We start from the raw sequence: 115,343 nt of genomic DNA, 5'->3' as shown, positions 1-115,343 counted from the left end.
GGTATCTGTAAAGATAACGCCTTGGTCTTCCAGGTCCTTCTGCATGTTATGATACACAACCTCGGATTCATACTGTGCAGATACGCCCGCAAGGAACTTCTGCTCTGCTTCCGGAATTCCGAGCTTATCAAAGGTTTCCTTAATTTCAGCAGGAACCTCTTCCCAGGTCTTGCCCTGCTTCTCTGAAGGTCTTACATAGTACTGGATATCATTGAAATCCAGATCCTCCAGATCTCCGCCCCATTGTGGAGTGTCCATCTTCTCGAACTGCTCCAAAGATTTCAAGCGGAAATCCAGCATCCACTGAGGTTCATTCTTGATCTTGGAAATTTCAGTAACAATCTCACGCGTCAAGCCTTTACCGGTTTGAAAAATAGCCTTGTGCTCGTCGCGGAAACCATATTTATATTCTTCCATTTCAGGAGCTTTTTTTGCCATTTGTGTTACCTCCCTATCATGTTTAGGACTTTTCTTCCTTGCCTTCAATACCTTTACGAAGTGCGTTCCAGGCCAGGGTTGCACATTTGATGCGGGCAGGGAACTTATTGACACCGGATAGGGCCTCGATATCCTCGTACTCGTCGAATTCCACCGTTTCCCCCTTCATAAGGGACGAAAATCTGCCAGCCAGCTCCTCAGCCTCCTGTACACTCCTACCTTTGACAGCCTCAGTCATCATGGATGCCGAGGAGATGCTGATGGAGCAGCCCTCTCCAGAATGCTTCGCATCCTTGATTACGCCGTCCTCCACCTTCAGCTGAAGAGAGATTCGGTCGCCGCAGGTCGGATTGTTCAGATTAATCGTAACATGGCCGTCTTCAAACATTCCTTGGTTACGGGGATTCTTATAGTGGTCCATTATGACACGTCTATACAAATCATCAAGTTGCATCGCCAAAATACTCCTTTGTCTGGATTAAGGCGCTGATCAACCGGTCGACGTCCTCTTCTGTATTATACAGATAAAAGCTCGCTCGTGCAGTAGAAGATACCTTAAGCCAGCGCATCAGCGGCTGACAGCAATGATGGCCTGCGCGGATTGCAACGCCCTGAGCGTCCAGCACCGTAGCCACATCATGCGGATGAACATCCCCCAGATTGAAGGTGATGAGTCCCACCTCGCGGACGGCAGGGCCGTACAGCTTAAAGCCGTCAAGCTCTGCCAGCCGGTTCATCGCATAAGCCGCAAGCCTGCTCTCATGGCGTTCAATCTCATCCATGCCAACGTCCTGCAGAAAATCAATGGCGGCCCCTAGACCGACAGCGCCGGCAATGATCGGGGTTCCCCCTTCAAATTTCCAAGGGAGGTCCTTCCAGTTAGACTCATACAGACCGACATCGTTGATCATTTCCCCGCCGAACTCAATCGGCTCCATTTGCTCCAGCAGCGCCTTCTTGCCATACAGGGCACCAATGCCCGTAGGCGCACACATCTTGTGGCCTGACAACGCATAGAAGTCACAGTCCAGATCCTGAACGTCAATCTTCATATGCGGGGTGCTCTGCGCTCCGTCAACCGAGATCACAGCTCCGTTGCGGTGAGCAATTTCTGCAATTTCCTTTACCGGATGCACCACACCCATCACATTGGAGACGTAGCCGATAGCGACTACCTTCGTGTTAGGGGTCACCGTCTTCTCCACATCTTCCAGTGTAATGGTGCCATCCGGCTGCAGCGGGATATATTTCAGCGTGGCACCCACAGCAATCGCTGCCTGCTGCCACGGAATCAGATTACTGTGATGTTCCATTTCCGTCAGAACAATTTCGTCCCCCGGACCGCACACCGATCGGGCATATGATGAAGCGACCAGATTGAGCGCTGTCGTCGTCCCTCTTGTAAAAATAATTTCCTCGGTGCTCTTCGCATTAATGAAACGGGCGAGCTTCTCCCGGGCGCCTTCATAGGCGTCCGTAGCCCGGCTTCCTAGCGTGTGTACGCCGCGGTGCACGTTGGCGTTTTCCCATTCATAGTAATGCTTGACCGCATCAATCACAGCGCGGGGCTTCTGCGAAGTCGCCGCACTGTCCAGATAAACCAGCGGATGTCCGTTGATCTCCTGATTCAAAATGGGGAACTGCTCGCGGATGGACGCGTTCATTGTCCCAGCTTCCTTTCAACGAGACTCTGAAGCTGATCACGCAGACCTTCCAGAGGAATCTCGCTGACTACCGGTGCCAGGAACCCGTAGATGATAAGGGACTCCGCCATGGTTCTGGAAATACCGCGGGACATCAGGTAGTAAATCTGCTCTGCATTCACCTGTCCTACGGAAGCTGCATGGCCTGCAGTTACGTCGTCCTCATCGATCAACAGAATCGGGTTCGCATCCCCGCGGGATTTCGGACTCAGCATCAGCACGCGCTCTGTCTGCTGGCCGTCCGCCTTCGTCGCACCCTTCTCGATCTTGGTAATGCCGTTGATAATAGCCTGTGCTTCTTCACGCATCACAGCACGGGTAATCATCTGGCTCGCGGAGCTTTTGCCAAAGTGACGGGCCTGTGTGGTGTAGTTGATCTTCTGGGAGCCGGAGCCCACCGCGATGACCTTCGCATCAGACAGTGATCCCGAGCCCTTCAGAATGCTCATCGTGTCGCTGGCGGTATCGCCGTCATTCATCTCACCGACAATCCACTCCATAGATGCGTCATTATCTACCACTGCGCGGCGATAAGTAACGTCTGTGATGTCTGTCGACAGCTGATGCACAGATGCAAAACGAACCTTAGCGCCGTTCTTCACGAAGATTTCTACAGCGCCATTGTGCGTCACATGGCCTTCAAGTCCGCTGTCTACATAGTTATCGACGTAAGTCACCCGGCTGTTGGCTTCAGCAACAATCAGAATGTGAGGAGCAAACAGGGCACCCGCGTCATCGGTTAGCAGTACGGCCTGCAATGGAAGCTCAACCTCTACATTCTTAGGAACGTAAAGGAACACTCCGCCGTTCCAAGTCGCCGCATGAAGTGCAGCCATCGCATGCTCATCCGCTTTGATGGCCTGGTGCAGGTAAGGCTTCACCAATTCCTCATGCTCGGAGCACGCGGTTTCCAAATCCGTAAAAATTACGCCTTGCGACCTCAGCTCATCCGACAGCTTGGCGTACACGGTGCCGCTGTTGCGCTGGATAATAAGTCCTCCCTCCCGGGAGCCCTCCACCAGCTTGGCAGCATGCTCCGGAAGCTCATCCAAGGATGTCAGCTCCTGAGCAGCTTTATACTCTCCATACGCTTGAATATTCCAACGGTCAATGCGCTGCTTCTCCAGCTTTGGCAGCGGCAGACTGCTTGCCAGCTCCAGCGCGGACAGGCGGCCTTCTGTTACCCACGCCGGCTCCTGCTTGCTTTGAGACACAGCCTTTAAGGCCTCAGCGTTGACCGGAAGAGTTGTTTGTGTAGTCATATGATCTTCTCTCCTCTCGTCAATTACGCTTCTTGACCTACAGTTTCATCGGTAATACCCAGCTCTTCCTTGATCCAGTCATAGCCTTCTGCTTCCAGACGCTGTGCAAGCTCAGGTCCGCCGGACTTCACAATACGGCCCTGCATCATCACGTGTACATAATCCGGAGTGATGTAATTCAACAGGCGCTGATAGTGGGTAATAATAAGGAAGCCGCGCTCTTCCGATTTCATCGCGTTCACACCGTTCGCTACGATCCGCAGAGCGTCAATGTCAAGACCGGAGTCAATTTCGTCCAGAACAACAATTTTCGGATCCAGCAGCATCATTTGCAAAATTTCGTTCCGCTTCTTCTCACCGCCGGAGAAGCCTTCGTTCAGGTAACGGTGGGCGAATTCAGGATTCATTTCAAGCTCCTTCATCTTGCCTTCCATTTGACGAATGAACTTGATCAATGAAATCTCGTTGCCTTCACCGCGGCGTGCATTAATGGCACTGCGCAGAAAGTCCGAATTCGTAACGCCCGCAATCTCACTCGGGTACTGCATAGCCAGGAACAAGCCTGCCAAAGCGCGCTCATCCACTTCCATATCCAATAGATCCTCACCATTGAGAGTTACGCTTCCGTCGGTTACTTCATATTTCGGGTGACCCATCAATGCGGATGCCAGTGTACTTTTACCTGTTCCGTTCGGACCCATAATGGCGTGTACCTCGCCGCCGTTCATTTCGAGATTAATTCCTTTCAGAATTTCCTTACCTTCAATTGTAGCCTTCAAGCCTTCGATGACGAACTTCGTGGACATAAGATATTCCCTCCGACTATATGTTATAGTGAAACCTATGATCACAGGAGCATTCTCCTGATACCATCGGAAAACTAAGAATCATTACTTGTTTATAATCATTCTAAACTGATTCTCACTGATTCTCAAGACATTTTATAATAAATCGTCACTCTTTTCAACCAAGCCTCCCGGGAAAGAAGCTCATTCCCGCCCTCTCAGGCTTTATCAAAACAGGCTTGGCCGTTGATTTCCGGCCAAGCCTGTTGATCATAAATTTGCATTTATTGGCTGTTGGTTCTGCTGCAGCATCCTGCATCGTCGGCTTCACCGAAAGCGGTACAGAACGGCGTTTCCTATCAGATCCTTTCAGCCTGAGTGGACTTAGCCCAAGAAAGAGCGGAGCATCCACATATGCTTCTCGAAGTCTGCCTTGAATCCGGTCAGCATGTCTGCGGTCGGCGCATCCTCTGCCTCTTCGGCCATTTCAATTCCTTCCTGGAATTCTTCACACAGCGTAGCCATATCTTCAACCAGCTGCTGTACCATACCGCGTGTATCCTCATTGCCGGATGCTTCCTGCACGGTGGCGGCATCCAGATACTCTCTCATGGTCGCCAGCGGACGGCCCTTGATCGCGAGCAGGCGCTCTGCAATCTCGTCCATTTTCAAGGTTACTTCATTATATAGCTCCTCAAATTTTACGTGGAGAGAGAAGAATTGCTCCCCTGTCACATACCAGTGATAGTTGTGGATCTTCACATACAGAACATTCAGGTTTGCTACCTGCTGGTTGAGCATTTGCTCTACGCCTTTATTTTGTGTTTTCGGAGTTGATTTACTGGATTGTGCTTTACCCATGGTTAATCCCTTCCTTTACAAAAATATAGTATCTCGCATGATTGCATACCTTAATGCAGCAGTTATGGCTTAAGCCTGGCTGCATCCGGGCCTGACAAAGCTTTACCTTACGGCTCCCCTGCTTCCGGGGTCTAGTCCTAGTTTACCCTACGTGCCGCTGTGCGAATCACGACTGCAGACCTTTTTGCCCGGCGACAAAAAAGGGTACAAAAAGTGATCATTTAAAGGTATACTTGCTTTACCTACTAAGATGGTTGGTTTAATCCTTTCAATATATATGGAGGTGGCATCATGTCCACATATCATCCGCTTTCTGTCGAAGAGGCCATCGAGCTGGCCCGAACCATCCCGGGGCATTTCTCAGAAGGTGCCGACCTGTCCTGCCGTGAAATCGGAGACGGAAATTTAAATCTTGTGTTCCACGTTACAGATACTTCATCTGACAAAAGTATCATTATCAAACAAGCGGTTCCTTATGCAAAGGTGGTCGGGGAATCATGGCCGCTGTCTCTCGACCGTGCCCGCATTGAGCGTCAGGCGCTGCAGATTCAGCATCAATATTGCCCAAGTCTCGTTCCGGAGGTGTATGCTTACTGTGACGAAATGGCCTATACCGTCATGGAGGATCTAAGCAGCTACACGATTATGAGAAAAGGCCTGATTGAAGGCGGGGTCTATCCTAACTTTCCGGAACACATCGGAGAGTTTATTGCGAACACACTGTTCTATACCTCCGATCTTGGAATGAACCAGCAGGAGAAGAAGGTGCTTGCCGGCCAATTTGTGAACCCTGATCTGTGCAAAATTACCGAGGACCTGATCTTTGAGGACCCGTACCGGGATTCTCCAAATAACAATTATGCTGAGGCTATCGCTGATGAAGCGGCTGCGCTTCGCAGCGACCTTCCGCTTCATTTTGAGGTTGCGCTGCTGCGGGACAAGTTCCTGACCCGTTCACAAGCGCTGCTGCATGGCGATTTGCATACGGGAAGTATTTTCGTAACCCCTGAATCTACAATGGTCATTGATCCGGAATTCGCTTACTACGGACCTATGGGGTTTGATATCGGTGCCGTGCTGGCCAATCTGCTGCTCAATTATGCTGCCCAGCCGGGCTGGAGCAAGACGGAGGAGCTAGCCCAGCGTGAGCAGCGTCTCTTGGACATGGTGCCTGCCGTCTGGAACCAGTTCGAATCCCGATTCCGCGCATTGTGGAACAGAGACCTGCAGGATGAGATGGCACGTACGCCGGGCTATCAGGATCATTATATTTCACAAATTCTAAAAGACACGGCCGGCTTTGCGGGCTGCAAGATGATTCGCCGCATCGTAGGCTTGTCTCATGTTGCCGACATTGACGGTATCCCGGATGATGCATTGCGCGAAGCTGCACAGCGTAAGGCCCTGGCTATAGGCAAGGCTCTGGTCCGCCACAACCGCAGCGTATCAAGCATAGAGCATGTTATGGAAGTCATTACCCAAGCCATTAACGAGATTGAGGTGTCCATATGAGTACAGGCACAGATCAAGACTTCAATGCATCATCACCGCTAAGCTCCCTGTCATGGGGCAGCGATCACCTGCTGATGCTGGACCAGCGCCTTTTGCCTGAGGAAATTGTATTTCTGAAATTATATACAGCGGAGGAGGTCTGGGAAGGCATTCACTCCATGAAGGTACGCGGCGCTCCGGCGATTGGCATCGCTGCCGCGTATGGTGTTGTGCTTGCCGCCCGTGCCTATTCAGGGGCATTGCCGGTAGAGTGGCTGGAGGTCACCCGCAAGGCATGTGCTTACCTTGCAACCTCCCGCCCTACCGCCGTCAATTTATTCTGGGCTTTGGACCGGATGAAGGAGAAGGCCGGGCAGCTGGCCAACACCGCCTCCTCCATTGCAGCGCTGAACGAGCAGCTGCTGGCAGAGGCCGATGCCATTCGTGCGGAGGATGAAGAGGTATGCCGCCGGATCGGGGAACATGCATTGCCGCTCATTCAGGACGGTATGGGAATTCTGACTCACTGTAATGCCGGCGGACTTGCAACCGCCAAATACGGCACGGCTCTCGCGCCGATGTACCTGGCTCATGAGAACGGGATTTCTTTCAAGGTATTTGCCGATGAAACCCGTCCTGTGCTGCAGGGAGCACGCCTGACCGCATTCGAGCTGCAGCAAGCCGGGATCGATGTAACCCTTCTTGCGGACAACATGGCGGCCATGGTCATGTCCAAGGGATGGGTTCAGGCGGTCATCGTGGGTACAGACCGCATTGCGGCCAACGGAGACGTTGCGAACAAGATTGGAACCTATGGTGTGGCTGTGCTGGCCAAAGCTCACGGCATTCCATTTTACGTAGCCTCACCGTTGTCCACGATTGACCTCAGCACGCCAACAGGCCAGGATATTCCGATTGAGGAACGTGCAGCCGAAGAAATTACGGAAGGCTTCGGCAAGCGTACCGCACCTCAGGGTGTAAAGGTATTCAACCCGGCCTTTGATGTAACGCCGAATGAATATGTAACGGCAATCATTACCGAGAAGGGAATCGTTCAGGCTCCTTACGACGAGAGCCTCAAGGATTTGTTTGCCGATAACGATTAGGCTACTTATACAGACAGGTGCTCCTGGAAGCTTGGTTCTTCTAAGAGAGCACCTGTTTTTGTTTGACCAAATGTCTCTGCAGCTTCCTTAAATCATACGCAGGAGCGCATCTCTGCCCTTCATTCCGGCGTGAATGCCTTGCTTCTCCGCTTCGATCGTCACGGACTCCAGCGGCGCTTCCAGCAGGTCACTGACAGATCTTACCCCTACAGCTCTGCCTGCCAGAATGCCACGCTCGGCAAGCTTCTCGTTCAGCAGGCCGACATCGAGAGCACCACACATAATGTAGCCCCGGTCCGTGTATAAGGCGACCAGATTCGTCTTCGGCAGCTTCACCTCTACCGCCATTACAGTATGACCTTCGATCTGTACAGGAAGTAACGTCACCATCCTTCTCACCTCCCAAAAATGTCTATCACATGTGTATTCAGACTCATATTAAGTGGTGCAAACGTCATTGTTTGGGATAAAGCGTTTATGTATTTTTACCTGACGATTTATGACAATAAGACTATGAAATTAAGTCAGTTATGATATAGTATTCTATAGAAACGAAATGTTAGATTTGCCTCAGCACGGCTTTTGAATGCAGTTTGTATCTTGCAGCCAGCGGGTATATATCTTTTCGTAAAGTACATGTTATGCAGGATCATCTTGAAAGCTGGTGAATGATAAACTTATGAAGAAGCCTCCCCCACACGATGACACAGGGTTCTTATTCAATGTCGATATTCTGGTCAAAAGCCCCTCCAACGCTTTTGCTCTGCAGCAGCTGCTGCAGACCCTGAACCAGGATGAGCAAATTATCGATTTCCGTATCAAATCAGGCATCGAGCTCGGTGAAATTATTGACCAGCTCCTCCAGAGCAAGAAGAAGGCCTTCATCTCTAAAGCCCATGGCAAGGCTGCTGAAGCCGCTGTATCCGGCTCGGAGCCTAAGGCAGCGGCGAGCCCAAAGTCTTCAGAGGCTGCACAGCGCCTAGCACCGCCCGCCCCTTCTGCCGTTACATTGGATGCCGCGGCGGGGTCCAAGCCCGTTCAGCCTCCTAAAGGGGATCCCAAGGGAGCATCAGCCGCTGTGGATTCCAATCCCTATAAGTGGATTACCGATTATGCAAAGGACAACCGCCTGGTCAGAATGACAACGAACCGCCAGGGGAAGCAATTCAGCCTGCCCTGCCGTATCTTGAACTTTGATGAGAGCAAGCAGCTGGTCACGGTTTATCATGTAGATGAGAAGCAGGTGTACACATTCAACGTCAATGAAATTGATGAATTTCGGGCTGGGTAATCCGGGCCAGGGTATAATAAAGCGGCTGTCCCTCTAAGAGGACAGCCGCTTTATGGTGTCACTAACGCGAGCCTTTTCTAGCTCCTTCCAGCGCTCCTGCGGCAAGCAAGAGCCAGCCAGCGATAAAGGACACTCCACCGATCGGGGTAATGGCGCCGAGCCATTTCTCGCCGCTTAACGCCAGTACATACAAGCTTCCGGAGAAAATAATAACCCCCGCTATAAACAACAAGCCAGCTAAACGTAATTTCTTGGATTCCCCAAGCCAGCCTCCGCAAATGCCGGCGAGAATGACAGCCAGCCCATGAATCATATGATATTGCACTCCGGTCTCATACACCGTCAGCGCATCGCTGCTGATCACGTCCTCCAGCATATGCGCTCCGAATGCTCCAATTCCAACGGAAAGCGCCATGATTACCGCGCCCCAGGCAACCCATTTTCCAGCCCACTGCAAGCCGATCCACTCCTCTATTCATCGTAATCCTTCTAAATTCTTAGTTTAACGGATCACGAACATGTTTTCAAAGCCAAGGAGCCATGATTTCATGTATCTAGATAAGCCAGCACTTGATTTCGACGACAAAATATGAAATCTTAGATAGAGAATGGTCCATAAAGGAGAGAAGCGAGTATCATGTCCAACCCGTCCCCCCCATCCAAGCCGAAGCAGCTCTTTATCCCGCCTGAGGATCGTAAAACCTCGAAATCAGGGATATTCTCATTATCAATTGCTGTGATAACCATGCTGGGCTATATCATTCTTGCCTCGCTGGGCACATCCATGATTGAGCCTTATATAACGCCGGATGGCACGATTATCCCTCCGCAGGAAGCCTTGGAGAACTTGTCTGTCCTCGCCGCCGTATTTATTGTTATTGTGGTGCTAAATCTTGCTGGCTTGATTCTTGGCATCATCGGCAGCATGAACAAGAACAGCAAACGAGCTATTGCCGTAGTCGGCTCCATTATTAATGGCGTTGTATTGTTCACCATTCTCAGTATGTTTGTTTTCGTACTGAATGGATAAATGGTTTATCTTACGCTTTTAAATCCGAAGAACTTGTGCCGCCAAGCGGGGGGTGCGGGTTCTTTTTTTGAGTTATGGACATGGAAATTGTGTAGTCCCAGGCAGGAAGCAGGATATGGTAAATCGAATAGTATAAAGCGGCTATCACATATATAACTACTAGGCTGGTGCAATGATATGAAACAACAAACCCTCGGGGTATTGACCCCCCTGCTCGACGGCTTTTACTTCAATGGAATTATACAGGGGATTCATCATGCTGCTGAAGCGCACGGAGCGCACCTGGTTCTCTTTCAAACCATGGATGCTCAAATGTCGAGAGTCACCTATCAGCGGTTTCTAGGCATGGACGAGATTGACGGCTGGCTTGTGCTGTTAAATGCCGTAAGTGATCCGCAGTATATCCAGCGGCTTGAGGATTCCGACAAGCCTATTCTGTGCAGCCCTTATCAAGGCGGCTTTCGTCAAGCCGGCATTTTCTCCGTTGATAATGAACAAGGGGGCTATGATGCCACGCTTCATCTTCTGCAGCATGGACATCGCCGGATTGCCTGTGTGTACACGAGCCGTAACCCGGAATGCCTGCTGCGATATGAGGGATATTTGAAAGCGCTGCACGACCATCACATCCCTATAGACAGAGACCTTGTTTTTGATATGAATGACGTATGGGAAGCGGACGGGGCAGCGGCCGCACAGCGTATGAAGGAGCTTGGCTTTCCCTTCACTGCTGTGGCAGCTTTTACAGATACACTCGCTATCGGTCTGCTGGATTCTTTTGAAGAATGGGGCCTGTCTGTCCCGGAACAAATTGCCGTCATCGGCTTCGATAATATGGATATTGCACGGCAGCATGCACTAACGACCGTAGAGCAGCCGCTCTTTGGGCGGGGATTGCATATGGCCGAGCTGCTGCTTCGCAAAATCCAGGAAGGGAAACCGCAGGTAAAGCAGCTCTACCGCGAGGCCACAACGCTCGTCATTCGGCAATCCTGCGGCTGCACTCCTGTCCAGGCTGATGTGCCAAGTGTAGAAAGCCCTCCTAAGAACGCTCAGGTGACCATTGATTATTTATCCAAGGTTATTCAGCGCAACCACCACATTGCCCATGAAATGGTCAAAACGGACGGCAGTAAAATCCGGGACTTGTCCTGGCTCACATTTACCGACTACACCTGGGCCTGTCTCGCTTTGTGGAATGGCACCCGCACGCTCATGATTGACAGTATCTACTCCAAGAAAAAGACCGGCTGTACCTTGAAGACCGGAGATGTGTTTGATGAAGGCCTCTTCCCTCCTGCCGAAATTCATGCATTCATTGAAAAAGGGGAAGCGCTGTCGGTCCATACGATCCGCACCGAGGGCCGGGAGTGGGGATATATGCTGCTGATCGGCCGTATTGATGACAAGAACCGGACGAGCAATTACAAGGCAGATACAATGACTCACAGCCTGGATCTGGTCGCTTACACACTGGAGCGCGAGGCGATGTATGAGGAAGCGAAGGAGCGGGAGAAGCGCATCGAGATCGTAACCTCGATCACGAATGATGGCATTTTTGAGTGGGACCTGAAGAGTAATATGTTAAGCTGGAACAAGAAAATCCTTAGGATTTTGGGGGATACCGGTATTCATATGCATCGCCGGGAGTTTTTCGAGCGTGTTCATCAGGATGATCAGCAGGCACTGTTCAAAGCGGTACGGCTGCATCTGCGGCAGCATGTGCCTTTTCAGATTGACCTGCGGCTTCGTAAAGCAGATGGCAAATATGCCTGGGTCTCAGCAGCCGGAGAAGCCGTACGTGATCCGTTCGGCTCCGCCGTAAGAATGATTGGCTCCATTGTAGATATTACGGAGCGCAAACGCTCCGAGGAGCGAATCCGCTACCTTGCCTATCATGATGCGCTTACAGATCTACCCAATCGCAGGCATATCTCGGAGCAGATTACAGAGCATGCTCTGGCCGGGGGACGCTTTGCTGTTATGCTGCTGGACCTCGACCGCTTCAAGAATATTAATGACAGCCTGGGCCACTCCGTCGGAGATAAGCTATTGCAGCAGGTAGCCAAGCAGCTGCAGGACAATATTCATCCCGGCGATGTGGTGGCCCGGCTTGGCGGGGATGAGTTTATTATTCTGACCGGACAGCTGGAGCATGGGGATCAGGCCGCGGAGCTGGCGGACGGAATTGTCCGCTCTATGAATGCCCAATACCAGATTGACGGCCATTTCGTATTTGTTACGCCCTCCATCGGTATCAGCCTCTACCCGGAGCACGGCCGAGATCAGGAAACGCTGATCAAGAATGCGGATCTCGCGATGTATCACGCCAAGGAGAACGGCAAAAACCAGCTGCAAACCTACCATCCCCGGATGAGCACCGTCTCGCTGGAGCGGCTGACCTTGGAGAACCATCTGCGGAGTGCGCTGGACAATGGCGAATTCCAGCTTTATTATCAGCCCCAATACGATACGGAAAGTGACAAAATCGTCGGCATGGAGGCGCTGATCCGCTGGTTCTCTCCGCAGCTCGGCATGATTTCTCCGATGAAATTCATTCCGCTCGCTGAGGAAACAGGACTCATTCTGCCGATCAGCGAGTGGGTGCTTACAAAGGCTTGTCTAGATAACAAGCTGCTCCTGGATGAAGGCTACGAGCCGATGATTGTCTCGGTCAATATTAGCGCTGACCAGTTTACGAACATGCATTTTGTGAGCCAGGTGGAACGCATTCTGAACGAGACAGGGCTTCCGCCGCAGCTCCTCTGCTTGGAAATTACAGAGAGTGTAGCGATCCGCAATCTGGAGCTGAGCATCCGCCAGCTTAACGCACTGATCCGGCTTGGCGTGCAGATTGCCCTGGACGATTTCGGGACGGGAAATTCTTCTCTGTCTCTGGTCAAGTCCCTGCCGCTGCACATGATCAAGATTGACCGGGCGTTTGTGCAGGATATGACGTTAAGCCCGGCGAACCTGGCTATTTTTGAAACTATACTCAGTCTCGCCCGGGGTCTCAAGCTGGAATGCTGCGCGGAAGGTGTAGAAACCGCAGAGCAGTTCCAAATCGTACGGGAGAAGACATGCGTGCTTGTGCAGGGATATTTCTTCAGCAAGCCGGTGCCTCTGATCGATCTGGCTGCATTCCTGACAGAGATGGGCTCCTCGCCCTTGAAGCATGAAGAATAAGCATCTGCAAAAGGATGGTGATCTCCATTGATCCTGCTCCTGAGGCGGCTTTCGCACCAGCTGTTTCGGCTGCCGACCTCTTTTATTATGATTTTTGCCAGCTTCTTTATCGGAATCTGCTCCTGGATTATGCTGCTGCTGGAGCCGACAACATTTGAACATTATTTCAATGCCCTCTGGTATGTTATGACGACGCTGACCACGGTCGGCTACGGCGATTATTACCCTACCACCGTGCCGGGCAAAATATTTGCCATGTTTCTGTACTTATTCGGCATTGGCTTGATCACGCTTGTCATCGGCAAAATTATTGATTTGTTTATCGTCGCCAAGGAAAGGAGAATGACCGGTAAAGTGGACTACCCTGGACAGAAGCACATCATTATTATTCATTGGAACAAAAAAGCGCAGGCCGCCGTTGACGAGCTGCTTAGCTACCCGGACGGAAGCGATATTGTTCTCATTGATGACATTGCTAGAACGCCGCTGGAGCATCCCCGGATCCATTTTGTGAGTGGAGATCCTTCGTCGGAGCAAACGCTCAACCAGGCAGGCATTACCTCGGCCCGCTCGGCCATTGTGTTCGGCGATGTCCGAATTGATGATGCGGCCCTGACGGACGGCAAATCCCTGCTCATTGCGGCAAGCATTGAACGGCTCGCTCCTGCAGTGCATACCACGGTGGAGATTATGCTGGAAAAGCATATCCATAGCTTCAGGCATGCCAACGTGAACGATTTCGTCCTTTCGCATGATGCGGTATCCCGCCTTGCCGTGCGCTCCGCACTACATGAAGGCAGCACCGAAATCTATACACAGCTGCTCAGCCGCAGCTTCGGAGATGACCTGTTCCCGGTAGCGTGCCGACCGGAATGGACCACGTACAGAGATGCGTTTAACGCGCTGCTTGCTCAGGGTGCGACGCTAGTTGCAGACGGCGGGGATTTAAGCATTAACCGCAAGCTAGATGAACCTATCGGTCCCGATCCGAAGCTCTTTGTCATCTGTGATCCCCCTACTTATGAGCTTCTCAGTCCGCCGAAGAAAGGAAGGTAGCTGTTATTTATTATGTAATCAAGTATATACATTGGAATGAGGAGAAGTCGGCAGAGGCACGGGAAGCACTTCATACAGGCTCTATATCACAGGATGAGCTGTTTATTCGGAAGCTGGTGGACAGCACCATGCTGGAGGACAAGCTCTTCGTGCATTTATCCCATGAACAGGACGACCGGGAGGGTGAGCTTATCTATGTAGTGCCATACAGCGAAGCCGCACCGGAAGAGTACGGCTCTTCCATTGAAGACAGCCTGACCCTCTTTCTTCATCGGGGGACCCACTTCTCTTCAGGGCGCCTATTCTACTTCATCTGGGACAAAGAGGCCTTTCAGGAACCCCAGGCTCGATTTCCCACGCCGACATTTCATAAGGATGCCGCCGCAAGTCTGTTAAATCATGATCTGGTATTCGGCGGCTTGACGTATGAAATACTGTACAGCATCTATGTTCCTCGTAAGGACGTGGTGCTGCTGTTCATGAAGGAGGCAGAAAGCCATGAACAATAAGAAGCATCGCTCCGATCTGCCACAGCCTTCGGCTGAATCTCAGATCCGTCAGACGACTCCCGGATCCAAAGCACGGCTGGCTGCGTTTGCGTTGATGCTGACCGTCCCAGCCTCTTTAAGCGGCTGCGGACAGTCTACTTCCTATGATGACTGCGATCCCAATCTGGAATACTGCGAATATGACTCCTCTGGCGGCTATTACTACTATAATGGCGGCTCCGGAGTCTATTACGGCTCAGGCAAACCGCTGACGCGTACGCAGAGCGAGGCTATTCGCTCCTCTGGCAGCTCCAAAGGCTTTGGCAGCGGAGGCTCCAGCGGCGTCCGTTCAGGAGGGTAGCTCCATTGATGAATACCGGGCGCCACATCTTTCCACTGCCTGCATCCCAGCAAGAGGTCTATGGCTATGCTTCCTCTGACACGGTCCCTTATCACCGGATGTACGGTAAAGCCTACTGCCTTCCTTCTGTCGCTATATATAGCCCTGAAGAAATAGAGGTTCTTAACGAGGCCTCTCAGATCATGGACCAGATCTTTCGCAAAGCACTTTCGTTTGCCCAGCAATATTTACCGGATCACTATTTCATCGAACAATTGGGCATCCCGCCTGCTGTCCTGCCATTGGCCAGACAGCCTGCGCCAACAAACGGCATTACGCGGCAGGACTGGATTCTGGGAGAAGCAGGACCGAAGCTGATTGAGATGAATGCAGATACGCCTACCGGGATTCCGGAATCAGCTTTCCTGGAGAGACATGTACTGCACCATTTTACCGATTTCAAGGGTCCCTCTGAGCACCTTGCGCAGCTGCTGAAGGAAGAGCTGTGTGCCTTTGCGACACATGGTATTCATGCTGGCTTTCAAGGTCCTGTAGCGTTTAGCTGCTATGACTGGCATGAGGAGGACCGGCACAATACGCTGTATTTGATGAGCTTGCTGGAAGGGGCCGGCATTCCCGTGCTTTATGCCCCTCTTGAGGAGCTGGAAATTATCCCGGATCACGGCTTGTACCATAAGGGACAGCGCATTGAAATGTGGTATCGCCTGTATCCATTAGAATATCTTGTGCATGACCGCGATGAAGATAACGGGGTTCCTGTCGGAGAAGCTTTGCTCCGACTGGTGCAGCAGAACAAGCTCTGTATGCTGAATGCCGCACCGCATCTCGTCCTGCAGAGCAAGGGCTTTCTGGCTACGGTGTGGTCCCTGTATGAACGAAATTTACAGACCGCGGAATATTGCGGATTTACGCTTTTCACCGATCAGGAGCTTGCCGCGATTGAAGCCTATTGTCTCCCCTGCTACTTCACGCCCCAGCCCTTCTTGCAATCCGGGACCGATTATGTCGCCAAGAGCTATTGGGGACGGGAAGGCAAAGGCACCGCGATTATGTCTTGCGAGGATCGACAGCAGCCTCTCACTTACGCCGGCAGAAATGTCAAGACGGCGCTGGAGGAAGAGGAAACCGAGGAATCAGAAGCTCCTGAAGTGCTGGCTTATTACGAGAATCAGCCCAAGATCTATCAGCAGTACTGGGGTATGCCTGCTGCCTCTGTAGAAACAGAGTCGGGAAGCTTCAATGGTTATTTGTTAACGGGTGTGTTCATCATCTCCGGCACCTTCGGAGGATTATTATCCCGCATCGGTGACAAGATTACCGGAGACGGTGCTTATTACTGTCCTGCTGCGATTCACCCGACTTAACACTTACTATGATTTTATGGAAGAGGAGGTTATCACTTGGATCATTTTTTACTGGATGGCTTGAACGTGCTCATCGGGCTGTGCATTATCCTGATCGTGCTTGCAGCGGGCTATTTCGTATTCAGCACCCTGACACGCTTTGACGACCGCAAGCAGATTGCAGCAGGGAATCAGGCAGCCGGCATCTATATGGGCGGCAAGCTGCTGGGTCTGTGCATCATCGTCGCGATGGTGTCCTACAGCTCACATGACTGGCTGCAGATGATCATCTGGTCCGTTGTCGGTATTGCTGTGCTCTGCCTGGTCTATCTGATCTTTGACTGGATTACGCCGAATTTCAAAGTGTGTGAAGAGATCGAGAAGGGCAATACCGCTCTCGCAACCCTTCTGCGCTCTATTATTATCGGTGTGTCTATTGTGATCGGCACCTTTTTAATGTAGGACTGAACAATACAGACCCTGATCCTTGGTAGAAGGAGGATCAGGGTCTTATATGATTTAAGGCTATTTCGTCGCCTGGTATCGCTCATATTGAGCTCGCTTTATCTCCAGGTAACGCTGCGCACCCATTTGGTCCAGTGTTTTCACATAGTTGTCCCAATCTGCATCCAGACTTAGGGTGCCTGTTATAAACTTGACGCGCATCTCTTCAATATAACTATTAATGTCGGTCATAATCGGATCGATCTCCGAGGTTTCGGCATCGGTTGGCGCGAAGTTCGGCCAGATCTCTTCCGGCTTGAACTTCTCAAGCTCCGCAAGATCTGCATTGATTTCCTGATCCACAGTCGTTCCTTTTACAGCGGTTCGCAGCTCTACCGGCGGTTCAAGATATGGATAAAAGCCACCGTAGACGTTGTCCACATATTGAAACGCTCCCAGCTGCATGCCCCCTTCATAGTTACGAATCTCGTCAATATATTGCGGCTTGCCATCGACCATTGTGTAGGTTTCTCCCTCCAGGCCGAGCGTACCGAATGTGGAGCCCTCTTCTCCATAGAAGTAATCGACCCATTTGATCGTTTCTTCCGGATGCTTATTCACATTGGTAATAATAAAGGAGGACATCCCGCGGACCGGATGATCAAGCCAGTTCATCACTTTATCGCCGCCTGGACCTTCCAATGCGTTAATGCCGGAGTAATGGTCGCGCACCTTGTCACCAATATAGTCGGGAACAACCCAGGAGAAGCCGCCTACCAGATCATTCGCGCCATCTGCCACCCATTGGGCATACTCAACCCCTGTAAATGTTTCAGGATGAAGCAGCTCTTCAGCGTACAGACGGTTCAGATATTTCCAGACGTCTCGAAATTTCTCATCATTGAATATGAGCTTTAATTGACCGTCTGAATCCTTGTAAATCCAATTCTCGGATGCTTTCAAGCCGCCGTTCCCCATACCAAAGCTTCCATAAAGCTGTCTCTCCAGTGTCCAACCGACGCTTCCGGCAGGCATATACCAGCCGTGCTCATCGTTCGGATCTCCATTCCCGTTGGCATCCTGTTCTTTAAATGCCTTCAGCGTGGTATAGAGCTCCTCTGTAGTCTTGGGCACGGACAGCCCCAATTGATCCAGCCATTTCTCGTTGATGTACAGCCGCAGTGAGGAATACGGAATGGATTCATCCACATACGGCAATGAATAAATACGTCCATCCGGCATCGTTAACGCCTGCTTGATACTCGGGTCGGTCTTGAATAAATTGCTTAGATTAGGGGCATGCTCCTCGATGAGCTCATCCAGCGGCAGAAACAGGCCCTGCTTTCCGTACTTTGAAATCTCCCCATGGGAGAAGCCAATCTGGTAGAAAGCATCCGGCAGATCATTGGAAGCCATGATGATGTTTTTCCGTTCTCCTAAACTGGCTCCCGGAATTTCTTCCCAGTCGATATGGACGCCCGTCATCTCCTCGTATTTCTTCCACATCCATAGATCCTTAGAGGCCGGTCTGACATCGTTGTAGCCCATTCTCGCAAATTGAAGGGAGATTCCATCTGCAGAAGCATCTTTGCTGCCGCTTGCCTCCTTCGGTTTCGGTTCACTGCAGCCGGAAAGAAATACCGACACTACCAGGGTTACTGTCATCATAAAGGTTTTTGGCTTTCTCATTACAAATCTCCCCTTTGCTAACATGTTTTTATCTCCATAAAAGATGAGAATTACAGCATTCATCTTTTAGCAAGATCATCCCTTGATCGCTCCTACCAAAATTCCTTTTTCAAAAAACTTTGAAAGAAGCGGATAAATGATGAGCAGTGGAAAAGTAGAGACCACGACTACCGCGTATTTCAACCCTTCCTTGGCCATCAATCGCTGGGCATACTGCTCATCCACAACAACGGCAAGCATTTCATTCATCTCGTTCTGAATCAGAATTTCTCTTAAGATAAGCTGCAGCGGGAACAAGTCACGATCGGATAGATAGATCATGGCTTCGAAATAGGAGTTCCAGTGCCCTACACCATAGAACAAAACCATGACCGCAATAATCGGTGTGGACAGGGGCAGCACGATTTTATACAGCAAACGGAAATCGTTGCAGCCATCGACATGGGCGCTGTCCTCCAGCTCCGGCGGAATTCTCATCTGAAAATACGTTCTCATAATGATCAAATTAAATACGCTGATGGCTCCCGGCAGAACAAGCACCCAGATGGTATTGACAATGCCCAGCTGCTTGTTAACCAGGTAACTAGGGATCAATCCGCCGCTAAAAAACATCGTAAAGGTGAAGATAAAGGTAAAAAAGCCTTTTCCGTAAAAGGATTTTCGGGATAATGGATAGGCACCTAGCGTCGTCATTACAATATTGATAAAAGTGCCTAGAAAGGTATATAGCAGGGTGTTCCCATAGGCGTTCCATATATCCTTGTTCTCAAACACTTTCAAATAGCTTTCAATGTTGAAGCCCTTGGGATACAGCAGCAGCTGTGCTTGGAACAATTGCCGCGGATCGCTCATAGAGGCGAACAGCACGAAAATTAGCGGATATAAAATGATGGCCGTAAACATGAGCACGAGCGTGACGTTTGCTGCATCTATTATCTTTTCTGTCGTTGTTCTTTTAATGTTCGTAATCATCCCTCTTCCTCCCGTCCTTCGTATGATTCAGACCTTTCCATGAGGTGTAGAGTCGTGCCGCTTACCAAAGGCTTGTTTCACTCACCTTTCTGGCAATGGAGTTGACGACCAGCAGGATCGAAAAGTTAATCACGTTGTTGAACAGCCCGATGGCAGCCGAGAAGCTGTATTGTGCATTTAAAATCCCGGATTTATAAACATAGGTGGATATCACTTCAGAAGTCTCTTGATTTAATCCATTTTGAAGGAGCAATATTTTTTCATGCCCAACGCTCATGATGCCGCCCACGCTCAGGATGGAAAGGATAATAATCGTCGGAATGATTCCCGGTAGGGTCACATGCCAAATGCGCTGCAGCTTGCCTGCTCCATCGATGTAAGCGGCTTCATATTGTTCGGGCGAGATGCCAGCCATAGCTGCCGTGTAAATCAGAGACGACCACCCGATGCTCTGCCAAACGCCAGACCAGACAAAGATGTGCCAGAAGCTCGCAGGGTCTGCCAAGAAATTCTTTTTCTCACCGCCGAACATTTCAATTAAATTATTTATCAACCCGTTCGAAGAGGAGAGAAAGAACAGGATCATACCCACTACAACCACTACGGAAATAAAATGAGGCGCATATGAAATGGTCTGGGTAAAGGTTCTGAGCCTTTTACTTCGGATCTCGTTGAACATTAGTGCCAGAATGATCGGCAGCGGAATACCGATAATAATGGTGTACAAACTGATGGCAACGGTGTTGCGCAGGAGTCGTTCAAAGTAAAACGAGTTAAAGAAGCGTTCGAAATGAGCAAAGCCCACCCATGGACTATCCAGGATCCCAATGCCGGGTAAAAAATCCTTGAAGGCGATAATTACACCATACATGGGCCAGTACGCCCAAATTAAAAAGTAGAGGACTGCGGGAAATATAATACAGTAGAGCCCCATATTTTTTTTCAGTTTCTTTTTGACACCTGAGAAGCTGTTGTTAGGCGTTGGCAGGTTTGACGTCCATGATCCATCTTTTTTCAAACCCTCTTCCTCCTTCCTATATTTAAAACGCTTACATCTATCTTTATAGAACGCTTACATTTCTTAATATGGAGCCTGATCGCTGCACCACCACAGCAAGCCGGAACGAAAGACTCTGCCCTGAGTCTTTCGTTCCGTTCACTTGCCGCTTCCGTAGCTTCTGCTTATGACTTTCTTACCAGCTTTGTCACTCTTCCATCTTCAATCCATTCTGCAACATATAGATTTCCTTCCCGGTCGGCGCATACCCCATGAGGTGAACTGAATCGGTCTGGACGATAATAAGATTTGGGCAAATTCGGCCATCCCTGCTGTTTGCTTGCTTCCGGATCATCACCAAGGTGAGCAATCAGCTCATCGTTGCGGTCCAATATCGTAATGCGGCTCAACAGGTCTGGAAAGATGATCTCATCTTCAAAGAAATAAAAGCTGCAAGGCATCTTCATCTCCGCCGTAATCAAGCGCTTAGGTTCCCCAGCCATGGTAAACACCTGAATCCGATTGTTGCCGCGATCGGCTACATATAGCTCTGGCTCTTCGCCGCGAAGATTTACCGAAATACCGTGAGGGCATGTAAGCTGACCCATCTCAGATCCCGTTCCTCCCCAAGATCGTATGTATTTTCCATCCTTGTTATAGTGATGAACATAGCTTTGTCCATAGCCGTCAGCAATATAGATATCTCCGTTTGGTCCTACGGCGACATCCGTCGGAATAAACGTCCGCTGCTCGTCATAGATTTCCGGCAAGTCGGGGGTCCCGATCCGCAGCAGCACTTCACCTTCAAGCGTTGTCTTGGCTACCAGATTCCGCTCGGTATCCGTAACGTAGAAATGCTCTCCTTCTTCATCGCGGTGCAAGTAAAAGCCATGTGCTCCGCCCTGAAACTCTTCTCCCCAAGAGGTCATATACTCTCCGTTTTCGTGGAAGACCGCAACGGAGGGACTGCCGGTATGGAAAACATAAATCCTCTGATTTGAATCCACTTCAATGCCATGCGTATAGCCGAAAGACATTCCCTCCGGCAGGCAAGCCCATGAAGATATGACTTCATATTTTCTGGTTTCTGTTCCGATCCGCATACTCTGATTCACCTCTGTATCTAATTTCGCCTACCTGTTCATGTAAACATACAGAGACAGCCATTGACTTCTGAAATCTTATCAAATAGGATCAGAAACAAGAAAAGGCAGGACTGCCAAGCATGGAAATGTGAACAAAGGAGGGCTCATTGGATGTCTAAAAAAAACGTAAGATGGACTTATGAAAATGCTCACACCCATCCAGGTGTACCTGAGCTTCTGCTGCTTGGATACGACCGCTTTCAGGAAGCAAATGGCTTGGGAGACCATCAGCATGGCAATTGCTATGAAATCGTTTACGTCGAAAGCGGCAAGGCGGCTTGGGAAGTGAATGGAGAAGCCTATACGACTCACGCCGGCCAGCTATTCCATACACGTCCCAATGAGCTTCATCGAGGAATGATGAATTTCATAGAGCCCTGCACCATTTGGTGGATGATCTTCAGTAACCCGGAGCCTCATGTCCCTTGGCTGGGATTAGCTCCCGAGGATATATCGCATATCTCTCAGCAGCTCGCTGTATTACCCCGAACGATTGAATCGGATCCCCAAATCCGGAATACATTCCGTAAGCTTAGAAAAATTCTGGAGTCTCCCACTTCCATGGGCGCCTTAATGACTCGGCGTTATATGATAGATATTTTGTTATTGCTGTTGAACCCGCCCGTCAGCTGCTCTATATCTGAAGATATGGTCCAGGCGATTCACGCGCTGATTGATCATATTGACAAAGAGCCGGGGCTGCGGTGGACCAATGCACAGTTAGCGCGCGCTGTGGGTGTTAGTGAATCTCATTTTTATCGATTGTTTCGCTCTGTTCACGGGCAGTCCCCAGCCAGCTTCGTGATTCGAACCAAAATGGAGCATGCTTGCCGAAGATTAGAGAATACCGATACACCGGTCACCTCTATTGCCATGGAGCTCGGCTACGAAACCAGCCAGCATTTTGCAACAGCCTTCAAAAAATACAAAGGCGTGACGCCAAGAGAATGGCGGTTAAGTAAGTCTTAGCTTGTAATCCTTGATGCTCTCGAGATTACATCCACTTCTCCGATCCCTGAAAAGGCATGTGCTCTCCAGGTATGAATTTCGGTTTGGATGAATACTCGTTAATGCCTGCAGTCGCTTCTCCTCTCAATAGAAAAGCGCTTGGCCAAGGCTCTGCCGTAATGCGGGTAGTGGCAGGAATATACCGAATCGTCAATCCACACCGGCGGTGAGGCGAATGGTTGGGCTCTGACCCGTGAATGATGTTGGGATGGTGGATGGATACGCCTCCAGCTTGAAGAACGATATCTTTAGCTTGGGATTCATCCACAAACGCCGGATCAACCTCATATTCCAACACATTCGCAATATCATCCCGTTTGTTCATTTGCTTCAAATCCTGCTTATGCGTGCCCGGGATTACTCTTAAGCACCCATTCTCAGGTGTCGAATCGTCGATCGCCAACCAAAGCGTAACGACATTCATGGGCTCTAGCGGCCAGAATGCTCCATCCTGATGCCAGAGCACGGCCTTCCCGTCGAATGGCGGCTTACAAATATAATGTGAAGCAAAGAGCGCAATATCCGGCCCGATAAACTGCTCTGCAATATTCAGCAATCGATCATCACTCACCAAACGGATCCAGAAGGGGTCATTTCTCATCAAGTCCGTATGCAGCTGCTCCGGACGAAGTCCGGGGTTTTTTTTCATCAGCCAATCCACATGGCCTTTCGCTTCTTGAATCAATTCATCATCCAGAACCTTTGGCAGTCTGACGTAGCCCTCCTGTTCATACTGGGCTTTGATGGATTCGGTGACGTTCATGCTTCTCACTCCTTCTGAAATTTATGGTGGAACTCCAAATACAAGATCAGTATAGTATGGGTACTAGCGAAAATCTTTGAACCCAGATGACGTATTCTTGCTTTTTTTCAGCAGAAGGAGGTCTGATTCTATGGTTGATCCGGAATTTTCAAGATATTTGAACTCATACTCGCAGCAACTGACCGGAAACTCCGTTTCCTTTAACATCCATTACTGGGGAAGCATGCTCCATGATGACCACCCTGTACATAAACATGCCTATTTTGAACTGTGCTACGTCACAAGCGGCTCAGGCACCTATCATGATGACGGTACCTGCTTTGCACTGACTGAAGGCTCTATGTTTCTGTCCCGTCCCGGAATGTGGCATAGAATCCAGGGGGACTCAGAACACGGAATCGGGCTCATTTATGTTGCCTTTGAGCTTGAAGCTCCTGCTGCCTCCGAGCATGTTGCTCAGCTGAATCAATACTTGATGAGCCCAGACAACGTTTACTTTAAAGATGCCCGCGAGATCGCGATGGGGAAATTGTGGTGCTTGCTCTCATCTATGGCCACCCCTCAAACCTCACTGCCAGAGGAGATTCTTCCGTCACTGTCCTACTCGCTGCTGGCAGCCCTCCTGGAGCACTGCGCCGCACCTTATCACCAGGGGAAGCAGCTTCCGGTCTCTGCAGCTGTGCAAGAAACTTCTCTTCTGCTGCATCAGGCGAAGCTATACATACGGGACAATATATCCCTGAGCATCCGCTCGAAGGAGCTCGCTGCTTACTTGCATATATCACAGCGGCATTTGATTCGTTTGTTCACAAGCGAACTGAATAGGTCCCCCTCCCAATACATCCGAGAGGAGAGAATTCGTATCGCATCTCATTTACTGAAGACCTCTTTACTAACCGTCCAGGAAGTCGCTGAGATTACCGGATTCAGCTCGATTCATCACTTCACTCGCTTGTTTAAAGAGGTCAAAGGCTTACCTCCTGGACTCTATCGCCGGAACCGCGCCCATTCCTCAGGAGGTGTCACGTAATATGAAAATGATCGAGCTCAGGTCTTTGTGCAGCACAAGCAGCTATGACCGATGTAAGTTGAAATGATCCGCCATTCCTACGGAATATTGAAAAAGCTGAAGCCGCCCCGGGCTCGTTAGGGCGGCTTCAGCTATTTGTATATGATTCACTAACTTGGGGCGGTTCCTACCATTCTGCGAAGCTTCCATCCTCATGAAACACATGCGGTGTTCGTTACTCTATTGTAATATTGTCTACATATAATGCTGAATTACCACTGCTGTTAGAAGAAGTGAACTCAACGCCGAGCTCCTTAACCTCACTCAGATTGGGAACAGAAGATAACGATATAGACAATGTAGTACCGGAAGACGCATTGATTTTAACACTGCTGCTCTCATACCAAGTCCAGCCTGAGCCTGATTTTAAATAAATTTTGGCATAGATCCCACTGCCGATATTGCCCCAGCCCGCATGCTTTACGGTTGCTTTTAATGCTGTCTTACCGCTGAAATTTTGGCTCTGCGTTAAGCGAAGACTATGCTTCGAATTAGGAGCCAAATTCACACCTGCCTTCAGGGAACGGCTTCCATTGGAAGCCCATTCGGTAACAGACCACGGTCCACCTGAAATACTAGTACCTGTCCAGTTTTGGATACCGCTTTCAAAATCATAAAGCGTTGCTGCTGATTCAGATCCTCCATTAGATCCCCCACCATGACTTCCGCCGCCATAAACACCACTGATGACCGAAGTTGCTTTTATGCCATTGGATCCGTGTACAATCGTATTTCCCCAAGCTGTAAGACTTGTTCCCGCCCAATCTTTAGACAAATCCAGATAAGCCCACGTCGATGAATTTCCTTTCCACGACCAAGCCAGCCAGCCCACACCTTTCTGCTTGGAGTAATTCAAGATTGTAGCTTCATCTACATCTCCATCCGTATGCTTATGACCAAATTCGCCAATTACTAAGGCTAACCCTTGATTGATGACGCCATTTATATTTGATTGAACTGTGTTGGCATTCCCTCCGGCATATTCGTACATATGAATAGAAAACATTGTGTTTTTCAATGGATCTGCGTTAAACACCTCCATACCATAATCATGGATAGATTTCGGATATTGCCCCCAACCAGCTGAATCCACCATGAATGTATGGGTCAAGCCTGCATTCCGAAGCTGAGGAATAACCTGCTTATACCCATTAGCCCAGCTCTTTCCATCCCATGTTCCATACCATTCATTGGCTATGTTAATAATAACGGTATCCTCATGCCCAATGAGTGCATCCTTTATACTAATCCAGTAATTGACAGCATTATTTAGTGAACCCTGATCATCTTTTCCTGTGGTATCATGCACCTCTAACACCGCAATCAATTTGTTCTGCTCCGCCAAAGAGATGATGTTGCTAACTGTATTTATATCATCCTTGCTATATTGGCTTCCATTAGACAAGACAATTCTTACTGTATTGGCTCCGGTAGCAGCAATCGCTGGGATTGCAGTTGAAAGCTGATCCTTATACCATGAATGGGCATGATTAACTCCTCGCATAACAAAGGGTTTGTCGGTCGCATCATACAACGTGTTACCGCTTACATAAAATCCACTGGCCGCACTGACTTTTTGTGGAGAAGAAAAAGCCAAAGTTCCCATCGCCAGAATGAAACATAGAAACAGCAGGATGTTCTTATTCAACATAGACATAAATAATTAACCACCTTTACTCAAGGATTTTATTTTGAATCCTGTTCAGGATCAAAACCGGTTGTAAGCGCCCTCATAAAAATTCATGAGTCATTTGTTACTACTAAAATATCACAGCTATAACAAAAAAAACAATGCTTTTAAGTAAAATTTAGTTTATTTTATTATATTTTTTAGCTATTTAGTTAATAAATTTTAGTTAAAATAAGTGAATACATATGTTTATGATAGGACCTATTTTAAACTAACTAAGTTTCCCCTCTCGTATAATTACATTATAATTTTCCCTTGTTCCTTAATAACAGCCTTATCATACCCCTTGCGTAGACGCATACACTACCTACAAGACACGTTTTTTGGGGTCTAGCTCAAGCAGGAGGTGGACATATGACGGAGGGCTCTTTTATCGTATCCAGAGAAGACTGGTCTCTTCACCGTAAAGGTTATCAGGACCAGGTTCGCCATCAGCGCAAGATCAAGGAAGTCATCAAGCAGAACCTGCCGGATCTGATTACCGAGGAAAATATTATTATGTCTGACGGCAAGCAGATCATTAAAGTGCCGATTCGAAGCCTGGATGAATATCGTTTTATTTATAATCATCAGAAGCAAAAGCATGTGGGTCAAGGAGATGGCAGCAGCCAAACCGGCGATGTGCTGGGAAGGGATCCCGCACAGCAGCAGCCGGGACAGGGAGAGAAGGCTGGTGACAAGCCCGGTCAGGACGTCGTAGAAACCGAGGTCGATCTCGAGGAGCTGGAGAACATGCTGTTCGAGGAGCTGGAGCTGCCCCATCTGCAGCCGAAAGACAAGGAGCAGATCGAAGCGCCATCTATCATTTTTAATGACATCCGCAAAAAAGGGATCATGTCCAACATCGACAAAAAACGTACCATTCTGGAAAATCTGCGGCGCAACGCCTCCAGCGGCCGGCCCGGTATTCATCATATCAGTCCGGACGATCTTCGCTACAAAACCTGGGAGGATATCGTCATCCCGGAATCCAATGCGGTCATTATCGCAATGATGGATACCTCCGGCTCCATGGGAACGTTTGAGAAATATTGCGCACGAAGCTTCTTCTTCTGGATGACCCGCTTTCTGCGGCGGCAATATGAGCATGTAGAACTCGTATTTATCGCGCATCATACAGAGGCTAAGGTTGTGACGGAGGAGGAGTTCTTTACCCGCGGTGAAAGCGGCGGAACGATCTGCTCTTCTGCTTATATCAAAGCACTGGATTTAATTCAGCGGAATTACCCGCCGTCCAAGTACAATATATACCCCTTTCACTTCTCGGATGGAGACAATCTCACCTCTGACAACGAGCGCTGCGTCAAGCTCATTAGCGAGCTGCTGAAGGTGAGCAATATGTTTGGCTATGGCGAGGTCAATCAATATAACCGCAGCAGTACGTTGATGTCCGCCTATAAGCACATTCAGGACAAAAAATTTATTTTTTCAATTATTAAAGAAAAAGATGAGGTTTATAAGGCGCTGAAGACGTTCTTCCATAAGCGGGAGAGCCCGGCGACATAAAAAAATCAAGAAGCCCGGTCCGGCAGGAGATCGGGCTTTTTGGCGTGACTCGCAAGCAAAACGGGAAAGGTTGTAACATCTACTTGACCTGAATCGTTTCTTTGTTGTATCATTTGTTACACAGATGTAACAAAAAAGAAAGGGGATTTCATTGAGCAAATCAAAAGCCAAGATCATTGAAACCGCGATCCAGGTTTTAAGTGTGGATGACTCTGCTTCTTTAGAAGATATTGCGGATGCAGCTGGGGTCAGCAGAATGACGCTTCATCGGAATTTTCACAATAGAGAAACGTTATTTAAAGAAATTCATGAAGCCTTGATCCAGCAGACGCTGTCCATTTTTAAGCAGGCCCAGGAAAAGCACACGCATCCGGTTAAACAGATGGAAGACATTATCAAGACCCATGCAGGAGTCAAAGGATTTGTTCTTCTGATGAAAGAAAACCGGGAACACGAGGACCATGACCCGAACACCTGCAAGTTCTCTGAAGTCAACAAAGCACTTAGAGAGCTTATTCAGCGCTTACGGGACGAGGGCTTGATCTCTCCGGAAATCCCCAACTCGTGGGTGTTTCATATGTATGACGGCATTCTATATACAGCCTGGGAAACCATGTATACCGGCTCTGTGGCTCCGAAAGAGATTCCGCGCCTCGCCTGGAGCACATTTAGAAAAGGCCTGCTCATCGAGCAATAATCGCAGTGAAAGGAAGTGTACATGATGAGTGAAAAGATTGTTGACTGTATCGTAATTGGAGGTGGACCGGCTGGACTCAGCGCAGCGCTGGTCTTGGGACGTTCCAGAAGAACTGTACTTGTTATTGATGGCAATCAGCCTAGAAACAGTGTGACTCGTGAATCGCACGGATTTTTGAGTCGAGACGGAATTCAACCGGAAGAGTTCAAGCAAATATCATTAGAGCAATTAAAGAAATACCCTAACGTGCAGTATCACCAGGATTTCGTAGAGCGTGTTGTCAAACAGGACCATGGTTTCAAAGCTGCTACTGCGAAAGGGAACGTATACAAAAGTAGAAAAGTTATATTGGCAACGGGGATGAAGGATCATCTGCCTCCCATTCAAGGCCTTCAAGAAGTGTACGGCACCTCTGTCTTTCCATGCCCTTATTGTGATGGCTGGGAACGCAGAGATGCCCGGTTCGCTGTATTCGGAAATGAAGAATGGCTGATGCATTATGTAAAAATGATTTACCACTGGAGCCATGATCTCATTCTGTTTACGAACGGACCCGCTGCATTAACCTCAGCCGAGAAGAAAGACCTTGTAGATCATCATATTCAGCTCGTGGAGTCTCCCATTGTGAAGCTTCAATCGACAGATGGACAATTAGAGCGTGTAGTCGTAGAATCGGGTGAGTCCTTTGAAAGAACCGACGGATTTATACTGGATACCGGGGAAACACAGGCTAGCGATATCCCTTCCCAATTAGGAATACCGCTGAACGAGATGGGCGGATGTATCGTTGATGAACATGGAGAAACAAGCATCAAGGGATTGTATGTCATTGGCGATGCTAAGCATGTTTTTTCCGGATTAATCATGGCTGCTAGTGAAGGATATGAGCTGGGAGCCACGATCAATGGTGAGATGGTGATTGAAGACTGGGAGCGCACGAAGGGATAGATCGCTGTTAAAAAAAGCTCGACCCCGCCGCGGATCGAGCTTTTGACTTATTGAGATTTCATGTTCATCTCTTCTGCCGTTAGGCTGCTTAGCTTAATGCGCTGAAATAAATCCCGGAACACCTTGTCGCGATCCATGTCGCGCACATATCGAATCAGATGCCTGTGAGGATCAATAGACCAGCGCAGCTCATCTGAAATATGCGGAGCAGGCATCAAGTATGATGGTACCTGGTCCGGATCATTTAGCCAGGCAATTACAGATATATCCCAGATCACTCTCGAATACGCATAATGATCGGAATTCGATCTATGGAACGTGTCATACAAATATTGTCCCAATTCACCATGCGGCTTCACATACTCCCTCAGCTCCGAAAGTGTTGTCCGAAGATTCGAGGCTACTCCTAGACAAGGGATGAGCACAAGGGGCACCCCGCAGTCCAGCAGCAGACGGGAAGCATGTAGATCCTGCTGCAGATTAAACTCATGAGTATGAGGCCATTCAATCGCATTTCCGCCAAGCCATATAACGACCATCCGTTCAATGATGCGGGGCTCCATTAGAATTGCACTGACTACGTTCGTAATAGCGCCTATTGCAACGACATACAGAGGCTCTTCCACGTCGCTTGCCATCGCACGTCGAACCAGATCTTTGGCAGCCTCACTATCAACCGGCATATCCGGTTGCGGCAAATACTGCTCTGATCCCTGATAAACAGGAATCTCCTCTCTGCCTGTAATGCGTAATATGTTCAAAATTTCCTCATAGCTCTTCATCATGCCTTCCTTGGGGGTAGATGCAAGCTCGTTGGAGAACGGGGCAGCATAGAGCGCCTCGATCTTTATTCTCTCTTGTGACAATAAAGCGTACACAACTGCAAATTGATCGTCAATCTCATTGTAAGTATCCGTATCCATAACGATCCTGGTCTGTTTGTGACTCGGCGGTGTTAATCGTTCTACCAGAAGCTTCTCCGACAATGACGGAAACACAGATGAATTCATAGCATTTAACCTCCAGATTATTAAAGTAATTGGCTTGAGCATGTTACAATAGACTCAGTCTACATTGATCCTTGGCAGCAAAGTATCCTGATGTGGTTGAACTATAACAAGAATTGGCTGAGTTGATTACGGAGGAGTAAGGATGAACGTCAATACGAATTTTTTCTATCAAACGGTTAGGCAATCCCATGAAAATATTCCCGATCATAGCCATCAATGCTACGAGCTTGTGTACTACTTCAATGGCAGCGGATTATCAAGGATCGGAGAAACAACCCACAGATATCACCGCGGACAATTTGCCTTTATTTATCCACATACACGTCACAGCGAGTTTCATTTTGAAGACACAGAGGTTATTTTTTTCGGATTCACATGCTCAGGCTTACCGCAATTCCAGCTGCCTCCGGAGGGTATATATAGAGACAACTATAAATGTACCTTCTTGCCGATCATCCAGGAGATCACCTTAGAGATGGATCGTCAGCGTCCACATTATCGACAGATGATTGATGTGCTGGTACATAAAACGATACTTCAACTTGGCAGGCTGGCAGGGCAGGACGGAACGCAGCCGCATCATGACGCCTTAAGCTTTGCCCGTGCATATATTGACGAACATGTTACGCAAAAAGTGGACATTGCTGCCTTAGCCCGTCAAACGGGCTACAGCTATGATCGATTTCGTCATCTGTTCAAGGAGCAGACCGGTGCTTCACCAGGTAGATACATCCTGAATCGACGTTTGGCCCTGGCTCAGCAGCTCCTTCAGATGAGTCAGCGTCCAATCTGTGAAATCGCCCATGACTGCGGATTTAGCCATGATTCGCAGTTCTGCAGCCTATTCAAAAGAGAAACGGGATACACTCCCAAGCAATATCGGGACAAGACAAAGAATCACGTACAAGCCTGATTCTGTTTAGCCCCCTCCAACACAAAGACGCAGGACTGCATAAGCTCCCTGCGTCTTTGTGTTCTGCACTCCCATCTTTCCATCTTTCCATCTTTCCGGTAACACGTCCACGTTGACCGCTAAATATCCTCTACCCACATTGAAGTTTCAAACGCAAGCTGCTCGCCTGGTCCAATGCCCCGGGCTCCTGTCATGTCCGCAGGATAGGGAAGGTTAAACGCATCGGTAAGGCAGGAGTAAGGCTCCAGGCAGATCGACTCCGACCAGTTGGGACGGAAGATCAGCAGATACGGAAAGGTCTCTCCGAACTGGTAAGCGATGGTGTACCCCTGCTCCTTAAGCTGAAGGCGGCATACACGCTCTGGAAGCTGCTGAAGCTCCAGCATTGCGGAGCCGAGCGGGGTTATCTCATGCAGCGGCATCCCCTGACGCAGCTGCGCTGCAAGTGCTGTATCCTCTGGAGGTCCGGTCACAAAGGTAAAGCGGGTGATCGGCCACTCTCTCGCTGCCGGAGCTTGCAGCACCCCATCTCCTTGCTCCAGCCTTGGAGTATAGAAGTAAGGGTGAAGCCCGAAGGCAAATGGAGCCTCATCCTTTCCCTCATTATGAATCGTACCGCCCATGTGCAGCTGCCCCTCCCGCAGTGAGAAGGTCATCCTGAAGCTTAACGGATGCGGGAAATAGGTCAGCATATCCTCATGATCGGCATAGCGAAAGGAAAGCACAATATAGGCTCCTTTATCATCAGAGCTCCCCCGCTCCACGACCTTCCACTCCCGGCGCGACAGCTCACCATGGAGATGTCGGTCGGGCTCCTCATTAATCGGCAGCTGATAAGTTCGGCCCTTGAATGTGAATCTGCCGTCCTGTACACGATTAGGTGGAAAAAGAATCGGTGTTCCGTACATGGTCTGACCCTCTTTTAGCTGCGCTACGGAGTCCGGTGCCGCCAGGATCTCGCGCCCGTTAAGGTTTAACGAAATCAGGTTACCGCCGAGCTCCGGAACAATCCGGGCCCGGTCTCCTAGCTGAGAGTCCCGAAGCTCCACGACAGAGCAGCCGTCCTGCTCAGCAAATACAATCTCATAACGATCCACACCACATCTTCCTCTCCAAGGGCTGAACCGTAAGGAACAGCATCTGCTGTCCTTCACCCTTCCCCAGCCACTGCTAAATTCATCTATTGTAGTATAGTAGCTGGAAAAAGGGCTGACAAGATGTTCCATAGCCAGTCTGGCATCTGCTGCCGAGCCATCAGCGCTAAAGCTACTCCTGAATAAAGGCCAACGCCTTCAGCAAGCGATGCAAGGTTACGGCTGCTTCTCCTCGCGTGGCAGGCTCTGCAGGTGCAAATCTAGCTCCCTGCTTACCTTGCATCAAACCGGTCTGGGCCGATATAACTGCTGCTTCATAAGCCCATGGATTAATCTCAGCAGCATCCTCCCAATCCTCAAGCTTCCATGACGCCTGTGAAGCCACTGCTTCATTACTCTCAACATATTGCAGAGCACGTACCAGCATCACGGCCATTTCTTCACGGGTGATGGTCTTGATGGGCTTGAAGCTGCCATCTGTATACCCGGCAATCAAGCCTGCCGTCGTTCCGGCTGCAATCGAAGCAGCATACCAGTCTTTCTCCTGGACATCGCTGTATTTACGATCTGCCGGTTCACTGGACAATCCAAGCCCGCGCACCAGCAGCGCGTTAAATTCTGCACGGGTCACCGCATGATTCGGTCGGTACGAGCCGTCCGGATAACCGGAAGTCAACAGTCTTGCCGATAAGGATAGAACCTGCTCCTTTGCAAAATGTCCTTTCAAATCGCTATAGGATACAGCAGGAGCCTGGACGACGGTGTAAATACTGTTTCCATCCCGCTTTAACTCAGCGAACAGCCTTCCTTCTTCAGAGTGCATCTTCGTCGGCACATAGGAGAAGGAATTACTGTCAGGCTCATAAAGAACCCCAATTGCTTTCGTCGATGCATACTGTGGGTCCAGCTCAATGTACCGGGACATGTAGTGACCCGGGAAGCTGTTCAACTCCACCACTTGATCCCCGGCAACCGCAGTAACGTTAAAATCAATTGCCGGAGCTATCACCTTCAGTCCACTGCGGTTGGCGGACTCCTTCAACGGATTCCACGCCGCACCCTGCAAGGTCTCAATAGAGACTTGAACATAGACAGGTTCTAATGCCTTGAACTGGTTCGTCACCGCAGACCAGTCTATCGCATCAAGACGGAAATCATAGGCTGCCGAATCGGTTCTAAACGATATGATCAGTGAATTTAGCTCTTTGTGCATTAGCATCAGAGCTTCTAATGACAGTCCGGCTGCCTTATCGGAGGCTTTCCCATCCAGATTAATTATGAGCTTTCTTTGATCTGCTGGCATTTGCTTCAATCGCTTCACAATCTGAATCACATTATCCCTGCTGTTTAAGTCCGGTACAATGGCAGGCTCATCCTGGATCGCTGTGACCATGATCTCCAGCCCTTCGCTGCTCTGCTTCCACTCTTCCGCGTCTGTACTGCCTGTAACTGGAGGTGTGATTACCGGAGGTGTCGGAGGCAGCACAGGGTCTGTTTCATCGCCACCCTTTTCTTCAGCTTCTTCCTCGGTTTCTTCTCCAGCTTCTTCCTCCCGCTCATATTCAAAGAGCAGAACAGGACCATACTTGGATTCGCGGCTGGAGACTGCAACCAGCGCTTCCTGAGTCATCGGGCTTAAACGGAAACTGATCCACGGCTTCTCCTGTTCCAGCTGCTCCAGCACATAGGAAGTCACATCAGCAGTGACCCACCTCATCGTTTTATCGAAGGAGATGTCGCCAGCCTTCATGCCCAGTCCCGGTGCATTGGACCAGTTTACGGTCTGCTCATTCCAGGCACTATCGGTTCCGTAAATTTCTGCTTCATATGACTGATTTCCAAGCACTTCATTGGGATCATCCTTCACACTTCCGTATAGCTTGAGAATCACTTTATCCGGCTTCTCCGTGACGGCAGACACATCAAATTTCATAATTGGAAGCCTGATATAGTCCGCACCCTGCGGGTTGGTAGCCTTCATCGGCAGCTCCGGATCACCTCCGTAGCTGCTCGTGCTGTACTGTCCTCCACGGAGGTAGCTGTCTGCCGCTGCCGGAATTGAAGCCTTGCTTGGATCCGTAATCGTTACCGGTATGCGTACTGATTTTGTCGTTTGGAAGACTGTGGCTTCTACTCCAATCACTGCATTTCCTTCACCAGTTCCAGTCAGGACACCACTGGAGTCAATCTGTACCACTGAAGGGTCACTGGTAAAGTAGCGGGTGGACGGCAATTGTGTAACTTCGGCCTCACTGAGATCGCTTAGCTGCGCCTTCACACTCCACGGAGACGATTGATTCACCTGCAGCTGCTTCACACCCTCCACAGTCAGGCTTTTCAAGGTCACATGATCATGGTCAGGGTGATTTACCCCCTCAATCTGCACTTCGGTCAGGCTGTTCCATCCGTTTGAAGTGTTTCCATAGCCGACAATACGGACATACCGGGCATCAGCCGGACTGTCGAAAGCGAATGTTTCCAGCTCAGAGGTGGTTCCGCCACTGCGTCCGCTATATACCTTGGTATAATTCACTCCGTCCAGAGATGTTTCGATATCAAAAATCGTTTGTCTTAAATGTCCGTTAAAGAAAGCAATCTTGATTTCTTCAAGAGTCTGCGGAGTCTCGCCCAGGTAGTAACGAATCCATTGCGGAGTATTATTCTCCGTTAGCGCCGACCAGCGGGTAGCCAGGCTGCCATCAAGTGTATTCTCCGGAACATTCCCGTCAAAACCACTGGCGGTTACAACCAGCTGCTTGCTGATCGCATAATTAAAATGAACCTGATACGTTCGATCGTCAAGAGATCCATCCTTTGACGATACAGTGATCACTGCAGTGTCCGGAATCGCTGCGGCCTGCTGAATCTCAATCTCAATATTCTGATCCATACTCTCAGCCGTTACATTCGGTGCTTGAAGCACATCATCTGCTACAGTAACGTCGTAGGTGTATTGTCCCGGCGCAAAGTCGGGCAAGACTGTACCTGCAACCGACAAACCGCTCAACTGAGCGGGCAAGTCAGTGTGAAGTGACCATTGATCCAGATCCACAACCGCAGGCAGCTCCTCCGGAATGCTCTCGCCTTCCCGCAAAGGTACAAACCAAACGGCTAGCTGCAGCTGCTCTACATCCTGAGCATGAATGGCCAGCTTCTTGATGCCGGAACGGTCATATTCACCACTGCCAGAGGTATCCGGAGACGTCAGAAGCGGTTCAGCATCACGAACCGTAAACGACATTCCATCACGCGGTGTCAGGATACGCGCGTACATTCGCTTGTCACCTAACGTAAGCACGGCGGATTGTCCATCCTCGGCCACCTTCACGTTAGTTCCTGTATGCATAAACCACCAGATCTCGGAGGCTTCAGTCAGTTCCAGCTCATCCTGCAAAATGACCTGTCTGCGATGATCAAGCAGCTGAATGCCCCGCTTCACCTGTCCGTTTGTATTTCGGACCTCTTCATAGACCGGAGTAAGATCGGTAATTGCGAACGCTTCATCATCGTCACTGGCTAAAGAATCAATGACTGCAGTTCCAAGCAAGGTCTGCTCTTGCCCCATGCCTGGATTAATGACCAATACATTCTGCCCTTCAGCACGTTTGCGATAGTAGTTCCAGCGCTTTCCTTTCTCACCTTCATCAAAATAATTCGGAACCGCATAGCTGTCGGCACCCAGCTCTTCTGCCCATCTGACGCCCAGTGCATCCATTACGAACGTTCCGACATCAAGATCACTGTGGGTCACATGATTACTTCCCGCCTTGAGCGCAACATAGGTTGCATCCGGCTGCTCCCATCCGCTGCGGAAGGAGACACTCTCTACATGGCGGAAATAATTATCCAGCGGCAGTTCTGCTTGTATCGGATTCCATGAAGGAGCTCCCGGCTTATAATAAATCAAATCCTTATAATCTCCGGCTGAAAGATTCTTATCTCTCCAGCCGTTTAGCGCGGGTTCATTGTACTGGTCTGCAAGCCAGTAAAATTCTGCTGAACGTACAGTGCCATTCCCCGCATCTCCGAAGTGAAATGACTTGTCCGTCGGTCCAGTCATATAAATCGGGAAGTAGCCTGTATTGCTGATGCCTGGAAATTCCTTCAGCCCAAATGTTGTCCCTACAGCAGAGTCCAGGGAGGCCATGTATTCTACAAGGTATTTGATAGAGTAATACCAGTAGGTTACACTTTCCACCCAGCCGCCATCCGGTTCAAACTCGGCTAGCGCAATTTCCATCGAAGCGAGGCCGCTGTCGATAATTTCCTGGGCAAGCTGTGGCAACTCATCAGCGATTGCCAGAGCTCCCATACCAAGACCGCCATTCGCGACCAGGTTCCAATTGCTTTCTGTAGTGAGCCAGCCGTGACGGTTCCAGTCACCGACGGCCCCACGATACGTCTCCAGCCCTACATATAAGCCTTTATTCAGCAGCGCATTTCTTAATGTAGTCCGCTGTTCGGCGGACAGGTAATCGTACAGCCAGTCGTAACCGATTGCCATCGCTGCTGTCATTTCAGCAGTATCGAGAAAATGTCCTGGATTCCAGTCCGGAAAAGCCGCTGCAGCCTGTAATTCTTTCCAGGCACGCTCGGCGTAGACAGCCTGCCCTTCCAAACGGTACACCGTTGCCAGCAGCATGACACGTTCTTTCACGGAGCGGCTGACAGGCAGCAGCTGATCAGCTCCAGCTTTGTTATACGTATTCACCGGAGCGGATAGAAGCCGATCCGCGTCAAGCTTCACTTTGGCATACCAGTCTGCATAAGGAGCCTCTGTTAAACGGCTTTTTATTACATTCCAGTCTTCCCGAGTCACAAGAAGACGGGGATGCTCCAGCTTCAGAGTACTTAACCGGCTATAAAGGCTTAAATCAACGGCACCGGCAATGTTTTCGGTAATGAGCTCTTTAGTAATGACAGGGCCATGAGCCCCTCTAATCGTAGAAGATGCAATTCGAAAGCGGTTGTCGGCACCTTTCAATTCATCCTGTAGTGAAATGACAAGTGTATTCCCTTCCGCGATCACGACACTGTCTTGCTCTCCTAATGGAAGGAATTGATCTCCTTCACGGGCGAGCTCAATGCCATTCTTTACATCAGAGGCATGGGCGACAATGTCCCCGTCGAATAAAAGCGTAACTTCCTTGAACCCTGCTGCTATCTGCGCAGCGCGATAGACCGGCGCTGCATCCCCCCCTGAACCCGGATCGGTTCCGTTGTCCGGATCAGGTTGAGGCTCTGCTGCACTTGGCATATAAGTTACGGTAAGCCGCGGTTCTTTGTCAGCGCTTTCAACAGTGCCTTCATCCTTGGAGTACAAGTGAGCGAAATCACGGTTTATCCCGGCAAGCATAAAGGAAGCTGTTTGATCTCCGGCATGCTCAGCTGCAATGTAGGCGGTTGTATCCCATTGCATCACTCCACCTGGCACCACCGCAGCTGCCGGAGAGACCAGGCTTCCCAGGGCATGTCCTGAATTCCAGGTCATCTCTGATTCGCTCCACTCATCTCCAAGGCCTTCACTAGTCGCATACAAGGCAATCTGCTGATTGGACGAGGAGCTGGGTTTAACATGCATTTCAAGGATCGCTCCCGTAATCTCGCCTGAAATACTGCTCAGATCAAATTTCAGCAGGGCTCTGCGCTTACCGGGCTCCCAATCATGCTCCCGGACTGTCAATTCCCGTTCATTAAAATTACGTTGGCGTTCATCCACATTGGAGTCATGATGCGCTGAAATATAAGTATCATGAGAGGCGATCAGGCTTTGCACGACAGATTCCTGGGGCTGTTCATCGTCACTGTACACAGTAACAGAGCCTGAAAGCATGGGCGGCAATGCCAGGCAAGCGGTGAGGAGAAGCGCGGTCACTTGCCGCGCTTTCCGTTTCAATTTTGGATTCATTGTTGTCCCTCCCTAAATAATCAATGCTATTAAATTTTGTTCATCACCAGTATTTAGACGTTTTCCCTGCCAGAAAGGCCACAGCCTCTGCAAAATAATAATCTCCGTATATAAGCGAGCTGTCGATAAATTCTCCCTGGGTCCGATGCTGACAGGCATGAAGCAGCAGGCCCTCGTGCTCCGGATGATCCTTCGTCGAATAGTGCTCATACAGCGTATGAATGATCTTTTCCGCCCTCTGTTGATATTGCTCCTGCAAAGGTTTATCCACTACAGTAGCAAGCTCTAACAGACTTGCCGCAAATACGGCAGCTGCGGATGTATCAAGCGGCTCCTGACCTGGATTTGGCACCGAGAAATCCCAAGGCGGGACGTCCTGGTCACCGGTTAAAGACAGATACCGGTCAGCCAGCCGCTGAGCCAGCTTCAAGTACTTCGAATCCTTGGTATAGCGATACAAATACGTATAACCGCCAACGGCCCAGGCCTGACCCCTTGACCAGCAGGAGTCGTCCGCATATCCCTGTACAGTCCTTCCTCCTATACGGGCTCCCGTCTCAGGATCAAATACATAAGAATGAAAGGTGGTATCATCCTGTCGTACAATCGTTTCTGCACAGGTATCCGCATGGGCAACAGCCGCTTCGTAATATTCCAGTCTGCCGCTCACCTCATAGGCCCACATCAGCATCGGGAGATTGTACATACAGTCAATTATAATCCGGCCTTTATTCTCCTCACTAAACAGGTCGCCAGGTGTCCATACATTCCATGCCTGAATAAACTTACCTTGAGCATTGTAGCGTTGAAGCAGCTGATCTGCCGCATCCAGACCGATCGTTTTCGCTCTCTCATTACCGGTTAGCTTGTAATCAGCTACGAAAGAAAGCTGATACAGAAACCCGATGTCATGATCCAGCGTTAAAGCCTGCTCATATAAGCGCTTTTCCAGTGTGATCGAGGCGCCGCGGGCAGAATATAAAAAATCCTCATTGTTGGTTGCTTCGTAACAGAGCAGCAGCATGCCGGTCCAGAAGCCCCCCGTCCAAAAGCCATCCTGAGCAAATTGATACTCCCCATCTACCGTTGCTGTCGGCAGCTGGTTACCGAAGCGTTCCGCATTTTTAGCGGTCTTCACCGTAATAAATGTCAACATATCCTCATAGCTTGCCAATGTCATATCAGATCCTCCTGCAATAGAGGGATCAATCGTTAACGATTGATCCCTCCTTCATCCTTCTTACTTCTTGTTATCGTTGTACCAGGTCGTGGCTTCCTCGATCCATCCCGGATACTGGGCTCTCCAGTCTTTAATGAACTGGTCAAACAGGTCCGGTGAATCATTGTTCAGAACAATTTTAGCGGCGACTTCATAAAAGCTCGTATCAAAGTTGTCCAGAATCGTGCTGTTAGGCATGCCTACAGCCGGATTCGGAATGCCTTCTTCTCTTGCAATTTCAAAGGCCGCCTTACGCTTCGCTGCAGCTTCCGGGCTCAGCTTCGTCTGCTCAATTTTTTCGTTGTAGCCGTGCATCTTAAAGATCATCTCACGCCATGCATTAGGCTGATCCTTTTCTGCATTGTATACGTACTTGTCACCCTCGACAGTATACGTATCGCCTTCAATTCCCATTTCCGTAAAGGCTTGTCCTTCTTCGCTCTGCAGCCAATCCAGCATTTTAATGACGGCTTCCGGATTTTCAGAGGTCTTGAAGATGGTATACGTTTTCAAGATTGGAATGTGCACGCGACCTACAGGACCGTCATAGCCTGCACCCTGCGGTGTAGGAATAGCGATGACTTCAGGCTTCTCATTCGGCAAGGCCTGGTTCAAATCATCCTGCCATTTCCAGGCTAGCTCGGCAACATGGTTCCAGGCTCCGACCGTGCCGGATTTGATCTTCTGTTCCCAGTTGGCGCGCTCGTTGGTCAAGAAATCGGCATCCAGCAGCTTCTCCTGATACATAGTCTGAATAAACTCAAGCGCATTCTTCGTATTAGGGTGCGCTGCAGAATGAATGAGCTCATCTTCATAATAAGCGAAGGTACCGAGCGGCGGATTCACACCCCACATGCCAAAAATATTGTCTCCCCAGGCGAAGTTCTTTCGCATGGTGAATGGAATTTCATCCTTCTGACCGTTATTGTTAGGATCCCCGTCACGGAAGGCGCGCAGCATCTCCAGAAATTCATCTGAGGTTTCAGGCACGTCCAGACCCAGCTTATCCAGCCAGTCCTTGCGCACATAGATCAGACGTTCCGCGGAAGCGTTACCAACCTGAGGCTGCGGTATGGATATAATCTGGCCATTGACTGTTACCGCGTCCCACGCTTCTTGCGGAATGTTCTTCTTCAGGTTCGGACCGTATTGATCAATCAGATCGTTGAGCGGCAGCACCATGTCTGCTTCCATCAAGCTCGCGCTAGGAAGACCGCCAAAATTCATATACACATCCGGATATTCTTGAGCGGCAAATTTCATGTCCAGATTCTTCGTGTAATCAGCATGTGGCAAATACTGAATATCCAGCTTCGTATTGGTCTTCTCCATCATGTAATCTGTGGTAGGATTGCCGCCGGCTGGAATCTGTTGGCTGAAATCCGATACGAACATCGTAATTTCAACAGGTCCCTGAGATTGCTCAGTTTGTGCGGTCCCAGTATCACTGCTCTTGCCTTTGTCTGCCTGCTCTGTCGTCGTACCAGAACTGCAGGCTGCAACCGTAAATGCTGTAATTACAGCAAGCATGGACAAATACATTTTTTTGTACATTGTTGTTCCCCCTGTTTAGTAAATTAGATTTATATATAAAGTGTACTTCGGCGGAGCGCTCCGGCCGAGGTTCAGCTTCATACCGGTTATTCCTTGACAGATCCCAGCATTGCACCTTTGATAAAATGCTTCTGCAGCAGCGGATACAAAATGACGATTGGAATGGTGGATACGAGGATCGTCGCCATTTGAAGCCCCTGAGGTGAAACCGTTGCGGCCGACTCACTGATGGAAGCCATCGTTTCATTAACGTCAGACTGCACAATCAAGCTGTATAAATACAGCTGCAAAGGCCGAATGGAAGGATTCGTAATATACATCAGTGCGGTAAAATAATTGTTCCAGTGGCCCACTGCGTAGAACAGCAGCAGCGTAACCATGATCGGCTTCGACAGCGGAAGAACAATTCGGGACAGAATGCCAAGCTCGGTCATGCCGTCCATCTTCGCAGCATCGAACAGTTCTTCCGGCAGCGAGCGCATAAAGGTCATGCATAGAATGACATTGAATACGCTAAGTGCCGTCGGAATAATTAGCGCCCACACCGTGTTCAGTAAGCTAAGCTCCTTGACAACGAGATAGGTTGGAATCAAAGGAGCTTGGAAGATCATCGTAAAAATAAGGATAAGCATAATCAAACGGCGTCCGCGCAGCCACATTTTGGACAGAGGATACGACATCAGCACTGTAATGATCATGTTAATTAACGTGCCTACAGTGACGACAAAGATCGTAACCCCGAACGCCCTCCAAAAAATATCATTCTGCATGACTGCAACATAATTCTCCATACTGAAATCGACGGGCCATAGCAGCACTTCATTATTGATCAGCGCTTTACTAGAGCTGAGCGAGCCGGCAATGATGTAAAGGAATGGAAGAATGACCGTTAAGCAGATGGTCAGGAGAAACAGCGTGTTGAACAGATCAAAGGCTCTTTCTTTCATTCCTTTTTTCAATGTAGTTTGCATGATAAGCACTCACCTTTCTTGCGGCCTAATAAAGCCCCTCGCCTGTAATCTTCTTGCTGAATCGGTTGGCAATGACCAGCAGAGCCAGGCCTACAACGGATTTGAACAGTCCCACGGCAGTCGTCAAGCTGTACATGGACTGCCTGATTCCCATCCGGTACATGAATGTATCGAGCACGTCGGCTTTATCAAAGGTTGCGGGAGTAAGGAAGACATACACCTGCTCGAAGCCGTTATCAAGGATATGTCCGATCTTGAGTAGAAGCAGGATGACGATGGCCGGCATCATACCGGGCAGAGATACGTGCAGGAATTGCTTGAACCTGCCTGCGCCATCAATGCCTGCTGCTTCATACAGCGAGGGGTTGATGCCAGCCAGCGCGGCGAGAAAGATGATGGCACTCCATCCCATTTCCTTCCAAATACCTGTGGAGACGATGATGGTTCGTATGTAGTCGCTGTCGAGCAGAAAGTTAACCTTGTCTCCGCCGAAGTTCTCAATCAATTGGTTGACCAAACCGTAATTTTGCGAGAAGAGCATGGTGCTCAATCCGCCGATCAGAACCCATGATAGGAAATGCGGCAGGTACAGCACGGTTTGCGCGAAGCGCTTGAAAGCCATTTTACGGACCTCATTCAGCAGCACGGCCAATATGATCGGGGCCGGAAAGGCGAACAAAATCTGGTACAGACTAATAATCAAGGTGTTCTTTAACAGCCGGGTAAATTGCGGGAAGGTCAAGAATTGCTCAAACCATCTGAAGCCGACCCAGTCGCTTTTTAGGAACCCCTTAAATACGTTGAAATCCTGAAAAGCAATAACGCTACCCAATAGTGGGATGTACTTGAATACCAACAAATACAACAGTCCCGGAACCAGCATGAAGTAGAGTGCCTTATGGTTTTTCATGAATTGCCAAGTGCCTTGGCGTCGTTGCTTGTGGAGGCTCTGAGCCGCCAGATGTTCTGCCTGTGGTTCCACACGAAATTCCCCTTTCTCTCTGAGTTACTCTCACTCTTGTTGTTTACAGCTTCATTGTATGAAAAAAAGCCGCAGCGGCTCAATGAGCGATATATCGATTTTTATGCCTATATTAAGCAATACAACAAAACAAGCTTCCCGGCGCATGGAACACCCGAAAAGCTTGCTAAAGGATCTGTCATGTTCGTCATCTCTTAGTCCCGTTCCAGCCTCTTCTTATACTCAATCGGGCTGAGGCCATAGTATTCCTTGAATAGCTGCGAGAAATGGGTTCCATTCTCATACCCGATCTGCAATGCAATCTCATACCCTTTCAGGCTGCTGTTAAGCAGCAGCTCTCTGGCTTTTTGCATGCGCACCTCGATCAGATAGCTCCAGATTGTCATTCCCGTTTCCTGCTTGAAGTAATTAGCCAGATAGGTTCGGCTCATTGCAACTTGTTCAGCCAGTTCCTGCAGGCTTACCTTCTCTGCATAGTGTGTCTGGATATAATGCTTCACTTGCTCGATAACACGGCGGTTCGTTTGATTCATCACGTTCTTCATGGCATCAAATAAGAGGTGCGCCCCTTCCTCCAGCCTCCGCACGGCACATAGCCGGAAATAACGCCTGGCCTCACTGTGCAAAATGGGCTCATCCCCCAGCACCCAGTCCGTGCCCTCCTTTAAGTTAAGCGTTACCCGATTGTCCTTCAGATCTTCAAGAATATATTGCAGCCACGCCATCGACAATGGCTTGAGTAAATAATAGCGGCTTCCGATCCAGTTCTCCAGCAGATCCAGTGTATCCACCACCAGCAGCGGCAGCGTCTCAAACTGTACAGAGCGAATCAGATTGACCCAGCGCTGATGCATGTCCCTGCTGTGGGGAATGTTCCTCATCAGAATTTCCACAGCCTGGTTATGCCGATCTCTCTCAATTGTCTCAACGGCCTGAAGCAAAGAGTCCTTAAGTATATCGGTATCAATCGGTTTCAGGATGTAATCCTTTGCGCCAAGCTGAATGGCCTGCTTCGCGTATGCAAATTCATCATAGCTGGATATAATGATACACTCCATCCACGAGAACGTGTTCTTGATCTCCTGAATGAGCTTCAAGCCATCCATGACCGGCATACTGATGTCAGTAATACAGATATCCACATGATAGCTGGATAGAAACCTCATCGCCTCCTCTCCGTTCTCAGAAGACCCTACCAGAAGGAAGTTATTGTGAAATGAAGACACCTTTTTACTCAGTCCCTGGCGAATTAGCAGTTCATCATCGACAATATGCACTCTATTCATGTTGTTCTCCTTCAATTGGAATTGGAATTACGATCCGAATTCTGGCACCGCGATTTACCTTTTGCTCAATGTACAGCCCTGCTTGCCGATCACTGCCGTAGTACATGCGAATGCGTTCATTAACGTTTAAGAGGCCGACATTGGACAGCTTCTTGAATCTTCTTTCATCGCTGTGGATGCTCATCTTGTGCTGAAGCTCTCTGAACGCATCCTCGTCAAATCCAGGACCGTTGTCCTCAAGGACAATCTCCAGCTGCGTGGAGGACAGCCGGCTCGCCCGCAGCATGATATGAATCGGCATTCCGGTGACTGCTATGCCGTGCTTGATCGAATTCTCAGCCAGCGGCTGCAATACTGCCTTTAGACAGGGCAGTCTCAGAATATCGGGCTCAACCTCCTTGGAGTACGTGACCTTGGACCCGAAACGAATCTGGGTAATATACATAAAATTGTCCAGGTGATCAATTTCATTTCGGAGCTGAACTACTTCATTGCGATAATTGGAGGAGTAACGGAACATCTTGGCTAAAGCAATAGTAGCTTTCTCGATTTCCGGCACGTCCGCAAGTGTCGCCATATTGTTGATGGATTCCAGCGTGTTGTACAAAAAATGGGAGTCGATCTGGGACTGCAGCGCCGACAACACAGCCTCTTGCTGAATGCTTTTGGCGTCAGCCAGCTTGTCCACCGTATCATTCAGGCTGGAAAGCATCTTGTTATAAGCGATGGCCACGTCGGCAACCTCATCGCTTCCCTGAACCTCCATAACCTGATCAAATTGACCCTTCGGCGTCTTCTTCAAGGCTTCTCTCAGCTTGTACAAGCGTCTTGTAATGGAGGACGACACGAGTACAATGAGCAGAATTGCGATTCCGATCCCTCCGGCCGCAATAAAGACAGTCATATCCCGAACCCTGTAAAGGCTCTGCGCCACCTCTTCGAATGGAACGACGAAGACATTTTTCCAGCGGGTGCTTGGTACGGTATCAAAAATGATGATCTGGCCGCTGTCTTCATTATAAAAGGACCCTGACTCTTGGGTCACAATTCTTTGCTTCATTCTGGAATCCATCGACCGTAGAAAATAAGACGGCTCGGGATGCACAGCATAATTGCCATGCTGGTCAATCAGCATGCCATGGCCAGTTTCACCAATCCGTATCTCGCTGAGCAGCTGCCTAGGACGAGCCAGTGTAAAGTCCGCAATCATGTAGCCTTTTTTATTGCCGGAGTAAATTTTTTTGACCAGGGTGATCACCGGCAGCGTAACCGGGCTTCCCGAGCCGTCAATGTAGTTGGGGTTCCACCGGGCCAGCAATGTAAAGGTGTTCGAAGGCTCCAGGTCGCGGATCCAGGACTCACTGTGGATCGAATAATCGGAATCTATCGCAAACTTTTTGACATAATGCATCTCTTTGCCCAGGTCATCAGCCAGGACGATGGACAGCAGATCAGGATGCCTGGCTGAGAAGGATAAAATATAATTGTTCTCAATTCGCTTATATGCCTCGTAGTTCTCGTAGGTCTGGTTCTTGGAATACTGAAGCCAGCTGACGAATTCCGGACTTGTCCCCACCATGAGAAAAAACTGATCATAATCCATATGAATCTGGTTCAAATGCATATTCGCCTGCTTCATAACCTGAGAACTGATCTCTACAACCTCGTCCCGGACAGTCCTTGAGGTTTCAATATAGCTGATAGCCCCAATTAAAGTGACCAGGAGGATATTTACCGATATAAAAATCACTATCATTTTCAGCTTTAAGGATCGTCTGATGAGTCCTATCATTGGCCTTCTCCGTTCTCTTGGCTGTAACGTACTTTCATTATCGTAAGCGCTATCCCGATCGTCAATGGTTCTTCACCATTCGCGCGGGCCAGGCAGAACATTTCCTAATATAGCTAAACGATTCGTTATATCTCAACATGAAGCGGGGCGGCATCAACTACCGTTATAAATGAAAAGAAAGCAGCCGCACCAGGGAGATCGCCTCCCCGGATACTGCCGCTTCCCCCTATGATTCATACGAAACGCTCTTACTCATTCCACAGCTTGTAACGATCGGCAAGCAATTCATTAAACGTCTCTTCCAGCTCTGCCCGCCCTGCCTTGTCAATTTCCTGCAGCATAGCATCCCAGATGGCGTCAAACTCTTCCGGCTTTGCCATAATAGCCTCTGGTGCCCGTTTCTTCACGAGATCAAAAATCCGCTGCAGAATGACATTGGCGTTGGAGTCCTGCGGGATGTTAATCTGCCAGGCAGCGCCGTATTCCTTCACCGGGAACTCATCCACGGACGGGAACAGGTCCATCCACAGCTTCGCATCGTACTGGGCGAGCACTTCCTTCTCTACCTCAGTGTAATTCTCAGCGATTTGCTCCGGAGATCTGACCGTAAAGGTCTGGCCTGTGGAATCCAGTGCTCCGTCGCCGTATTCCGGGAACGGATAAGCGTATACCCCGATGCCCGTCTTCTTATAGTATTCGGAGTCGGAGAAGCGCTTCTTCATTTCCTCTTCGGAAATCACACGTTTTCCGTTCTCTACGGTATAATGTTCGCCTTCAATACCCCAATTGTTGAGAATTTGAGCTTCTTCGGAAGCGAGCCAATCCAGGAATTTGATCGCCCGGACCGGATCCTTCGCGGAGGTGGAGATTCCGATGCCCCAGCCTGCAGAATAACCGGAGGACTGGAAGTCAGCATATTTCATATCTTCTGTCAGCGTGACCGGATAAACGCCATACATCATATCATGCTTGCCGCCTTCGCGTAATTGATTCTCTGCATTCCAGTGCTGCCAGCGGGCATCCGCCAAACCTACGACTTGGCCTGAAGCAATCTTCGCCTCATACTGATCATATTTCTGAGTAAAGCTTTCTTGATCAAGCAGACCCATATCATTCATGTGATTGAGCCAGCGGAAATATTCTTTTTCCTCTGGTCTTGTAATATGGAGACTTGCTTTCTTCGTTTGCGGATCTACGTACCATTCTCCGTCATCCGGACCGCCAGTGGCGAGAACCGCAGGATTGGTTACCGTAATTCTGAAACGCCAGTCATCTGCAAGCAGGGACATACCGATCGTCGGCTTGCCGTCTGTGGTCGGATTCTTGTCTACGAAATCTTTAATGACCTTCTCATAATCCTTAAGCGTCTTGATCTCAGGGTATCCGGCCTCCTTGACAGCCCGGTGCTGGATTTCAAATCCGGTCTTCGGATCCCACTGCTCACTGTAAACGCCAAAGCTGCCAACGAAATAGATCGACGGATCTTCCGTGCTGTATCGTAAACGCTTCATATAAGGACCGTATAACGCTTTCAGGTTCGGTGCATGCTCTTCAATCAGGTCTGTCAGATCCAGCAATGCTCCAGCTTCGATGAGCAGATTGGAGTCTGCTTTCGCATAGATTAAGTCCGGGTAATCGCCTCCGGCAGCCATAATGGATACCTTCTGCTTCACATCACCGACTGGATATTCGATATCCAGGGTTACTCCGGTACGCTTCGTAATTTCCTGTCCAACGGGACTCTTCATGTTCTCATAGTTCGGATTCGGGTCCGCACTGAACATGGTGAAGGTAATCGGCTCCAGCGCCTGATTATCCGTCTCTGCCGGCGTTGTGACCCCTTCCCCTTTGGATTCGGTTCCCGGTGTTGCGCTGTTGCCGCCGCTGCAGCCTGCAATGGTCATTGCGGCAGCCATACACAGCATCAGTGCTCGAAAGCCCAGCCTTTTCTTCTTCATCGTTTTAATCCCCTTCCCTTATACAAAATGTCTATGTGTATCACAGATTCGATGTCGAATCCGGCAATACCAGATTTAGCTTTTGACAGCGCCCAGGGTCAGTCCCTTGACAAAATATCTTTGTAAAAACGGATACACGAACAGGATCGGCACCGTTGCAATCATGGTGACGGCCATCCGGATGGACTCCGGCGATACGCGGGTCGTAACCTCCACATTGCCGCTGCGGAATGCGTCGGCAGATTGTCCAGCATTCGTGTTGCTAAGGATCTTCATCAGCTCATATTGCAGAGTTGTCAGCTCATCCCGGGAAGAGTTATACAGAAACGTATCGAACCAGGAATTCCACTGCTGCACGGCAATGAACAAGGCAATTGTAGCCAATACCGGCTTGCACAGCGGCAGAATGATGCTCCAGAAAATGCGCAGGTCCCCGGCCCCATCCAGCTTGGCCGATTCCTGCAGGCTGATCGGCAGGCCGTCGATATACGAGCGAATGACGAACACGTTCCACGCATTGATCATGACCGGCAGGACATACACCCAGAAAGAGCCAATCAGGGAAAGCTCCCGCATCAGCATGTAAACCGGAATGAGCCCCCCGGATACATACAGGGTAATCACGAACAGAAACGAGATTTGCTTGCGCAGGATGAAATCGCGTCTGCTGATGACGTAAGCGAGCAATGCACCGCAGAATACGCCAAGCAGCGTGCCGAGCAGCGTCCTGAGCACCGAGTTTCGAAACGCAGTAATCAGCGACTCATAAGCGAATACAGACCTGTAATTTTCAAGCGTGAATTCGCGCGGCCAGATATGGATGCCTCCCCTGATGGTGTCATTGGAATCATTCAAGGAAATGGCAAGCACATTCAGAAATGGATACAGCGTTACTATCGCAATAAAGATCATGTATAGATACAGAAAGCCGTCGAACAGCCGGTCCGACCAGCTCTTGCCCATGCCGATCTGCATGTTTTTATCCCCCCTCTTGCTGTGATCAGATCACGCTTTCCTTTGTTATTTTCTTGAACACATAGTTAGCTCCGAGCAGCAGGATGATACTCACCACGGAATTAAAAATACCGACGGCTGTACCGAAGGAGAACCTGCCCAGCTTGATCCCATAATTCAAAATGTACAGCTCAAGCACCTCTGCATAGTCCACAACGAGCGGGTTGCCAAGCAAGAACTGCTTCTCAAAGCCAATACTCATCAACCAGCCGATGGACAGGATGAGAACGACCATGATTGTGGGACGAATGCCTGGCAGGGTAATATGCCACATTTTACGCAGCCGTCCCCCGCCATCCACGGTGGCCGCCTCATATTGCTCCGGATCAATTCCGGACATAGCTGCCAGAAAAATAATGGAGTTCCAGCCGGTTTCCTTCCACATATCGGAGATGGTAACGATCCACCAGAACAGCTTCTCTTCTGCCATAAATGAAATGGGAGTGTCGATCAAGCCCAGAAACAGCAGCAGATCATTCACGCCTCCGTCCTGGGTTGACAGCATCTTCGTCACTAGCCCTGCCACGATGACCCAGGATACAAAATGCGGCAGATAGGCAATAGTCTGTATCGTTCGCTTGAACCACATCAGACGCAGCTCGTTCAACAACAGAGCGAACAGAATAGGGATTGTAAAGCCAACCACAAGGCTCATAAAGCTCATTGCGAGTGTATTTCGAAGCACCAGATAAAATCGTTCATCTGCGAATAATTGAACAAAATTATCAAAGCCGACCCACTGCTGTTCAGAAAACGAACGTCCCGGTCTGTATTTCTGGAACGCCATGACCCAGCCCCATAACGGCAAATACTGAAAAATAAACAGCCAAATTAAAAATGGCAGGGACATCAACAGCAGAAATCGCTGCTGCACAAGCGTACTCCATACCTTGCTTCTGGATGTTCCCCTTCCCTTCGGCGTATCCTTCAGATCCATTCACACATCTTCCTTTCCCGTAACAACCTGTTATGTAATCGCTTTATATTCCATACCCCTTATTCTATGAACATTTCAATATTTTGGTAGGTCAACATTTCAAGACCTATGGCACGAATTTAACCTGCTCCTGAACCCGAAAATATCTCTATATAAATCGTAACATCGTTTCTTGTATGACCTTGTTCAAAGCTCTACACTCATATCGAACCGTGCATTCACCACTGAATAAGGAGTGAGTATTAATGATCAAAAGAGCAAGTAAACAACGTTTTTTATCGATGCTGTTTGTTTGTGCGATGTCGTCCACCCTGTTAACATCCGTCCATGCCGACCCTTACAACCTGTATGAAACGTTTGAGGATCAGACCTGGGATTATACGAGTGAACCGCAGAAGAACAATCCCTACGCGCTCAATATCATCAATAATCCTACCTTTGGAGCTTACGAGGGCAGTCGGGTTCAGCGTTTTCAGTGGGATCGGGTCTGGTATGACGCTAGCGATCGAGCAACCAAAGGCTCTGAGATTGCGCAGCCTCAGGTGCGGGCGGCCTGGAATCAGGACATTTGGGAGGAGTTTTATTTCTATTTCCCGAGTTCCAGCGACGGGATGTCCAATGACTCTAAAGGGATGATCATCAAGCAGTGGATCGCCTGGCATCCCAGCATTCCCAATACGAATAAATCCTTTGCGTTTACGCTCCAGAACGGCGTGCTGAAAGCACAGCGTGCCTACGGAGACCGGGTGAATCCCTCCTACCAGGACTACACCATCACATCCAATATCCCCAAAGATCAGTGGGTGAAATTCAAGCTCAATCTTCGCTTTGACCGTACCGGCAGCTCCGGTAAAATCAAGGTGTGGATGAATGATTCACTCAAGGTGGATGTGTCCGGCTTCTCAATGGGCGTGGGTTCTCCAGACTATGGGCCTTATACCAAATACGGCATTTATGCTCACAGCTCATCGGACTTTACCAAACGCGTATTTTTTGCGGACAAAATCAAATGGAGTTATAATGCTTTCTAATATTGGGGGTTATTCCTTTGTCTATGCTTAATATTTACCTGGTCGGCTCCGGCGTCATTGCCAAAATGCATGCCAAGGCCGCTCAACATCTGCCTTGCGCAAATCAGGTACAGCTTCATGCCACCGATATTAGCGAGGATGCACGAAGCGCTTTTCGGGAGGAATTTCCTGAAGCGATCGTCTATACACAGCTGGATGAAATGCTTCAGGCGAAGCCCCCTTCTCCGCTGGACATCGTTGTTGTTTGTACTCCGCCGTTTGCCCACCTTGAACCGGTACGTAAAGCATTGGCATCAGGCCGGCATGTCCTGTGCGAGAAGCCACTGGCGATTTCCAGCCAAGAAGCCCGCGACATGCTGGAGCTGGCCATTGCCAAGGGCGTTCATCTTGCCTGCTGCAGCAGTCGATTTTTGGGGACAAGCACGACAGAGAAGGTAAAGCAGCTTCTTTCAACAGGCGCTTTGGGAGAGCTTTATCACGTAGCCTTTAAGGATGTGCGGAGCCGAGGAAGATCCGGTATCGAATATCAGCCGGGCAGCCGCTGGTTTCTGGACCGCTCCAGAAGCGGCGGTGGCGTGCTCATGGACTGGGGTCCTTACGATTTCGCGGTTCTGAATGATGTGCTGCAGCCGCTCTCTGTTGACATCGTTCAGGCATGGACTGCTAATCCGGTGACGGCACTGGATTTTGACGAAACCGTAGTCAATGATGTAGAGCAGCATGCTGGCGCTGTGATGGTATACCACCAGGCGGATGGATCCCGTGTAACGGTGACTTACGAACGATCGGCCTGTGAGCATGGACCTGAAATGAACCTGGCATTAATCCAGGGGACGAGAGGTGCCGTGGAATGGAACTGGCAGTGCTTTGACCATTCAGGAGAAGTGCATATGTATTCTGATGAAGCCGGTGCACTGGTCAAGCACTCACAGACGCTAGGCAGTGAGATTCCGCTTCATGACCGTCCCCTGCTTTACTTCTACCAGCTACTAACGGGTGTTAAAGGTCATGCACTGGTTGATGAGCAGTCTGTATTTAACCTGGACTGCATACAAGCGATCTATCATACAGCCCGAACCGGACATCCCCAAAAGGTGCAATGGAGCGGGAGGCTGTATGACGGGACCTAAGCTCTACGCAATGGATACCTTTTTCTATACCAGCATTGGCACCTATCGCTTTGAAGCACGGTGCGAAATGATCAAAGAGCTGGGCTTTGATGCCATGTATCTTACCTATTGGGGAAAGCAAAGCTGGGAGGAAGCCTTAAATCTTCGCAGCGTTCATGAGAAGTATGGACTTGGGGTCGCAGGAATGAACGCTGTCGTTGAGATTGAAGAAGAGGTCAATGATCAGAGCAATGCCCAAATTCTTTCACTGCTGAGAGAGCTCGAAGGATGTCCTGCTGTAGAGCTTAGCCTGAAAGCCTCCGCTCATCCGGTCTGCTCGGACGAATCCAGAGATCATTACGCCCTGCAGTGGCTGGAGGCTGCATTGCAAATTGCAGAGGAGCGGGGTATTCGCCTGCTGCTGTACCCGCACTGCGGGCATTGGCTGGAACGGACTGAAGACGCTGTCAGGCTCTGTCGCCAGCTGCCTCATCCTTTGCTTGGTATGACCTTTTCCGGATATCACTGGTACGTTGCAGACGGAGAGGGGCTAAGAAACAAGCTGAAGCTGGCCATGCCATACCTGGGTCTCGTTAATAAATGCGGCTCTCGCAAAATTCCGGGCATCCAGGCCGGTCTGCCAGCGACAATAGAGACGCTGGATGCCGGGGAGCTGGACAACTTCGTTCTGCTGTCCTGGCTGCAGAAGCTGGGATACCAAGGACCGATCGGCTTTCAAGGCTACGCTGCCGGCGGTGATGTGTACAGTAAGCTGAGACGTAATCTAGAGGCTTATTACGACATGTCTGCGCGACTGCAGGCTCACCCCTCTTGGTCAGATCTGGAGGCTAAGCTTCCGTGGCTGTAATCCTGGAACAAAGTCACAGCAGCTGAATCACATCTGAAAATGACAACCCTAAGCAAGGGGCCATCCTAAAGAGATCTTATCTCTCGGAAATGGCCCCTTGCTTGAGCTAGGAATTAAGAAATCAGGGATTAAGAACAGGCTGCTCAGTATCTACTAGCAGCACCCAGTCCTCGCCTCTTCCGCTGCTGGGAGGTGTGAACCATTGCGGCTCCCCGGTAAGCCGTTCGATCGCCTTCAGCCAGACACCGCTTCGCGGATTATACCAGGACGCTGTCATTACGTCTCCAGGAAGAGCTCCCGGATTGACATGCAGAGGCAGGCCGTTTGGCGTATAATAGTACGCACTTCTCTTATTCCTTGCTGCCGCAATATAGTTCGCGCCTTCGTAATTTGCGGCAAGGAGGCTGGCGTCTGGAATGAGCCCTTCAGCAGAGACAGGCTCAAATAATGCTCGCACATACTGCATCTGGGCTGCTCCGGGGCGGTGCAATGCCTCTTGCCAGCTGCTCAGCAGATAGCCGCCGGGCTCCTTGCATTCCAAAGAAGCAAATGCCCCTCGGCTCATGCACCACACCGAGTGATGGCCGTATGTATGGCCGCATGCGCCGGATAACAGACTATAATAGGCCGCTTTGCGCATGTCGGCTTGATCAAAATAGCCATTTTCCGGCTTGAAGCCGATGGGATGATCTTCATAGCAGGGCTCTGCATCGAGTACAGGCTTAATAGGCGTACGGGCATAATCTGCCGCCACCTTTTCATAGTTACGCTGCGTGGAATCACTATGCCCGGACTGAATCATATTGAAATCAAGCCATGCTTCATGATGGACATGCAAAGAAGAAGATTGACCCCCCATCGGATGGAAGGTCATCAGCTGCTCCGCGCCGCCGCGGCGAAGTCCGGAGGACAATGACCGATTCACAGCAAAATGTGCATACTCGGTCAAGGGGCGGTCACCGCCCAGCACCCAAACGATGTTGGTGTAGCTGCCATATCGGCGCCCGAGCCATTCTCCATAAGCTCTGGCATTTTCTTCATTAAATATAACGGGTCCCTTGCCCCATAGCAGGTTGTATTTGTCCCCCCAGGTAGGAAGCAATGCCATATAGATGCCACAGACAGCAGCATATTGAATAATGGCATCGACATGCTTCCAGTAATCATAGCTCCCTTCCTCGGTCAAAGGTTGTGCCGGATCATAAACACCGGCGTCAGTCCGTTCTAGCGGAATCTTTCCATAAGCATTCGGCTCCTTTATACCGTCCAGCTCAGCAAGCGCAGCGACCTGAACGACAGTAAACCCTTGTGTCGCCCGGGTTCTGAGATAATGCTCCGCCTCCTCCATCGTCAGTTTGTGAAACAGCTCCCATGCTGTATCACCAAGCCAGAAGAACGGTGTCCCATCCTCTTTTATAAATCCCCGTTGATGGGAACTGATGCTCAGCTTTTGCATGTAATCACCTCTTTATCATAATACGGGTATGAAACCCTCTCTCGTAATGAGGTTATCCGTAGTGGGTAACATACCAAGGCGAAAGCGATTCTCAGGCGGAGAATCGCTTTCTTGTTGTATTCCTTACAGTTGTGGTTGAGTATACCATGACGTTAATAAGCTATCCGTCATTACCGCTGCCTGCGCTCGTGTCGTTTGGCTCTTGGGACTGAAGGCTCCGTTCTCCATCCCCTTCAAGATTCCTGCTGCCTGAAGCTGACTGATGCTATCCATTGCATAGGAGGAGATAAGAGAGGAATCTCCAAAATTCAACGCTCCGCGTTCTGCAAAGCCCCATCCGGCTGCTTGCAGAGCTCTGGCCGCCATCACAGCCATTTCCTGTCTGGTAACCGGTTGATTCGGCTTAAAGCTTCCATCGCTGTAGCCGTTCAGGACGCCCAGTCCGCTTGCCGCTGTAACGGCGTCAAAGTACCAGCTGCCCGAAGGTACATCACGGAAGGCTGTCGAACTCTGGACAGCCATATTAAAGTCGAGCGCATTCATAAGCATTGCAGCAAATTCAGCCCGAGTAATGGCGCGCCCCGGCTCAAATGCATCATTGCCAGTTCCTTTCAGCATTCCCTTTCCACTAAGTACATGAATGCTGTCGGCGGCCCAATGGGTGTCCAAGATATCTTTGTACACGGCGCGGTCTGCTGTCCCGAGCTCGAACAAGCCCAATTGCTCGGGGAAATAATGCAGCTGTCCGTTTACAGTATCATGCCAGCTGTGCTTGACAGGCATGAGAGTCCCGTCTGCCAGCTTATAGTAGACCAGAGCTGTTCCTGGGCTTGAAGCTGACGACAACGGCATCGTTATTTTCATGGCTCGAGAAGGAATTTGATCCATAATCGATCCGTCCATGGTCAGCTTAAGCTCCAGCTGGTGGCGGGAATTTCCCGATCCACTGGATGTGCTGTCCGCTGACTTGCCATTCATCCGTAGCTCCATCATTCCTTTGGTGCCTTGTGCAAGCAGCCAGGCTGTTGACAGCGAGACCTCACCCTGCCAATGAGAAATCGTCACATTCGGAATAGAATGTTTTTTCAGAGCCTCAAATGACGATGCAGGCAGCTTTAATGTAACAGGACCTTGTTCTTTAACAGCATTTAGCTTTAGCTTTAATGTGCTCACACCCGCCTGGGAAGCAGCTAATTGCTCGATCAGCTTGCCGTCCATCACCGCCTCCCATGCGTTCCCTTGTACCTTCGTGGGCTCAATGCTCAAAGCTCCATTCTCAATCTTGACAGAAGGAGGAGAAGAAGGCCCTTCTGAACCCCCTGATGACGGTGTTTCCGGTGTTTCCGGTGTTTCCGGTGCTTTTTCATATACTCGTACATAGTCAATGAGATGAAGCTGAGGGAGCGCTGTCGTCCCTTCTACGGGCCCCGCAACAGCTCCACCGACAGAGGTATTGAGCAGCAGCATCATCGGCTTGCCAGCCATCCACTCCGGATTATTCGCTTCATGCCACTGAATGCCGTCTACATAAAAACGAATGCCCTCGGAATCCCAATCTACTGCGAACTCGTGATAATCCTCAGAGAAATCCTCTCCTACAAGCGTATAGCCCGTTTCACCATTCGTTGGCCAAGCACCGTAATGATATGTCATTTTCACCTGGTCTGTTGTATGCCCCAGGTAATCCATCATATCTATTTCTGGCGGCCATCCACCAATGCAGGGATCTACCCCCGTACACACATTATTTAATAAAAAGTGCGAGGCACGCAGTCCCTTCCCCTCAGGAAGCTTTGCCCGGACCTCAATTCGTCCTTCTGTAAGCACCATCTTATCCTTTGTATTTACGCCGCCTGAAGTAAAGCTTCTTCCCTCATACTTCCGTGCCTGCGTCTGAAGCACTAGCTTGCCATCTTCAACATATACATCATCCGGTGCAAAATACTGCAGCTCCTGATTCACATTGGAAGGAGCGTTGGTAATATTCCACTTGCTCGTATCAACAGCTTCACCCTCAAATTCATCAGACCAGATAAGCTCCCACTCCGGCTTCGCGATCGAGGAAGCATCTGTCTTGACTTCAACCCGGTTACTGAGAGGTGAATTATATGTGCTGCCTATTGCCCGGACTGCAAACTGATAGCGGCGCTCCGGCTCAAGATCATTCACCTGCAGCTCCATTTGGCCGCTTTCTACCGTCTGGAGAAGAGCTCCGTCCTGATACACCTCGTAGGACTGAGCAGCTGCTCCTTCTGAAGGCATCCGCCAATTCAGAGTGACGGAATCGGAAGCTTTGGCGGATGACCGTAAACGCGGGGTTGAAGGAACATCACTGATGTCTAATGAATACAGCTTGACATAGTCAACCTTCATTGCACCATCCAGAAACAACGCCATAGGCTGGGATGGAATATTCAGCTGATCCGTAAAGGCATGAACTGTCTCTCCATCCACCCGCCAAGTCACTCCGTTCGGATCCCATTCAATTTCAAAAATATGATCCTCGTCCTTCAGATTCCATGGCTCCAGCAGCTGACTGTCTGAAAGAGATGGCGAAGCGGTAAAGCTGGCTAATAATGATCCCGATTGCTGCTGGAACATCATTCGCGGCATATTCAATGAAGGAGGGCCTTCACCATTGCCTTGATCGGGAAGAAGGGCAATCGTTGAGGCTTGCCCGGACTCCGAAGAGAGGCTTGCCTTGATTTCGGCCCGCCCGTACAGCATGCTCACTTTATCTGCGGTTTGCAGCATGCTGCTGCGGCGCTTCTCCTGATCTGCACCCGCTGACAGAACTGCGTTTCCATCCTGTAATGTCACGAGCTCAGGATCAAAGTAAAGCGATTGTTCGCTGCCGGAGGACCAGCCGTCTACGATGTTCCAGTTTCTCGCGTAGAAGGAGTCTGCCAGAAATTCATCATAAAAAATCAAATTCCCCGACAGAGGCATGACAGCCCGCTCCAGCACATTATTGTCTTCATTACTTTCAGGGACGATTGACGAAGCGTCTACTCTAGCCTGAATATGGAGTCTGTCCCGGTCCACGGTCCAGCTTCTGCTGTCTAACGTAATAGCCTGGCCGGGATCTAGCTGAAGCGAGAATGTGTCTGTCAGAAAGGCTTCACTCTCTCCATGATGAGTAAATGCAACTTGTACATCTTCACTTACCGTCGAACCGCCATTATTTCTTACCTGCACTTGAAACTTCACGTCATCGCCAACGTCATAGGTAGAAGGAGTTACCTCCAGCTGCTCTAGTGTCAGATCTGCAGCCTGACTAGGCTTCCATACTCTGACCCAGTCAATCTGAGCCTGCTTGGCTGTCATATCCGAAGGATCGGGATCCCCGGTCCAGTCATTACCCACATGGACGTTCAGGACGGAATACAGCGGCTTGCCGACATTATTGGCGGTCGTTCTTCTCAGCTTGCCATCCACATACCATTTGATCTGCGTATCTGTCCACTCTGCTCCATATATGTGAAACTCTTCAGTCAAGTCCCCTGGAGAGCTCCAGCTTCCTCCGTCCGGAATATGCCTTCCATCGCTGTTAAGGTAATGCTGGGTCATGTGAACATGGTCCGGTTCATTTCCAAGCACTTCCATGAAATCAATTTCCGGCGGCCACATTTCCTCCGTCTTTGCCCAGAATGCTGTCAAGAAGCCATTCCCCGGCGCAGCTTTCATTCTGGCTTCCCAGTATCCATATTTCTGACTGAATTTTCCATTGGTTTGGATCAGCCCGGAGTACCATTGACCGTCCTCAACATCTGCTTGAATCGTCAGCATTCCATCCTGCACGATAATATTCTCTTTACGAAGCACTTCATCGCTATGATCTGCCGTCGTGCCCCATGGCCAGAAGTAGTTCCACTTGGTTTCATCCAGGCTGCTTCCTTCGAAATCATCCGTAAATGTCAGCTTCCAGCCGCCTGCCGGGCCCGCTGGCTGCACCACCTTCACGAATGGCATGCTGTATACATTGTTGTTTTCGTCGCTTTCATCAATTGTTTTCTCTCCAATGCTGTTGTCTGCCATCGCCCAGACCTCAAAGTTGTCCTGGTCTACCTGCCAGCCGTCGATCGTAGTCACGACAATGGATTCACCGGCAGCCAGGCCGTTTACGCCAGCCCAGTCCAGATACTGACTTTGATCGAATGAGGACGCATTTCGCATCCGGACATTTACACCGAACCAGCCCTCGGCAGGCCCTTCCCCTTGGTTACGAACGGTAACCAGGAATCTGACGGTATCTCCAACTTTATAATCAGTAGAATCCAGCGCAATATCGGTGACTACTAAATCCGGCATTGCGGGGACACTTGCAATATCTTTTATAAGCACATTGTTCGTTTCATCGCTTTCATCTATGGCTTGGTACTCATTGCTCTCATCCACCATCGCCCAAATCTGAAAGCTCTCCTGATTCACGACCCAGCCATCGCCGGAGGTCACCTCAATGGACTGTCCTGCTGCCAGGCTGTTCACACCGGCCCAGTCTAAATAGGGGCTCTTTCTGAATTCCTCGCCTTCTTTCAGGCGAACATCAACGCCAAACCAATTGTTTGCGTCTGCAGCCCCCTGATTCTTTACCGTAATCTTAAACTTTACAGAGTCCCCGATCTTATAACTGGGCTTGTCCAGGCGGATATCCGTAATGACCAGGTCAGCCATAGCTTCATCTGCCTGTACCGGAGAGATCAGGCCGCCATGCATTGAAGCCATGAGCATTGCCATACACAGCAGTACGATCATCCAGCGTTTAAAGCCGCCTTTTTTCTGCCTCCCAAAGCCTTTCTGTACCATCCTTGTTCTCCTCCCTTTTGATCTATCTTATGGAACAACGTAAAGGAACCGCCCTGAAGAATGCGCTTTCTTCTTTACGTCTTCCTAATAGTAAGGAGAAGGTGCCGCCTTTGTGTAGGACAACATTTTAACGTGGCTGGCACAGTTTTAACAATGCTATTGGAAAAGTTAAGAATGAGACATCTCTGTTTAAAAGCTGCCATTTCGCTCCAGGTTTTGGAATTGTACACTATAGGCAATCTCTAATGAAAGCAGGTGATGACTGAAGTTTGCAGCTCGCTCGCAGGCAAAACCCAATCATGAAATGGAGGTTGTACAATGATGAAACCCCGCATGTGGAGGCTCAGTCTCAAGGCTTTAACGATGGTAGCAATGCTTGTGTCGACAGTTGCTTTTGCCGGTTCAGCTCAAGCATCTGGAAGCTTTTCTAACGGAACGTTTAATGGAGGAACACTTGCTCCCTGGTCAGGCACCGAGATCAGCACGACGACGAATGGTGCTTATCAAGGGTATAGCATGACTATTCCTGGCAGCAGAGAGGCCGTACAAACGGTAACTGGACTATCTCCAAACACCTCGTATACTGTAACCGCTTACTTGAAGGTTGGGACTGCCGGGGATACCATTACACTCGGCGCACGTAATTATGGCAGCTCCACTTCGACTTCATCAACCAGTGGAAGCTATTCACAGAAGAGCATCACCTTCACAACCGGCTCTGGCCAAACCTCAGCCCAGATATTCATTAATCGGTCTACGCCTGGACAGTGGAGCTGGGGGTATGCGGATAACATCACCGTTACGTCCTCAGGTGGAGGCGGGGGCGGGATCCCTCAGCCATCCGGTCCGGGGTCTGGCTGGACACTGGCCTTTAATGATGAGTTTAATGGCAGCTCTCTGGATACGACCAAATGGAATTATAACTGGCCATGGGGCAATATCGCAGACCATAGTGACGAAGTACTGCGGTCTTCCAATATTTCTGTGGGCGGCGGCTCGCTGGCGATCAAGGCTAACAAGGAAGGTAATACCTGGTACTCTGGATTGATTCAAACGAACGGTAAATTCAATCAGCAGTATGGTTATTGGGAAGCTCGAATCAAGTCAGCACCCGGCAACGGCTTCTTGACTGCATTCTGGACGAAGACCGAAGCGGTATGGCCGCCAGAGATTGATGTCATGGAAGTGTTAGGAAATGATCCCTACAAGCTGCACATGACCCAGCATTATATTAACTCATCCGGCAATTATGTCGGAGATGGCGGCAGCTGGACCTCATCTTCCAATCTGGCTGACGGATACCATGTTTACGGTGTAGAATGGAATGCTTCTCAAATCAAATGGTATGTAGACGGGGTGCTTCGCAGAACGACACCTAACAATGTCTATCAGCCGCTGTATACGTTACTGAATGTGCATGTCGGTATGGACTGGACCGGGGACCCTCAGGATTCCAATACAAGATATGCCTATGTCGACTGGGTTAGAGTCTGGAAAAAATAACGCCTTGAGTGTTCATTGCGTGCTAGGCCTGAACTGAAATGGGGCTGCCCTAAAATCTTGTTAACCGAGGCAACTCACTATTGAAATGCGAAGCTAACAATAAAGACATGGTGGAGTCAGGGAGATCAGCCCAGCACCGCCATGTCTTTATTGTGGTCTATTGCTACCTTCTTCAACAAGTTCACAAAGGTTCACAACAACAAATGAGGCCATCCCGCAAGATCTTAGATCTTTAGGGACAGCCTCCTTTTGTCTTGGACGCTACAGCTTAAGACCCTCATACTCCAGCCAATGAAAATCAGCGGGGGAGTGGCAGTCAAAGCCGTTGCCTGTGGCATATAGCCCTATCATTAGACCGGTCCACACGCCGGCCAGCTCCTGCGACAAATGCGAAGTATCGGTATTTCCAAGCCAGACCCGGGTCTGATCGGCAAGTCTGGCATACAACTTCACGATGTCCGGGTAAGCTTCCAGCTCCAGGATAACAGCACTCTCGCTCTGTCCCTCTTCCAATGGCTTAAAGACCTCATGCTTTGCTTCACCAAAGGTTTGGCGGAACAGTAAGCCACGGCGGCCTTCTTGCACCGTAAGTGCCGCTTCGGTATGATAGCGGCTGCTCATATAAGCGGTCAGGCCAGCCTCTTCTCCTTCCTGCCGAGGCCGAAATTCAAGCTTACACGTAATCACAGCCTGCATATGCTGCAGCCGAACCCCTGTCCAGACCGGGCTCTCTACATCGGAAAGTCGGGTCGCACTCCCCTTCAGCCTTAAACAGCCCGGACGTTCCGCCAGTGAATAACGCTCCAGATCCGGCATACGAATGTAGGACCATCTACGATCCAGCTCTGCTCCTTCAAAGTGGTATCTGACTGATGAAGACTCTAGCTGAGGCTGCTGTGAACCAAGTCCCTCCAGAGTACCGCTGCCGTTCACGATCGGCCAGCCATCCTCAGACCAGGTGACAGGAGCCAGAAAAGTTTCCCGGCCGAGATGACTAAAGCTTTCATACCGTGCATGCCGCGTCCCGAGCATGACCATCCACCAGCTCCCGTCCTCCATTTGAAATAGATCCCCGTGCCCCACATCCCTGACCTCATGGCAGGAGAGATGGCGGTGTGTCAGGATCGGATTGTGAGGACAGGCTTCAAAGGGACCCCAAGGGCTAGTGCTTCGCCCGATAGCTACACTATGGCCAAAGCGTGTTCCTCCCTCTGCGGCCATCAAATAATAATAAGAGCCGATATGATAGAGATGAGGGCCTTCCGTATCGGGAGAAACAAAGCCCTTCGCGATTTCAACAGGGATGTCTAGCAAGGCTCCTGTCTCTATATCCATCCGAGCCTGAACAATTCCTTCTTTGCCTCTTCGCGTATAGTAAACCGTACCGTCATCATCGAATAACAGGGACGGATCAAACAGCTCATCGTCGATCCAGACCGGATCCGACCAAGGACCTGACGGCTCCCGGGCCTTAATGAGGAAATTACCGCCGCCTCCAACGTTCGTCGTCACAATGTAGAACCACCCGTCGTGATAGCGCAGTGTCGGAGCAAAAATCCCTAAGAAGCTGCTATCTCCTTCTCTTCCCTTAAACGGTAAAGCGTCCGTCCGATGGAGCCCATGTCCAATCAAGCTCCAATCTCTCCCGTTTTGGCTGTAATAAATCGGCAGTCCGGGAAAGTATTCAAAGGTGCTGGTTACCAGATATAGATCCCCGCCGACCCGGCATACACTCGGATCCGGGTGAAAGCCAGACAGCACGGGCTTCAGGCTATTGGTCATTGGATATCCCCCTCGAATTACATATTGTCTCGATATTCCTGTGGAGTCATCTGATATTGACGCCGAAACAGCTTGCTTAAATACTGTGGGTTCTGATACCCGAGCGAGGCTGCAATTTCATAGATTTTGAGTTCGGAATGCTTGAGGAGATAAGCGGCCTTCTCCATCTTCAGGCGATACACATACTCAGTAATGCTCTCTCCTGTCTCCAGCTTGTAAATGCGGGATAAATATACCGGGTGCAGGTCAATACGCTCTGCGATATCGTAAAGCGACAAGTCCTGTCCCAGATATTCCATGACATGATGCTGAACCTGCTCAATGATCGACTTCCGATTGCCCTTCATATTGTCTGTGAAATGGGTCTTCAGCCTTTCTAAGGACTGAAACACCCATTCCTTTACTGGATGAATGGACGAGAGGGCAGCGCCATTGAACAGCAGCGCCTGATCTTCGCCAATCAGCTGAAACAGCCGCATACCGTTCTTATGTGCCAGATATGTAAAAGCTCCGCTCACCGCAAACATGACCTCCATAATATGCTCTACAGAATCCGCCCACTCTTGCTCGAGCTCAGTGAATATCTCCTGCAGCCGTTCTTCAAAAGCATCCCATTTGCCGGCATCAATATATTGATGCAGAAGGGGCGGCTCGTACAGGCTTTTAATAATGGAGGTGTTCTCAAATAGCGGAGCCTCGCCGCCCGAAATGAACAGCGCTTCGCCATTGCCGGCCTTCTGCCGCAGCACAGACAGGCTTCGCTCATAGCACTCCTGGACCGCCGTTCGATCCAGGGGAAACCATAAAGATACAAGAACGGAAATCGACAGCTTCAAAAATTGCTTGACCTTTTGCTGCAGCTCCGCTGCTTTGCCTTCCAGAAGTGATCGAATATCCTCCGCGACTACCTCTGCATCCGGTGCTTGTCCGCTGCTTCTTGCCTTCACAAGTATGATCTGCTGATCATGCACATCCTTGCCGATCCAGACATGATAATGCTCGCTTAATATTTCCTCGGCAATATTGCTGATTGCGTAGTCCATGAGAGGCCGATGACGTCCGGTTGTTCGTTCAGGATTGCTCTCAACCCGGATGAGCAGCATCGCCGCTTGGTCATTCAGTCGGAATGCCAGGCTATAGAGGTCGAGCCTGGACGACAGCAAAGCGTCAGAAATCCGATGTCCCGAAATCAGATCATGAAGCAGATTGCTCTGCAAAAGAGGCAGATGGTCACGGATCGTAGAGAGAGCCTTCTGCTCCGAAGCAACCGCAAGCCACTGCCGGCGGTGCTGCTCACAAGCCAACTGGATGGCTGAAACAAGCTCCTCATCGGTTGCAGGCTTAAGCAGGTATTGCACTGCATCCAGCGCCAGCGCCTGCCGGGCATATTCAAATTCAGAGTATCCGCTCAGCAAAATGCATTTGGTCTGCTTGGACAGCTTGCGAATATGGTGAATCAGCTCGATACCGGACATCCCCGGCATGCGAATATCCGTAATAATAATGTCAACAGCCGAGGTTTTGAACAGCTGCAGCGCATGCTCGGCAGAATAAGCCTTCAGCACGTGATCCACCTCCAGGCTTCCCCAGGGCAAAGTCTGGGCCATCGCTTCAACCAAATGCTGCTCATCGTCCACAATCATGACAGAATACACTGCTGATCAGCTCCTTTTTTCCCTCCATGAATTAGCCTGATTTCGGCTTATCGTCCTCCAGGCTCAAGACTATAGACGCGGAGACGCCTCCCCATTTCGATTCGCCAAAATACAGCCCGCTATCGGCGCCAAAGCTGAACTTCAGCCGCTGATGCACATTCCATACCCCGCAGCCCATGTCCTCGCCCAGCGCCTCCTCCAGCCTGGCTTCCAGTGCCTCGCGCTGCTCTGCGGTCATGCCTTTACCGTCATCCTCCACCAGAATGATGATTTGATTCCCCTCCCGCCTGCCAGTTACAGTGATCAAGGTCGCATCCTTCTTCGCTTCAATGCCGTGAATGACGGCATTCTCCACAAGAGGCTGAACAATGAAGCGGGGCACAACAATCTCTAGCAGCTCTTCCGGGAGGTCGATTGTATATTCAAGCCGATTCATTCGCATAGATTGAATTTCAAGATAATTGCGGATTGATTTGATCTCTTCTTCCAATGGGATATTCTGGTTCTGAACCTGAGTGCCATAACGGTAATATTGTCTCAAATGATAGGACATCGCTTCAATGGATTTGTAATCCTCCATCTTGGCCATGCTATTCATAAACGCCAGACAATTGTACAAAAAGTGCGGATTGATCTGGGATTGAAGCTGCTTCACCGTTGCCTCCCGAACACGGATTTTCTCCTCATAGACGTTCTCGATCAGGGCCTGAATCCGCTCAGCCATTCGGTTAAATCGGGAAAAAAGCACTCTAAACTCCTTCCCTGACGGCCCTGGCTGAATGCGATGCCTGTAATCTCCCAGTTCCAGACGCTGGGTTCCATTCATTAAGGTCTTGATGGGAATGACTACCTGGGTATATAGCAAATACGCTGCAGCGATGCTTAAGCCAAACAGGACAGAGGTGGATAACAGAAAGCTGCTGCGGCTTTTGTTCACAGGAGTGAGCACGTTCTCCACCGCCGTATAATCTACCAGCAGCCAGCCAAGCTCTTTGGAAGGCACATAGGTCACCAGATGCTTATGGCCTTCAATACTGACATGCAGCTTCCCGCTGCTTCCGGTGTCCAGAACCTGTAAGCTTTCCTGAAGCTGATGAATCGCAGCCTCATGACTTCCGCTCCCGTATATAATGCCATGCTGCGGATGATATAGAAACGGGTCATTGCGCCCGTCCTTTTGTATAGAATCCAGCAGCTTTCGGATATTAGCCTCGGTAAACTGTGCCTCCAGCAGAAAGATGAGGTCACTCTCCTCCTTGAGCTCAACGGGGTGGGCCATCCGATAACGAAAATGATATCGCGTCCGCCCGCTCTGTTCAGTAGCCTCGACCTCCCAGCGATAAAGCTGGCTCAAGCTGGCATTTGAATACATAAATCGGGGATGGGAGCTGGAGGACAGCATCGTATTCAGGACCGGAGAATAAAAGGATACTGAGTTCTCCCAGCTGCTGGAATTACTTTGCAGAATAAGCTTGTCCTGAATTCGGCCGAGCAGGGTGTAATAATCATAGTCCAGCAGTTCACTTTCAAAATATAAACGCTGATAAGAGCGGAGATCCGGGTCTTCCTTCAGAATCAGCAGCATGGATGCCAGCTGCTTGACATTCGTGTCCAGCTGATCCGCAATGACAGACAGCTGGGAAAGCTGAGCCTCATTGAGCTGGTTTTCCATCGTATCCACACTGACCTGGTACGTATAGGAATACAGCGTCGTGATTGAAGTCAGCAGAAGGATAAACATCAGCATGATTTTATGAAAAAAGCCCCATCGTTTCCACATATCGCAATCCCCCGGTAGACGCTCGAAGAGATCGTTCACGGGAACGATCTCTTCCTCTTACAAGCGAGCTTTATTTGATTCCGTTTTGATCATACCATGCATTGACTTCTGCGGTAACCTCATCGCCGCCGCTCTTCTTCCATTCCTCAACAAAGGTATCAAAGGATGAGCTGTCATTTTTGCCAAAGATGATCTTCGCATAAATGTCCTTCTCCAGCTTCTCCAGGTACTCCCATTTCTGCTTCATTGTAGAAGTGAAGGAGCTCTTAAAGCGTTCAGGCATTGTAATATCCTTCTGGTCGAGGACAATCTTAGCTGCTTCATAGACCTGCTTCGGTGCCGTGCTCGTATTCATAATTTCGTAAGGCGTTTCCGGCTTCACGGTCGGGTCTGCAAATTTCGCCATCGTCTGGAGACTGAGAGACGGGATTCGTGCTCCGTCAAAGGTTAACGTGTATTTGTTAACTGCAATCGCACCGCCCGGTACCTCGGTTGCCGGCTCAGATGCACCCTCCTCCATGAAATAGTCGTATCCGTTATGCATGCCATATTGAAACTCTCCGCCTACCTGCGGATTGGCATAATTGTCAAACATAAAGTTTTGATAGTGGAAAAAGACTTCCGGATGCTCCATGTCCTTATTAATCAGAATGACACCATTATTGACGTTTGTTCCGTGACGGCCGATGTCCCCATCAGGACCTGCCGGAATCGGATACGGACGATATTCTGCCCCCTCGACATTCTTCTTCACATCTTCAAGCGGCCACCATGGCATCCAGTGCGGTCCCACAATGATGCCAGCCTTGCCTGCCGTCCAGATCTCAGAGCCCTTGGACTCGTCCCACAGCAGAACCTCCTGTGGCATGTATCCATTGTCCATCCAGCTCTTAATTGTTTCCAGCGCCTGCTTCGCGCCTTCATTGACAGAGCCATACTCCAGCTCGCCGCTCTCGTTCAGATTCCATTGATTCGGCATCGTGCCATATGCGCCGAACACCCAGCCCAAATCAGACATCCATGTATTGAAATTATTCTTTACACCTGCGGTTAGGCCATACGTATCCTTCTGCCCGTTGCCGTCAGGATCCTGATTGGTGAATGCGTCCATGATCTTCTCAACATCAGCCAGAGTTTGCGGTGTGTCAAAGTTGAACTTCTTCATCCAATCCTCTCGAATCCACAGGACCGGATCGCCGTTGTACATATAGTCCAAAATCGGCACTCCGTATTTCTTGCCGTCCTTCATGAATGGCTGCCATACGGTCGGATCTTCGTTCATCGCATCCTTCCACGTTTGCGAAGCATGCTTGTCAAACAGCTCGCCAACCTCCATAAACTTCCCGGATTCGATCAACGTATCCAGAATCGGCCCTTCGTCTCGCAGCTGCAAAATATCCGGAAGCTTCTCATTAGAGGAAATTGCCAGGCGCAGCTTCGTGTTAAAGGAATCATTCGCGCTTGGCGCCGTCCAGGCATATTGGATATCAATGCCAAGGCGCTCTTTAGCCCACTTTGTGTGTACATTATTCTCAATCGTTTCTCCATCTCTAAACTGGACGTCTCCGCCAACCGGACGGGCTACCGTGATTGTAACGGGTGGATCAAATGTATCCCCGTTCATGGAGAGCGCTGCTTGTCCCGCGCCGTCAGTGCCGTTGCCTCCCGTGTTGTCCGGATTCTCGCTGCTCTGGCTGCCGTTGCTGGAGCAAGCCACCGTGAAGAGAAGAAGCGTAACCATTGACATGCTCTTGACCCATCTCCGTTTTGTAGTCATCTGTTAGTACCCCCTGTATGAATTGTGTTAAGCCGGCTACATGTCAAATTATAAGAAAACGGTTTCGACAAATAAATGGCGCAATGAAAACTGGCATGGGACAAATTTAACCTCTGCTTCTCAGGTTAAATTTGTGCCACCTCTATTGTAAAGCGGACATGTTCACCGACAAAGGAAGCAAATTATAATGAGGCTGACCCACACATCCACCTATCAGAATGAAAAGGAGAGCATAACCTATGAAGCAGTCATTGAACAAAGCAGCCGGGCACGTGCCGGTGCTGACGCCGAAGCAGGATAAGAAGCGCTGGAACATGAAGCGCAACTACCCCCTTCATATCATGCTGATTCCAGCAGTGATTTTCACTCTTGTGTTTGCCTATGTTCCGTTACTCGGAATCGTTATGGCTTTTCAGGACTTCAAGCCCTGGCTCGGCTTCAGCAATTCGCCGTGGATCGGCTGGAGTAACTTTGAATTTATGTTTGAACGGCAGGACAGCAAGCAGGTCATAATGAACACCCTGGTAATCTCCGCAGCCAAAATTGTTGCCGGCCTGATTGCACCCATTACCTTCGCCCTGCTGCTCAACGAGATCCGGCAAGTGGGATTCAAGAGAACCCTGCAGACCCTCGTTTATTTGCCCCATTTTATGTCATGGGTCATTCTGGGCGGCATTCTCATTGATGTCCTGTCGCCGCAGGGCGGACTTCTAAACCGTTTTATTACGAGCGCTTTCGGTATTGAACCGATCTTTTTTCTCGGAGATGGAGACTGGTTCCGCGTGACGATTATTCTCTCTGACATCTGGAAAGAATTCGGCTTCTCAACAATTGTATTCCTCGCAGCCCTGTCTTCGGTCAATCCGTCACTGTATGAGGCCGCCGAGATTGACGGCGCGGGACGCTGGAAGCAGACCCTGCACGTAACACTTCCCGCAATCATGCCGATCACGATTGTTGTCGGCACTCTGTCGCTCGGTAACATTTTGAATGCCGGCTTCGATCAAATCTTTAATTTGTATAACCCACTTGTTTATGACAAAGGTGATATTATTGATACCTTCGTTTATCGAGTAGCCATTCTGAGCGGCGAGATGAGCTTTGGTACCGCAGTGGGACTGTTTAAATCTGTCATCGCGTTTATACTCATTCTAACCTCTTATCGCCTGGCCTATAAATACGCAAATTACCGGATTTTTTAGGGGGACTTCATATGTATCACAAAACGCTGCCTTATCGCATCTTTAGTGTCTTTAACCATATCTTTTTGTTTCTTATAGCTCTGCTGTGCATTTTGCCTCTAATTCATATTCTTGCCGTGTCCTTTAGCGGCAGAGAAGCGGCGGGTGCGAACCTGGTTACCTTCTATCCGATTAATTTCACGCTGGATGCTTATGAGAAGACGATTGCTAACACCCAGTTCCTCAACTCGATCGGTACCTCAGTACTGCGCACGGTCCTGGGCACAACGATCGGCATGATCATTATCTTTTTGGCTGCATATCCACTTTCCAAGGAAGAGAATATGTTTCGGGGACGAAGCCTCTACGCGTGGTTCTTCGTCTTTACGATGCTCTTCTCTGGGGGGATGGTCCCCAGCTACATTCTGATCCAGAAGCTGGGGCTGATGAATTCCATCTGGGCGCTCGTTCTGCCTTTTGTGGTCAGTGTCTGGAATCTGGTGCTCATGCTTAATTTCTTCCGAGGCATTCCAAAGGAGCTGGAAGAGGCAGCTTTTATGGATGGTGCTAATCACTTTGTCACACTTGTCAAAATTTATTTGCCAATCTCAATGCCGGCGATTGCCACCTTGTCCTTGTTTACCGTCGTGTTTCACTGGAATGACTGGTTCAGCGGCATGCTCTATATGAGCGATTACCGTAACTATCCTCTGGCAACATTCTTGCAGTCCATCATTGTACAGCAGGATTTCAGCAAGGTAAATGTCAGTGCAGAGGATTTAAAGAACATCTCGCAGCGGACGGTCAAGTCGGCCCAGATCTTCATCGGAGCCCTGCCTGTGCTCGTTGTATATCCGTTTTTGCAAAGATTTTTCGTGAAAGGCATTGTGCTGGGTGCGGTTAAGGAATAACAATATATAATTGAAACAGGGACCTCTTTCCGTGATGGAAAGAGGTCCCTGTTATTATTCTGCAGCTATTTGAATTAGGCAGTCTTTAAATCTATAAAGACCCGCCAAATCTGGTCGCATACGCCTTAGCGTGTACGTTCTTGGCAGCGTTCACCATCGCTGCATACGGCACGTCAGCGACGTCCACAAAGCCTAGGTTGTAATTCTCGCCGTCCCAATGGCGGCCCAGCAATGGCTCATCCACATACTGGAACCAGTGTGTTCCAACAAAATATGGATTCTTCAGCGCTGCATTGACGTAGTTGGTAAACTTCTCGGCCCGGTTCTGCTGGCTGGATGCGGCCGATTCCGAATTCGGGCCGGTTCCGAATATGCCGCGGTCATTGGCTCCGAATGCAAATTCACCGACGATGGCCGGCTTGTTCAAGCTGCTGATGTCCATCCAGCTATGGCCGTTAACCGATTCTTTATACACGTTGTAGCTCACGACATCGACATACTCCGCTGCTGCTTCCTGAACCTCCTTACTGATGCCCCACTCGGCAAATCTCGCTCCCAGGTACAGCTTGTTCGGCAGCTTCTGGGTTAATTCAGCATCGACAATTGAGAAGTATTTGCGGGCAAGCAGCTTCAGCATTGCGGAATAATCCGGTACCATCCCATTTGAAATCTGTGCCGGCTTGAACGGTGCATTCATTGCCGTGAAGGAGGCAAAGGAGGTTCCCCATTTCGTATTCAAGGCGCCGATATTATTGTTGTATTTCGTTTGCAGATGTGCAATCATAGCGCGTTTGGCATGGCTTTTGGCATCAGATGCATTCATGGCGAGAATGTTGCTGATCAGCAAATATTTACTATCCGTCGTCGCCGGGCTGCCCCAAGGAATTTCATTGTCGATATACACGCCGATGACCCAAGGGTCCTGAGCCACGCCATAGGCGAGAATCTGGTTCTGAACCATATTTTTGACGCTGGTCGTAAACTGCGGATCGTACGGATCCGCAACCGTTCCCCATTCGCCGCTCGGAATCGTGGCGTGTGTGCCCACATTGGTCCAGCCGTTAGCGACATACGCCATTTTATGCTGTGAGCCTTTGCCAAAATACAGTGACGGCTCCGACCAGTTGCCCAGAGAATTGAAGCCCCAGTTCTTAAAGCGGGCTACAGAGACATTCTTCCACTGATTCACATAATCATTTCCATACTTGCGCTCCAGGTTGGCAGAGTAATGGTTAAAGAGCCAGCCCTCGGTTTGTCCCAAAGGCGGACTGCCCACGGAGGTCGTATAGCGGAAATGCTTCCCGAGCGAGCTGTTCTTCGCCGGAAGATCCTTGAACATGCCGTCTCTTCCAGAGATCCAGGTGTGCATATCATCGAGACGGACTACATCAAGGCCTGTAGAGAAGAATAAATAGCCTTCCGGATCCACAAGCGTCCACTTCCCGGCATGCTGTGTCACTCTGAAATGGCCGGTAGCCTGCAGCTTGGGACCATTCTTCCAGCCACCGTACTGACTGAGAACGGCAGGCGGAGCTCCGTTGAGAGCTGCTGCCTCTTGTGCCTTGTCATCCAGAAGGTCCTGATCCTTGGTCACTTTGTCGCTCCAGTTCACGGCTGTATACTGTCCATACTTATCTGCGATGCCATTCAAATAGCTGGAATCGGTATTGGGATCCTTGATAACCTTCAAATTGTCCAGCACGAGCGCCGAGCTGGCGGAAGGATATAACTGAAATAATTGCATGGAAACGATATTGCTGCTGTTTATCGTCTTATCCCCCCAGGCGTATCCCATTTGGGCGCCCGCCGGATTCGGTGGAAGGAACCGCATCCCCAAATCCAGCACGTTCGGGCTAAGGCTCAGGAAATAATTTTTGGTACTCTTGGCCTTCGCCACGGCTTGCGTGACAATCGAGTCCTTCACGCCATCCGCCTGTGCACTGTCGTCCACACGTAAATAGAATGTAATATCCTTATCTGTTGGATTCGTCAGCTCAAACGCAATGGCATTGCCGGAGCCTACACTCCACGGCGTAGACGGGGAGAACTGAACCGACGGGAAATCCCCTGCCGCATAATTAATCCGCAGCGCCTTGGAGCCCGTCGTATTCGTGACCACCTGGAGTGTGGCATTACTGCCGGTCACGTACGCAGGGACCGCGCCATTATCGAAATTCAAGGTGGGGAACGGGACCGCTGCTTCTACAGTACCGGGACTGCTCAGTAAAGACCCTGTCAGAATCAGAGCCATCACGCCTGCAAGCATTTTTTTCATTAACCTTGCCTCCTCATATGGTTTTTATTGCCTCAATAACAGCGAATAATCGGTCTCCTCCCTTCCATGGACTGTGTCCAGGAATATAATTCCTGCTTCATCAGATTACTTAATCCTCACTTCAAAAGAATATGAAAATCTTAACTTTATTCTATTAAAATACATATATGTTAATTAATGTTTATCAATAAAAAGACTTTTCTCAGCAAGAGAGAAAAGTCTTTTTACGATTACAGGTCTTTTTACATCAAGCCCGCCTTCTTCAGCATCCGTTCCAGCATGGCGGCGGTTTCGGCGCGGGTCACATAGGCCTTCGGTGCCAGCTTGCTGCCATCGCGTCCAAGAAGCAGGCCGGACTTGATGCCTGCAGCCAGGCTGCTCTTGGCATAAGAAGATGCTGTGCCTGCGTCCGTAAAGCTGCGAAGCAGCGCTTCGGCTTCCAAAGCCTTCACTTCTGCCTCCATACCCGCTACATGCATGCCTCGCTGGAGAATCGTCATAGCCTGTTCCCGCGTGATGCTGTCCAGCGGCTTGAACTGGCCATGATCATAGCCGGCAATCAGCTGCAGCTGTGCTGCCGCATTTACATAAGGACTGTACCAGCTGCCTGCCTCCACATCAGGGAATACAGTGCCTCCCTCGAGGGTATGCAGTCCCAGCGCTTTGACAACCATGGTTGCAAATTCAGCCCGCGTTACGCTTCGGTTCGGCTCAAAGTTACCCGCTCCTACGCCCTCCACAATCAGTCGCGAGCCCAGGTTCTGAATGATTGCCTCGGCCCAGTGATTCTGTACATCTGTGAAGCCGGCAGTATGATAGAGCAGCGTATAGATGCTGTTGGACATGCTGTTCATCACGGCATAATCCCGGCCGTTAATCGTGCTGAAGGCTGTTGGCACATGCGTGAACGCTCCATGATCCATGTACCTTACCCCAGTGGAAACATCATCCCGGGCAATACCGTCTGGCAGAGCAATCGCTCTTTCCACGAACCCGTTCAACGCGTTCACGGCTGTCGTCTTCTCGTTATAGCTAAGGCTGATCTCAAAATGGAAGGCCGGAGCTGCCAAGGTGTAGCCTTTTGCCGAAGCCGACCGCTTCACTGGCGCCATGTCAGCTTCCTCCAGCTGACTCATCCGGATGTCCATTCCGATCTCTTTTAAAGGAAGCTTCTCTTTCGCTGCGGCCGCTTCCCGCTCGGTCTGAAGAAGCTGCACGGGCAGCATATAAGCGAATTGCTCCGACACCAGCTCGATCGTCACCTCTTTATTTCCCACCTCTTCCAGTACCTCGCCGCTGAACACACCGGCAACCTCGTGAGAGCTTCCGCTGACCGGAATACGGAGTGTTGAGCCGTTCGCAGCCTGCGACAGACTTTCCTTCAACGAGGAAGCATTCAAGGTTACTGTCGTAACGGATCTGCTGTCCCTGTTCTCCACAACCTGGCTAGCCAGACTACGGGATGGCTTGCCGTTGATCAGAATCGTAATCTCCGATTCCTTGACGGTGCTGCCGGAGCCCGGAGGGACAACAGGCGGAGCAGGAGCGGCAGGTGGTGCAGGCGTTACTGGCGGCACTCCTGGCGTGACCGGCGGTTGTTCCGGCGTTACTGGCGGCACTCCTGGATCTACAGGCGGTTCCTCCGGATCTACCGGCGGTTCCCCAGGCTCCGGCTCAGGCTCCGGTGCTGTCGCTGCAACTCCGATCACCACATGATCAAAGACCAGGGATGCCCGATCGATCGGAGCCGCCGTTGGACCGAAAACATACCACTGAATGGACTTCAGGTTTTCAGTGTCAATATCCGCCGTTCTCGGGAAATTGCCATCTGCTAACCAGGTTCCTGATGCTTTTTGAAATTCAGAAATACTAATTTTACGTGATGCTCCTGCCGCCAGAGCATAGTAATAGATTCCCTTGTGATCTGATTGGTCTGTAATCTCGACGCGCAGCTGTGCAGCCTGATTGTTCAGATTGGCCACATCGAAGGTGAATGGCTTGCCACCCAGGCTCCACCCTTCCTCCGGCGCAGTAAACGTCAGACGGCCGGAATATTTACCGGTAGAATCCCATGCATAAGAAGTGAGCTTGTCAAAATCAACCTTCAGCGCTTGGGAACCCTCCGTTGCGTTCTGCGACACGACGGTGGCCGTTACAGAATCTGCATCGTATGTGTAGGCTGCAGGTTCGCCGTCTTCAAAAGAAAACTGTGCTCCGCGGCTTCCAGTCGGCTCTGATTTTACGGTGGCGTACTGCTCAAAAATCGCCAAAGCTTTATTCAGGTTTATCACCGCAGATTCTACCTCTTCCGCCGTTGCCAGGGCATCCTCTGCTACAATCTCAGCCTTGGTTACTTCGATCGAAAGTGTATCGTGAATATGCTGCTTAATCCAGACTGCTCCCGGCTGCACCTCATTACCGGTAGCGGAGATTACGGTTTCAGACAGCGTCGATTTCGCTTCGGCGATCGGCTGGCGAAGTGCCTCCGTGTCCACACCCGAAGGAGCAGCTTGCTCATCATACTGAATGAGCTGGACACTCGTCACATAGCCGCCGCGATCCGGCACCCTAATCTCAATTGTGTTCTGGGCCAGCACCTTTGAAGGCTCCAGCTCAAACTCCGCATACGTCAACAGGTTGCCAGGCTTATTCGTATAGTTTAGATCCTTAGTGAAGGTTTGCTCTTCGGGCTCACCCGGATTGACCACAACCGTCATATCCCCGGCGAAGCCGCTGCCTGTTTTGCCAAAGCCGATCCGCAGTGTGGATTTGGCAAGCTGTGCTGCATCTTGCTGGATCGTCACCACAGCAGGCGCTTGATCACTCAGCGGAATCAGTTCCTCGGAGGCATAAGCAAATTCCCGGTTCCACGTTCCGGTAAAGTCAGGATTGGAGTCCAGCGTAATTTCAAAAATACTCATTTCCTGGACGCGCATATACACGTCCTCCAGATCTGTAACCGTGTCCTCCTCATAGGTCAGTTCTCCTTTTTCGAGGAAGAAATGCTTTCTTGTTACGCTATCAATGTTGGCATTCCCTGCCAGCACGTCCAGGTCAAGATGGACCCGCTGGGCATTCAGGTTATGCACGGCGACATACACCTTGTCGTTATACCGCACCGCATTCGTATGGACGCGTTCGTGATCGGACTGCGAAGGCAGATAGGCACCCCGGTAGTCCTTCCACATATCCAGATATGCTTCCATCGGCGTCATCTCTTCCATCAGCCCGTTCTTATTCTCGTTATATTTGTAGAACGTACCTGTAGAATCTGGTTTCCAGTTAATAATCGGATACAGGTAAGGCACCAGCATGCCGATCGAATCGGAATAGTTCATAAAGCGAAGCATGTAGCCATTAAAGGCAACCAGCTTTTGAAAATAGTCTGCATCGCTTCCAGCGGTGTTGTACGTGCCTTCCTCGGTAATGTAAATCGGCTTCACGTTATCGGTGTTCACCATATGCGCGTTCAGCAGATCCAGTACCGCTTCCAGCCGTCCGCTCAGGAAGCCGTCCGAGTTGTTTTCCCGGTCATGAATGAACAGGTTGGCATTCTCGTAGAAATGGTGGGAGTACCAATCCAGTGAATCCTTGGTTTCATCCATAAACTTCAACTGAGCGCGAGCCTCATCGAAGTCATTTTTCTCCAGGTACATAAAGGCACTGCTCGGTCCGCCTACGAGAACATCAGGATTCTTTGCTTTAACCGCTGCTGCTACCTTGTTGTGGAACTCAGACAAATAGCCCCATGCCTTGTCCGGCTCGGATTGAAGGAACCACCACTCCTGCGGAATTGTGGATTCATTCTTCACTTCAACATATTTCGGCCCCAGGCCATCCAATCGAGTATCAATGCTCTTGATCAGCTGGGCCGAAGCCTCAGCAGCAGCATCAAAATGCTCGTATCCCGGGGTACCAAAATGCTCGGATTGTCCGGATTCCGGATTTTCCCACATCCATTTCGGCCACCCATCCATCGTAAGCACGTAATCTTTCCCGATCGAAGGATAAAGACTTTCGAATTTATGAATGGCCGGCTGGCTTTTGGTATAGATCTTGTTGACCTCTGTGAAATCTGCATAGCCTGGACGCGCCGGATCTTCCTTCAGCCCGGCCCAGTCCGTCAGCAGCTTATAATGAAAAGCCCCGCGTCCCGGGATAAAGCCCCAATCCTTGGTAGTCTTGTGATAGGCTTCATCCAGTACCGTGAATTCTCCGCCCGCCTGCTCGATGCCGATCGGACCGCTGTTGATGTGATAGCGCTTGAACACGTCCTCCGGCAGCTTGTTCACACCGTTCATGCTCAAATTTGTAAGCGCATCCACTTCGACGGAAACGTCAAGAATGTCCTTATCTTCACCAAGGACGGTCCACGCGGAAATGTCGAACTCCAGGGGTACCCCTTCTTCTTCCCAGTGATACACACTGCGAAGCGTACCATTGCCTTTAATCTTCATCTTATAGCCTTCATACACATTCTCACCGTTGTCCTTGATCAGCCAAGGATGGGTGATCGCTTCGGAAGGGTTCGATTCCTGAAAGCCCATTTTGGTATAGTTGGTATACAGTCCCGTGAGCTTGTCTTTCCAGCCTCCGTTCTTGAATACTGTCCACTCGGTTTCCACACCATTCGGATCGATAATGTACAGCTCCATCGTCTGAGCTGCCGAGCCCTCGAACCGGAGGTCACTGAACAGACGCCATATTCTGGCATCCTGGTCTGGAATGTCGATGACCTCTTCTCCATTAATTTCTAAATATTGACCCTCCGGATATTGCAGGAAATTAATCCGCTGAATCCGGCTTTCGCCATTGATGCTGTTAAAATACGCTACTGCATCCTCCCCGAACTTAGCCTTATAGAACTCCGCGACTTCCGGAATCGTATCAAAGTCTGCTTTGTCTGTACGAATATTCTCCGGCAGCTCATCCATATTCGGCGCGGCATAGCCCGCCGGGGCAGTTGAAGCAAAGAATGAAGTAATGAGCAGTGCCGAGCAGAGCAGCCCTGAAAGGATTCCCTTCCATTTTTTTCTGTTCAAAATCAGTGGCTCCCTTCTATTAGAAGAACTCCCGGAAACAGCGCAGCTTGCTCTGTTCCCGGGGTAACTTGATTATTGTGCGCTCATAAAGCGGTCGTACGCCGTTTGGTAAATGGCAACCAGCTCATCCACCTTCATTTTTTTCAGGTTGGCCATATAGCTGTCCCATTCCTTCTCTACACCGCCTTCAAGCAGCCATTTTGCACTGGTCTGGCTAATATAGCTGTTCAGATCGGTATCCAGCGTCTTAATCTTCTGGGATTCCTCCGCCGTGAACATCACACCCGGGAACGTTTCCGAAGTCATGTAAGGAAGATAATGTTCTTTGATGCCGTCAATCTTAATTTTATCCTTCTCTGCCAGGGCCAGGCGGGTGCCATACGTTTCTTCAAGAATGGCATAAGGCGCTTCAACCGGTGCCGTCTTGAAAACATACTGATCTGTTGTCATTCCGGCCGGCGCTTCTTTCAGTGTCAGCTGACCGTCTTTATCCTCCAGCGTTACGCCGATCGGTCCCCAGCCTGCTTCAATAGACGTATCTGTAGCGTAAGCGAGGTCCATCCACTGCATGGTTAATTCCGGATGCTCGTTCACCGCTGTCATCGAGAAGGCAAATGGATTGACACCCTGGTTATTGCCCAGTGACTTTCTCCATACCTGGTTGCCGTTCGGGCCCTTTAAGGCCGGTACTACGACATATTTAGGATCATTTTCCGCACCTACGATGGAGAAGGCGTTCCAAGAAAAGAAGCCGCCCAGACGCTGCTCGGTACCACTGCCCTTGCCCACGAGCTGATTGCGGTCCTGAGCCAGACTTTCCTTGTCAAACAGACCGTCCTTGAAATACGTATGGAAGTAAGCGATGCCTTCTTTATATTCCTCTTCCATCGCCGAGAAAACGACTTTACCATCTTCGACAAACATATGGTTCGCAGAATCCGCGCGTCCAAAGGCGCCGAACAGGGAACCGATTCCATTCACATTATAGTTGGCAAAATCCCATAGGAAAGAGAACGGAACCTCATCGTTCTTGCCATTGCCGTTCGGATCCTGTGTCTTGAATGCTTCCAGCACCGTCTTCAGCTCATCCGTAGTCTTCGGCACTTCCAATCCGAGCTGATCCAGCCATTCCTTGTTCAAGTACATCATATCCGGAGAGAGCCACAGCATCAGCTCCCGGATGCTTGGAAGCGAGTATATGTGGCCATCCGGTGCCGTCATAATGCTCTTGAATTCCGGATTTGCTTCAATCAGAGCCGTCAGGTTCGGCATGGTTTCCTTGTTGATATACTCCTCCAGCGGTACCAGCATGCCTTGGCCGCCGTAATTGATCACATCATTGCCAGACAAGGCCAGTGTGCCATAGAACGCATCCGGCAAATCTCCGCTGGCCAGAATAAGATTCCGCTGCTCCTCGCATTGCGCAAACTCCAGATCTGTCCATTCAATCTGCACATTCGTTTTCTCTTCATATTGCTTGAAGAAATCCATTTCCTCGAATGGCCCGTTATTCGGATGCTTACAGGTTGCCATCTTCAGCGTGACTTTCTCGCTAAGTGGAAATACGCCCTCATTGTCTCCATTCGGTGCCTCCGGGTCTTTGGAAGTGTCTGTGTTGCTGGTGCTCTCGGATGTCTTCGAATCGGATCCGCTGCCGTCTCCCGAGCAGCCGGCTAACAGGGAAAGACTCATCACCATGACCATAAACAAAATGAACCATTGTTTCCAATTTCTCAAATTCATGACCTCCTAAAATGGTGTTTCTATGCGCTTACAGAGAGGAGTCGTTGACGCCGGGCACTCACCTCCTAACCAGCTTTAGAAGCGACATGTCATCAGCCTTTAATGCTGCCGATCATGACTCCCTTAACGAAATAATTTTGCAGGAACGGATACAGAATCAGCAGCGGCAGTGCCGCAATGATAATCATGCCGTATTTAATCAGCTCTGCTGCTCTCAGCTGATCGCCCATGGAGGATAAATCTGTCATCATGTCATTCTGGATCTGGTTCTCAATCAGGATGGAGCGAAGCACGAGCTGCAACGGATACAATTCCTGGTCTCGCAAGTAGATTAAGGCATTAAAGTAGGAGTTCCAGTGGGCTACGCCATAGAACAGAATCATGATCGCGATCAAGGCCTGAGACAGTGGAAGCACCATCCGCCAGAAGAACATGGCATCCGAGCAGCCATCCATTTTTGCCGCCTCCAGAAGCTCATCCGGAATGGTGGATTGAAAGAACGTCCGTGCGATAATCAGATTCCATGCGCCTACAGCGTTAGGAATAACCATCGCCCATACAGAATCCAGCATGCCAAGCTCCTTCACGGTCAGATAGGTTGGAATGAGCCCCCCGCTGAAGAACATGGTGAATGTAATGATCAGCATGATCGTGTTGCGGCCTGGCATATCCTTGCGGGACAGTGCGTATGCTGCGGGCAGCGTCAGGCCAAGGTTAATGACCGTCCCCAGAATGGCGTAAATAAATGAGTTCTTGTAGCCGATCCAGAGATTCTCGCTCTCCAGAATTTTCTTGTAGCCATCCAGACTGAACTTTTCCGGCCAGAGCAGTGTTGTCTGAACCGCACCGGGATCCGTAACGGAAGCTATCACCACAAAGTACAGCGGATAAATAATGATGATAAGACCGGTAAAAATGACAAGCAAATTGATTCGGTCGAACCAGATGTCCGCCTGACTGCGCTTGAACATTGTCATCCCTCCTTCGTCCTTACCATAACGACGTGTTCGATGTTTTCTTGGCGATTTGATTGACGCTGAGCAGAATTACGAAATTGATGATGGAGTTGAACAGCCCTACTGCTGTTGAGAAGCTATATTGCGCTCCAACCAGGCCGGTTTTGTACACGTATGTAGAAATGATCTCTGAGGTGGGCAGGTTGAGCGGTGTTTGCATCAGGTACACCTTTTCAAAGCCGAGGCTCATGATGTTCCCGGTGCTCAGGATAAGCAGAATTACTGCGGTAGGCATAATGCCCGGGATGTCGATATGCACAATACGCTGAAATTTATTCGCTCCGTCCACCACGGCCGATTCATGAAGCTCGGGACTGATGGACGTCAGTGCAGCCAGATAGATAATGGTGCCCCATCCGGTGTTCTGCCAGATCTCGGACAAGACATAGACACTTCGGAACCAGCCCGGATCGCCCATGAAGAATACCGCTTCTCCGCCGAGCCCTTCAATCAGCTTGTTTATGAAGCCGGTTTGGGGGGACAAGAACAGGAAGAGCATGCCCGCAATAACGACTGTGGAAATAAAATGCGGCGCATAGATGATCGTCTGAACGAATTTCTTGAATCGCTTGTGCATCAGCTGGTTCAGCATCAGTGCCAGTATGATCGGTGCCGGGAAGCCGAGGATCATCTGCATTAGACTGAGCTGAATCGTATTCAGGATGATCTTGGTAAACTCAAAGGAATTAAAAAAGCGCTCAAAATGCTCAAAACCGACCCAGGGACTTTCCGAAATGCCCTTAAAGGCCATGAAATTCTTGAACGCGATCTGAACACCGTACATCGGGACATAATGAAAAACGACGTAGTACAGCAAAGCCGGAAGTACGAACAGGTACAGCTGATAGCTTTTTAGCAGGCGTCCGGCTTTCTGCTTTAGCGGGGTTTTCTGCCTGTGCAGCGGAGCAGGAAGCTTCTGGACTTCATTCACTTTTTGCATCTCTAGCACTCCTTCTGAAATAATCTGGATCCGAAAGCTCACCCCTCTCTTCTTGAAAGCGATTTCAACTATTTGATAGTTTTCGAAACAAATAACCACAATTACACGTATTATTTAATTAATCGAAACTTGTTTCGTTTTTATTATAAAACCGCTATCATTTTACGTCAATACCCAATTAAAAGGAATATAAGAAAAGCTGTTAATAACAGTCAGCGAAGTGCTAACTGCTCTTAACAGCTTTTTAGACACATGGGTATCAAGCAGCTAAACGCCAAATGCCACCTTTACTCCGTTCAGCGTCTCCTTGCCTACGCCCCCGTCATGCGACAGGTATCCAGGCGATCGGTGCGGATCAGCTCTCGCAATAGCCGCTCGGTCATCTCCCAGCGCAGCTGCTGATACTGCGGCTCTGACCATACATTCCGCTGCTCATAAGGATCTGCGGCCAGATCAAACAGCAGCCCCTCCTCTGTGTTTGTAAACAGCGTCAGCTTATACTGCTCCAGCACGAGGGAACGCAGACGGGTCGTCTCCGGGGCATACCAATCCTCATCATATTCAATCAGCGCCGGCCGAGGCTCCAGTGCTGCGCCGGATTCCACGGCAGCACGCAGGCTTCGCCCGGGAAGTCCCCAAGGCTTGGCGCTATATACCCCGCGAGTATCGAGACAAGAGGGAGCTATTCCCGCAAAATCCAGAACGGTCGGCACAAAGTCAAGCAGGCTGACGACTGCTTCTGGCTGCACGCCCTGGGCGGTGCTCCCCGGAGATTTCCACAGGAAAGGAACATTGAACAGCTCCTCCCACGGCCATTCTGCTTTCGTCAGCAATCGGTGCGACCCCAAATACTCTCCATGATCTGCCATGAAGGTAATCACCGTATTCTCATACAGCCCAAGCTGCTTCAGCTTCCCCAGCACCTCCCCAATGCAGCTGTCCACATGCGAAATCATGCCATAGGTTTGAGACAAAATCTCTCTCAGCACCGGCTCATCAAAATCAGAGTGTCCGGGATGCACGTCTCTCAGCCCTTTTAGAAAATCGATCGGGTCCGCCTCTGTGTCCCAGTGCTCCGGCAGCGTCAACTTTTCCGGAGGGTACATTTCACTATATGGTCGGCAGGCTGCGAACGGATGATGCGGGTCCGGGAAGGAGCACCAAAGGTAGAATGGCTGATCGGAGCGAAGGCTCTCCAGGAATGCCGAGGAGCGGCGTGCGATCCACCGGTTGTAGTGAAGCCGCTCCGGCAGGTCTATTTTCCAATTCTGGTCATACTGTTCATTCTTGGCGTACGATCCCTCTCTCAGCAGCGCTCGGCCGCCTCCCGGCAGCTCCTGCTCCAGCCAACTTAAATAATCGCCATAGCAGTCCACATGGCCGCCGACAAGCTCAGTTGCTTCATAGCCATAGTATCCTTGAGGAAGAGACGTAATCTCTCCACGCTCCCACCGTTCCCGGCTCTCCCAAGAGAATTCCATCTCTCCGCCCTTACTTACCGAGCCAACCGGCTGATGATGCAGCTTACCGACCGCATGGGTCACATACCCGTGCTGTTTGAGTATGGCAGGCAGGGTAGGAAGCCATTCCGGCACTTTATTTCCATTGGTGAGGCACCCGTGCTGCCGAGGAGTGAGCCCTGTCAGCAGCGTCGCCCGCGAGGGCATACACACCGGATTGTTGCAGTAGGCTCTGGCAAAAGAAATCCCTTCCCGGCCCAGTTGATCCAGATTCGGCGTCTTTACATCGGGATGGCCATGCAGAGACAGGCTGCGGGCTTGCATCTGATCTACGACAAATACGACAAAATTCGGTCTCATTCGGATTCCCCCATCCTGTTAAGCGTTGACTTTCACGATGCAGGTATTAGACACCAGGTGATGATCGGCGCAGCTTGCGCGGACCATCAGCGTGCCCGGCCTCAAGCCCTGAACAATCATCAGCCCCCGCCCCTGGTCGGTTACCAGGCGTGTGCTCTGGAAGGGCTGGACATTGTCTGCACTGCCGTTATCCACACCCAGAATCCGGGCCTCTCCCTCCACCTGAAAGTGAAGACAGAGATTTTGATTTCGGATGATTGTTCCGTTCGCATCCAGCAGGTTCGCTGTCACATGAACGACTGAATCAGCGTCCACCTTCACCTGCTCCTGATCCACTTCAATTTGAATACGGTGTACCGGGCCGACCGTGCGAAGCCTTTCAACAATTTCCTGGTCTCCGCACCGGCCGACCGCCTTCAGTTCTCCGGCAGCAAACGGCAGTACCCACTTGTAAATATGGTCCTCAAAGTCTCTAAGACGCTGTACGGAAATAAGCCTGTCATTGTGATACAGACAAATTTCTTCACAGTTGGAGTACATTTCGACGACAACCTGTTCCTCATCACAGTAATTCCAATGGGCAAACACATCATGCCAGAACCATACGCGCTCCTGCCACCCGCCTTCAATGCGTTCTACCAGCTCTCCGGATGCGCTCATCTGATATAATGATTTCTCCAGTGTTTGGGTAGCAATGTACAGATGAGGCTCCTCATTCCACAGACTTTTGAACATGTGATAAGAGGGCTTGTCGAACCCGGCCAAGTCCAGCAGCCCTGCCTCAGAGCCCTTAAGTGGAAACGGCTTTCGTCTTGCTTCCCCCATATGATCAATCCCCGTCCACAAAAAGATTCCGGCAACATGCTCCCGTTCCAAAACCGCCTTCCATTCATGCCACTGTGCTACATTCTCCGTGCCTATAATCGGCTTGTCCGGGTAATACCGCTTCCCGTAGTCATAGATGACCCTTCTATAGCTGTAGCCAGCCAGATCAAGCTGATCAATATAGCCGGATTCATAGCTGGCGCTGGGCAGAATACAATTGGCGGTGACGGGCCTTGTGGCATCAAGCTCCTTCGTCCAGCGCACCAGCATGCCTGCTGTGGTATCAATGTCATACCGATCACGGGGCATACGAGAGATTAGCTCGGATATCGTCTCCTTGCTGTTCGGAGGCAATGTCCAGAAATAATTGCCCGAGGCATTCATGCCGAAATATCCGGTCGCCGCGTTATATTTCGGATAGGTCCATTCAATTTCATTGCCGATGCTCCATTGAAAAATACACGGGTGATTGCGATCTCTGCGCATCGTATCCTGCAAATCAGCTTGTGCATACTCTCGGAAAAACTCTGCATGACCCTGCGTGATGTCATCCACGCTCTGCTCATTTCCGTTATAGCGTTTATCCTTCGGATAATCCCACTCGTCAAAAAACTCTTCCTGCACGAGAAATCCCATCTCATCGCACAGATCCAAAAAATCTTCGGAGGCCGGATTGTGTGCAGTCCGGATGGCGTTGCAGCCGCACGCCTTCAGCTTCTGAAGTCTCCGCCGCCAAACATCCAGAGGTACCGCAGCGCCGACCAGCCCTCCATCATGATGAAGATTGACCCCCTTGATCTTCATGCTTCTTCCATTAAAGAAGAAGCCCTTGTCTGCATCAAAACGAAAATCCCGGAAACCGATACGTTCTTCTACCTCTTGAAGAACCTTCCCGTTATCTATGATTACGGTTACAACTTTATACAGTCTGGCATCTTCAATCTCCCACCGCTGCGGCTGGGAAATTTCCAGCTCAAATTCAAGCTCCATCCTTTCCCCTGAAGGGATGGCTATCACTCTGGTTTGAAAAGCTGCTTGCTGTCCATCAGGACGGTAAACGGTTATTCTGATCTCCGGTATCTTCTGATCATCGGAATCATTGTTTAGCTGAATCCGGCTTAGCAGCGTGCCTTTGTCGTCATCCAGCCGGGGCGTCGTATGATAGGTGCCCCATACCGGAATATGAAGCTGTGGCAGAAGGTGAAGCGCCACTTTCCGGTAAATGCCCGAGCCTGTGTACCAGCGGCTGTCGGCATATCGGGTCCGGTCTACCTTGACGGCAATAACATTCTCCTCGCCGGCTCCGTTCAACTGATCGGTAATTTCAATCAGGCATGGGGAGTAGCCGAAGGGATGAAAGCGAACAAGGCTGCCATTGCAATAGATGCTTGCCCGGTTATAGATGCCATCAAAGTTAAGAAACACCTTCTGTCCCGTCATCTCCGGCGAAGTTATAAAGCGCTTTCTATACCAGCCGGTACCGCCCGGAAGATAACCTGTAGACGCCTCAAGTTCCGGATCAAACGGAAATTCCACGCTCCAGTCATGCGGCAGCCTCACCGTACACCAGTTAGAATCATCAGTATGTAATAGATGCGGAGCCTCGGGCTCCTCCAGTGTAAAACGCCAATCCTCATTCCAAGGTATGCCTCTCATTCATTGATCTCCTTTCTTTGATTGCAGCCTGAATACTCACTGTTTAGACCCTGCTTCAGGTAAATCATCGGCCTGTGATGAAATAATCACAGGCCGATGAAGGTGTACTATAAATAATTCATGTAAATGGTCCGCTTCTGCAGGTACCCTTCAAGACCATACTCGCCGTCTTCTCCACCGAGTCCGCTCAGCTTGTGACCGCTATGGTAGCCCTGCATGCAGCCGGACATGCCCTGATTCAGGAATACGGTTCCGACCTGAAGCACATCCGTACCGTGCATCATTTTCTTCATATCGTTCGTGAACAGGTAAGCCGACAAGCCCAGCTCGCTGGCATTGACGATGTCAATTGCCTCTTCGAAGCTGGAGATCCGAACGATCGGAAGCACCGGTCCAAAGATTTCTTTTTGCGCTGCAGCCATATCTGGCTTCACATCCACCAGAATGGTCGGCTCATACCAGTAACCTTTGTCAAAAATGCCGCCGCTCGGGCGTTTGCCGCCCCACGCGATGGAAGCGCCCTGGGCTACCGTTTCCTGCACAATGTCGTCAATCTTGATCAGGTCATTGCCGTTCGCTTTCGGTCCCATCGTGACCGACGGATCAAACGGATCCCCGACCTTGATGGATTTCATATGCTCCAGCAGCTTCGCGGTAAATTCATCGGCCACCTTCTCATGGACCAGCACCATCTCACTGCACACGCAAACCTGACCGCAGTTCGCGAATCGTGCGGATACCGCCGCTTCCGCTGCTTTATCAATATCTGCATCCTCCAGCACGATGAACGGAGCCTTGCCTCCCAGCTCCAGGGATAATGCGGTAATATTGTCGGAAGCGGCCTTATAAATCTGCTGCCCTGCACGGACGCTGCCGGTAACCGTAACCAGCTTGGTGATCGGGCTGCTGACCAGCAGCTGTCCCACCTCGGCGCCGGTGCCGGTCACGAAATTGGCAACGCCAGGCGGAAACCCTGCTTCGTGAATTAAATTGAAAAATTCAGCTGAGGCAATCGGCGTCAGTTCGTGCGGCTTAATAATCATCGTATTGCCAGTGACGAGCGCTGGTCCAAGCTTTCTGCCAAGCAAGGCAAGCGGATAGTTCCAGGCACACAAGCCAATCGTCACGCCGTAAGGAACCTTGCGGATTTGGAGGATCTCTCCTTCCCGGTTCGAAGGCAGAATGTCGCCTTTAATCTTGTTCGCAGACTCGGCAGCATACATCATGTAGGCCATGGTGTCGTCCACCTCGCCCAGCGCCTCGCCATAGGTCTTGCCCTGCTCCAGCACCAGCAGCCTGGCGAGAAAATCCCGCTTCTCCTTCACCTTCTCTACCAGCTTGACGAGATAGGCAGCACGTTTGACAGCTGGAAGCCGCTGCCACTGCAGCTGTGCTTTCTCCGAGGATTCCAGCGCCTTCTGTACATCTGATGCCGCAGCGTCGCTGACCCGCCCGATAACTTCCTCATTAGCGGGATTCTGCACCTCGATCAGCTTGGCGGATGAGGAGTCTACCCACTGACCGTCAATGTACAAGCGGTAGTATTCTTGACCATTATGTTCTGCTTTCATCATTTCCTACACATCTCCTTTGGCGTTCAATATGCGTCAATCAGTAAGTTTAAAATAACAGAACAAATACCATTAATAAAATAATGATTTATATTTTCGATATATAGTTCCAATTTATAAATGATTATACAGTTGATGAATGTGAGTGGCAACCTTATTTTACGAAGTAAACCGGGGCCGAAGTACAGTCAGTTATTCATCCTCCGCGAAAACCGGGAGCAGATGAAACTCAAACGTAAACTGCTTCTCATTCATTTGATACTCTTCCGCCAGCATCGGTCCGCACGCATGAGAGCCTACACCACTCATCTTGTAATCCAGCTGAAGAATGGTTTCCTTGCGTTTCTGAAGCTCATGGGTATGCTTTGCTTTTGTCAGGTCACCAGGCAGGAAATGCGAGACGTTAAACGAAAAAGGCTGACCGGCTTCACAGCGAAGACCCATCCCCAGCTCATTAGTGACCCTGGCCCATTCCGTACCCCACCGGGAGCCTGTCTCCTGCGGCATAATGTATGTCTCGGCCATTTCGTCTGCCGTATGCCTGTATTTGCCCTTGCGGACACTATTGCGTTTATCAATGTAGCTTTCATGCGGACCGTACCCGTAATATTCCACTTGGTCCAATCCTTCCGGCAGCACAAGCTGCAGTCCGAAACGGGGCAGGAAATCAATCTCTTCCTTCACCTGTGCCGTGACCTTAACCAAGACGCCCCCGTCAGGCGTGAAGCACCACTCGGCTTCACCTCGTACAATCGGCTTTCTGGTATATACGCCGAGCGAGAATTTCACCTTCACCCGAACCTCCTGCTCCGGAGATTGACTCCATTCACAGGCGTATACCTTCATGCCGGCATGCTCCAGCCCTTCGTAAGCCCAGCGCCGGGTCCAATTCATATCATTATCAATCGGTGCGCGCCACATATTAAATGAAGGCGGCTCTTGAATCAGCTTCACACCATGCTTCGATAATTCCGCAGGCATGCCTTTTCGCAGGTCAAACACATGCCGGAAATCCAAGCCCTCAAGGCTCAGCATGCCCCGCTGCTCTGTCGCCGTCAGCATCCTCCAAGGGCTGTCCGCTGCAGGCTGAAGACTTCTTGCACTTTCCGGTTTCACGATGAACTGGCTAAACATGATTTCATGTCCGCGTTCAGCCCAGCCGCTTTGTTCCTTCAGGCAGCAGGAAATCGTAAGCACCAGCTCCCCCGGGATCGCAGCATTAAAATCCACTTCAAGCTTCACCTCTGCATGAGCATGAGGGGGTGCAGGCACATGCTGGAATTCACCCTGCTGAATGACCTCTCCTTCGCACTCCAGCTTCCAATAGAAGATCAGGTGGGACAAGTCATTGAAATCATACAGATTATGAATTCTCAGCCGGCCCTCTTGCAGCTTTACCGCCTCGATCCGTACCGGCGCAATGATCTGCTTCAGCTCCAGCAATCCCTTGTGCGGCTTTCGATCCGGGGAAACCAGACCGTCAATGCAGAAGTTTCCATCATTCGGCTTGTCGCCAAAATCGCCGCCATAGGCATAGTAGCGCTCGCCCTGCTCTGTTCTCCTCTCAATCCCGTGATCGCACCACTCCCATACACAGCCGCCCATCAGCTTCGGATAGGCATAAATGACGTTCCAGTAGTCCATCAGGTCACCCGGCCCATTGCCCATGGCATGGCTGTATTCGCACAGAAACAGCGGCTTCTTGCTGCCTGCATCCTTGGCATAGGCTTCAATCTGAGATACGGATGCGTACATCCGGCTTTCCATATCCAGCGCTTCGGTGTCGGCATTCCCCCTGTACTGCGGGGCAGCGCCTTCATAATGCACGGGACGGGAAGGATCACGCTGACGGGTCCATTGCGCCATGGCGATATGATTCACCCCATAGCCGGACTCATTCCCCATCGACCAAATGACGACGCAAGGCTGATTCTTGTCACGTTCCACCATCCGCTTCGCCCGGTCTATAAAAGCATGCTCCCAAGCGGTATCATTGGACAGCTGGTGGAAGTCGTCATAGGACTGCATTCCTTCGCCCTTCTCCATGTTTCTCCAGTTATCTGCAATCGCCAGTCCATGGCACTCCAGATCTGCTTCGTCAATCACATAGAAGCCATATTGGCTGCACAGCTCCAGAAACCGGGGGTCATTCGGGTAGTGAGAGGCACGAATCGTATTCACATTATGTTGTTTCATCAGCTTCAAGTCTTCAATCATATGCTGCAGCGGAATGGTCTGCCCGAGCTTGGGATGAGAATCATGGCGGTTCACACCCTTCAGCTTTACCGGCACGCCGTTAATCTGGAAGACGCCCTCAGAGATTTCCACCCGCCGGAAGCCGACTGTAAACCGGAGAACCTCATCCCCGCAATAGAGCAGCAGCTCATACAGCACCGGTGACTCCGCACTCCACAGCATGGGATTCTCTACCTTTATGGCGAGGACGCCGCTAGAGTCTATGAAGTCTTGCACCACAGCAAGCTCCAGTCCATCAGGGGATGACAGCACCGCTGAAACCTCTGCGGCACCCGTGGTTTCCAGCCTGATGTCAAGCAGCGCTTCTTGATCATCTGCCTGTAGGGTAGTCTGCACAAACACATCCCTCACATGATTGCGGTCTCGAGCAAGCAAATAGACATCCCGAAAAATGCCGGAATATCTCCACAAATCCTGATCCTCTAAATAGGTACCATCGCAATATTTCAGCACCATCACAGCCATCCGATTTCTACCCGGAACCAGATATGGCGTCAGGCAGAATTCAGCCGGTACCCGGCTGCCCTGACTGTAGCCGACCAGCTGGCCATTCACCCATACGTAGAAGCAGGCGTTCACGCCTTCAAAAACAACATAGCCTTCCTTATCCTGCCACGCCTTCGAAACCTGAAAATCCCGGATATACAAGCCTGCCGGATTGTCATCCGGAACAAAAGGCGGGTCACAGGGAATCGTGTAATTGACGTTAGAGTAATGCATCTGGTCGTAGCCATAGGTTTGCCAGCAGGAAGGCACCAGCAGCGAATCCCAGCCCTCTGCCGGATACTCTGCTTCATAGAATCGCTCTTCAACCTGCTCTACGCTGTGATGATATTGAAATTTCCATTCCCCGTTCAGGGTCTGATAGTACGGAGAACGGCCTCTTTTTAACGAAGCGGCCTCTTCCCTGCTTGAGTAGGGGATGTAATAGGCCCTCGGTAACTCCCGGTTCACTTCAACAATCCCAGGGTTTTCCCAATACTTTTCCAGATTCAACATTCACCTTCACTCCTTATTCTTTGACAAGAAGAGCACTCGTTCCCTGTGGAATTCGAGTGCTCTCCTCGGCACATCTTCAGCTGCTATTATCGACCTATCCAGCCGCCGTCTACCGTTACAATGGTGCCGGTTACATAATTTGAGGCTGGCGAGGCCAGATAGATCACGGCTCCGTTGAGGTCCTCCGGTCTGCCCCAGCGGCCGGCAGGAATTCGGCTCAGAATTGCTTCATACCGGTCCTTGTCATTGCGAAGCTGCTCGGTATTGTCTGTTTCGATATACCCCGGTGCAATCGCATTGACCTGAACACCCCGGGAAGACCATTCATTCGCCAATGCCTTCGTCAGCTGCCCGATTCCGCCTTTACTGGCGGCATAGCCCGGAACGTTAATGCCCCCCTGGAATGTGAGCAATGAGGCCGTAAAGATAATTTTGCCGCTGCCTTGCTCCAGCATGCCCTGCCCGATTTCTCTGGCCAGTATAAACTGTGAGTTCAAATTGACCTCGATCACATAATCCCAATAGTCATCCGGATGCTCTGCAGCGGGCTTGCGCATGATGGTTCCAGCATTGTTTACCAGAATGTCCACCTGCCCATGCTCTTCCTTCACCCTGGCTGCAAAGGCAACCAAAGCTGCACGGTCACTGAAATCACAGGCATAGCCGGAAAAAGAACGACCGGTGCGAAGAACCTCCTGCTCAATCTCGCTTCCCGATTCCTCCAGTGTCGCACTGACTCCGATCACATCGGCCCCGGCCTGTGCCAGTGCGAGCGCCATAGATTTGCCAATCCCGCGCTTGCAGCCTGTCACAAGTGCCTTCTTCCCTTCCAGTCCGAACCATTGCTGAATACTCATATTACTGCATCCCTTCATTGCAGCGGATCAGCACCTTCATCGCTCCGCTGCCGGATTCCATTTGTTCAAAGCCCGCTTGAATTTCATTCAGCGGATAGACCTCACTAATAATCGGGTCCAGAGCCAGCTCTCCGCCCGCCGCCAGTGCGATCGCTTTCTCAAAATCCTCATGCTCGTACACACGCGCGCCTACCAGCTTCAGCTCTCTCCAGAAGAAGCGGTGCAGATCTACCGGTACCGGCTTGCTGAATATGCCAACGATCACAATCGTACCGCGAGCCTTGGGCAGCTTGGTCATTACCTCTGCTCCTGCAAGAGAGGAGGTCACTTCAAACACCACATCGGCGCCACGACCGCCTGTCACTTTCTGAACGTATTCGGCCAGATCCACTTCCTTGGAGTTGCATGTATTAAGGTCCAGCTGCTGCAGCAGCGTCAGGCGGTAAGGATTGATTTCAGCGACGGTGACGATGGCGCCGGCGGCTTTCGCAACCATGGCGATCAAGGTCCCGATCGGTCCCCCGCCGATTACGACAACCTGATCCCCCGCGGTCACATTGCCCAGCCTGACATCATGGCATGCTACCGCGAGCGGCTCAATTAGTGCGCCGTACTTCAAGCTCAGCTCCTCCGGGAGGCGATGCAGCGTCTTGGCGGGAACGGTCCAGAACGATTGAAAAGCGCCATCTGTCTCAATCCCCATAAACTTCAAATTGTGACATATATGGCTGCAGCCGTCTTGGCAAGCAGGGCATTCTCCGCAGGAGTCAAGCGGAATCACCGTCACCTTGTCACCCGGCTTGAATGCCGTAACCTGAGCCCCGATCCGCTCGACGACGCCCGACATTTCATGTCCAATCACCTGCGGCATGGTGACGCGATGATCCATGTGACCATGGTAAATATGAAGGTCAGTACCGCAGATGCCAGCATAACCGACCCGAATCTCGACCTCCTGTGGTCCCGGCTCCCGGCGTGCAATGGTGCCTACAGTGATGCTCTTGTTCCCTTTATAAAATGCTGCTTGAATATCCATCTTCATTGACTCCTCTCATGAATATTAAACTTCGAACTTAGAATGTCTCCTGATAAGGCTTTAGCAATTCCCAGTCAAATTCGACGCCCGTGCCGGGCTTATCCGGCGCGATCGCCCGCCCATCACGAATGACCAGCGGCCGCTTCGTATATTGATCAATCGGAAAGCTGTGAACCTCCAGATACGAGGCATTTGGCATCGCAGCCATCAGACTGACATGAAGCTCCTGCATGCCATGGGTACACACTGGCAGGTTGTAGGCATAGGCGAGGTTAGCCACCTTCAGCCACCCGGTAATTCCGCCGATATTGGAGGCGTCCGGCTGCGGGAAATCAATCTGTCCGCGGGTAATCATATTGACGAATTCATAGACCGTGTGAAAATTTTCCCCCGCCGCAAGCGGGAGCCCGCCTTCGCTGCCAATTCGGCGAAAGCCGTCATAGTCATCCGGAATGGTCGGCTCCTCCAGCCAATAGATGTTATAGGGCTGCATTAACCTTGCAGCCTTGACGGCCGTCTCAACGGTCCATTTCATGTTCGCGTCCACCATGAATACGCATTCAGGTCCGATCAGCTCCCGGACTGCCGCTACGCGTTCAATGTCCTCGGCAAGCCGCTCTTGACCAAGCTTGATCTTGACCGCATGAAATCCTTTGTCCAAATAGCCCTGGACGTTTCTGAGCAGCTTCTCTTCCGAGAAATTTAAGTCAATTCCCCCAGCGTAAGCCTTGGTCGAGGAGGCATTTCCGCCGAGCAGCTTCCACAGCGGCTCATCAAAGCTCCGGCCCCGCAGATCCCAAAGGGCAATGTCAATCGCCGAAATTGCAAAGGAAGCGATTCCACCCCGGCCCACATAATGAATCTTCCAGACCATATCCTCCCACAGCTTCTCGATACAGCTGGCTTCCTTTCCCAGCAGACAAGGCTTCAGATCATGCTCAATCATATGACAGATTGCCCGGCCGCCAATCCCGCCAGTGTACGTGTAGCCAACCCCCTGCTGACCGTTCTGCTGAACAATCGTGACCGTTACCAGTTCAAAGTGTGAATGAATGCCATGTCTGGCATCGCCGAGCTGTTCCGATAAGGGAACATGAAAATATTGTGTTTGAATATCGGTAATCTGTTTTCCATTAGCCATATCTTCACCCTCTATGATCATTCATCGAAACGCTCATATCGTAAATCCCCGTTCCAATTAATCAAATATTATTACAAATATTTGAGATGGTCAATACTAAAACGGAACACTATATCAATTTAATTATGAGATTGACTACTTTCGAAACGTTATTTAAAATAATGGAATAAGAGAACTTCGAAAGCAGGTGCACTATTGATGATGGACGGGAATAAAACGAACTCCACATTAGAACGCGCATTATTTCTTCTGGAGCAGCTTGCCCTGAACAAGGGCGGCGCTGGAATTGGTGAGCTGGCCGAGGCGACACAGCTTCCTAAGAGCACTACCCATCGTATATTGGAGACGTTAATGAAAGCAGGCTTCGTTATGCAGGAGCCGTCCACGGAGAAGTATTTTGTCGGGTTGAAGTCGATTGAAATTGGAATGGCCGGACTGCATAATATTGACCTGGTGGAGGCCGCAATTCCCCATTTGCAGGATCTTGCAGCCCAGACCGGCCAAACCGCCTTCCTGGCTGTATATAACGAGGGTGAAGTCATCTACATTTATAAGGTGGATGGCAGCGCATCCGTCATTATGAATGCCATTCTCGGCTCCAGAAATCCGGTGCACTGCACGGGTCTGGGGAAAGCCATTATGGCTTACTTCTCGCTGGAGACGGTCGATAACATCGTCAGTGACAAAGGACTGCGTCAATACACACCAACGACGATTACCGATCGTCAGCAATTCCTGGAGGAACTCAGCCGAATTCGTCAGAGCGGCATCTCGGTGAACCGGGAGGAATATGATGATGGCCTTAGCTCCATTGCTGGCCCGGTGTTCAACTATACCGGCAAGGTCATCGCGGCAATCAGCGTTGCAGGCCCAACGGCCAGAATTTTTGACAAGCAGGAGCAGCTCGAGGCGCTCGTCAAGGAGAAGTCCTCGCTCATTTCCAAACGGCTCGGCTTCGTCCCGGCTATGCGCTCCGTATACCTCTCCTGAAGCCTGCATGCATACCGGCGTCCTTATGGGCGCCGGTTTTTTCATGCCGGGCGGATCGTGATCTTAGGACAAAAGCAAAGGCCGAGCTTGCGTGAGCGCCCGGCCTTGCTTGTCTTAGTCCTGATGCTTTGCTTTTTTGCCTAACCACAGCACTTCAGGGTTTACCTTGTTGGCATAGTGATGCTTATAATCCTCCACCGTACGGAATTTCAAAATATAATTCCACTTGGAATGCACGTTATGACACAAGCCCCAACGGATTCCCTCCAGCGGCCCCCGGTCCGTTTCGTCTGTGCGGTAAGGTCCTGCTGCCTCCGGCGGATTCTTGATTACGGCCTCAATCTCGAAGTTAATGCCGTCATGCGCATATTGAATCGTGTTCTTCTCCGGTCCATCTGTAGAGAGCAGGCCAGCCATACCTCCTCGGTAATGCCAGAGCAGGGTTTCATGGCCGCTGTTCGTTACCGGGTTGTACTCTGATTTCACATAAGGCCCCTCCGGATGGTCTGCAATCGCGACACCCCACTTGGTCGTGCGTCCGCCGAAGGTCATTTCTTCCCCCTTCTGCTCCCCCTTGTAGTACAGCCAGAACTGATGGTTGTAATGGAACAGCACCGGGTCATGCACCTTCAAACTGTCGAAATCGCCCTTATGCTTCACCGTCAGACGATTGTCGTCATCTCCGAACCATTCACCGTTCATGGCCGGGCGCAGGATCGGCGCATCCAGCTTCCGCCATGGTCCTTCCGGCGACTCTGCCACCGCCATTGCGATATTCTCGTATTTGCGGAGCAAATACTGACCCTCGATTACTTGATACACGAGATAGAATTTGTCCCCGTGATGCAAAATTTCCGGCGTAAACACGCTGCGGTCATCAAAGGAGCCCTTCGGTCCGCGTCCAACGGCCAGTCCCTGTTCCTTCCAATGGGTTCCGTCCGGGGAGACAGCATACCAGACCTCAGACTGATCCCATGGAAACACCTTCGCCTCCGGATCTCCGGTCCCGAAGCCGACCGCTTCGCCTACGGATCTGGTATACCAGACATAGTACTGATCCTGAACCTTGATTACACTGCTGGGGTCTCTCCGGTGAACTCCTTCCTCGTATTCCAGACCGGTGATAGGCTCATACGCAAAATCACAAAACCAGTCCGCATTTTTGGTATATTGCCGGGCTCTAATCGTTGCAGCGCTTTCTTTTTTCATGATTTCTGGCTCCTCTGCTTATTAACGAAACGTTTTACCAATAAAATTTATTAAAATCAATTTTATTGGAATTAGTTTCGTTTTTATTGTTAAGTAAATTATACTCTGCGAGCCCTTCGCCGTCAATCGCGATCTATTCCATCCCCAAGAAACAAGCCACATAAAAAACCGCTCTTCCTTAGAACGGAAGTCACTAAGCCACCATCTAATCAAGAACGGTTTCATTTGTTCATTACATGCCTTTCTTATATACAATCGGGTTCAGCTTGCTTGCCGCCAGATCCCCTGGCGACAGCTCTGGCAGCCAGCGCTTCAGATCAGACTTACGGGCATTGGAATCCGGCTCCAGTACCTTGGCATCATCGGCATAGTAAATGATCGTCATCACTTCTCTCATCGTGCTTGTCGGATTACCCGGTGCGCTGTGCAGTGTCCAGCCATAATGCCAGGTCGCATCTCCTGCTTCCAGTGCGCCGTAGTTCTCGACCTCCAGCCCTTTTGCCTCAATGTACTGACCCAGTGTCTTCTGGGACTCATCAGAAATAGCAAGCTTGCTAATATATCCATACTTATGAGAGCCGCTGGCAAAATTCATGGAGCCTACATCCTGAGATACCGGTACAAGCGGCATCCACATGGTCACAAAATTATCGGTATCCACCGGCCAGTATATCTGGTCCTGATGCCAAGGTGTAATGCCACCGCCCGGCTCCTTGAACAGGGCCTGGTCATGATATATCCGTACGCCATCCACACCGAGCAGGTCGGCTGCGATCTTCGCAAACCGGCTGGCAAACACAAAGCGCTGAATCTCCGGTGATTTCTCCCAAATATTCGAAATCTGAATGAAGGCTTTGCCGTACGTATCCCGCTCTTCCACGGGCTTGTCGTGGTAGTTCAGCTCCTTCACTTTTTCACCAATCAACTCTCTATATACAGCGACTTCCTCTTGGCTTGCCACACCCGTCAGCTTCAGATGTCCCTTCTCTTGAAATTGCTTAATTTGTTCTTGACTCAGGGAATATTCGCTGGACAGCTCTGGAAGATTACTCAAATCCGACATCCTTCTCATCTCCTTCATAAATGATTTAACTCTTGACAATCCTTATGTTATCATGGTTTCAAACCACTGTATTTGAACAATCGAGGCTAGATATTGGACATTACCGACTTATACATCTTAGGAGGCGATCTCATTTGCAAGCGCCCATGTTACCCCCGTTGAATCCTGTTGTGCACTGGGCACAGCAGCATCGTCAAGCCAAGGAACGAGTCATACAGCGGCGAATCCGCGATTTTGAAATATTGCTGCTGGAGCACGGAGAGGTGGAGGTTGAAATACAAGGAAGAGAACCCTTTCTCGTTCAATCCGGTCAATTCTTCCTGCTGCCCGCAGAGCTCAAGCACCGGGTACAGGTTCTCTCCCAGCCTGACGCCCTGTTTCTTGGAGTCCACTTTGATTTCTACAATGAGCTGCTGATCGCCAAGGATGAAGACATTATCGTGTATGGAGATCCCGATGAACCGGTTCACTACTGCAGCATGCCGCAGAGCCCTGAGTTTCAGGAGTGGCTCTCCCCCGGCAGCCTGCATGCGACTTCTGAGATGTATAGCCTGCTGAGCACGATTATCCATGAATTCACCCAGCGACCAGCCGGCTATATGATGTGCTGCCAGGGCCTGCTGCTGCAGCTGTTCGCTCAGATGTCGAGAGCTATTCACCAGCATCATCGGACAGGAGCCAGCGCCGGCATGCAGCTGGCGATCACGCGTCTGGCCGCAGCCATCGAACAGGATGTCGCCGAACACTGGTGTAACGAGAAGATGGCCGACCTGCTGAATATTAATGTGGATTATATGGGACGGTTATTTAAGAAGTGCACGGGACTTAGCCCCAATAAATTCGTCCAGCAAATCCGCCACGCTGAAGCCAAGCGCCTGCTGCGGGAAACCAGCGACACCATTGAAGCCGTCGGCTATGCCGTGGGCTATAAGGATGTTCATTATTTCGTACGTATTTTTCATAAATGGGAGGGCATGCCTCCTGGAGAGTATCGTAAATTCTGCCGCCTGCTATAGCCATGCCTACAGCGGAGGAGGAGTTCTTTCATTCCCCGAAGGCTTTCGTACAGCGTCTGGCTCCGTGACATGTGATCCCGGTTCACCGGATGCTCCTATTCAACCAACAAAAGGACGTTCCCCAAACGATCCTTCGACCTTGAGAAACGTCCTTTATACTTAGGCGATCAGCCTTTCACCCCAGAGAAGGAAACTCCCTTCTCGATGTATTTCTGCGCGAACAGAAAGATCAGCAGCAGCGGAATCATGGACACCAGAGCGCTCGCCATCAGCATGTTCTGCAGCACGCTAGGCTGGTTCTGAAGATCGTTCAGCGCAACGGTAAACGTCCAGTATTTCGGAGAGCTATTCACGACAAGCGGCCACAGAAATTCGTTCCACACAGGAATGAAGGTCATCACCGCCACCGTAGTGAAGATTGGAATTGAAAGCGGCGTAACAATCTGAATAAAGGTTCTCCACTCTGTGGCTCCATCGACTCTGGCAGCCTGCAGCAGCTCCTTCGAGATCTGCTCGAAAAATCCTTTAAACAGGAAGATGACAATCCCCCAGGCTGTATGCGGCAAGATGACGGCAAGCAGGGAGTTAACCAGGCCCAAATCCTTCATAAGCAGGTACAGCGGCAGCAGGAGTGAGATATCCGGAATCATAATTGTCGCGAGAAAGAACATCACCCAGAAGAACTTCCACCGCTTGCTCTCGATCAGGTGAGCCAGTGCATATCCGGCCAATCCACCGAGCACAAGCTGGACAAGCACGCTGGACACCGTAATAATCGTGCTGTTTAGGAAATACTGTGCAAATCCGAGAGGCCCTGCTGTATCCTGTGCGACTTTGTTCAAGGCCAGATAGCTGCTGAATACGGAAATCCAGCTGTCGTCCTCTTGAATCGACACCACTTGTCCCTTTACCAGCTCATTGGACTGATAAAAGGTTGAGAAGCGGCTCGCCAGATCGGTTTCCGCGATGGCCGCCGTAGCTTTCACCTCTCCCCCCTCTTCCCCCTTCCATTGAAACTCTGACAGCTTCTGCTCGCGAATCACAGGCAGCTTCCGGTCCATCATCGTCTCATTAAAAATCGTGGTCGGCACAACCTTCGGCTGACCGACAAGAAACATGGAGGATACCGTCTCAGCAGTATAGATAACCTTGCCGTCCTTAATGCCCGTGACCTGAACATCCCCGATGCTCTCGCGGATGTTCTTCATCCACGGATACCACATGGCCCGCATGGCATCCTTCTCATAGAACTCCGGATCACTTTCAGTCGTGCCGGTATAGTCAATGGTGACGTCGATCGACTGAGGAATACTCGGCAGCCATTTGGGTGGATAGGAGTTAATATCCTTCTCCGTTTTCAGAGAGGAGGCAAACATCCACAGCGTCGGAATCAGTGCGAAGATGACGAAGGTGATCGTGACGACATACGCCGTAATTTTCAGCGACCGCCCTCCTTTTTCCTTGATTGTGGTCGGTTCCATAAGATCAATCCTTTTCTGCAGAAATTTTATTCTGTACTATGGTCAGCAGCGCAATCACGAAGAACATAAATACGGAAATGGCACCGGAGATGCCAAACCGGGACTGCTGAAAGGCGGAATTGACGACGAGCATGGATACGACCGTTGTGCTTCCGGCCGGCCCGCCCTGTGTCATAATATAAATATTATCGTAAGCAAGCAGTACACTGGACATGAACGCAATGAACTGGATGATAATAATGAACCGGATGCTTGGCAGCAGCATCGTCCACATTCTTCTCCAGGGCCCGGCGCCGTCCATTTTGGCCGCTTCCAGAATTTCCGTAGGAACCGATTTCAAGGCCGAGTAATACAGCAGCAGTGAAATCCCGTTGCCCGCAAACACCGCAGGCAGTACAATAGCAAGCTTGGTCATGCTGGCATCATTCAGCCATAGATAAGGACCCAGTCCGAAAAATTCAAGCCAGTAATTCAGCAATCCGAAATCCGGATTGTACATCCATTTCCAGACCAGCACTCCGCCGACAAGCGGCATAATAACCGGCAGCTGATACATAAACCGGAAGAACGCATTCCCTTTGCGAATATCCATCAGAAATAAAGCCTGAACAATCGGAATCCAGAACGTAAGCCCCAGGTACAGCACGAAGAACACGAAGGTGTTCGACATCGCCTGCCAGAAGGTCGTGGATTTCAAGAACTCGGTATAGTTAGCGAGCCCCACAAATTTGCCCGGCGGGTTTACGATGTTATAGTCAAACAAGCTCAAGTACGCCATGTTTACCAGCGGATAATATTTAAACAGCACATAGCATATGATGGAAGGCAGCAAGAACAGTACAGGCACCCAGCGAATGTTTAATTTACGCAGCATAAGTCTCCCTCATCCCCAAAACGGCGTTCAGGATTCCCCCGAAAGGGGGAATCCCTGGCGCTATTATTTTTTGATTTCTTTGTTGTACTTGTCGACGACTTCGCGTTGAGCCAAATCCTGAGCCTCCTGCATAACCTTCATCGGGTCAGCACTCTCATCCATCAGCACTTGCTGTACAGCCTTGACCACATAAGGGCTCAAGCGAGCCTTCAGGAAGTACTCCAGACGCCCTTCCTGAGCAGCATTCTGGACATTCTGGATCAGCTCTTCCGGCATCCCTTCAACGAACTGGGAAGCGTCCACATCACTGCGTACATTCAGCAGGTTCGGGAAAATACCGTTATCCATCTGATACTGCAGCAAACCGTCCTGAACTTCCTTCGATACGATGTAAGTCGCGTACGTGAACGCCGCTTGCTGCTTCTCCGGAGTCGCTTTCGGGTTAAAGATCATGACTGCACCGCCAACCTGTGCAGGGGAAGAGCCTCCAGGTCCCGGCGGAAGCGCAGAGAAGCCAATGTTCTCGATATCCATACCGGCAGATACCATACCGCCGAACCAGTTGGATGCCGCAATCATGGAAGCCGCACGATTCTGATAGAAATCATCGGAGTTTTCGTCCAGGCTTTGCACGACATTTTTCTGAGTTGCATTATACTTGAATTTTAGATCCTGATAATACTGCAGTGCCTGCACCGCCGGCTCGGAGGTAAAGGTCAGCTTGACACTTCCATCCTCCTGCCGCTCTGTCAAATCTCCGCCGGCCTGCCAGACATAATATTCAAAGAACCAGTCCGCCCAGTCCATTCCAAGCAGTGCATATCCATATTGATTCTTGGAAGGATCAGACAGCTTCTGAGCCGCTTCACCGAACGATTCCCAATCCTTTAATGCTTCGGCCGGATCCAGGCCTGCATCCGCAAACATCTGCTTGTTATAGGCAAGACCGGTCACGTACATGAGGTTCGGAATGCCGTAAATTTTGCCATCGCGGGTTGCGGCCTGCATAGCCGAAGGCAAAATTTGGTCCTTCTCTGCGTAGTTATTCCACAGTTCTGTAATATCTGCAGCAATGCCTTGATCAATATAGGACTCCATATCCGGGAACGCGTTCGCGTACAAATCCGGCTGCTTCCCGCCAACCACGGCTGTCATGAACTGCTCTCTTTCCTTGGTCAGCGTCTGCATAACATGCTCTACCTTAATGTTCGGATGCTTCTCGGCAAAATCCTTGAATACCTGCTCCCAGTATGGCTTGGCAGGATCACCGTCCTGCGGCATATCCCATGCTACAATCTCTACAACCTCGCCCGATGCCTGCGGCGTTGCCTCTTGACCAGCCGCCCCGCTGCTGGAATCGCTTCCAGTAGTGCCCGTGCCATTGCCGGAGCATGCCGATACGAACATGGATGTCAGCAGCGTCAGGGTAAGAAGCGCTTTAGATCTGATCTTTCTCTTCATCGTTGAATCCCCCATTCATGAGATGTCTTTACTCTTTCAATTGTAAAGAACACCTTAAGGAGGCACGTACGAATATATTAAGCAGCGGCTACGAAAATCTTAATCATTCCTTCCTTTGAAATAGTGAAATCCAAAAAGCGCCGCCCGAAACAGGCTCCTTCTCCTGTTCGGGCGGCGCTCACGCTCACCGGATGTCTTCATTATACTGCTGAACCACTTCCTTCTCCGCCTGCTCCTGCGCTCTTGTGAGCAGCTCGTAAGGGTCTGCCTCCTCGCGCAGCAATGCTTCCTGCACGGCCTTTGAGACATATGGGCTCAATCTTGATTTCAAAAAATACTCCAGCCTGCTCTGCTCAGCCGCCTGCTGAATGCTTCGGACCAGCTCCCCCGGCATACCCTCAGCATAGATCGCCGGGTTCACATCATCCCGGTAGGACAGCAGATTAGGCAGCTTCCCCTGCTCCTGCTGAAAGCGCAGCATTTCCTCGTGGGCATACTTGGAGGTCATGAAGGTCGCATACGTGAAGGCGGCCTGCTGCTTCTCCTTGGAAGCCTTCGGATTAAAGATCCAGATGCCCCCGCCAACCTGGGACAGCGATACGCCGGCAGGCCCCGCAGGAAACATAGCAATTCCGATATCCTCCAGATGTACCCCGGACTCCCGCATCTCTCCAAACCAGTTCGAGGCCACAATCATTGTCGCGGCACGACCGAAGTAGAAATCCTTTTTGCTGTCATCCAGGCTCTGAAGCACATCGGGCTGTATCGCATCATATTGAAATCTCAGATCCTGGTAGTATTCCAGTGCTCTGACCGCCGCCTCGGAATTAAACGTTAGCTCCACACTTCCGTCCGCATGCCGCCGGGTCAGATCGCCTCCGGCCTGCCACACATAATACTCATAGAACCAGTCGGCCCACTCTGTGCCCAGAATGGCATAGCCGTAACGATCCTTTGAAGCATCCTTCAGGTCCCGGGCCGCCTTGGCGAAGGTATCCCAGTCCTGCAGCACCTCCTCCGGCTGAAGCTGCTGCTCCTGAAAGATCCGCTTGTTATAGGCAAGAGCAGTCACATACATCAGGTTCGGAATGCCGTACACCCTGCCCCGCTGGGATGCCGTATCCATAGCAATCGGCGAGTAATGAATACGGTCCGGATACGCCTCCCACAGCTCTGTGATATCTGCTGGAATGCCCTGGTCGATATACGTTTCCATATCCGGAAAGGCAGCATTATACAAATCCGGCTGCTCACCGCCGGCCACTGCCGTCATAAACTGCTCACGTTCCTTCTGGTAGGCAGCTTCCATGTGAATGACCCGAATATGGGGATACAGCCTCTCGAACTCTTGAAACATCAAATCATAGTACGGCTTGTCCGCCGAGCCTGCAAATGGCTTATCCCAGACGACAATCTCGACCACCTGCTCTGTCACGCCGCCCTCCAGCTTCAAAGGCTTGCTGCCTGTACAGGAGGCAAGCAGAGGAAGAGCGAGCGTTAGGAGCAGCATTTTTTTCAAAACGGAGCCCTTCTTCATGCCGTTTCCCCCTTAGGTCTGATCGGAGCTCTGCTCCCGGTATTGTCCCGGTGTCATCTTGAACCGCTTGCGGAACACACTACCGAAGTAGGCAGCATCCTCAAATCCCACCCGCTCGCTGATTTCCCGGATTTTGAGGTCTGTTTCCACCAGCAGCCGGGCGGCCTCCTTCATCCGCAATCCATTCAAGTAATCGACAAAGGATTCACCGTACTTCTCCTTAAACCGCTTGGAGAAATAATTCGGATGGATGAAAAAACGCTCTGCAATGACCGAAAGCTGAATCGGCTCGGCATAATGCTGCTCCAAATACACACGCACCGCCTCCATAATCTCCTTGCCATCCAGATTGCTGGTGTGGGAGAGCAGCCCGATCATATTCGTAACGAGCTTATTCATCATATCTACAATGTCCTGCCACGCCGTCGTCTGCTCCAGCTCGCGCTGCAGATCCGTCAGCTCCCCGATCGCCCACTTGGAGTTGTCCGCATGGACCAGCCAGTATTTGTTCAGGAACAGGTACAGATCCACACAGAACCACTCGACCATGACATAGCTGGAGGACGGCTCCTGCACAATGGCGCCCAGGCGGCGTTCAATCCATTTATGGATTTTGTCTCTTTCCCATTTGCCCAGCCAGTCCTCCAGCAGCCTGATATCCTCTTGACTAATAAAGGATTTGCGCTGAGCCTCCTTCCCGGTAGAGGTGATCGTCGGGGTCTGATAGATTCGGCTGCTTCCGTGCAAAATCGAATTACGAGCGATCTGCTTCGCCTCCCGGTAGCTTTCCTGCACACGCGTAATCTGCTCCTGATAAGGCCCTACACCAATGGTCGCTTCAAGGCGCAAATACTTGCGAATGCCGAAAGAGATGGATTCCAGCGCAGAGGTTACGCCCGCCTTATCCTGTCCTTTTCGCAGACCCAGAACGTAAACCAGCTCAAAGCGCCGCAGCGAGTGATGCACCAGAATGCCCTGGATGCTGTTGGAAAGAAACCGCTCTGTGACAATATTCTTGATTGCAAACCAGAGCAGACTCTCCTCCTGGGACCCGAAGGACTGATGCGGCACCTTAAACGACTCCAGCTGAATGACAACGGCTGTAAAATAGGCTCCATGCCTCGCAAGCTCCTCCAGCTCCGCGGTGGCTGCCACGAAATCCTCCTCCTGCAGAAACTGCGTCAGCGCCTGTTGCCGGAACGCCTCCTGGCTGGTCTCCGCTACGCTTCGAAGCTCCTGGATCATCTGCACCGTCTGGTGTTCCGCTTCCTTGCGCTCCAGCAGACTCGACAGCGTGGCGTACAGCTCCTCTTCCTCCAGCGGCTTCACCATGTAATTGGCTACCCCGTACTTGATCGCCTGCTTCGCATAGTCAAAGTTATCGAAGCCCGTAATAATGACGACCTGGACCTCGCTGTCGAGCAGCCGGGCCTGCCGAATAAATTCCAGTCCGTCGATGCCCGGCATGTGAATATCTGTCAGGATCAGGTCCGGCTTGACACTTTTCATCAGCTGAAGCCCCTGTACACCGTCTCCCGCTTCCGCAATCACCGTGACCGGCAGACCGGTCTGGGTAATCTTGTGAATAATGCCCTGGCGTATGATCGGCTCGTCATCCAATACCATGATGTTCATGCTCTCATCCCTCCTGATCCGGCAAACAGGTCTTGATCCTCAAGGTAAACGTTGTCCCGTATTCCGCATCACTGCTAAACGTAATGCCGCATTGACGACCGTACAGCATCTGAATGCGGGACTGCACATTGCTTAAACCTATGGAGGAGGAGGCACCTCTTGGTGCCCCGCCATCCTCCTGGCTGGCGTCCTGCAAAAGACCGCTCAGCCACTCCTGCCGCTCGGCGTCAATGGGAAGACCATTGTTCCATATTTTGACCTGCACCTCGTCCTCTTCGCCGGAAATAGCTTCCAGACGGACGATACCCCCTTCCAGACTGCGGCTGATGCCATGATTCACACTGTTTTCCACCAGCGGCTGAAACAGCAGCTTCGGGATCGGCACCTGCTCCAGACCGGGCTCCAGATAGATGGAATAATCCAAGCGGTGGTCAAAGCGGATCTTCTGAATGGCCAGGTACAGTCGAATCTGCTCGAATTCGGCATCCAGGCTTGAAATATCATCCCCGCTGATGTTATAGCGAAACATCTTGGCGAGCGACCTGCTAATAAAGGAAACCCGGTCATCTCCCTGCATGGAGGCAATGCTGTCAATGACACCCAAGGTGTTGTACAAAAAATGAGGGTTGATCTGAGATTGCAGCGATTTGATCTCCGCATTCTTTTTCACAATTTCAGCCTCGTACACCTTGCTGATCAAGCGATTAATTTCCCGGGTCATCCGGTTAAAGGAAGCGCTTAAATATCCAACCTCGTCCTCGGTACGAACCGGAAGCACCACGGAGTAATTTCCCTTCTCGATGGATTTCATTCCCTTGCTGAGCAGCTTGAGCGGATTAATCGTGCGAGAGGATATGAATCCCGCCAGCAGCATAGAGATGAGCAGCGTAAAGGCCCCGATCCAGATCGTCCTCGTCGTAAAATCATCAATGGACAGCGTCAGCTGCCGGGACGGAATTTCCGAGACGACCGCCCAGCCCGTCTGGCCCAGATTCTCAAAGACAATCAGCTGGCCGCCGGAGTCCTGCTCTCTGAAATAGTGTCCCTTCAGCTGGCCTTGCTGCAGCGCGATTTCCTCCGCCGGCACAATCACTGCGCCGCGCTCCTCCATCTCCCGCGAATAGACAATAGTCCCCTGCTGCTTATCCACGAGATATGTGCGGCTGCCTACGGACGACTCACTCTCACTGAGCCACTGCGCAAGCGCTTCCGGAGATAGCGTGAATACCATCACCCCGATGACCCGGCCCGGGGAAGTTAAGGAAATGTTGCGGATCGCCTGCACATAGGACAGCGTATAGCCCGGCGGCTCCCCTGCTGTATTCGGATTGTACATATCGGTAGGCAGCCACAGCCCTTTGCCTTCCGCCTCTATCGCGGCGTCAGTCAGACGCTGCATCTCATTCTGGGCAATGGTCGTCGATACCAGTCCACCCACCCGGAGAGAGAAGCCATCCTGCTGCAGGATCACGACATTGGTCACAATGGGATGATTGTACACAAAATTGGAGATTTTGCCGCGATACGAGCTTTGCCCTTCCGGATCGGTCCCCATACCCATCACAAACTGATGAAAGTCAAAATCCCCGAAATAGTTCCAGGCAAAGCTTTTGACGTTCGTCAGATTGGCATTCAGCGTCGAAGCGGCCTGCTGTGTCATGCGAACCTGATGATCCACGGCCTGGGTCCTCAAGTCCTCTGCGGTCCGGAAGTAGAAATCAAATACGAGCACGAATACGATACACAGGACAATAAGCAGGTAAGACAGTAAAATTTTGCGATAAAGCGATTTGCCGATATAACGGCTCACCGAAGACATGAAGCCTCGCACATCCCTGCCCCCTTCCTGTCGATCTGTCCCATGGTGCCCGTTGCGAAGCACTTTATAATGTCCATTGTAAAGGCTGAAGTAGAAACGGAAAAGAGCACCTTTTTCCAGAGGAGCCAAGTGCTTTAATCAGGCGCTAAACACTTAGCTTCGCTGGTGAAATGAGATGCCGTTGAAGAGGATAATATCTTGAATATAAGGCGTGTCCAGGAAGGGGAGGTATAAATATCTTCACGAATATCTATAAAAATCACAAGCTTTATGCCAAGCGGCAAAGCCCGCTGCTCAAAAGCCCAGGCTGCGCATGATGTATTCTCCTACGGCCTTGTCCACCATCTCCTGAAAGGAATCGAACGGCGTCACCGCCCTTGCATGCTGATCCAGCGCTGTTTGCGGCAGAGCCTCAAAGTCCTCATCCTTCTCGACGACAAACCCTCCATCTTCGAAAAAGGCTTCAATAGAAGCAAACCGTGTATGCCGGCCCATGAAGGCCGGATTCAGAATTTGCTCAATCGGCACACTCCGGTTGCTTTCGAGCTCTTTCGCTCTTTGCTCCAGCTGCTCCGCATCCGGGGCTTGCATCTGCTGCAGGCTCTTTTGTATGCTGTTCATCTCGAAATCCATCTTCACCGCTCCAATCCAATTGTATTCAATTCACCAGTGGCGAATGCTCAAACGACCAATGTCTACCATTTTATCATAGTTTCCCAGGCCTGGCATTCCTCCGCCTCTCTCCCCTCCTCTTTCAAAAAAATCCTTGAGGAATCAGGTATTTATGCGAAAAAGGGTGACAGGATTCAGCCCGTAAGTAGGTATATTTTACTGCCAGCTCCCTTAAACATGTGGTCAAACCTCGCATTATCTTTTATGATAGACATATAGATTTACTAACTAACTCTTAACCCCAATCCGAGGAGTGAATGTTTTTGGAAAAGATAGGTAGAAATGATGCCTGTCACTGCGGCAGCGGCAAAAAATATAAAAAATGCTGTATGGAGAAAGATCGCCGTTCAGGTGGACCCCGGCGTCATGTCGAACCTTCACAGGAAGAGAAGCTGGCCATGCTCAACGCTCCTTCCAGCCTGGATGAGCTAACAGCCCGGATCGGCCAGATGAAGTGGGACCAGAATTCCTATCGGGAGCTGGCTGAAGAATTGTTCCCTCAGCTGTTCCACGATTACGAATATAATGAGCCGGAGAAGCTGTTCTATCTTTATAACGCGCTGATCATCTGGAACGGCTTTTGCCGCAAGGAAGCTCCGAAGTTCCGCAAAGCGGGCGGCTTCAAGGCCGCGCTGGACCAGCTGTGCACGAAGGCGCTCGATATCCCGGCAACGCAGAATGAGCTCGCAGCCAAGCATGATGTAGCGGCCACAACGCTTGCCAAATGCTCGACTCAGCTGCAGCAATTCATGGGACAGCTTGGACAAGCGGGTTAACATACATGCTTCCATATCAAAGTGAAGGGTGGTGCTCCTAATGAGCTTCAGAGTGAAGAAGCAATGGCTCCTTGCCCGACTGTATGAGCCGGATCTTGTCATTGTGGATTGTCGATTTGCATTGGGGAAGGCCGATGCTGGCCGGCATGCTTACGAGGAGTCCCATATTCCACGGGCCGTTTATTTGGATCTGGAAAGGAATTTGTCTGCTCCGGTGACAGACCACGGCGGCAGACACCCTCTGCCAGATGCGGAGCACATGGCGAAGGTATTCGGCCAGGCCGGAATAAGTCGTGACAGCCGCGTCGTCATTTACGATGACCAGAACGGCATGGTCGCAAGCCGCCTCTGGTGGATGCTGCGATTCACAGGTCATCAACAGACCTATGTGCTGGAGGAAGGCTTTACCGCCTGGAGTCAGGCGGGGTACCCGGTCACGGCCGATCTGCCGGTCGTCATACCGGCGACCTATGACGTGGAGCTTCAGGGTGAGATGGTGGCTGACGTGGAGCAGGTCCGTAAGGCCTCCCTCACCGGCAGCGCCACCCTGATCGATTCCCGCGAGCCGAGCCGCTATCTCGGCCTGGAAGAGCCCATTGATGCAGCAGCCGGCCACATTCCCGGAGCCGTCAACTACTTCTGGAAAGACCTGCTCACGCAGCAGGGCTCCTGGAAGAGCCCGGAGGAGTGGTCCAACCACTTCCAGGAGCTCCCGAAGGACCAGGAGCTTATCATCTACTGCGGCTCCGGCGTATCCGCCTGCCCCAACGTCCTGGCCCTCCTGGAATCCGGCTTCACCCACGTGAAGCTGTATCCGGGAAGCTGGAGCGATTGGATTAGCTATGCGGGGAATACGGTGGCTACGGGAGAGGAATAGTTTGAAGCGTAAGCTGGAATGTAGCATTGATTTCGAAGTACATCGCTCATGTGGCGATGTACTTCTTTGTGCTTGTTACCGGAACCATGATGGGGCCAGCCCCGTGATTCCACTCATTCAGTATGACCAGCTGCCGATCTTCCATAATAGCTTGAGCTAGTGTTAGCTTTTACATTTGTCAAAGATTTAGATACAAATACACGTTCCTACTCTTACATATTATGCTATAATTAACTAGGCATGTGGAACGGCTTGCAAGGGTGGTCGGCTACCTCTCTATAGAAGGGAGGGATGCTCATGGAGGTTAAGGATGCACTGACATTGATGATTAGTTTTGGTGCGCTCATTGTAGCGCTGCTTACGCTGGTCGTCGCCATTGTCACTGCATTGAACCAAAAGAAATAGACCGCCCCCCTGCAAGGTAGCGGTCTATTACTGATCGTTTCACCGAAGCCGACCGCCTTTGAAGCGGTCTATCGTGCCAAGGAGTCGTGTTCGCGCACGGCTCCTTCTTTAGTTTTATTATAACGACCTCTGTTTATACGTGCAATAAGGAGATGGGAAATTGGGTCCCCCATCTAGAAAATGAACAAGAAGACATAAAATTTATACAAGAAGTAACGAACGTATTCCTTATAATTCATAATTGTAAGCGCTTTAATAAACGGGGATTAGGAGGGTTGCATTCACGGATTGGGTAACCGCACCACATTATTTTACTCAGAAAGGGAAGTGATGTCATGTTTAATCTTCAACGCGCTTTACCCCCATTACGAAAGTCTGTACTCTATGCAGTGATGCTCTCGCTCACCTTGTTTACCGCTCCAACGGTCTCTCAGGCCGCATCAGTCACATGCAGTACGGCATCATGCCTCACCTCAGCCCTTGCGAATGCACAGCCTGGCGATGTGATCACTCTTGCTGCAGGGGTTACGTTTACAGGTAACTTCGTCGCCGCGAAGAACGGCACCGCCTCTGCCAAAATCACCATTAAAGGCGCCAGCTCCACCAACAAACCCATCCTAAACGGCGGCACGACCTCCAGCGGTTATGCGCTGTATATTACCGGAGATCATTACGATATCCGCAATGTGAAGGTGACCAATGCCAAAAAAGGCATCATGCTCGATCATGCCAACTACACCTGGATGGAATATGTGGATGTGTACAGCATTGGCGAGGAAGGCGTGCATTACCGGGACGGCAGCTCTAATAATACCATTAAGAATTCGACTGTATCCGATACCGGAAAGCTGAACCCTGAGTATGGTGAAGGCGTTTATGTCGGTTCAGACGTTGGCAAGTGGGGCAGCTACATTAAAGAAACGAAAAACAACCGGATTTCATCCGTTACTTTCGGGCCTAATGTCCGGGCCGAGCATGTTGATATCAAGGAAGGCTCTTCTGGAACTACGGTTGAGAACTGCACTTTTAACGGGACAGGCATCGCCGGTGCCAATTATGCAGACAGCTTTATTGATGTAAAGGGCAATAATGATGTTATCAAAAATAACGTCGGCTACCGAAACGGCAACAGCAAGATTGTAGACGCCTTCCAGGTGCACGAGCGCGTCAGCGGATGGGGACAAAATGCGAGCTTTACCGGGAACACCTTGTATCTGGATAATGCTACGCCTTACGTGGTCAATGCTGACACCGGCGCTACCGCAACAGCTTCAAACAATACCCGCAGCCCTTCCGGCAACATGTATAAGGGAAGCGTCAACTAATCCCCCTCCCTCTCTTCTGCAAGAAATTGCCGTTGAGGGGGTTTTTTAATGATTTTGCTGTGTGGGCTGAGGCTCAAACGAGATCCGGATGCTGAATCACACCGATATATTCATAGGAGGTTACCCTCCCGGATATCCCTTTGCCTAATGATCTTAATCTACCTTTATCCACCAGCAATTTGCAATATTTGATCACGGTGGTGGTATGCAGCTCCAATTCTCTCGCGGCAACGTACGGACGAAGCACCCGGTCGTGACGAATGGCTGCTCGCATGAGATCGCGCTCTATTTTGGAATACATCCGTTGCTCTGGCAATGCTTTTGCGGGCTGCCAAGCAAACAGGTAGGGAAACAAAATCGCTCGAAGGGTTGTCTGCAAAAACGATGCATCTTCCTTTAACTGATCCAGCGAGACATAAAGCACCGTGCAGTCTTGAGATTGAAGAAACAGTCCACGATTTAAATCCATTCTATATTTTGTACGATCCGTGCCGTGTGATCCGTAGTCCATGATCTCTATAGCAATTCGCGAGCCGCCAATTTCCCATAACAGATCTACATAATAGGACCTGCCGCGCCAGTCCCGAACCTCATACTCGGGATGAAGTCCGTCAAAATGCCCCGCAAGCGGCCACCAAACCCGTTCGACAAACAGACGATTCCCGTAGCCATGCCCTCTTTTTAGGGCGTCTAGCCGCTCCCCCTTTCTACGTTTGAGATGATCATTCAACCACTCATCATGCTCCGCCTCATATCCCACACTTCATCCCTCGCTTTATTGGTTATGCCCATAAACATGTAAAAAGCCCCGCCCTTTCTCTCTCTCGAGAAAAAAGACGGGGCATGCTTTGCCTCGTTGTATCTATGCTCTCAGCATCCATCACACATGAATTAACATTAGCGTATTTAGAGCTTAATACAACTGAGCCAACTTGTAAATGGGTATTATTTTTTTGAATCCACGACGTGGTGTCTGTGGCTGCATCGAGCTCGGTTTTTCGCGTTCGTTGGGCGCGGGGGCGGCCTGTGGCTCCATCGAGTTCGGTTTTTCGCGTTCGTTGGGCGCGGGGGCGGCCTGCGGGCGCATCCAGTTCGGTTTTTCGCGTTCGTTTGGCGCGTGCGCAGCCTGTGGCTCCATCCAGTTCAGTTTTTCGCGTTCGTTGGGCGCGGGGGCGGCCTGCGGGCGCATCCAGTTCGGTTTTTCGCGTTCGTTTGGCGCGTGCGCAGCCTGTGGCTCCATCCAGTTCAGTTTTTCGCGTTCGTTCGGCGCGTGCGCAGCCTGCGGGCGCATCCAGCTCGGTTTTTCGCGTTCGTTGGGCGCGTGCGCGGCCTGTGGCTCCATCGAGCTCGGTTTTTCGCGTTCGTTGGGCGCGTGCGCAGCCTGTGGCTGCAACGAGCTCAGTTTTTCGCGTTCGCTTGCTCCGCATCCGCCCACAGCGTCGATTACAACACACCAAAAACCGGCACCTGGAAAGCTCCAAGTACCGGTTACATAGGTTAGCGCTGTAAGACTCTAGTGACCATGGTGGCAAATTCGGCTCTAGTAATTGCTTTTGTAGGGCGGAAGGTGCCGTCTGTGTAGCCTGTTACAATGTTGTTGGCAGAAAGTGCATGAATGTAACCAGCTGACCAGGAGTCGGCTTGTACGTCCGGGAAGGACGTCGAACTATTACCGCCAAGCTGGAAGGCTCTGACTACCAAAGCCGCCATTTCTGCACGGTTCAATTGATCATTCGGACGGAATGTGCCGTCTGTATACCCCGTCATCAGGCCAGCTTGCTGAGCTGCACCGATATAACCGGCGGCCCAGTGAGTGCTCGGCACGTCCTTAAAGCTGCCCCCTTGCTGATTCAGTCCCAGCTCCATAACCAACACTTTTAATGCTTCGGCACGGGTAATGCTGAGGTTTGGCCGGAAAGTTTCATCCGGATAGCCGGAGATCAGCCCTCTTTGGATCAGGAACTGAATGCTGCTGTTTGCCCAGTGTCCTTGTGTGTCTGCAAAAGTTTTCAGCTCCGGTGTCGGCGTACCCGGCACTTCTGGTTCTCCTCCTGGTAATTCCGGAGTTGTCGGAGTCTCCATACCGCCTCCATTTACAGGTGGTGTAGTCGGTGCCGGTGTAGTTGGTGCTTCACCGCCACTACCGTTTCCTGGTGGCGTGGTTGGCGTCTCATCTCCGCCATTTCCTGATGTTGTCGTTGGCGGCACGTAGCTCAAAGCAGGGGCAAACGTGGTTACACTTTGAGCCATGCTTTGCTGCTCCAGCGCATATCCCATAGCGAGCACATTCGCATCATCCCATGCTTTACCAACCAGCTGCATGGAAATGGAGTATCCATTAGGACTTGTGCCTACAGGAACTACTACCGTCGGCAAACCGACGCTAGAGGTCAACACTCCGGTTCCTCGGTCGGAACTCAACTGCGCCGCTTGAGCATCATTGTTGTACATATCGCTAATAAAACCGGCGTAAACCACACTGTCTACGTCATATTCGTCCATCCAGCCTGCAATAATATTTTTGTAGTTCGTTCTGTAATCAATATATTTCTGTACTTCTTCCTCTGACATTCGAGTTCTATTTTGGTTGGCTCTTTGGTTATACAGCAGTACTTTTTCGGAAGCGAGCAGTTCATTCGCTGAAGCATAAGGGAAGTTGGCATGAGGCTCTAGGTACCTTGCCCAGCCTTCTGCACCTGGATTGCCATCAGTTTTTTCCCCTCCTCCAGGTGGGGTGGCCATCTCAACCATAATAGCTCCTGCATCTTCCAAATGCTTGAATTGATCTATGATTGCCTGACCCGTGCCATCATCAGCAAAAGAAGAGTTAAACGATGATGGAATATAGCCAATTCGTTTCCCTTGAAGGGCATTGGTATTCAGGGCTGCAGTCCAGTCTGCCGGTCTTTTGGCATCTGCTTCTACAGTCAGTATATCTGAGGGATCCGTGCCTGTTGTGGCATTAAGCAAATAAGCAAGATCTGTAACTGTACGGGCCATCGGACCTGCATAATCCTGTCCCCAAGTCAGCGGCATCACGCCACTCACGCTTGCCATTCCATCTGTCCCGCGGAATGTGGTCAAGCTTGCTCCAACCGTAGGCGCGTACAAGGAAACGCCAGTTTGTGTGCCCATTGCAGCGGCTGCAAAACCTGCTCCAACAGCTACTGCAGAACCACCGCTAGAACCGAATGAGGTTTTGGAAGGATAAAGTGCATTCCAGGTTTGCATCCAGCCGCTTTCACTAAAGCTGCCACTATTTGCAAATTCGGATGTATTCGTCTTACCAATGATTACAGCTCCCGCTTCTCTCAGCTTTTGAACCTGATAGGCATCAGAGCTTGGCTGCCAGCCTTCCAGTGCTCTGGACCCGCCGGTAGTCGGCATATCCTTCGTGTCATAAATGTCCTTGACCGCAATCGGTATGCCTAGCAGTCCTCCCCGCTGACCCCCACGGCGAGCCTGATCTGCTTCAATGGCCTGCTGAATTGCCGTTTCCGACACATGGAGGAAGGAATGGAAGCCGAGCTGACCCATATCATAGGCCGCAATGCGGTCCAGATATGCACGAGTTATAGCCTCCGAGGTGGTGACGCCAAGTTCCATGTCTCGCTGCATTTGAACAATGCTTTTGTTGAACACATCGTAGTTGGAGGTTGTCACCAGCGGTGCTGAGGCCGGCGCGGCAGGAATGTTCAGTCGTGTAGGCGCTGCACAGGCTGATGCATCAAACTGGTCCAAGCTCGACAGGTCCCAGTTACTGATGGTACATACTTCTTCAGCGGTCAACTCAGTCAGATCCGGATTCATCACCAGTTGATTCAGTGAATCCGCAGCTTGAGTTAACCCGTCTGTTCCCGTCTCCCCTGCCACGACAAATCGTGCAAGCGACTGAGTCTCGCCGGGCTCGATCGTCAAGCTGTGGATGAAGCCATAAAAGTTGGAATCATTGCCGTATGTGGCCAAAGGAACCGTAAACGGATCCTGCTGCTGATTCCCCGTCCCCTGCAGTGCTCCTGCAAACGGAGCGGCGGATCCCAGGACTACGCCAATCGGTCGATCAGATGACCTGGAATTTGCAATTAACGCCCATGCATCATCGGATTCGATGGACGCATCTCCACTGGAGGTCATTTTCACCACGCCTTGGTAGTTGCCCGTTCCATAACCCAGCGAGCCCCCGAACGAGACATCAACGCTTACCGGAGAGCTTGTTGTATTCGTAAAAGTATCAAAATAACGCACACGGTTGTTTGCACTGTTGAAGTAAATATCACGTGTAATATGTACATCCCCCAGATTTACCGCTTGAGTTGTTGCAAATTCATCCTCACCGTCATATACCAGCCCAAAGCCTCTCATCATTTGACCATTCATCCGAGGCTCCGGTGAAGTCGAAACCTGAACAAAAATATTGCCGAAGCCCTGAATCGGCGTATTGACCGCTCTGCGAATGCTGCCTGTGTCAAGGTTAGGTGCGTAGGAATCGTGAACCTCCCACTCTGTACCGCTTGTTGATGTAACCTTAGTTAACGCATGGACGCTGTTGAACGGTACAACTCCTGCAAAAACCATACTGAGTGCTAGAGTTGCCGCAAAAGCCGGCTTCTTGCTCTTGCTTCTCTTCCTCCTTCTGGGGTCTCCCGGATCTTTAGCGGACTGTTTCTTCTCGGACACTGACGTATTCCGGATGTTAAACATGATGCTCCAACTCCTTCTAGCGGTTTTGAAGTGATTCTATCATCGAAAATTTGCATACGTCAAGTAATTTACTATAATAATGTTATATTATGTAACATATAAGTATCAGTTATGGGTGATATAGAGAAGATTAGTAGAAGTTTAGTAGATTTTAAGAGCGAATTTAGTAACACTATAGAGAAATTAAGATAATTAAATATGACATATTGTGTTATTAATATGTGATTTATTATGTTGATCATGAATCGCCAAATCGGCGCAACGAGTTCGGTTTTTGATGTTCATTTGGCGTGGGAGCGGCTTGCGGGCGCAACGAGTTCGGTTTTTGATGTTCATTTGGCGCGGGGACGGCTTGCGGACGCATCGTGTTCGGTTTTTAATGTTCGTTTGGCGCGGGGGCGGCTGGCGGGCGCATCGAGTTCGGTTTTTCGCGTTCGTTGGGCGCGGGGGCGGCTTGCGAGCGCAACGAGTTCGGTTTTTCGCACTCGTTTGGCGCGGG

85 protein-coding genes (1 of these 85 running past the window's edge) are annotated in these 115,343 nt (G+C 50.5%); 29 read left to right on the top strand and 56 right to left on the bottom strand.

The window, feature by feature from the left end; all coding sequences use genetic code 11:
* The 6 genes from sufB to JJQ72_RS00400 form a co-directional block, all read right to left on the bottom strand.
* Window positions 1–438, bottom strand: the 5' end (the start) of a protein-coding gene (gene sufB / locus JJQ72_RS00425) for a Fe-S cluster assembly protein SufB (RefSeq protein ID WP_208202387.1). Its footprint begins 960 nt before the window's first position; only the first 438 of its 1,398 coding nucleotides appear in the window; its start codon is at window positions 436–438; its stop codon lies off the left edge, out of view.
* A 22-nt stretch (window positions 439–460) separates the two neighbouring features.
* Window positions 461–892: a Fe-S cluster assembly sulfur transfer protein SufU gene (gene sufU / locus JJQ72_RS00420; protein WP_208202386.1), complete on the bottom strand. Its 432-nt coding sequence runs from the start codon at window positions 890–892 to the stop codon at window positions 461–463.
* Window positions 882–2,102 (bottom strand): cysteine desulfurase, encoded by a 1,221-nt coding sequence (locus tag JJQ72_RS00415; RefSeq protein WP_208202385.1) that lies wholly within the window; start codon window positions 2,100–2,102, stop codon window positions 882–884. Before JJQ72_RS00415 ends, sufU begins: the two co-directional genes overlap by 11 nt.
* Entirely contained in the window at window positions 2,099–3,403 is a 1,305-nt protein-coding gene (gene sufD, locus JJQ72_RS00410; RefSeq protein WP_208202384.1) for a Fe-S cluster assembly protein SufD, read from the bottom strand. The genes JJQ72_RS00415 and sufD overlap by 4 nt, the downstream gene beginning before the upstream one ends.
* Window positions 3,404–3,426: 23 nt before the next feature.
* The gene (gene sufC / locus JJQ72_RS00405) at window positions 3,427–4,209 is read right to left on the bottom strand and encodes a Fe-S cluster assembly ATPase SufC (RefSeq protein ID WP_138226458.1); all 783 of its coding nucleotides are present in this window, start codon (window positions 4,207–4,209) and stop codon (window positions 3,427–3,429) included.
* A gap of 363 nt (window positions 4,210–4,572) precedes the next feature.
* Window positions 4,573–5,049 carry a Dps family protein gene (locus JJQ72_RS00400; protein ID WP_138226459.1) on the bottom strand — a complete coding sequence of 159 codons (477 nt, stop codon included), beginning with the start codon at window positions 5,047–5,049 and terminating at the stop codon, window positions 4,573–4,575.
* 291 nt (window positions 5,050–5,340) lie between these two features.
* Here JJQ72_RS00400 and mtnK point away from each other — a divergent pair, with 291 nt between their 5' ends.
* On the top strand, window positions 5,341–6,561 hold the full coding sequence (mtnK, locus tag JJQ72_RS00395; RefSeq protein WP_208202383.1) for an S-methyl-5-thioribose kinase: 1,221 nt from the start codon (window positions 5,341–5,343) through the stop codon (window positions 6,559–6,561).
* Complete coding sequence (gene mtnA, locus JJQ72_RS00390) at window positions 6,558–7,646, top strand: S-methyl-5-thioribose-1-phosphate isomerase (RefSeq protein WP_208202382.1); 1,089 nt, start codon at window positions 6,558–6,560, stop codon at window positions 7,644–7,646. Before mtnK ends, mtnA begins: the two co-directional genes overlap by 4 nt.
* Before the next feature lie 87 nt (window positions 7,647–7,733).
* Here mtnA and JJQ72_RS00385 read toward each other — a convergent pair whose 3' ends face one another.
* Complete coding sequence (locus JJQ72_RS00385; protein ID WP_208202381.1) at window positions 7,734–8,036, bottom strand: YunC family protein; 303 nt, start codon at window positions 8,034–8,036, stop codon at window positions 7,734–7,736.
* A gap of 289 nt (window positions 8,037–8,325) precedes the next feature.
* Between JJQ72_RS00385 and JJQ72_RS00380 the strand changes: the two genes are divergently transcribed.
* Window positions 8,326–8,937: a hypothetical protein gene (locus JJQ72_RS00380; protein WP_208202380.1), complete on the top strand. Its 612-nt coding sequence runs from the start codon at window positions 8,326–8,328 to the stop codon at window positions 8,935–8,937.
* A 61-nt stretch (window positions 8,938–8,998) separates the two neighbouring features.
* Here the strand turns inward: JJQ72_RS00380 and JJQ72_RS00375 are convergent, their stop codons facing one another.
* On the bottom strand, window positions 8,999–9,352 hold the full coding sequence (locus JJQ72_RS00375; RefSeq protein ID WP_208202623.1) for a DUF423 domain-containing protein: 354 nt from the start codon (window positions 9,350–9,352) through the stop codon (window positions 8,999–9,001).
* A gap of 222 nt (window positions 9,353–9,574) precedes the next feature.
* Here JJQ72_RS00375 and JJQ72_RS00370 point away from each other — a divergent pair, with 222 nt between their 5' ends.
* The 7 genes from JJQ72_RS00370 to JJQ72_RS00340 all read left to right on the top strand — a co-directional run bounded on the left by JJQ72_RS00370 (window position 9,575) and on the right by JJQ72_RS00340 (window position 16,863).
* Window positions 9,575–9,967, top strand: coding sequence for a hypothetical protein (locus JJQ72_RS00370; protein ID WP_208202379.1), 393 nt, complete (start codon window positions 9,575–9,577; stop codon window positions 9,965–9,967).
* 177 nt (window positions 9,968–10,144) lie between these two features.
* Entirely contained in the window at window positions 10,145–13,153 is a 3,009-nt protein-coding gene (locus tag JJQ72_RS00365) for an EAL domain-containing protein (RefSeq protein WP_208202378.1), read from the top strand.
* Window positions 13,154–13,180: 27 nt separating this feature from the next.
* Window positions 13,181–14,209, top strand: coding sequence for a potassium channel family protein (locus JJQ72_RS00360; protein WP_243895779.1), 1,029 nt, complete (start codon window positions 13,181–13,183; stop codon window positions 14,207–14,209).
* Window positions 14,210–14,337: 128 nt separating this feature from the next.
* On the top strand, window positions 14,338–14,718 hold the full coding sequence (locus JJQ72_RS00355) for a hypothetical protein (RefSeq protein ID WP_208202377.1): 381 nt from the start codon (window positions 14,338–14,340) through the stop codon (window positions 14,716–14,718).
* On the top strand, window positions 14,708–15,058 hold the full coding sequence (locus tag JJQ72_RS00350; RefSeq protein ID WP_208202376.1) for a hypothetical protein: 351 nt from the start codon (window positions 14,708–14,710) through the stop codon (window positions 15,056–15,058). The genes JJQ72_RS00355 and JJQ72_RS00350 overlap by 11 nt, the downstream gene beginning before the upstream one ends.
* Window positions 15,059–15,066: 8 nt before the next feature.
* Window positions 15,067–16,422 carry a glutathionylspermidine synthase family protein gene (locus tag JJQ72_RS00345; protein ID WP_208202621.1) on the top strand — a complete coding sequence of 452 codons (1,356 nt, stop codon included), beginning with the start codon at window positions 15,067–15,069 and terminating at the stop codon, window positions 16,420–16,422.
* Window positions 16,423–16,458: 36 nt separating this feature from the next.
* Window positions 16,459–16,863 (top strand): DUF350 domain-containing protein, encoded by a 405-nt coding sequence (locus JJQ72_RS00340; protein WP_208202375.1) that lies wholly within the window; start codon window positions 16,459–16,461, stop codon window positions 16,861–16,863.
* 63 nt (window positions 16,864–16,926) lie between these two features.
* Here JJQ72_RS00340 and JJQ72_RS00335 read toward each other — a convergent pair whose 3' ends face one another.
* The 4 genes from JJQ72_RS00335 to JJQ72_RS00320 form a co-directional block, all read right to left on the bottom strand.
* Complete coding sequence (locus tag JJQ72_RS00335) at window positions 16,927–18,534, bottom strand: extracellular solute-binding protein (RefSeq protein ID WP_208202374.1); 1,608 nt, start codon at window positions 18,532–18,534, stop codon at window positions 16,927–16,929.
* 75 nt (window positions 18,535–18,609) lie between these two features.
* The gene (locus JJQ72_RS00330; protein WP_138226470.1) at window positions 18,610–19,506 is read right to left on the bottom strand and encodes a carbohydrate ABC transporter permease; all 897 of its coding nucleotides are present in this window, start codon (window positions 19,504–19,506) and stop codon (window positions 18,610–18,612) included.
* Window positions 19,507–19,567: 61 nt separating this feature from the next.
* Complete coding sequence (locus JJQ72_RS00325) at window positions 19,568–20,440, bottom strand: ABC transporter permease (protein ID WP_208202620.1); 873 nt, start codon at window positions 20,438–20,440, stop codon at window positions 19,568–19,570.
* Between the two features lie 248 nt (window positions 20,441–20,688).
* A complete protein-coding gene (locus tag JJQ72_RS00320) occupies window positions 20,689–21,606 on the bottom strand; it encodes an NHL repeat-containing protein (RefSeq protein WP_208202373.1) in 918 nt (305 codons plus the stop codon).
* Between the two features lie 153 nt (window positions 21,607–21,759).
* Here JJQ72_RS00320 and JJQ72_RS00315 point away from each other — a divergent pair, with 153 nt between their 5' ends.
* Window positions 21,760–22,617 carry an AraC family transcriptional regulator gene (locus JJQ72_RS00315; protein ID WP_208202372.1) on the top strand — a complete coding sequence of 286 codons (858 nt, stop codon included), beginning with the start codon at window positions 21,760–21,762 and terminating at the stop codon, window positions 22,615–22,617.
* 25 nt (window positions 22,618–22,642) lie between these two features.
* On the opposite strand, the gene JJQ72_RS00310 is transcribed toward JJQ72_RS00315, so the two are convergent.
* Window positions 22,643–23,419 carry a phytanoyl-CoA dioxygenase family protein gene (locus JJQ72_RS00310; RefSeq protein WP_208202371.1) on the bottom strand — a complete coding sequence of 259 codons (777 nt, stop codon included), beginning with the start codon at window positions 23,417–23,419 and terminating at the stop codon, window positions 22,643–22,645.
* Between the two features lie 130 nt (window positions 23,420–23,549).
* On the opposite strand from JJQ72_RS00310, the gene JJQ72_RS00305 reads away from it, so the two are divergent.
* Window positions 23,550–24,449: an AraC family transcriptional regulator gene (locus tag JJQ72_RS00305; protein ID WP_208202370.1), complete on the top strand. Its 900-nt coding sequence runs from the start codon at window positions 23,550–23,552 to the stop codon at window positions 24,447–24,449.
* Between the two features lie 214 nt (window positions 24,450–24,663).
* Here the strand turns inward: JJQ72_RS00305 and JJQ72_RS00300 are convergent, their stop codons facing one another.
* Complete coding sequence (locus JJQ72_RS00300) at window positions 24,664–26,145, bottom strand: glycoside hydrolase family 5 protein (RefSeq protein ID WP_208202369.1); 1,482 nt, start codon at window positions 26,143–26,145, stop codon at window positions 24,664–24,666.
* A gap of 387 nt (window positions 26,146–26,532) precedes the next feature.
* On the opposite strand from JJQ72_RS00300, the gene yhbH reads away from it, so the two are divergent.
* The 3 genes from yhbH (at window position 26,533) to JJQ72_RS00285 (ending at window position 29,329) form a co-directional block, all read left to right on the top strand.
* Entirely contained in the window at window positions 26,533–27,684 is a 1,152-nt protein-coding gene (gene yhbH / locus JJQ72_RS00295; RefSeq protein WP_208202368.1) for a sporulation protein YhbH, read from the top strand.
* A gap of 151 nt (window positions 27,685–27,835) precedes the next feature.
* Window positions 27,836–28,381, top strand: coding sequence for a TetR/AcrR family transcriptional regulator (locus tag JJQ72_RS00290; protein ID WP_208202367.1), 546 nt, complete (start codon window positions 27,836–27,838; stop codon window positions 28,379–28,381).
* 21 nt (window positions 28,382–28,402) lie between these two features.
* Window positions 28,403–29,329: an NAD(P)/FAD-dependent oxidoreductase gene (locus JJQ72_RS00285; protein WP_243895777.1), complete on the top strand. Its 927-nt coding sequence runs from the start codon at window positions 28,403–28,405 to the stop codon at window positions 29,327–29,329.
* Between the two features lie 47 nt (window positions 29,330–29,376).
* On the opposite strand, the gene JJQ72_RS00280 is transcribed toward JJQ72_RS00285, so the two are convergent.
* Window positions 29,377–30,339: a nucleoside hydrolase gene (locus JJQ72_RS00280; RefSeq protein ID WP_208202366.1), complete on the bottom strand. Its 963-nt coding sequence runs from the start codon at window positions 30,337–30,339 to the stop codon at window positions 29,377–29,379.
* 142 nt (window positions 30,340–30,481) lie between these two features.
* Between JJQ72_RS00280 and JJQ72_RS00275 the strand changes: the two genes are divergently transcribed.
* Window positions 30,482–31,252, top strand: a complete 771-nt coding sequence (locus tag JJQ72_RS00275) for an AraC family transcriptional regulator (protein WP_208202365.1) — start codon at window positions 30,482–30,484, stop codon at window positions 31,250–31,252.
* 119 nt (window positions 31,253–31,371) lie between these two features.
* Here JJQ72_RS00275 and JJQ72_RS00270 read toward each other — a convergent pair whose 3' ends face one another.
* The 6 genes from JJQ72_RS00270 to JJQ72_RS00245 form a co-directional block, all read right to left on the bottom strand.
* Window positions 31,372–32,349 (bottom strand): aldose 1-epimerase, encoded by a 978-nt coding sequence (locus JJQ72_RS00270; RefSeq protein WP_208202364.1) that lies wholly within the window; start codon window positions 32,347–32,349, stop codon window positions 31,372–31,374.
* A gap of 169 nt (window positions 32,350–32,518) precedes the next feature.
* Window positions 32,519–38,254, bottom strand: coding sequence for a CBM96 family carbohydrate-binding protein (locus tag JJQ72_RS00265; RefSeq protein WP_208202363.1), 5,736 nt, complete (start codon window positions 38,252–38,254; stop codon window positions 32,519–32,521).
* 43 nt (window positions 38,255–38,297) lie between these two features.
* Window positions 38,298–39,434, bottom strand: a complete 1,137-nt coding sequence (locus tag JJQ72_RS00260; protein ID WP_208202362.1) for a glycoside hydrolase family 88 protein — start codon at window positions 39,432–39,434, stop codon at window positions 38,298–38,300.
* A 60-nt stretch (window positions 39,435–39,494) separates the two neighbouring features.
* Window positions 39,495–41,027, bottom strand: coding sequence for an extracellular solute-binding protein (locus JJQ72_RS00255; protein ID WP_208202361.1), 1,533 nt, complete (start codon window positions 41,025–41,027; stop codon window positions 39,495–39,497).
* 86 nt (window positions 41,028–41,113) lie between these two features.
* Window positions 41,114–41,998 carry a carbohydrate ABC transporter permease gene (locus JJQ72_RS00250; RefSeq protein WP_208202360.1) on the bottom strand — a complete coding sequence of 295 codons (885 nt, stop codon included), beginning with the start codon at window positions 41,996–41,998 and terminating at the stop codon, window positions 41,114–41,116.
* A 25-nt stretch (window positions 41,999–42,023) separates the two neighbouring features.
* Window positions 42,024–42,908, bottom strand: a complete 885-nt coding sequence (locus JJQ72_RS00245) for an ABC transporter permease (RefSeq protein ID WP_208202359.1) — start codon at window positions 42,906–42,908, stop codon at window positions 42,024–42,026.
* On the opposite strand from JJQ72_RS00245, the gene JJQ72_RS00240 reads away from it, so the two are divergent.
* Window positions 42,897–43,178 carry a hypothetical protein gene (locus JJQ72_RS00240; RefSeq protein WP_208202358.1) on the top strand — a complete coding sequence of 94 codons (282 nt, stop codon included), beginning with the start codon at window positions 42,897–42,899 and terminating at the stop codon, window positions 43,176–43,178. The two genes, JJQ72_RS00245 and JJQ72_RS00240, sit on opposite strands and share 12 nt — an antisense overlap.
* Here JJQ72_RS00240 and JJQ72_RS00235 read toward each other — a convergent pair.
* The 5 genes from JJQ72_RS00235 to JJQ72_RS00215 all read right to left on the bottom strand — a co-directional run bounded on the left by JJQ72_RS00235 (window position 43,175) and on the right by JJQ72_RS00215 (window position 49,967).
* Window positions 43,175–44,266, bottom strand: a complete 1,092-nt coding sequence (locus tag JJQ72_RS00235) for a response regulator transcription factor (RefSeq protein ID WP_208202357.1) — start codon at window positions 44,264–44,266, stop codon at window positions 43,175–43,177. The genes JJQ72_RS00240 and JJQ72_RS00235 overlap by 4 nt on opposite strands.
* Window positions 44,259–46,016 carry a cache domain-containing sensor histidine kinase gene (locus JJQ72_RS00230; RefSeq protein ID WP_208202356.1) on the bottom strand — a complete coding sequence of 586 codons (1,758 nt, stop codon included), beginning with the start codon at window positions 46,014–46,016 and terminating at the stop codon, window positions 44,259–44,261. Before JJQ72_RS00230 ends, JJQ72_RS00235 begins: the two co-directional genes overlap by 8 nt.
* A gap of 290 nt (window positions 46,017–46,306) precedes the next feature.
* Window positions 46,307–48,016 (bottom strand): ABC transporter substrate-binding protein, encoded by a 1,710-nt coding sequence (locus JJQ72_RS00225; protein WP_208202355.1) that lies wholly within the window; start codon window positions 48,014–48,016, stop codon window positions 46,307–46,309.
* 75 nt (window positions 48,017–48,091) lie between these two features.
* The gene (locus tag JJQ72_RS00220; protein WP_243895775.1) at window positions 48,092–48,991 is read right to left on the bottom strand and encodes a carbohydrate ABC transporter permease; all 900 of its coding nucleotides are present in this window, start codon (window positions 48,989–48,991) and stop codon (window positions 48,092–48,094) included.
* A 25-nt stretch (window positions 48,992–49,016) separates the two neighbouring features.
* A complete protein-coding gene (locus JJQ72_RS00215) occupies window positions 49,017–49,967 on the bottom strand; it encodes an ABC transporter permease (protein ID WP_208202354.1) in 951 nt (316 codons plus the stop codon).
* 245 nt (window positions 49,968–50,212) lie between these two features.
* Between JJQ72_RS00215 and JJQ72_RS00210 the strand changes: the two genes are divergently transcribed.
* The 3 genes from JJQ72_RS00210 to JJQ72_RS00200 are packed head-to-tail and all read left to right on the top strand — an operon-like array spanning window position 50,213 to window position 52,975.
* Window positions 50,213–50,998, top strand: coding sequence for a heparin lyase I family protein (locus tag JJQ72_RS00210; protein WP_208202353.1), 786 nt, complete (start codon window positions 50,213–50,215; stop codon window positions 50,996–50,998).
* A gap of 23 nt (window positions 50,999–51,021) precedes the next feature.
* Entirely contained in the window at window positions 51,022–52,128 is a 1,107-nt protein-coding gene (locus JJQ72_RS00205) for a Gfo/Idh/MocA family protein (RefSeq protein WP_243895806.1), read from the top strand.
* The gene (locus JJQ72_RS00200) at window positions 52,115–52,975 is read left to right on the top strand and encodes a sugar phosphate isomerase/epimerase family protein (protein ID WP_208202351.1); all 861 of its coding nucleotides are present in this window, start codon (window positions 52,115–52,117) and stop codon (window positions 52,973–52,975) included. Before JJQ72_RS00205 ends, JJQ72_RS00200 begins: the two co-directional genes overlap by 14 nt.
* 121 nt (window positions 52,976–53,096) lie before the next feature.
* Here the strand turns inward: JJQ72_RS00200 and JJQ72_RS00195 are convergent, their stop codons facing one another.
* Together JJQ72_RS00195 and JJQ72_RS00190 are read right to left on the bottom strand one after the other, a co-directional pair.
* The gene (locus JJQ72_RS00195) at window positions 53,097–54,431 is read right to left on the bottom strand and encodes a glycoside hydrolase family 140 protein (RefSeq protein WP_208202350.1); all 1,335 of its coding nucleotides are present in this window, start codon (window positions 54,429–54,431) and stop codon (window positions 53,097–53,099) included.
* Window positions 54,432–54,554: 123 nt separating this feature from the next.
* A complete protein-coding gene (locus tag JJQ72_RS00190) occupies window positions 54,555–59,237 on the bottom strand; it encodes a family 16 glycosylhydrolase (RefSeq protein WP_208202349.1) in 4,683 nt (1,560 codons plus the stop codon).
* Window positions 59,238–59,555: 318 nt separating this feature from the next.
* Here JJQ72_RS00190 and JJQ72_RS00185 point away from each other — a divergent pair, with 318 nt between their 5' ends.
* On the top strand, window positions 59,556–60,740 hold the full coding sequence (locus JJQ72_RS00185) for a family 16 glycosylhydrolase (RefSeq protein WP_208202348.1): 1,185 nt from the start codon (window positions 59,556–59,558) through the stop codon (window positions 60,738–60,740).
* A gap of 261 nt (window positions 60,741–61,001) precedes the next feature.
* Here JJQ72_RS00185 and JJQ72_RS00180 read toward each other — a convergent pair whose 3' ends face one another.
* The 4 genes from JJQ72_RS00180 to JJQ72_RS00165 all read right to left on the bottom strand — a co-directional run bounded on the left by JJQ72_RS00180 (window position 61,002) and on the right by JJQ72_RS00165 (window position 67,734).
* Window positions 61,002–62,522 carry a glycoside hydrolase family 43 protein gene (locus JJQ72_RS00180; protein WP_208202347.1) on the bottom strand — a complete coding sequence of 507 codons (1,521 nt, stop codon included), beginning with the start codon at window positions 62,520–62,522 and terminating at the stop codon, window positions 61,002–61,004.
* 17 nt (window positions 62,523–62,539) lie between these two features.
* Window positions 62,540–64,177, bottom strand: coding sequence for a response regulator (locus JJQ72_RS00175; RefSeq protein WP_208202346.1), 1,638 nt, complete (start codon window positions 64,175–64,177; stop codon window positions 62,540–62,542).
* Between the two features lie 31 nt (window positions 64,178–64,208).
* Window positions 64,209–65,957: a sensor histidine kinase gene (locus JJQ72_RS00170; protein ID WP_208202345.1), complete on the bottom strand. Its 1,749-nt coding sequence runs from the start codon at window positions 65,955–65,957 to the stop codon at window positions 64,209–64,211.
* Between the two features lie 70 nt (window positions 65,958–66,027).
* On the bottom strand, window positions 66,028–67,734 hold the full coding sequence (locus JJQ72_RS00165) for an extracellular solute-binding protein (protein WP_208202344.1): 1,707 nt from the start codon (window positions 67,732–67,734) through the stop codon (window positions 66,028–66,030).
* A 239-nt stretch (window positions 67,735–67,973) separates the two neighbouring features.
* On the opposite strand from JJQ72_RS00165, the gene JJQ72_RS00160 reads away from it, so the two are divergent.
* Window positions 67,974–68,936: an ABC transporter permease gene (locus JJQ72_RS00160; protein WP_243895774.1), complete on the top strand. Its 963-nt coding sequence runs from the start codon at window positions 67,974–67,976 to the stop codon at window positions 68,934–68,936.
* An 11-nt stretch (window positions 68,937–68,947) separates the two neighbouring features.
* Window positions 68,948–69,826 carry a carbohydrate ABC transporter permease gene (locus tag JJQ72_RS00155; protein ID WP_208202343.1) on the top strand — a complete coding sequence of 293 codons (879 nt, stop codon included), beginning with the start codon at window positions 68,948–68,950 and terminating at the stop codon, window positions 69,824–69,826.
* A 91-nt stretch (window positions 69,827–69,917) separates the two neighbouring features.
* On the opposite strand, the gene JJQ72_RS00150 is transcribed toward JJQ72_RS00155, so the two are convergent.
* The 12 genes from JJQ72_RS00150 to JJQ72_RS00095 all read right to left on the bottom strand — a co-directional run bounded on the left by JJQ72_RS00150 (window position 69,918) and on the right by JJQ72_RS00095 (window position 93,003).
* Window positions 69,918–72,101, bottom strand: coding sequence for a hypothetical protein (locus JJQ72_RS00150; RefSeq protein ID WP_208202342.1), 2,184 nt, complete (start codon window positions 72,099–72,101; stop codon window positions 69,918–69,920).
* A 242-nt stretch (window positions 72,102–72,343) separates the two neighbouring features.
* Window positions 72,344–77,143, bottom strand: a complete 4,800-nt coding sequence (locus tag JJQ72_RS00145; RefSeq protein WP_208202341.1) for an S-layer homology domain-containing protein — start codon at window positions 77,141–77,143, stop codon at window positions 72,344–72,346.
* A gap of 72 nt (window positions 77,144–77,215) precedes the next feature.
* Window positions 77,216–78,880, bottom strand: a complete 1,665-nt coding sequence (locus JJQ72_RS00140; protein ID WP_243895773.1) for an extracellular solute-binding protein — start codon at window positions 78,878–78,880, stop codon at window positions 77,216–77,218.
* A gap of 98 nt (window positions 78,881–78,978) precedes the next feature.
* Window positions 78,979–79,857, bottom strand: coding sequence for a carbohydrate ABC transporter permease (locus JJQ72_RS00135; protein WP_208202339.1), 879 nt, complete (start codon window positions 79,855–79,857; stop codon window positions 78,979–78,981).
* A gap of 19 nt (window positions 79,858–79,876) precedes the next feature.
* The gene (locus JJQ72_RS00130) at window positions 79,877–80,842 is read right to left on the bottom strand and encodes an ABC transporter permease (RefSeq protein ID WP_208202338.1); all 966 of its coding nucleotides are present in this window, start codon (window positions 80,840–80,842) and stop codon (window positions 79,877–79,879) included.
* 311 nt (window positions 80,843–81,153) lie between these two features.
* Complete coding sequence (locus JJQ72_RS00125) at window positions 81,154–82,662, bottom strand: sulfatase family protein (protein WP_208202337.1); 1,509 nt, start codon at window positions 82,660–82,662, stop codon at window positions 81,154–81,156.
* A gap of 18 nt (window positions 82,663–82,680) precedes the next feature.
* Window positions 82,681–85,143 (bottom strand): glycoside hydrolase family 2 TIM barrel-domain containing protein, encoded by a 2,463-nt coding sequence (locus JJQ72_RS00120; RefSeq protein WP_208202336.1) that lies wholly within the window; start codon window positions 85,141–85,143, stop codon window positions 82,681–82,683.
* Window positions 85,144–85,250: 107 nt separating this feature from the next.
* Window positions 85,251–86,717 (bottom strand): aldehyde dehydrogenase, encoded by a 1,467-nt coding sequence (aldA, locus tag JJQ72_RS00115; RefSeq protein WP_138226498.1) that lies wholly within the window; start codon window positions 86,715–86,717, stop codon window positions 85,251–85,253.
* Window positions 86,718–86,906: 189 nt separating this feature from the next.
* Entirely contained in the window at window positions 86,907–89,969 is a 3,063-nt protein-coding gene (locus tag JJQ72_RS00110; protein WP_208202335.1) for a glycoside hydrolase family 2 TIM barrel-domain containing protein, read from the bottom strand.
* Window positions 89,970–90,055: 86 nt separating this feature from the next.
* Complete coding sequence (locus JJQ72_RS00105) at window positions 90,056–90,826, bottom strand: SDR family oxidoreductase (RefSeq protein WP_243895772.1); 771 nt, start codon at window positions 90,824–90,826, stop codon at window positions 90,056–90,058.
* Window position 90,827: 1 nt separating this feature from the next.
* A complete protein-coding gene (locus JJQ72_RS00100) occupies window positions 90,828–91,862 on the bottom strand; it encodes a zinc-dependent alcohol dehydrogenase (protein WP_208202334.1) in 1,035 nt (344 codons plus the stop codon).
* Window positions 91,863–91,899: 37 nt separating this feature from the next.
* Window positions 91,900–93,003, bottom strand: a complete 1,104-nt coding sequence (locus tag JJQ72_RS00095) for a mandelate racemase/muconate lactonizing enzyme family protein (protein ID WP_175415311.1) — start codon at window positions 93,001–93,003, stop codon at window positions 91,900–91,902.
* Window positions 93,004–93,201: 198 nt separating this feature from the next.
* Between JJQ72_RS00095 and JJQ72_RS00090 the strand changes: the two genes are divergently transcribed.
* Window positions 93,202–93,993, top strand: a complete 792-nt coding sequence (locus JJQ72_RS00090) for an IclR family transcriptional regulator (RefSeq protein WP_243895771.1) — start codon at window positions 93,202–93,204, stop codon at window positions 93,991–93,993.
* A 114-nt stretch (window positions 93,994–94,107) separates the two neighbouring features.
* Here the strand turns inward: JJQ72_RS00090 and JJQ72_RS00085 are convergent, their stop codons facing one another.
* Together JJQ72_RS00085 and JJQ72_RS00080 are read right to left on the bottom strand one after the other, a co-directional pair.
* Entirely contained in the window at window positions 94,108–95,202 is a 1,095-nt protein-coding gene (locus JJQ72_RS00085) for a glycoside hydrolase family 117 protein (RefSeq protein ID WP_138226502.1), read from the bottom strand.
* Window positions 95,203–95,434: 232 nt separating this feature from the next.
* On the bottom strand, window positions 95,435–96,265 hold the full coding sequence (locus JJQ72_RS00080) for a phytanoyl-CoA dioxygenase family protein (protein ID WP_208202332.1): 831 nt from the start codon (window positions 96,263–96,265) through the stop codon (window positions 95,435–95,437).
* A 134-nt stretch (window positions 96,266–96,399) separates the two neighbouring features.
* Between JJQ72_RS00080 and JJQ72_RS00075 the strand changes: the two genes are divergently transcribed.
* Entirely contained in the window at window positions 96,400–97,281 is an 882-nt protein-coding gene (locus JJQ72_RS00075) for a helix-turn-helix transcriptional regulator (protein WP_208202331.1), read from the top strand.
* A 167-nt stretch (window positions 97,282–97,448) separates the two neighbouring features.
* Here JJQ72_RS00075 and JJQ72_RS00070 read toward each other — a convergent pair whose 3' ends face one another.
* The 7 genes from JJQ72_RS00070 to JJQ72_RS00040 form a co-directional block, all read right to left on the bottom strand.
* Window positions 97,449–98,762, bottom strand: a complete 1,314-nt coding sequence (locus JJQ72_RS00070) for a carbohydrate ABC transporter permease (protein WP_208202330.1) — start codon at window positions 98,760–98,762, stop codon at window positions 97,449–97,451.
* 4 nt (window positions 98,763–98,766) lie between these two features.
* A complete protein-coding gene (locus JJQ72_RS00065) occupies window positions 98,767–99,636 on the bottom strand; it encodes a carbohydrate ABC transporter permease (RefSeq protein ID WP_208202329.1) in 870 nt (289 codons plus the stop codon).
* 63 nt (window positions 99,637–99,699) lie between these two features.
* The gene (locus JJQ72_RS00060) at window positions 99,700–101,097 is read right to left on the bottom strand and encodes an extracellular solute-binding protein (RefSeq protein WP_243895770.1); all 1,398 of its coding nucleotides are present in this window, start codon (window positions 101,095–101,097) and stop codon (window positions 99,700–99,702) included.
* A 184-nt stretch (window positions 101,098–101,281) separates the two neighbouring features.
* On the bottom strand, window positions 101,282–102,634 hold the full coding sequence (locus JJQ72_RS00055) for an extracellular solute-binding protein (RefSeq protein ID WP_208202327.1): 1,353 nt from the start codon (window positions 102,632–102,634) through the stop codon (window positions 101,282–101,284).
* A gap of 12 nt (window positions 102,635–102,646) precedes the next feature.
* The gene (locus JJQ72_RS00050; RefSeq protein ID WP_208202326.1) at window positions 102,647–104,269 is read right to left on the bottom strand and encodes a response regulator; all 1,623 of its coding nucleotides are present in this window, start codon (window positions 104,267–104,269) and stop codon (window positions 102,647–102,649) included.
* Between the two features lie 4 nt (window positions 104,270–104,273).
* Complete coding sequence (locus tag JJQ72_RS00045) at window positions 104,274–106,088, bottom strand: cache domain-containing sensor histidine kinase (protein ID WP_208202325.1); 1,815 nt, start codon at window positions 106,086–106,088, stop codon at window positions 104,274–104,276.
* 294 nt (window positions 106,089–106,382) lie between these two features.
* Window positions 106,383–106,709 (bottom strand): hypothetical protein, encoded by a 327-nt coding sequence (locus tag JJQ72_RS00040; RefSeq protein WP_208202324.1) that lies wholly within the window; start codon window positions 106,707–106,709, stop codon window positions 106,383–106,385.
* Between the two features lie 314 nt (window positions 106,710–107,023).
* On the opposite strand from JJQ72_RS00040, the gene JJQ72_RS20345 reads away from it, so the two are divergent.
* The 4 genes from JJQ72_RS20345 to JJQ72_RS00020 all read left to right on the top strand — a co-directional run bounded on the left by JJQ72_RS20345 (window position 107,024) and on the right by JJQ72_RS00020 (window position 110,143).
* Window positions 107,024–107,536 carry an SEC-C metal-binding domain-containing protein gene (locus JJQ72_RS20345; protein ID WP_175415312.1) on the top strand — a complete coding sequence of 171 codons (513 nt, stop codon included), beginning with the start codon at window positions 107,024–107,026 and terminating at the stop codon, window positions 107,534–107,536.
* Window positions 107,537–107,576: 40 nt separating this feature from the next.
* Window positions 107,577–108,413 (top strand): sulfurtransferase, encoded by an 837-nt coding sequence (locus tag JJQ72_RS00030; protein WP_138226513.1) that lies wholly within the window; start codon window positions 107,577–107,579, stop codon window positions 108,411–108,413.
* Window positions 108,414–108,710: 297 nt separating this feature from the next.
* Window positions 108,711–108,818: a putative holin-like toxin gene (locus JJQ72_RS00025; RefSeq protein ID WP_138226523.1), complete on the top strand. Its 108-nt coding sequence runs from the start codon at window positions 108,711–108,713 to the stop codon at window positions 108,816–108,818.
* A 335-nt stretch (window positions 108,819–109,153) separates the two neighbouring features.
* Window positions 109,154–110,143 (top strand): right-handed parallel beta-helix repeat-containing protein, encoded by a 990-nt coding sequence (locus JJQ72_RS00020; RefSeq protein ID WP_208202323.1) that lies wholly within the window; start codon window positions 109,154–109,156, stop codon window positions 110,141–110,143.
* 73 nt (window positions 110,144–110,216) lie between these two features.
* Here JJQ72_RS00020 and JJQ72_RS00015 read toward each other — a convergent pair whose 3' ends face one another.
* The 3 genes from JJQ72_RS00015 to JJQ72_RS00005 form a co-directional block, all read right to left on the bottom strand.
* Complete coding sequence (locus tag JJQ72_RS00015; RefSeq protein ID WP_208202322.1) at window positions 110,217–110,903, bottom strand: hypothetical protein; 687 nt, start codon at window positions 110,901–110,903, stop codon at window positions 110,217–110,219.
* A 153-nt stretch (window positions 110,904–111,056) separates the two neighbouring features.
* Window positions 111,057–111,485, bottom strand: coding sequence for a hypothetical protein (locus JJQ72_RS00010; protein ID WP_208202321.1), 429 nt, complete (start codon window positions 111,483–111,485; stop codon window positions 111,057–111,059).
* 155 nt (window positions 111,486–111,640) lie between these two features.
* Complete coding sequence (locus tag JJQ72_RS00005; RefSeq protein ID WP_243895769.1) at window positions 111,641–114,844, bottom strand: amidase family protein; 3,204 nt, start codon at window positions 114,842–114,844, stop codon at window positions 111,641–111,643.
* Window positions 114,845–115,343 lie beyond the last annotated feature (499 nt).

This window comes from Paenibacillus sp. F411 (assembly GCF_017582705.1).
GTDB classification, from domain to species: Bacteria; Bacillota; Bacilli; order Paenibacillales; family Paenibacillaceae; genus Paenibacillus_AQ; species Paenibacillus_AQ algicola.
This window is presented reverse-complemented; position numbering and strand designations above follow the sequence as displayed.

Excerpts from the sequence above, each read along its gene's own strand:
- JJQ72_RS00210 (WP_208202353.1), top strand. The coding sequence starts at position 50,213 with ATGATCAAAAGAGCAAGTAAACAACGTTTTTTATCGATGCTGTTTGTT.
- JJQ72_RS00280 (WP_208202366.1), bottom strand. The coding sequence starts at position 30,339 with ATGAATTCATCTGTGTTTCCGTCATTGTCGGAGAAGCTTCTGGTAGAA.
- aldA (WP_138226498.1), bottom strand. The coding sequence starts at position 86,717 with ATGATGAAAGCAGAACATAATGGTCAAGAATACTACCGCTTGTACATT.
- JJQ72_RS00165 (WP_208202344.1), bottom strand. The coding sequence starts at position 67,734 with ATGACTACAAAACGGAGATGGGTCAAGAGCATGTCAATGGTTACGCTT.
- JJQ72_RS00310 (WP_208202371.1), bottom strand. The coding sequence starts at position 23,419 with ATGAACGTCACCGAATCCATCAAAGCCCAGTATGAACAGGAGGGCTAC.
- sufU (WP_208202386.1), bottom strand. The coding sequence starts at position 892 with ATGCAACTTGATGATTTGTATAGACGTGTCATAATGGACCACTATAAG.
- JJQ72_RS00090 (WP_243895771.1), top strand. The coding sequence starts at position 93,202 with ATGATGGACGGGAATAAAACGAACTCCACATTAGAACGCGCATTATTT.
- JJQ72_RS00315 (WP_208202372.1), top strand. The coding sequence starts at position 21,760 with ATGTCTAAAAAAAACGTAAGATGGACTTATGAAAATGCTCACACCCAT.
- JJQ72_RS00065 (WP_208202329.1), bottom strand. The coding sequence starts at position 99,636 with ATGCTGCGTAAATTAAACATTCGCTGGGTGCCTGTACTGTTCTTGCTG.
- JJQ72_RS00180 (WP_208202347.1), bottom strand. The coding sequence starts at position 62,522 with ATGACCAATAGCCTGAAGCCCGTGCTGTCTGGCTTTCACCCGGATCCG.
- yhbH (WP_208202368.1), top strand. The coding sequence starts at position 26,533 with ATGACGGAGGGCTCTTTTATCGTATCCAGAGAAGACTGGTCTCTTCAC.
- JJQ72_RS00345 (WP_208202621.1), top strand. The coding sequence starts at position 15,067 with ATGAATACCGGGCGCCACATCTTTCCACTGCCTGCATCCCAGCAAGAG.
- JJQ72_RS00110 (WP_208202335.1), bottom strand. The coding sequence starts at position 89,969 with ATGTTGAATCTGGAAAAGTATTGGGAAAACCCTGGGATTGTTGAAGTG.
- JJQ72_RS00325 (WP_208202620.1), bottom strand. The coding sequence starts at position 20,440 with ATGGGGCTCTACTGTATTATATTTCCCGCAGTCCTCTACTTTTTAATT.
- JJQ72_RS00100 (WP_208202334.1), bottom strand. The coding sequence starts at position 91,862 with ATGGATATTCAAGCAGCATTTTATAAAGGGAACAAGAGCATCACTGTA.
- JJQ72_RS00275 (WP_208202365.1), top strand. The coding sequence starts at position 30,482 with ATGAACGTCAATACGAATTTTTTCTATCAAACGGTTAGGCAATCCCAT.
- JJQ72_RS00350 (WP_208202376.1), top strand. The coding sequence starts at position 14,708 with ATGAACAATAAGAAGCATCGCTCCGATCTGCCACAGCCTTCGGCTGAA.
- JJQ72_RS00005 (WP_243895769.1), bottom strand. The coding sequence starts at position 114,844 with ATGTTTAACATCCGGAATACGTCAGTGTCCGAGAAGAAACAGTCCGCT.
- JJQ72_RS00245 (WP_208202359.1), bottom strand. The coding sequence starts at position 42,908 with ATGAAAAACCATAAGGCACTCTACTTCATGCTGGTTCCGGGACTGTTG.
- JJQ72_RS00330 (WP_138226470.1), bottom strand. The coding sequence starts at position 19,506 with ATGATTACGAACATTAAAAGAACAACGACAGAAAAGATAATAGATGCA.
- JJQ72_RS00320 (WP_208202373.1), bottom strand. The coding sequence starts at position 21,606 with ATGCGGATCGGAACAGAAACCAGAAAATATGAAGTCATATCTTCATGG.
- sufC (WP_138226458.1), bottom strand. The coding sequence starts at position 4,209 with ATGTCCACGAAGTTCGTCATCGAAGGCTTGAAGGCTACAATTGAAGGT.
- JJQ72_RS00080 (WP_208202332.1), bottom strand. The coding sequence starts at position 96,265 with ATGTCGGATTTGAGTAATCTTCCAGAGCTGTCCAGCGAATATTCCCTG.
- JJQ72_RS00235 (WP_208202357.1), bottom strand. The coding sequence starts at position 44,266 with ATGAATAGAGTGCATATTGTCGATGATGAACTGCTAATTCGCCAGGGA.
- JJQ72_RS00190 (WP_208202349.1), bottom strand. The coding sequence starts at position 59,237 with ATGGTACAGAAAGGCTTTGGGAGGCAGAAAAAAGGCGGCTTTAAACGC.
- JJQ72_RS00010 (WP_208202321.1), bottom strand. The coding sequence starts at position 111,485 with ATGGAGCCACAGGCCGCGCACGCGCCCAACGAACGCGAAAAACCGAGC.
- JJQ72_RS00195 (WP_208202350.1), bottom strand. The coding sequence starts at position 54,431 with ATGCAAAAGCTGAGCATCAGTTCCCATCAACGGGGATTTATAAAAGAG.
- JJQ72_RS00380 (WP_208202380.1), top strand. The coding sequence starts at position 8,326 with ATGAAGAAGCCTCCCCCACACGATGACACAGGGTTCTTATTCAATGTC.
- JJQ72_RS00045 (WP_208202325.1), bottom strand. The coding sequence starts at position 106,088 with ATGTCTTCGGTGAGCCGTTATATCGGCAAATCGCTTTATCGCAAAATT.
- JJQ72_RS00030 (WP_138226513.1), top strand. The coding sequence starts at position 107,577 with ATGAGCTTCAGAGTGAAGAAGCAATGGCTCCTTGCCCGACTGTATGAG.
- JJQ72_RS00265 (WP_208202363.1), bottom strand. The coding sequence starts at position 38,254 with ATGAATCCAAAATTGAAACGGAAAGCGCGGCAAGTGACCGCGCTTCTC.
- sufD (WP_208202384.1), bottom strand. The coding sequence starts at position 3,403 with ATGACTACACAAACAACTCTTCCGGTCAACGCTGAGGCCTTAAAGGCT.
- JJQ72_RS00335 (WP_208202374.1), bottom strand. The coding sequence starts at position 18,534 with ATGAGAAAGCCAAAAACCTTTATGATGACAGTAACCCTGGTAGTGTCG.
- JJQ72_RS00370 (WP_208202379.1), top strand. The coding sequence starts at position 9,575 with ATGTCCAACCCGTCCCCCCCATCCAAGCCGAAGCAGCTCTTTATCCCG.
- JJQ72_RS00225 (WP_208202355.1), bottom strand. The coding sequence starts at position 48,016 with ATGAAGAAGAAAAGGCTGGGCTTTCGAGCACTGATGCTGTGTATGGCT.
- JJQ72_RS00040 (WP_208202324.1), bottom strand. The coding sequence starts at position 106,709 with ATGAACAGCATACAAAAGAGCCTGCAGCAGATGCAAGCCCCGGATGCG.
- JJQ72_RS00055 (WP_208202327.1), bottom strand. The coding sequence starts at position 102,634 with ATGAAGAAGGGCTCCGTTTTGAAAAAAATGCTGCTCCTAACGCTCGCT.
- JJQ72_RS00400 (WP_138226459.1), bottom strand. The coding sequence starts at position 5,049 with ATGGGTAAAGCACAATCCAGTAAATCAACTCCGAAAACACAAAATAAA.
- JJQ72_RS00285 (WP_243895777.1), top strand. The coding sequence starts at position 28,403 with ATGATGAGTGAAAAGATTGTTGACTGTATCGTAATTGGAGGTGGACCG.
- JJQ72_RS00255 (WP_208202361.1), bottom strand. The coding sequence starts at position 41,027 with ATGTACAAAAAAATGTATTTGTCCATGCTTGCTGTAATTACAGCATTT.
- JJQ72_RS00385 (WP_208202381.1), bottom strand. The coding sequence starts at position 8,036 with ATGGTGACGTTACTTCCTGTACAGATCGAAGGTCATACTGTAATGGCG.
- JJQ72_RS00070 (WP_208202330.1), bottom strand. The coding sequence starts at position 98,762 with ATGGAACCGACCACAATCAAGGAAAAAGGAGGGCGGTCGCTGAAAATT.
- JJQ72_RS00060 (WP_243895770.1), bottom strand. The coding sequence starts at position 101,097 with ATGAAGAGAAAGATCAGATCTAAAGCGCTTCTTACCCTGACGCTGCTG.
- JJQ72_RS00125 (WP_208202337.1), bottom strand. The coding sequence starts at position 82,662 with ATGAGACCGAATTTTGTCGTATTTGTCGTAGATCAGATGCAAGCCCGC.
- JJQ72_RS00185 (WP_208202348.1), top strand. The coding sequence starts at position 59,556 with ATGATGAAACCCCGCATGTGGAGGCTCAGTCTCAAGGCTTTAACGATG.
- JJQ72_RS00150 (WP_208202342.1), bottom strand. The coding sequence starts at position 72,101 with ATGAAAAAAATGCTTGCAGGCGTGATGGCTCTGATTCTGACAGGGTCT.
- JJQ72_RS00120 (WP_208202336.1), bottom strand. The coding sequence starts at position 85,143 with ATGAGAGGCATACCTTGGAATGAGGATTGGCGTTTTACACTGGAGGAG.
- JJQ72_RS00355 (WP_208202377.1), top strand. The coding sequence starts at position 14,338 with ATGCTGGAGGACAAGCTCTTCGTGCATTTATCCCATGAACAGGACGAC.
- JJQ72_RS00375 (WP_208202623.1), bottom strand. The coding sequence starts at position 9,352 with ATGGCGCTTTCCGTTGGAATTGGAGCATTCGGAGCGCATATGCTGGAG.
- JJQ72_RS00200 (WP_208202351.1), top strand. The coding sequence starts at position 52,115 with ATGACGGGACCTAAGCTCTACGCAATGGATACCTTTTTCTATACCAGC.
- JJQ72_RS00025 (WP_138226523.1), top strand. The coding sequence starts at position 108,711 with ATGGAGGTTAAGGATGCACTGACATTGATGATTAGTTTTGGTGCGCTC.
- JJQ72_RS00050 (WP_208202326.1), bottom strand. The coding sequence starts at position 104,269 with ATGAACATCATGGTATTGGATGACGAGCCGATCATACGCCAGGGCATT.
- JJQ72_RS00240 (WP_208202358.1), top strand. The coding sequence starts at position 42,897 with ATGGTTTTTCATGAATTGCCAAGTGCCTTGGCGTCGTTGCTTGTGGAG.
- JJQ72_RS00155 (WP_208202343.1), top strand. The coding sequence starts at position 68,948 with ATGTATCACAAAACGCTGCCTTATCGCATCTTTAGTGTCTTTAACCAT.
- JJQ72_RS00095 (WP_175415311.1), bottom strand. The coding sequence starts at position 93,003 with ATGGCTAATGGAAAACAGATTACCGATATTCAAACACAATATTTTCAT.
- JJQ72_RS00020 (WP_208202323.1), top strand. The coding sequence starts at position 109,154 with ATGTTTAATCTTCAACGCGCTTTACCCCCATTACGAAAGTCTGTACTC.
- JJQ72_RS00305 (WP_208202370.1), top strand. The coding sequence starts at position 23,550 with ATGGTTGATCCGGAATTTTCAAGATATTTGAACTCATACTCGCAGCAA.
- JJQ72_RS00085 (WP_138226502.1), bottom strand. The coding sequence starts at position 95,202 with ATGAAAAAAGAAAGCGCTGCAACGATTAGAGCCCGGCAATATACCAAA.
- JJQ72_RS00205 (WP_243895806.1), top strand. The coding sequence starts at position 51,022 with ATGCTTAATATTTACCTGGTCGGCTCCGGCGTCATTGCCAAAATGCAT.
- JJQ72_RS00160 (WP_243895774.1), top strand. The coding sequence starts at position 67,974 with ATGAAGCAGTCATTGAACAAAGCAGCCGGGCACGTGCCGGTGCTGACG.
- JJQ72_RS00215 (WP_208202354.1), bottom strand. The coding sequence starts at position 49,967 with ATGGATCTGAAGGATACGCCGAAGGGAAGGGGAACATCCAGAAGCAAG.
- JJQ72_RS00105 (WP_243895772.1), bottom strand. The coding sequence starts at position 90,826 with ATGAGTATTCAGCAATGGTTCGGACTGGAAGGGAAGAAGGCACTTGTG.
- JJQ72_RS00415 (WP_208202385.1), bottom strand. The coding sequence starts at position 2,102 with ATGAACGCGTCCATCCGCGAGCAGTTCCCCATTTTGAATCAGGAGATC.
- mtnK (WP_208202383.1), top strand. The coding sequence starts at position 5,341 with ATGTCCACATATCATCCGCTTTCTGTCGAAGAGGCCATCGAGCTGGCC.
- JJQ72_RS00300 (WP_208202369.1), bottom strand. The coding sequence starts at position 26,145 with ATGTCTATGTTGAATAAGAACATCCTGCTGTTTCTATGTTTCATTCTG.
- JJQ72_RS00130 (WP_208202338.1), bottom strand. The coding sequence starts at position 80,842 with ATGCAAAAAGTGAATGAAGTCCAGAAGCTTCCTGCTCCGCTGCACAGG.
- JJQ72_RS00170 (WP_208202345.1), bottom strand. The coding sequence starts at position 65,957 with ATGTGGAAACGATGGGGCTTTTTTCATAAAATCATGCTGATGTTTATC.
- JJQ72_RS00365 (WP_208202378.1), top strand. The coding sequence starts at position 10,145 with ATGAAACAACAAACCCTCGGGGTATTGACCCCCCTGCTCGACGGCTTT.
- JJQ72_RS00220 (WP_243895775.1), bottom strand. The coding sequence starts at position 48,991 with ATGCAGATCGGCATGGGCAAGAGCTGGTCGGACCGGCTGTTCGACGGC.
- JJQ72_RS00250 (WP_208202360.1), bottom strand. The coding sequence starts at position 41,998 with ATGCAAACTACATTGAAAAAAGGAATGAAAGAAAGAGCCTTTGATCTG.
- JJQ72_RS00135 (WP_208202339.1), bottom strand. The coding sequence starts at position 79,857 with ATGTTCAAGCGCAGTCAGGCGGACATCTGGTTCGACCGAATCAATTTG.
- mtnA (WP_208202382.1), top strand. The coding sequence starts at position 6,558 with ATGAGTACAGGCACAGATCAAGACTTCAATGCATCATCACCGCTAAGC.
- JJQ72_RS00260 (WP_208202362.1), bottom strand. The coding sequence starts at position 39,434 with ATGACATTGGCAAGCTATGAGGATATGTTGACATTTATTACGGTGAAG.